This window comes from Zavarzinia aquatilis, assembly GCF_003173035.1.
GTDB lineage: Bacteria > Pseudomonadota > Alphaproteobacteria > Zavarziniales > Zavarziniaceae > Zavarzinia > Zavarzinia aquatilis.
On the sequence record NZ_QGLE01000004.1, the window covers coordinates 169,914 to 283,307 of the forward strand.

The following is a 113,394-nucleotide window of genomic DNA, read 5'->3' on the forward strand; positions in this document are numbered from 1 at the left end:
CCGAAGGCGCCGAGCGCCGGCAGGCCCAATCCGCCATGACCAAGGAGCAGGCCGAGGCCGAGATTGACCAGATTGGCGGCAATCAGCAGCGCCACGCCGACATAGGGCCGGCCCGTCGCCTCGAGAAGGCCGATACTGGCGACATAAACGAGCACCGGCGGCAACGACCAGCCGAACAGGGCGGCGATTTCGCCGGCCGAGGCCGCGAGCGCCGCTTCCTGCCCGAGGGCGAGGAAGATCGTTGGCGCGGCCTGCGACAAAGCGGCCCCGGCAAAGCCGATGGCCAGGGCATAGGCGAGGGCACGGCGCCAGATGCGGCCGACCTCGTCAAGCGCGTCGCGCCCGAAGGCGGCCGCCATTTCCACCGCGCTGCCCATCAGGAGCCCTAGTCCCAGCATCTGGCTGGTCTGCACCAGCATGAGGCCGAGGGCGAAGGCGGCCAGCGGCCCGGCGCCGAAATGGCCGACGATCATGTTGTCGGCCACCAGCATCAGGGTGAGGCCGATGCGCGCCATGATGATGGGCAGGGCAAGGCGGGTCAGCGCGCCGGCCTCGGCCCGGTCGGGGCGAAGGCGCGGGGCCTCGGGGGCGTGGGTGGGGGCGGCGATCCGTGGCGGTGCGTTCATGGCGCCCGGTTAACATGGCGGCGCCCCGGCCGACAGGGGCCGGGGCGCCAAAATTATCGCAAGCGCGCTTTGACGAGATTCAAAGCGTCGCCGGCCGCTCAGCTGGCGGGATTTTTCTTGCGCAGACCGGCCAGCAGAGCGTCGACGCCGCCCGCGCTCATCACACTGGCGAAATCCTCGCGCTGGGCGCTGCGCATCGACAGATTCTCGATCACCACATCGACGATCTTGTAACTGCCGCTGGTCTCCGAGAGGCGCCAGTCGACGGCGACCGGCTTCTGGCCGCTCGGGCTCTGGATCTGGCTGCGCACGACGATCTCGCCGTCCTGCTGCTGACTGCCCAGGGTCACCAGCTTCTCGCCCGCATATTGGGACAGACGGCGCGAATAGGTGCGCACCACATCTTCGGCATAGAGGCGGTTGAATTCGGCGATCTGCTCGGGCGTCGCGCTGCGGCGATAGCGTCCCAGCACGAACTGGCCGATGGTCTCGACATCGAAAGCCGACAGGAACAGCGCGCGGAAGCGGCTTTCCCGTTCGGCGTCGGTCACGCTCTTGTCGGCCAGGGTCGAAATCGCCTGGCCGCCAAGGGTGTCGATGAAAGCCGTGGCCGCATCGCCGGCCCGGGCACCGCGCCCGGTGGAAGCGAGGCCGGCGAGGGCGATACCGAAAGCCCCGAGCCGGACAATGAATTGTCGCCGGGTCGTCATGTCTTGCCTTTCCATACGCTCATGAACTCAACGGCACAAAAGCAGTCGGGTTCCCCATGGTCGTGGGTGAAGCAGCCTGTGGCCGGCCCTCAGCGGGGCGCGGCCTGGCTCATGTCCGCCGTGCCCGAATCGCGATTCTCGATCGCGGCCTGGCGCTGCTGGCGGTAGAGATTGCGGATCGCGGCGTAGAAGTCGATGGACGAAGCCTCGACCTCCTCGATGGCGCCGCCATTGTGAGCGCGGCTGTCGATGATGTCGGCGGCCTTGAGGCCGTAGCCGATTTCTTCCGCGTCGGCCGCCATCAGCGCCCAATTGATGGGGTTGAGGGCAAGGTCGACGCCCACGCCCACGAGATCGCGCGGCGGCCGCGGGCCGAGCAGCGGCAGCACCAGATAGGGGCCTTCGCCCACCCCCCAGCTCGCCAGGGTCTGACCGAAGTCTTCGGTATGGCGCGGATAGCCGATGTGGCTGGCGAAATCATAGACCCCGCCCACGCCGACGATCGTATTGGCGATGAAGCGGGCCGTGGTGACCTTCGCCCGCCCAAAATCGCCCTGCAGCAGGTCGTTGGCCAGAATGACCGGGCTTTCCAGATTGTTCAGGAAATTGCGCAGGCCGGTCTGCACCGGGTCGGGAACGACGCTCTTGTAGATCTCGGCGAAATGCTTCAGCAGCATATAGTCGAGAAAGCGGTTCACTTCGAAGAAATAGCGGTTCAACGGCTCGATCGGGTCGTTGCGCTTGTCGTATTCGGCACGCGCCTCGACATCGCTCGCCGGCGGCTTGGTCGCGCAGCCGCCCATCGCCCCCGCGATGAGCAGAAGCGTCATGCCTGCCGCCACGAGACGGCCGAAACGGCTTCGTCCGCCCCGGACGATGGCCAGTGCCTTGCCGCTGTCGCCAGTCTGTTCCACGAAATCCCCTCCACCTTGCCGGTCCGGGCCCGTCACCGCGCGCCGGCAATATTCCTGCAATTCCGTAACATATGGTTCCCTGTCGGTTAATGGGAATTTGCCCCTGCACGCCGCTGGTGGGGCAATTGCATCCGATTTCGTCGCATTGTGGCAACATCCGGCGGGCGGGGGCAGGGCTGCGGGAAGTGCATTGCCACGACACATAAAGATATGTTTATGTATGCCATGATCTGCCGAGGCCCGAATCCGTGACCGACCTTCTGTCCGCTCTCAAGGGCGCGGCCGAGGCCACGCGCCTGCGCATCCTCGTGCTGCTGGCCCGGGCCGAGCTGACGGTGACGGAATTGACGCAGGTGCTGGGGCAGAGCCAGCCGCGCCTGTCCCGCCACCTGAAGCTGATGGCCGAAGCCGGCCTGATCGACCGTTTCCGCGAGGGCGCCTGGGTGTTCCACCGGCCCGCCGCTGAAGGGATCGGCGCGCGCCTCGCGGCCGAGGTGGTCGCCCTCGCGCGGGCCGACGATCCGGTGACGCAGCGCGATTTCGCCCGGCTCGATTCGGTACTGAAGGCGCGGACCCAGGCCGCCGCCGACTATTTCGCCGCCAACGCCGAAAGCTGGGACCGTATCCGTGCCCTGCATGTCGCTGAATCGGAGGTCGAGGCGGCGCTCGACCGGATCGTGGGGCCGGGGCGGATCGACTTCCTGCTCGACGTCGGCACGGGCACCGGCCGGATGCTGGAATTGTTCGGCGGGCGCGCCCTGCGTGGCCTTGGCATCGACCTGTCGCACGAGATGCTGGCGATCGCGCGGGCCCGGCTCGAGGCGGCGGGGCTGTCGCAATGCCAGGTCCGCCACGGCGACCTGCACGGCATGGCGCTGGGCGACGGTGTCGCCGATCTTGTCGTGTTCCATCAGGTGCTGCATTTCGCCGCCGATCCGCAGGCCGCGATCACCGAGGCGGCGCGTGTGCTTAGCCCCGGCGGGCGTATCCTGCTGGTCGATTTCCTGCCCCATGGGCTGGAGGAGCTGCGCGACCGCCACGCCCATCGCCGCCTCGGCTTTTCCCCGCGCGAGGTCGCGGCCTGGGGCCGTCAGGCGAAGCTTGAATTCCAACTTGTCGAAACCCTGACCGGCGATCCCTTGAGCGTCGGCATCTGGCTGGGCCGCCACGCGGCCGCCGCCTCTTCTGAACGGGCCTGAATCATGACCCTCGACCCCATCGGTCCCCTCAATGTCTCCTTCGAGTTCTTCCCGCCCAAGACCCCGGAGATGGAAGAGGCGCTGTGGCGCACCGTGCGCCGGCTGGAGCCGCTGAACCCGGCCTTCGTCTCGGTCACCTATGGCGCCGGTGGCTCGACCCGCGAGCGCACCCATGCGACGGTGAAGCGCCTCGTCGAGGAAACCCGCCTGAAGCCGGCCGCCCATCTGACCTGCGTCGCCGCGACGCGTGAGGAAGTCGACGCCGTCGCCCGCGATTATTGGGACGCCGGGGTTCGCCACATCGTGGCCTTGCGCGGCGATTCGCAGGTGCCCGGCGCGCCCTATCAGCCGCATCCGGGCGGCTATGATTACGCCGTCGATCTGGTGGCGGGGCTGAAGAAGATCGCCGACTTTGAAATCTCGGTCGCCGCCTATCCGGAAGTGCATCCCGACGCGACGAGCGCCGAGGCCGATCTCGACAATCTGAAGCGCAAGATCGACGCCGGCGCCACCCGCGCCATCACCCAGTTCTTCTTCGACAACGACGTCTATTTCCGTTTTCTGGACCGGGTGCTCGCCGCCGGCATCACCGTGCCCGTGCTGCCCGGCATCATTCCCGTCTCCAACTTCAGGCAGATCGTGAAATTCGCCGCCGCCACCGGGGCCACCATTCCCGCCAGCATGGCGCGCCATTTCGAAGGTCTGGACGACGATCCGGAAACCCGCAAGCTGGTCGCGGTCACCGTCGCCGCCGAACAGGTGCGCGGCCTTGCCGCCGCCGGGGTGAAGGATTTCCATTTCTACACGCTGAACCGGGCCGATCTCTGCTTCGCCCTGTGCCACCTGCTCGGCCTTCGCGCCGCCTGAGGACCAGATCCATGAGCACGTTCCTCGACGCCCTGAACGATCGCATCCTGCTGTGCGACGGCGGCACCGGCAGCCTTGTCCAGGCCATGAGCCTCGACATCGTCCGCGATTTCGACGGGCGGGAGAATTGCACCGAAGTGCTGAACCGCACCCGGCCCGACGTGGTGCGCGAAATCCACCGCGCCTATCTCGCGGCGGGCTCGGACATGGTGCAGACCAATTCCTTCGGCGGCTCGCCCATCACCCTCGCCGAATTCGACCTGCAGGATGAAGCCTTCGAATTGAACAAACGCGCGGGCGAACTGGCGCGGGAAGCCATCGGCGAATTCGCCCATGACGGCCGCCAGCGTTTCGTCCTCGGCTCCATCGGGCCGGGCACGCGGCTGCCCTCCCTCGGTCATATCCCTTACGATCCGCTCGAAGCCGCGCTTGCGGTGCAGGCGGAAGGGCTGATCGCGGGCGGCGTCGATGCCATCCTGATCGAGACCTGCCAGGACACGCTGCAGATCAAGGCGGCGGTCAATGGCGTGAAGATCGCGCGCGCCAAGCTGGGCCGCGAGGTGCCGATCATGGTGCAGGTGACGGTGGAAACCACCGGCACGCTGCTGGTCGGCCCCGATATCGCCGCCGCGGCGACGGTGATCCATGCCCTCGACGTGCCAGTGATCGGCCTCAACTGCGCCACCGGGCCGCAGGAAATGGCGGAACACGTCAAGTTCCTGTCGGAAAACTGGCCGGGGCGGATTTCGGTGCAGCCCAACGCCGGCCTGCCCGAGCTGCGCGACGGCAAGACCTTCTACCCCCTGTCGCCCGACGAGATGCAGCGCTGGGTGCGCCGCTTCGTGCTGGAAGACGGCGTGAACATCGTCGGCGGCTGCTGCGGCACCAACCCGAACCATATCGGCGCCCTCGACGCCATGCTGCGCGAGATCGAGGGCGGCAAGCGCCGTCCGGCGCCCGCCCGCCGCAGCTTCCACTGGGTGCATTCGGTCGCCTCGCTCTATTCGCAGGTGCCGTTCCGGCAGGAGAATGCCTATCTCTCCATCGGCGAGCGTTGCAACGCCAATGGCTCCAAGGCGTTCCGCGAGGCGCAGGCGGCCCATGACTGGGACAAATGCGTCGCCATGGGCCGCGAGCAGGTGAAAGAGGGCAGCCACACCCTCGATCTCTGCACCGCCTATGTCGGGCGGGACGAGGTTTCCGACATGACCGAGGTGGTCACACGGATGCGCGGCAGCGTGAACGCGCCCCTCGTCATCGACTCGACCGAATATCCGGTGCTCGAAGCCGCGCTGAAGCTCTATGGCGGCAAGCCGATCATCAACTCGATCAATTTCGAGGACGGCGAAGTGCCGGCGGCGATGCGCCTGAAACTGGCGAAGAAATTCGGCGCCGCCGTGGTCGCCCTGACCATCGAGGAAGCGGGCATGGCCAAGGGCGCGGCGGACAAGCTGCGTGTCGCCCGGCGTCTCTATGATTTCGCGGTGAACCAGCACGGCCTGCCGCCGGCCGATCTGATGTTCGACCCGCTGACCTTCACCATCTGCACCGGCAACGAGGACGACCGCAAGCTCGGCCTCGAAACCCTCGACGCCATCGAGATGATCGCGAAGGAAATGCCCGAGGTGCAGATCATCCTCGGTCTGTCCAACATCTCCTTCGGCCTCAATGCCGCCGCGCGCCATGTGCTGAATTCGGTCTATCTCGATCACGCGATCAAGCGCGGGCTCACCGGCGCCATCGTGCATCTCTCCAAGATCATGCCGCTGCACAAGATCCCGGCCGAGGAAGTGAAGGTCGCCGAAGACCTGATCTTCGACCGCCGCGCCGAGGGTTACGATCCGCTGCAGGCCTTCATCGCCCTCTTCGCCGACCGCAAGGGCGAGAAGGCGGTGAAGAAGGCGCGCGCCGAGACGGCGGAAGAACGCCTGACCCAGCGCATCGTCGACGGCGACCGCCTCGGTCTCGAGGACGATCTCGAGGAGGCGATGAAGGCCCATCCGCCCCTCGACATCATCAACCGCTTCCTGCTCGACGGCATGAAGGTCGTGGGCGAGCTTTTCGGCTCGGGCAAGATGCAGCTGCCCTTCGTGCTCCAGTCGGCCGAGACGATGAAGACCGCCGTTGCCTGGCTCGAGCCCCATATGGAAAAGGCCGAGGGGCAGGAGAAGGGCACCATCGTCCTCGCCACGGTCAAGGGCGACGTGCATGACATCGGCAAGAACCTGGTCGATATCATCCTGACCAACAACGGCTATCGCGTGGTCAACCTCGGCATCAAGCAGCCGGTCGGCGCCATCATCGAGGCGGCGCAGAAGGAGAGGGCCGACGCCGTCGGCATGTCCGGCCTGCTCGTCAAGTCGACCGTGATCATGCGCGAGAACCTCGAGGAGATGACCCGCCTCGGCCTCGACGTGCCGGTCTTCCTCGGCGGCGCCGCGCTGACCCGGAAATATGTCGAGGAAGACTGCGTCCGCGCTTACGGCGCCGGCCGCGTCGCCTATGCCCGCGATGCCTTCGACGGCCTCGACCTGATGGCGCGCGTGGTCAACGACAATTTCGACGATCATCTGAAGGCGTTGCAGGAAAAGCGCGCCGGCCGGCCGTCGAACCAGAAGAAGCTCGGCGCGCCCACGGAAGCCTCCATCGCGCGGCCCATCGACTTCGAGGAAACGCGGGTCCGGCGCGAAGAACTGGCCAAGGGTGTGACCGTGCCCGTGCCGCCGTTCTGGGGTCCGCAGGTGATCGAGGACGTGCCGCTGAAGGCGCTGGTGCCGTTCCTGAACGAGACCATGCTCTATCAGTTCCAGTGGGGCTTCGAGAAGGCCGGCCGCTCGCTCGACGAATACCGCGCCTATGCCGCGCAGGAGATTCGCCCGATCATGAACCGGCTGGTCGAACAGTGTCAGCGCGAGGGCATCCTGAAGCCGAAGGCCGTCTATGGTTACTGGAAGGCGGCGGCCGAAGGTAACGACGTCATCCTGTTCGACGAGAGCGGCTTGAAGGAGCTCACCCGCTTCGCCTTCCCGCGCCAGGCGCGTGGCGGCGGCCTGTGCATCGCCGACTTCCTGCGCGATGTCTCCAGCGGCGAGCGGGACGTGATCGGTCTCCAGGTCGTCACCATGGGCCAGCAGGCATCGGAAATCGCCCGGCAATGGTTCGCCGAGAACCGCTATCAGGAGTATCTCTACCTGCACGGCCTGTCGGTCGAGATGGCCGAGGCGCTGGCGGAATATGTCCACAGGAAGATCCGGGGCGAACTCGGCTTTTCCCACGAGGACGACCGCGACATCGACAAGATGCTGAAGCAGGGCTATCGCGGCAGCCGCTATTCCTTCGGCTATCCCGCCTGCCCGAACCTCGCCGACCAGCACAAGCTGCTCGCCCTCCTTGGTGCCGACCGCATCGGCATCGAGATGGCGGACGAGGATCAGCTGCATCCCGAACAATCGACCAGCGCCATCGTCCTGCATCACCCGCAGGCGAAATATTTCTCGGTCTGAGGGGCGGGGGGCTTCGGCCCCCCTTTCTCTTGCCCTTGCCGTGGCGGCGGTTTCGTGTTCTTGTTTTGTTCATGAATGCGGAGGGGCCAATGATCGGCTATGTCACCCTGGGCGCCGCGGATTTCGGCGCCAGTCTCACCTTTTATGATGCGGTTCTCGCCGTTCTCGGCCACGAGCGCAGCTTCGCCGATGCGGACAGCGGCTGGGCCGCGTGGGGCGCGGCCACGGGCGCCAAGCTCTTCATCTGCAAGCCCTTCGACGGCAACCCGCCCACGGTGGGTAACGGCAGCATGGTCGCGCTGATGTGCGCGGATGACGAGATGGTCCGCCGCGCCCATGCCGCCGCCCTCGCCACCGGCGGCCGGGACGAAGGCGCGCCCGGCACCCGCGAGGCCTATGGCCCCGATTTCTTCGTCGCCTATGTCCGCGACCCCTTCGGCAACAAGCTGTCCCTCTTCCACGACCATTCGGCGGGGTAGGGGGTCTTCCCGTCACGAGATTCCGGCCTGCGCCGGAATGACGAAGATGTGGTGGGCTTCCCTCTAAACCTCGTCATTCCGGCGCAGGCCGGAAGCTTGCCCCGGAAGGGGTTTCCGAGCTCCGCCCGACAAAATGATGCGCTGCGGAAAAAGCCGGTTGCCCTTTTCCGCAGGCTTTGCTGTAATTGCATACAGAGTTTGGCGGCTAGGGTTCCGGCCGGGAGATTGTCCCGGCGCAGGTCCGAGAGTTGCCGTCCGGCGGGGGAGAAATCCCGACGGATGCACGGCGGGACAAAAGCCCGGGAGGCCTCGGTGACCAGGAATTGGCGTCACTCGGGTCGTGCCAATTCCCCAATCAGGTCGAACGTGGTCTGACCAGTAACGGGAGTTGGCAACTATGGCGCTCAAGGCATTCGTCCCCCCAGTCCCTTCTTCCTCGCAGGTCCGGCGCCGCCGCCCCTTCTGTATCTGAGGGGGGAGGCGACATGCGCGCGATCAACCGTCAGCCGCGCTCCGGCGCCCGCCTGCTCCTGGCGGCCCTGCCCTTCGTGCTGGTGATCATCCTCTATCTGATCGGCTCGGCGCTGCGGCTTGCCGACAATCCGCAGGACAAGCTGCTGCCGGCGCTGTCGACCTTCGCCGATACCATCGACCGCATGGCCCTGACCCCGGATGGCCGCACCGGCGACATCCTGTGGTGGACGGATACGGCGGCCAGTCTTGCCCGCATTTTCATCGCCCTGGCGGCCTCGACCCTGATCAGCCTGATCGTCGGCGTCGCCATCGGTCTGTTGCCCCATGTGAAGGCCTTGCTCGGCTCCTTCGTCGGGGTCGTGTCCATGGTGCCGCCGCTCGCCATCCTGCCCATCCTGTTCATCGTCCTTGGCCTTGGCGAGCCGTCGAAGATCACGCTGATCGTCATTGGCCTCGCCCCGGTGATGATCCGTGACCTCGCCCTGCGCACCGGGGAATTGCCGCGCCAGCAGCTGATCAAGGCGCAGACCCTGGGGGCTTCGACCTTCGGCATCGTCCAGCGCGTGGTGCTGCCGCAGATCCTACCCCGGCTGATCGACAGTCTTCGCCTCTCGCTCGGGCCGGCCTGGCTGTTCCTGATCGCGGCGGAGGCCATTGCCTCGGAATCGGGCCTTGGCTATCGCATCTTCCTCGTCCGGCGCTATCTCGCCATGGATGTGATCCTGCCCTATGTCGCCTGGATCACCCTGCTCGCCTTCCTGATGGATTTCGCGCTCCAGAAACTGCAGAACCGCCTGTTCCCGTGGTTCGCCGCCGCGAGGGCTTCGTGATGACGACGATCTCTGTCCGCAACGTCTGGAAGGAATACGACGAGCGCGTGGTGCTCGAGCGGATCAACCTCGAAATCGAGTCCCGCGCCTTCGTCGCGCTGGTCGGCCCGTCCGGCTGCGGCAAGACCACTTTCCTGCGCATGTTGCTGTCCGAGGAAAGCCCGACCAGGGGCGAGATCCTGCTCGACGGCAAGCCCATCGCCGGCGAGCCGACGGCGGAGCGCGGCGTGGTGTTCCAGCGCTATTCGGTCTTCCCGCATCTGACCGTGCTCGGCAATGTGCTGCTCGCCCTCGAATTCGAGAAAGGCGGCGTCCTTGCCCGCCTGTTCGGCACGGCAAGGCGGAAGGCGGTCGAGGAAGCGCGCGCCATGCTCGATTGCGTCGGCCTTGCCGGCAACGAGAAGAAATATCCGGCCCAGCTGTCGGGCGGGATGCAGCAGCGCCTCGCCCTCGCGCAGACGCTGATCCGCAAGCCCAAGGTCCTGCTGCTCGACGAGCCTTTCGGCGCCCTCGACCCCGGCATTCGCGGCGATATCCACGCCCTGATGCGCCGCCTGTGGAACGAGGAAGAACTCACCGTGGTCATGGTCACCCACGACCTGTCGGAAGCCTTCGGCCTTGCCACCCGCGTCATCGCCTTCGAGCGGCCGCGCCTCGATCCCGTCGACGGCGACCGCTACGGCGCCGTGATCAAGGACGACATCGAAGTCTGGCCGCGCCGTATCGCCGGGCAGCCCAGCCCGCACCGCGACGAAGCCAAAACCATCACCGCCCCCGGCCGGGACGACCCGGCCCAGGATCAGGGGCAAGTCCGGGACGACCTGGCGCTACCGGCTTGAGGGAAACCGAGCCATGACGACGACTGAAAAAACCGCCCGGATCGAGGCCCTGCGTCAGCGGTACCTGGAATTGAAGGCCGCGGGTGACAATCTCGCGCCCAAGGCCATGCCGCCGCTGACCTCGGCGCAGGAAGCCGCCATCGACGAGGCTCTGGTACGCTACCGGGAAGCGATCCCCGGCGGCTGGTACTGGACCGCCCGCGTCGCGCGCGGCGAACGCATCCGCCTCGTCAACACCGAAGGCACGGACGGCGTCGCCTTCTTCATGTGGAATGCGCAAGATACCAGCGAGCGCTATAATTCCGCCGACACGATGAAGCTGCAGTGGACGGCGGCCCTGCCGCGCGGCCGCGTGCTGTTCTCCGACATGGGCCGCGTCCTCGCCTCGGTGGTCGAGGACAGTTGCGGTGCCCATGACACGGTGGTCGGCGGCTCCACCCCCGCCTCCAACGCGGGCAAATACGGCGACGCCGCGTTGCGCAACACGGGCGAGAACATGCGCCTCGCCGCCTCGAAATTCGGCCTCGGCAAGCGCGACCTCGCGCCCGTGATCAGCTTCTTCTCGCCGGTGCAGGTCGATGGCGACGGAAAATTCGTCTGGGTCGACGGCGCGGTGAAACCGGGCGATTTCGTCGAATTGCGCGCCGAGATGGACCTGCTGATCGCGGTGTCCAACTGCCCGCATCCTTTCAGCCCGGGGGCGGATTTCGCGCCAAGGCCGGTCGAGGCGGTGATCTGGCGGGGGCCTGCGCCTGCCGCGGACGACATCTGCCGCACCGCGACCGCCGAAGCCGTGCGCGGCTTCGAGAACACCGATCCCCTGTTCGCGTCCCGCTGAGCCGGGAGGGCCAAGCCATGACCATCATCTGCACCGCGACCGAGAGCCTCGATCCCGCGAAGGCGATCCACGATTTCACCATTCCCGCCACCCGCCCATGGTCCCATGTCGTCAAGCGCGGCCAGATCCTGCGCATCGTCGATCTGGAAGGCTGCCAGGCGGTCGACACGCTGTTCTACAACGCCGCCGATTTCTCGGAGCGTTACAGCGCGCAGGACACGCTGCTGACGCAAAAATCGGCTTATGTCGGCAAGGGCACGCGGCTGATCTCGAACGAGGGCCGCGTCATGCTCAGTGTCGTCGCCGACACCAGCGGCCGCCACGACACCTCGGCCGGGGCCTGTTCCTGCGAGGCGAATACCGTTCGCTTTGGCCACCATACCCGTTACATGCATGCCTGCCGCGAGAATTTCGTGGTCGAGGTGACCAAATGGGGCATGACCAAGCGCGACGTGGTGCCCAACATCAACTTCTTCATGAATGTGCCGATCGAGAGCGACGGCCGCCTCGCCATCGTCGACGGCATTTCGGCGCCGGGCGATCATGTCGACATGGTGGCGGAGATGGACGTGCTCTGCGTCATCTCGAATTGCCCGCAGGTGAACAATCCCTGCAATGGCTTCGATCCGACGCCGGTGCGCGTGCTGATCTGGGACGGGGAGGCGGTGTGACCTTCCCATGTTCAAGAAAATCCTGATCGCCAACCGGGGCGAGATCGCCGCGCGTGTCATCACGACAGCCAGGAAGATGGGCATCGCTACTGTCGCGGTGCATTCCGAGGCCGACCGTTTCACCCTGCCCGTGCTGGCGGCGGACGAGGCGATCTGCCTCGGCCCGGCGCCCGCCAAGGAAAGCTATCTCCGCGCCGAGGCCATCGTGCAGGCCTGTATCGACACGGGCGCCGAGGCGGTCCACCCGGGTTACGGCTTCCTGTCGGAAAACGCCGGCTTCGCCGAGGCGCTGGCGGCGAAGGGCATCCGCTTCATCGGGCCCCGGCCGGAACACCTGCGCGACTTCGGCCTGAAGCACACCGCGCGGGCGCTGGCGGAGGCGGCAGGCGTGCCCCTGCTGCCGGGCACCGGCATTCTGCTCTCGGCCGAGGAGGCGCTGGCGGCCGCCCATGAGATCGGCTACCCGGTCATGCTGAAGAGCACGGCGGGCGGCGGCGGCATCGGCATGTCGCTGTGCCACGACGCGGCCGAGCTGAAGGACCGCTTCGAGGCGGTGCAGCGTATGGCCTCGTCGTCCTTCGGCGATGCGCGGGTCTATATCGAGCGTTTCGTTGCGACCGCCCGCCATGTCGAGGTGCAGATTTTCGGTGACGGCAAGGGTAACGTCGTTGCGCTGGGCGAGCGCGACTGTTCGCTCCAGCGCCGGAACCAGAAGGTGGTGGAAGAGACGCCGGCCCCCGGCCTCTCGCCCGAATTGCGCGCCCGGCTCCATGCCGCGGCGGTCGCGCTGGGCAAGGCGGTCGCTTACGAATCCGCCGGCACGGTCGAATTCATCTATGACGTCGCGCGCGGCGATTTCTCCTTCCTCGAGGTGAACACGCGGCTTCAGGTCGAACACCCGGTGACGGAAACGGTCTTCGGCGTCGACCTCGTCGAATGGATGATCCGCCAGGCGGCGGGCGAGTTGGTGCTGCCGCCGCAAGATGCGCTGGTGCCCAGGGGCGCCGCCATCGAGGTCCGGCTCTATGCCGAGAATCCGCAGGCCAATTTCCGCCCGCAGACCGGCCGCCTGACCGAAGTCGCCTTCCCCGAAGGTATCCGTGTCGATACCTGGGTGGCGACGGGCACGGAAGTCACGCCCTATTACGATCCGATGCTGGCCAAGGTGATCGTCGCTGGCGCGGACCGGTCGGCGGCCATCGCCGCCCTCACTGACGCCTTGGCGAAGACCCGCGTCTGGGGGATCGAGACCAATCTCGCCTACCTGCGCGCTATCGCGGCGGGCGAGGTTTTCGCCAGCGGCGCGGTCTCGACCGCCGCCCTTGGCCGTTTCGTCTTCACCGCGCCGACGATCGAGGTCGTGGTGGCCGGGGCGCAGACCAGCGTGCAGGACTGGCCGGGCCGTCTTGGCCTGTGGGATGTCGGCGTGCCGCCGTCCGGCCCGTTCGACGACCGCTCCTTCCGCCTCGCCAACCGCATCCTCGGCAATGACGAGGGCGCGGCGGGGCTGGAATGCACCCTGAGCGGTCCCACGCTGAAATTCCATGGCGACGCGCTGATCGCCCTTGCCGGGGCGGAGATGCCGGCGACCCTCGACGGTGTACCCGTGGCCATGCTGACCGCGACACCGGTGAAGGCGGGCCAGACCCTCGCGCTCGGTCAGATCAGGGGCGCGGGTCAGCGCACCTATCTCGCCGTCCGGGGCGGCATCGACGGGCCGAAGTTCCTCGGCGCGCGGGCCTGTTTCTCGCTCGGCCAGTTCGGCGGCCATGCCACCGGCGTGCTCAAGGCGGGCGACACGCTGCATATCGCGGCCGAGACCGCGGGCGAGCCCGTGCCGGCGGACGAGACGCCGGAAATTACCCGCGACTGGGTGATCGGCGTCCACTATGGCCCCCATGGCGCGCCCGACTTCTTCCAGGACGCGGATATCGACGATCTCTTCGCCGCGACCTATGAGGTTCATTTCAATTCGGCGCGCACGGGCGTCCGCCTGATCGGGCCGAAGCCGCGCTGGGCGCGGGCGGACGGCGGCGAGGCGGGGTTGCACCCCTCCAACATCCACGACAATGCCTATGCCATCGGCGCCATCGACTTCACCGGCGACATGCCGATCATCCTCGGGCCGGATGGACCCAGCCTCGGCGGTTTCGTCTGCCCGGCGGTGATCGCGCGCGACGAATTGTGGAAGGCCGGCCAGCTGAAGCCGGGCGACAAGGTGCGCTTCGTGCCCCACGGCGTCGCGGCCCCTGCCGTGGTCAGTACGAAGACGCTGGGCAGCCCGCTCCTCGGCACGCTGGACGGCGGGCCGGTGCCGGTCGTCTATCGCCGGGCGGGCGACGACTACTTGCTGGTCGAATACGGCCCGATGGTGCTCGACATCGCGCTGCGCCTCCGCATCCACCTGCTGGCGCAGGCGGTGCGCGAGGCACGGCTGCCGGCGATCATCGACCTCACCCCCGGCATCCGCTCGCTGCAGATCCATTACGACAGCCGGGTGCTGAAGACGGATTATCTGCTGGCGGCCCTGCGCGAGATCGAGCTGGGCCTGCCCCCGGCTGAAGCGGTGAAGGTGCCGAGCCGCATCGTCCATCTGCCGCTGTCGTGGAACGATCCGTCGATCCAGCTCGCCGCGCGGAAATATCAGGAACTGGTGCGACCGAACGCGCCCTGGTGCCCGTCGAACATCGAGTTCATCCGCCGCATCAACGGTCTGCCGTCCGAGGACGAGGTGCGGAAGACCATTTTCGACGCCAGCTATCTCGTGCTCGGCCTCGGCGACGTCTATCTGGGCGCGCCGGTGGCGACCCCGGTCGATCCGCGCCACCGGCTGGTGACGACGAAATATAATCCGGCCCGCACCTGGACGCCGGAAAATGCCGTCGGCATCGGCGGTGCCTATATGTGCATCTATGGCATGGAGGGGCCGGGCGGTTACCAGCTCTTCGGCCGCACGGTGCAGATGTGGAACGCCTGGCGGACGACGCCGGTGTTCACGCCGGGGCACCCGTGGCTGCTGCGCTTCTTCGACCAGATCCGCTTCTTCCCGGTATCGGAGCAGGAACTGGCCGAGGCGCGCGAGGCCTTCCCCCACGGCCGCTATCCGGTGCGGATCGAGGAGACCACGTTCGACTACGCCCGCCACGCCGCCTTCCTCGACGCCGAGAAGCCGGCGATCGAGGCGGCCAAATCCCGCCAGCAGGCGGCCTTCGAGGCCGAGCGGCAGGACTGGAAGGCCAAGGGGCTCGACAGTTTCGTGGTCGAGGACGGCCCCGCGGCCGGCGACGACGACGTGCCCGAGGGCCAGACCCCGGTCGAAGCGCAGGTGACCGGCAATGTCTGGAAGATTGTCGCCGGGGAAGGCACAAATGTCGCCGCTGGTGACATCGTGGTGATCGTCGAATCAATGAAGATGGAAATGGAAATCAGGAGCCCGGTCGCGGGCAAGGTGACGGCCTTGCGCTGCCAGCCGGGCCGGACCGTGCAGGCGGGCCAGATAATCGCCCTGATCGAAGCGGCCTGAGGGGGGGACAAGACCATGACGCTGCCCAAGATGATGACCATCGGCACGCTCGCCGCCGGCTATGAGGCCGGCACGCTCACCCCCCTCGACGTGATCGAGGCGGTGATCGGGCGTATCCAATCCTGGCCGGACCCCGCGGTCTGGATCAGCCGTTTTTCCGACGACGAATTGCGCGCGGCGGCCAAGGCGCTGATGGCGGCCGGCGGTCCCTCGCCGGACAAGCCGCTGTGGGGCATTCCCTTCGCGGTGAAGGACAATATCGACTGTGCCGGGCTCGAGACGACGGCCGCCTGTCCCGCCTTCGCCTATCGGCCGGCGCAGGATGCGACGGTCGTGGCCCGCTTGCGCGCGGCGGGGGCCATTCCGGTCGGCAAGACCAACCTCGACCAGTTCGCCACCGGGCTCAACGGCACGCGCTCCCCCTATGGCGCGCCCCGGTCGGTGTTCGATGCCGACTATATCTCGGGCGGTTCGTCCTCCGGCTCGGCGGTCGCGGTCGGGGCGGGCATCGTCGCCTTCTCGCTCGGCACCGATACCGCGGGCTCGGGCCGGGTGCCGGCCTCTTTCAACAACCTCGTCGGGGTGAAGCCCAGCAAGGGCATGTTCTCGACCACGGGCCTCGTCCCCGCCTGCCGCAGCCTCGACTGCATCTCGGTCTTCGCCGCGACCGCGGGGGAGGCTGATTTCGTCCGCCGGGTCGCCGCCGGCCTCGACCCCGCCGATCCTTTCTCGCGCGATCTGCCGGACGTGGTGCTGCCGACGGAAGGGCTTCGCGTCGGCGTCCCCGTCGGGGCGGAGCGGGAATTCTTCGGCGATGCCGCCAACGAGGCGATCTATGTCGCCGCCATTGAGGCGATGAAGGCGCTGGGCTGTTCCATCGTCGAGATCGACTTCGCGCCCTTCCGCGAGGCGGCCAATCTCCTCTACAGCGGCCCCTGGGTGGCGGAGCGGCTGGCGGCGGTCGAAGCCTTCCACGCCGCTCATGCCGACGCCATGGACCCCAACGTCCGCAAGATCGTCGAGGGCGCCCTCGGCGTGACGGCGGTCGATGCCTTCCGCGGGCTCTATGCCCTCGAAGGCTTCCGCCAGAAGACGGCGGCCACCTGGGCCATGGTCGACATCCTGCTGCTGCCGACGACGCCGCTGTTCCCCAAGGTCTCGGACATGCTGGCCGATCCGATCGGGCTCAACTCCAAGCTCGGCCGCTATACCAATTTCGTCAATCTGATGGATTGCGCCGGGATCGCCGTGCCGGCCGGCTTCCGGCCCGATGGCCTGCCCTTCGGCGTCACCCTGATCGGCCCCGCCTTCTCGGATGCCGCCCTCGCGGTCTGGGGCGACCGGCTGCACAAGGCGGCGGCGACCGGCTACGGCCTCGACACGACGGCGGACCTGTCGGCGATGCCGGCGCCCGAGGGGCCGCAGGTCGAGCGGATCGAGGTCGTGGTCGTCGGCGCCCATCTCTCGGGGATGCCGCTCAATCCGCAGCTGACGGGCGGCGGCGGCGTCCTCGTCAAACGCTGCCGCACCGCGTCCGATTACCGGCTCTATGCCCTGCCGGGCACGGTGCCGCCCAAGCCGGGCCTCCTGCACAGCCCGGGCTTCGACGGGCCGGGGCTGGAGGTCGAGGTCTGGGCCCTGCCGCCCGCGGCGTTTGGCCGTTTCGTCGCCGCCATTCCGGCGCCGCTCGGCATCGGCAAGGTGACGCTGGACGATGGCAGCGATGTCTCCGGCTTCCTGTGTGAGCCCCACGCCCTCGAAGGCGCGGCGGAAATCACCGCGCTGGGCGGCTGGCGCGCCTATTGCGCCGCGAAATAGGGCCTCGGGGATCGTTTCCATAATCGAAACGATCCCTTGCCGCCCCGGGGGATTTTTCCCGTCGCCGTCGGTGCCAATATCGGTACCAACAGCGAATGAGGAGACACCCCCATGACCCGCAATGATATCCGCCCCGTGCGCCACCTGATCCGGGGCGAGCGCACCTCCGATGGCGCCGGCGTCCGACTGACCCGCCTGCTCGGCCACGAGACGGTGGAGGCGGCGGACCCCTTCCTGATGCTCGACCATTTCGATACCGAACGGGCGGACGATTACATCGGCGGCTTCCCCAGCCATCCCCATCGCGGTTTCGAGACCGTGACCTATATGCTCGACGGGCGGATGCGCCATGGCGACAACAAGGGCCATTCGGGCGTCATCGCCAGCGGCGACGTGCAGTGGATGACGGCGGGCAGCGGCATCGTCCATTCCGAAATGCCGGAACAGGAAGAGGGCCTGATGCGGGGCTTCCAGCTCTGGGTCAATCTGCCGGCACGGGACAAGATGACCCCCGCCCGCTATCAGGAAATTCCGGCGGCGACGATCCCGGTGGAAACCCGGGGCAATGGCACCCGCGTCAAGGTGATCGCTGGCGCGACCGGTGAAGGCACGCAGGGGCCGATCGACTCCGGCGCGACCGAGGCGCGTTTCCTCGACATCCGCCTCGCTCCCGGCGCCCGGATCGAGGAAGCGGTGCCCGCCGCCCTCAACGCGCTTCTCGTCGTCTATGACGGCGCCATCGTCGTCGGCGAGGTCGAGAAGGTCGCCGCGGTCAATGTCGCCATCCTGGGCGAGGGCGGCCGCGTCGCCTTCGAGAACGCAGGTCGCGTGGAAGCGGGCGTGCTGCTGATCGCCGGCAAGCCGCTGAACGAGCCTATCGCGTGGGGCGGCCCCTTCGTCATGAACACGCGGGACGAAGTGATGCAGGCCGCCCGCGACTATCAGGCCGGCCGCTTCTGAGGGGGGGCCACCTCTCCCCGTCCCTCTCCCCCCTGAAGGGCGGAGCGGGGGATTGAGCCCTCTCCTCCCGGGAGGAGAGGGTTGGGTGAGGAGGGAAACGTCGCCGGTAGACATTGAGGTATTGGACCCTTTCCTCCCCATTCCGAACGAGCTAAGCAGCCTGAAACGGAGGAGAGACCATGCCCGCCCTTGATCGCCGCGACCTCGATTTCCTGCTGCAGGATGTGCTCGATCTTGACGCGCTGTTCGCCCGCCCGCGCTTCGCGGAACACGACCGGGCGAGCGTCGCCGCCATGCTGGATACCGCCGAGCGGCTGGCCGACGATCATTTCGCGCCCCATGCGGCCAAGCTCGACGCCAACGAGCCGACCTTCGACGGCGAGACGGTCCACATCATCCCCGAGGTGAAGGCCGCGCTCGACGCCTATTGCGCCGCCGGCTTCATGTCGGCCCATGCGGATTACGAGCATGGCGGGATGCAGCTGCCCCACACGGTCTCGATGGCGTCGTCGGCGATCATTTCCGCCGCCAATATCTCGACCGCCGGCTATCCCTTCCTGACCCGGGCCGCCGCCAATGTCATCGCCAAATTCGGCACCGAGGAGCAGAAGGCGACCTGGCTCGGCGCCATGCTCGAAGGGCGCTATTTCGGCACCATGGCGCTGACCGAGCCGGGCGCGGGATCGGGCCTCGCCGATCTGAAGACCCAGGCCGTGCAGGTAGGCGATGGAACCTATCGCATCACCGGAAACAAGATCTTCATCTCGGCCGGCGAGCATGGGCTGTCCGAGAATATCGTCCATCTCGTGCTGGCCCGGATCAAGGGGGCGCCGGCCGGGGTGAAGGGTATTTCCCTCTTCATCGTGCCGAAGATCCTCGGCGACGGCACGCGGAACGACGTCCGCCTCGGCGGGCTCATCCACAAGATGGGCTATCGCGGCACGACCTCGACCATGCTGAATTTCGGCGAGGCGGGTGGCGCCACCGGCTATCTGCTGGGCGAGGCGCACAAGGGCCTGTCCTACATGTTCCACATGATGAACGAGGCGCGGGTCGGTGTCGGCCTTGGCGCGGCCGTCATCGGCTATGCCGGCTATCGTGTCGCCCTTGATTACGCGAAGACCCGTCTGCAGGGGCGCCCGCCCGCGGCCAAGGACCCCAGCCTGCCGCCCGTGCCCATCATCGAGCACGCCGACGTGAAGCGGATGCTGCTGGCCTCCAAGTCCTATGTCGAAGGCGCGCTGGCGCTGTGCCTGCTGGGCGCCCGCCTCGTCGACGACAGCGAGACGGCGGAGACGCCGGAAGCGCGAAGCCGGGCCTTCCAGCTGCTCGACCTGCTGACCCCCATGATCAAGTCCTGGCCGTCGCAATGGGGGCTGGTCGCCAATGATCTGGCGATCCAGGTCCATGGCGGCTATGGTTACACGCGGGAATATCCGGTCGAGCGGCTGTGGCGCGACAATCGCCTGAACCCCATCCACGAGGGGACTTTCGGCATCCAGTCCCTCGACCTGCTCGGGCGGAAAATCTTCGCCGATCAGGGCAAGGCTCTGGCCCTCCTCGCGGAGGAGATGTTGAAGACCATCGAGGCGGCGCCGCCCGCCTTCGCGGAGGAGGCAGGGGCCCTCGCCAATGCCATCGCCCTCGTCTCCGAGACGGTCGCCGTGCTCGGCCGGGCCGCCGCCGGCAACCGGCTGGACGAGGCGCTGGCCAATTCGGCGGTGTTCCTCGAATTGCTCGGTCATGTCGTCGTCGCCTGGCTGTGGCTGCGTCAGGCCAGCGTCGCCGAGGACAAGGCTGCGGGCGCGACCGGCGATCTCGCCGCCTTCTATGACGGCAAGCGCCGGGCCTGCCGCTATTTCTTCCGCTGGGAGCTGCCGAAGATCAGGCCGCAGGCCGAATTGCTGCAGAGCCTGGACCAGACCTGCGCCGACATGCCCGTCGCCGCCTTCGGGTGATCCGGTAGGGACTGGGCATCGTAGAAGGAATACGGCGCGGGAGAGATGCCCCCCTTTCGCGCCGGCCGCAGGTACGGCGGCTCAGTGACACTCCCACCTGCCCCGGGGAGTGAGTGGACCCGCCTCGTCGGCCTGCCCCTTCGGCCGGCGAGGCGGCTTTCCACCGGCCCGAAATCCCGGCGGCTGACCAATGCGCATCCCTGTGAAACATGGCGCCGCCCCCGGACGAAACACCGGACAGGAGGACCCCCGCCATGTCTCTGCCCCTGATCCGCGCCCGCCTGTTCCTGCTCGCATTATTCATCCTCGCGCCCCTGTCGGCGCGGGCCGAGGTCGCCTGGCGCGACTGGTCCCCGGCCGCTTTCGACGCGGCGCGGGCTGAAAGCAAGCTGGTCCTCCTCGATCTCGAAGCGGTCTGGTGCCACTGGTGCCATGTGATGGACGAGACGACCTATGCCGATCCCGCGGTGCAGGATTTGCTGGCACAGCGTTTCGTCGCGGTGAAGGTCGATCAGGACAGCCATCCCGATCTGTCCCGCCGCTACGAGAACTGGGGTTGGCCGGCGCTGATCGTCTTCGACGCCGAGGGGCGGGAACTCTGGCGCTGGCGCGGCTATCTCGAACCGGTGGCTTTCGTCGGCACGCTGGCCGGTCTCGCCGACAGCCCGCAGCCGCTGGCCGAGAGCGGCTTTCGCGCCCTGCCGCCGGGTGCCGCCGAGGGCGGCCTGCCGCGCGCGCTTCTCGCCTCGATGGAACGGCGCTTCGCCTTCGCCTATGACGCCGGGGTCGGCGGCTGGGGCGGGCCGCACAAGTTCCTGCAGGCCGATGCCCTCGATCACGCGCTGTCCGCCGCCGTGGACGGCGACGTCATCGCCGGCCGCATGGCGCGGGAGACCCTGACGGCTGCCCTTGCCCTGGTCGATCCGGTCGAAGGCGGCATTTTCCAGTATGCGGTCGGCGCCTGGAATGCGCCGCATTACGAGAAGATCGCCGGATCGCAGGCGGCGGCGCTGCGCCTCTTCGCGGCGGGCGCGGCCTGGACCGGGGACAAGGCTTACGCCGATGCCGCGCGCGCGGTCGCGCGCTATGCCTCGACCGTGCTGTCCGATCCGGCCGGCGGGTTTTTCACCAGCCAGGATGCGGACCCGGATGTCGCCGCCGGCATGACCGGCAAGGATTATTATGGCCTCGACGCCAAGGGCCGCGCGGCCATGGCGCCGCCCCGCATCGACCGCAATGTCTATGCCAGCGAAACCGGGCTGATCGCCGCCGGCCTTGCCGAAGCCGGGGCCGACCTTGACGACGAGTCGCTGATCGGCCGGGCCAAGGCGGCCGGGCACTGGCTGATCGCGGCGCGGCGGCAGGGCGACGGCAGCTTCGCCCATGGGGAGCGGGACGCGGGCGGGCCTTTCCTGCCCGACACGCTGAACGCCGGCCTCGCCTTCGAGGCGCTCTACGCCGCGACCGGCGAGCGCGTGTGGCTGGCGGCGGCGACCGATGCAGCTGCTGCGCTGCTGCGCCATTTCGCGGATCCCGCTGGCGGTCTTGCCAATGCCGAGGTGACGCTGGTCGCCGCCGGGCCGGTCGGCCGGCCCTTCTTCCATCTCGACGACAATGTAACGGCGGCGCGGCTCTTGCTGCGGCTGCATCACCAGACGGGGGACGCTGCCCTCGGCGCGGCAGCGCGGCGCATCTTCGCCTTCCTCCAGCATCAGGAGGCGGCGTCACCCGGCAGTTTCTGGCCCGGCCTGCTGGTGCTCGACGGCGAGGCGGCGGCTGAGCCGCTGCATGTCGTCGTCACCGGGCGGCGGGGCGAGAGCGCGGCACTGTTCGCCGCGGCGCGGGCGTTGCCCCGGCCCTGGAAACGGGTGGAACTTTATGACGCGGCGGAAGGGCCGCTGCCCAATATCGCGGTGACGCTGCCCGATCTCGGCCGGCCGGCCGCCTTCATCTGCACCGCCACCACCTGTTCCCTGCCGGTGTTCGAGCCGGCAGAGATCGCGCAGACGGTCGAGCGCCTGTCTCAGCCGACGAATTGAGCGCGGGCGTAGCCCTGGAAGAACAGCAGGCTGGTCAGATTGCCGTGATCGACCCGGGCGCGGGCGGCGGCGGCGACCTTGGGCTTGGCGTGGAAGGCGACGCCAAGGCCCGCCGCCTCGATCATCGGCAGGTCGTTGGCGCCATCGCCCACCGCCAGCGTCGCTTCCGGCGCGACGCCATGGCGGGCGGCGAGGCCGCGTAAGGAGTCCAGCTTGGTATTGGCGCCGCAGATCGGCTCGGTCACCGTGCCGGCGAGGGCGCCGTCGGCGATTTCGAGCACATTGGCCTTGTGCTCGTGAAAGCCGAGATGGGCGGCGACCCGGCTGGTGAAGAAGGTGAAACCGCCGGAGACGAGGGCACAATAGGCGCCGTTGGCGGCCATGGTCGCGATCAGCTGGCGGCCGCCTTCGGTGAAGCGCACCCGTTCCTCGAAACAGGTCTGCAGCACGCTTTCGGGCAGGCCCTTCAGCTTGGCGACGCGGGCGCGCAGGGCGGATTCGAAATCCAGCTCGCCGCGCATGGCGCGTTCGGTCACGGCGGAGATTTCCGCCTTCAGCCCGGCGAAATCGGCCAGTTCGTCGATACATTCGACCGTGATCATGGTCGAATCCATGTCCGCGATCAGCAGGCGCTTGGCCCGGCCCGCCGCGTCCTGCGCCAGACGGTCGGCCGGCAGCCCGGCGAGGGCGATATCGGCGATCTTCTCGGCGGCGAGGGCGGACAGCCCGTCGAAGGGCAGGTCCAGGGCTTCCCCGGCCGAAAGCCAGACCGGCTCCCCGGCTTCGGCGCCGGCTTGCGTCAGGGCGAGGGCGAGGTCTGCGCCCAGGGAATCGGGCAGGGGCGCTTCGACAGGGTTGCCGATCACGGTCAGGACGTGGTTCATCGGGGCGAAATCTTCTCGGGAACGCATGAATTGGCCGTCACCGTACTGATCGCCGGGCCGACCGCAAGCGGCAAATCCGGGCTCGCCCTTGCTCTTGCCGCAAGGCTGGGCGGGGTGATCGTCAATGCGGATTCGATGCAGGTCTATGACGGGCTGCACATCCTGACCGCGCGGCCGGCCCCGGCCGACGAGGCGAAGGTGCCGCACCGTCTCTATGGCGTGCTGCCGCCGACCGAAGCCTGTTCGGCGGCGCGCTGGCAGGCGCTGGCGACGGCCGAGATCGCGGCGATCCATGGCGAAGGGCGCCCGGCCATCGTCGTTGGCGGCACCGGGCTCTATTTCCATGCGCTGGTGAACGGTCTCTCCGATATTCCGGCCATCGACCCGGGCATTCGCGCCGGCCTCGTCGCCCGGCTGGCGCGGGAAGGCGCGCCGGCCCTGCACGCGGAACTCGCCGGTGTCGACGCTGATCTGGCGGCCCGGCTGAAGCCCGGGGATTCCCAGCGCATCCTGCGCGGGCTCGAGGTTCACCAGGGCACCGGGCGGCCGCTGTCGTCCTGGCAGGCGCGGGCGCCCGAAGCCGCCGCCGATCTCGGCGACCTGCACAGGCTGGTGGTGGCACCACCCCGGCCCCTGCTGCTCGGGCGCATCCGCCAGCGCCTCGAGGCCATGGCGCAGTCAGGCGCCATCGCGGAAGCGCGGGCCTTCGCCGCCCGCGACCTCGATCCGTTGCTGCCGGCAGCCAAGGCGATCGGCCTGCGGCCCTTCGCCGCCCATGCCGCGGGACAGCTTTCCCTCGACGAGGCGATCGGCCAGGCCGACATCGAGACCCGGCAATATGCCAAGCGGCAGATGACCTGGGCGCGCGGGCGCATGGCCGATTGGCACTGGCCCGATGTCGCGCAAGAAACGGAAAGTTTGGCAGAGGATATCGCACAAAAAATTCGCCAACAGGGGTTGACGACGCAATCTTGAACGATTAGGTTGCCGGCTCCGCGCCCCACGGGCGCGGTTTTGCTGTTTATTGGCCTCTCGCTCGCATTTGCCAAGCGGGCGCCGGCCGGATCGAGGAAGGCATAGTGTTATGGCGCAGAATATGATGACCGGCGCGGAGATGGTTCTCAAGGCCCTGGTCGATCAGGGCGTAGACACGATCTTCGGTTATCCGGGCGGCGCGGTACTCCCCATTTACGATGCCCTGTACCAGCAGGAAGACATCAAGCATGTCCTCGTCCGCCAGGAAGGTGGCGCGGCCCATGCGGCGGAAGGCTATGCCCGCTCGACCGGCAAGGTCGGCGTCCTGCTCGTCACCTCTGGCCCGGGCGCGACCAACGCGGTCACCGGCCTGACCGACGCGCTGATGGATTCCATTCCGCTGGTCTGCATCACCGGCCAGGTCCCGACCCATCTGATCGGCAACGACGCCTTCCAGGAGGCGGACACCGTCGGCATCACCCGGCCGTGCACCAAGCACAACTGGCTGGTCAAGGACATCAAGGATCTCGCCCGCGTGCTGCACGAGGCCTTCTATGTCGCGCGCAGCGGCCGGCCCGGCCCGGTCGTCGTCGACCTGCCGAAGGACATCCAGCTGACGACCGGCCTCTATACCCCGCCGGCCAATGTCCAGCACAAGTCCTATCGCCCGCAGGTCAAGGGCGACCTGAACAAGATCCGCGAGGCGGTCGAGCTGATCGCGGCGGCCGAGAGGCCGGTGTTCTACACCGGCGGCGGCGTCATCAATTCGGGGCCGCAGGCGTCGCAGCTGCTGCGCGAGCTGGTGCGCATCACCGGCTTTCCCATCACCTCGACCCTGATGGGTCTTGGCGCCTATCCGGCGTCGGACAAGCAGTGGCTGGGGATGCTGGGGATGCACGGCACCTACGAGGCCAATCATGCGATGCATGATTGCGACCTGATGATCTGTGTCGGCGCCCGTTTCGACGACCGCATCACCGGCCGGGTCAGTGCCTTCTCGCCCAACTCGAAGAAGATCCACATCGACATCGACCCGTCGTCGATCAACAAGAACGTGCGGGTCGACCTGCCGATCATCGGCGACTGCGGCCATGTCCTCGAAGACATGATCAAGGTCTGGAAGTCCAAGCAGTACCGCCCGAACCGCGCGGCGCTGGAAGCCTGGTGGAAGCAGATCGACGAATGGCGCGCGCGCGACTGCCTGCGCTATCGCCCGTCGAGCGAGATCATCAAGCCGCAATACGCGATCCAGCGCCTGCACGCCCTGACCAAGGGGCCGAACACCTACATCACGACCGAGGTCGGTCAGCACCAGATGTGGGCGGCGCAGTTCATCGGCTTCGAGGAACCGAACCGCTGGCTGACCTCCGGCGGTCTCGGCACCATGGGCTATGGCCTGCCGGCGGCGATCGGCGTGCAGATGGCCCATCCGGACGCGCTCGTCATCGACGTCGCGGGCGAAGCCTCGATCATGATGAACATCCAGGAAGTCGCGACGGCGATCCAGTATCGCCTGCCGGTGAAGATCTTCATCCTGAACAACCAGTACATGGGCATGGTCCGCCAGTGGCAGGAGCTGCTGCACGGCAACCGCTATTCCGAAAGCTACATGCACGCGCTGCCGGATTTCGTGAAGCTGGCGGAAGCCTTCGGCGCGGTCGGCCTGCGCTGCGAGAAGCCCGATGCCCTCGACGACACGATCAACGAAATGATCGCGATCAGGCGGCCGGTCATCGTCGACTGCCGGGTCGACCAGAAGGAAAACTGCTTCCCCATGGTGCCGTCGGGCGCCGCGCACAACGAGATGATCCTCGGGCCCGAGGACGAGGCGCATCGCGACATCTCGGTGGAAGGGATGGCGCTGGTATAAGGCCCGGCGCCGCCTCCCGTCTCGTCGCCCCGGCGCAGGCCGGGGCCTCGTGACGAGGGCGCCCCGGCGTCGAAAGATCCCGGCCTTCGCCGGGATGACGCCGAGCGCAAGGAAACAGGGCGGCCCAAAGATTTCCCAACCGACGAAATTCGAGCTATAAGCCCCGCCAGCCGGGGAAGAAGAGGGCGAAGTGGAACCGATCCGCAGCCATACCATTGCCGTTCTGGTCGATAACGAAGCGGGTGTCCTCGCCCGCGTCATCGGCCTGTTTTCCGGCCGTGGCTATAATATCGACAGCCTGACCGTCGCCAAGGTCGAGGATTCGCGCAATCTCTCGCGCATTACCGTCGTCACCTCGGGCACCGAGATGGTGATCGAGCAGATCAAGGCCCAGCTCGACCGCCTCGTGCCCGTGCACAAGGTCCAGGACCTGACCATCGACGGCCCCTCGCTCGAGCGCGAACTCGCGCTGATCAAGGTGGTTTCGACCGGCGAGAAGCGGGTCGAGGCCCTGCGCCTCGCCGATGCCTTCCGGGCGCGGGTGCTCGACAGCAGCACCCAGTCCTTCGTCTTCGAGATCACGGGCAATACCTCGAAGATCGACGCTTTCATCGACCTCATGCGGGGGCTCGGCCTGGCCGAGCTGTCCCGCACCGGCGTCGTCGCGATCCAGCGCGGCACCGGCGCACTCTGAACAGACAAACACAAACCACAAGGACGAGACCCATGCGCGTCTATTACGATCGCGATGCCGATGTGAACCTGATCAAGGGCAAGAAGGTCCTGATCGTCGGCTATGGCAGCCAGGGCCATGCCCATGCCCTGAACCTTCGCGACTCGGGCGTGAAGGATATCGCCGTGGCGCTCCGCGCCGGCTCGGCCACCGCGAAGAAGGCGGAAGGCGAAGGCCTGAAGGTCTATACCCCGGCGGAAGGCGCGGCCTGGGCCGACGTCGTCATGATCCTGACCCCGGACGAGCTGCAGGCGAAGCTCTACAAGGATGACCTCGAAGCCAATCTGAAGCAGGGCGCCGCCCTCGTTTTCGCCCATGGCCTCAACATCCACTTCAAGCTGATCGAGGCCCGTCCGGACCTCGACGTCTTCATGATCGCGCCGAAGGGCCCCGGCCACACCGTGCGTTCGGAATTCGTCAAGGGCGGCGGCGTGCCCTGCCTCGTCGCGGTGCATCAGAACGCCTCGGGCAATGCCCTCGAAATCGCGCTGTCCTATGCCTCGGCGGTCGGCGGCGGCCGTTCGGGCATCATCGAGACCAGCTTCAAGGAAGAGTGCGAGACCGACCTGTTCGGCGAGCAGGCCGTGCTCTGCGGCGGCCTGACCGCCCTGATCAAGGCCGGCTTCGAGACCCTGGTCGAGGCGGGCTATGCCCCCGAGATGGCCTATTTCGAGTGCCTGCATGAAGTGAAGCTGATCGTCGACCTGATCTACGAGGGCGGCATCGCCAACATGCGCTACTCGATCTCGAACACGGCGGAATACGGCGATTACATCACCGGCCCCCGGATCGTGACCGACGAGACCAAGAAGGAAATGAAGCGCGTCCTCGACGACATCCAGTCGGGCCGCTTCACCCGCGACTGGATGCTGGAGAACCAGGCCGGCACGCCGTCCTTCAAGGCGACCCGCGCCATCCAGGCCCAGCACCCGATCGAGGAAGTTGGCGGCAAGCTGCGCGCCATGATGCCCTGGATCGCCAAGAACAAGCTGGTCGACAAGGCCCGCAACTGATCGGACGCATCGGGGCCGCGCCGGACGCGCGGCCCCGCACGCGGCGTAAAATTCCGACTCCCGACTTGCAAGATCGCGCGTTTGGGGTCATCTATTGCGTCATGCACCTGCGCCGGTCGCAGGTACAGGATTCACATGAACGTGGAAGGACTGTGGTGCGCAGGGTCGACGTGACCCAGTCTGCATGGATGGTCCCCGCGCTGTCAGACGGAGACCTTACATAGCCCGCCCACCCTATCCCCAGGCCATTCCCGACAAGGGCGGCCCGCGCATCAATGACCAGATCACCGTGCCCCGCGTCCGCCTCATCGACGAGACCGGCGAGAACCGCGGTGTCGTGACTTTCGCCGAAGCCCTGCATCTCGCCGAAATGGCCGGTGTCGACCTGGTCGAGATTTCGCCCAACGCCGATCCGCCGGTGTGCAAGCTGCTCGACTACGGCAAGTACAAATACGAGGCCCAGAAGAAGGCCGCCGAAGCGCGCAAGAACCAGAAGGTCATCGAGATCAAGGAGATCAAGATGCGCCCCGGTATCGACCAGCACGACTATGACGTGAAGATGCGGGCGATCCGGAAGTTCTTCGAAGAAGGCGACAAGGTGAAGGTGACGCTGCGCTTCCGTGGCCGCGAGCTCGCCCACCAGGACCTCGGCATGAAGGTGCTGCTCCGCGTCCGCGACGAAACGGAAGAGATCGCCAAGGTCGAACAGATGCCCAAGATGGAAGGGCGTCAGATGACCATGGTCATCGCGCCGAAGTAACCGGCCGCCAACCGCCACATCGAAAGGCCACGAGCCACGGGCTCGTGGCCTTTCGTTTGTTACTCGGACCGTTGCACCCGCTCGATCTCCCGGCATTTCGATGGCATCGGTGGGCGGGTCGTGGGTCACGGGGGCGACCGTGACCATGTCCCGGCTGGCGACGATGGCGCAGGGGCGGTCCTTTATCCCATCTTCCGCGCCGCGCTCGTATTCCCGGTGCCATAAATAGGCGTGGGAAATCACAAGGCCCGGACGAGGCGCCGGCAGGCTCACGGTTTCCAGTCTTCGATGAACTCGTCGAGCGAGGCGAACTCCGACGACACTCCGCTGTCCGCGATGGTCATGATTGTCGCCTTGTCGAGGTCTTCGATCTTGCGGGCCACCCGGCCTTTCAGCGCGGTCTCGAACAGGGCGGCCGAGATCAGGACCGTATGGGCGCGGCCGTTGCGGGTGATCGACACCGGCTCGCGCTGGGCCATATCCTGATAGCGGCCGACATTCTGCTGGAACTCGGTGGAGCTGATTTTCACGGCCCGTCACCCCTCATCTATATTGTCGAGAATAGATAAAGGCAGCGTCATGGCAACGGCCTCAGCTGTAAGCGGTGATCGCAACCTGGCCATTGCCACAAGGTAGTTGCAATGTCAGACTACTCGTCATGCCAGCACTTGAAATAATTTCGTCGGTTGCGTCCACAGTGATGTCGACGGTGGTCGCCACCGTCGCACTCGTGTTTAGCTATCGACAAAATGTTGGGTGGCGACCAGTGGTGCTTGCGACAGACAGCAGTTTGAGTAGCACGAGCGGCTCACATTTGTTCAAGTTTTCTGTCACTATCGAGTTCTGGAATAGACGAAAATATCCCGTTGCCCTGAGGTCTTCGCGAACAAAAGTGACGGGATTAGATATTTTCGATGAAAATTCCGGGGTCAAAGATGATAAATTTGTTGAGAATAACATTGTTTATCAAGAATTTGGAGCTATCGTTGAGCCCAGCGCATCGCATCGATTTGTGATCGAAGTCTTGTTCGGCGAGCAATGTATGGATGCTATGCGTCCATTGTTTGACGTGACCCTTGAGGTATTCGATCCTCATAGAAATAGGCGGAGGGAATTGAAAATTTCTCATAAGATCTTTTATCCAGATTTAGGTTGGAAGAAGTCAGAAGGCGAGCGGCGCGCCGCAGCGGAAGCTTATGAGATAGGCAAGAGCCGTAATGCGTTTGAAGACGTTCTGGATATGATTCAACAGGCGGATAATGACCAAAAAAACCAAGTATAACCGGCTGTAGCCCGTTAGCTGTTAGCCTCGCGGGCCTCACGCCCTCGCCGCTATACTGAACTTCTCTACCAATTTGTCCGTCTTAACTTGATGCAGGCCGCTTACAGAGAGCCGACCCAGCGGGCCGCGAAGTCGAGCATGTAGAAGGTCAACATGCTGGCCGAGAGGCCGCCCGCGACGGTCTGGGTCAGGCTCCAGACCCGGTCGTTCCGCTCGTCGAGGAAATACCAGATCGGGAAACTGGCGATGAAATAGACGGCGTAGATGGCCGAACCATAGGCCAGCATCACGTCCATCTTCTGGTAGTAGAAACTCTGGGCGATCAGCGGGTTGGCCATCGCCTTCGTTTCCATGAAGGCCCAGAAATAGCCGATGCCGAAGACGAGCAGCGGGAACAGCAGGACCCCGCCCGGCAGGGCGCGCAAGCGGCGCAGCACGATGTTGGCCGTCGCGTGATAGGTCATGAAATAGACGTGGGTATAGGCATACATGATCAGCGGCACCTTCTGCTGGCCGCTGCCGACGAGGGCGGCGTCGAGATTGGTGGTCGCGTTCGGATAGACATAGACCATGCCGAGCACGTCGAAGAAATATTCCGAGCCGAAGTAATTGCCGAAGAAGCCGAAGACGATCAGATAGAGGTTGGCCTTGAACCAATAGGCCCGGTGCCACGGCTTGTCGGTGTAACGCCTGGCGATCAGGGCGGGGACGGCGAGTGCCGGCAGGGCGGTGCCGAAGGCATGGAGCAGCAGGGCGGTATCGCCGAAGGTGCGATCCCAGCCCGTCACCATCATCATCGCCATCGACGCCATCCAGAGCGGCGAATAGGCGAGGAAGAACTTCTCGACCCAGGCCTTGTCCGGATTGGCGGAAAACCAGCTGCCCGCCATGGCTCAGCGCCCCATGAGGGCGATGCGGGCGATCGCGAAAGTGTTGCGCAGCTTCTGAAATCCGGACAGTTGCGGATGCAGGCGGCGATGGCCGGGCAGCAGCTGGCCCTTGGCCTGGCGGTGGATCTTCTCCTTCACGACGGGCGAGAGCACACCGGCCCCCGCGAGCTGGAAGAAGCAATCCTTGGCATTGCCGAGGTCGAAGAAATCGCGCTGCCACTGCCATTGCCAGTTGCCGCCATATTCGAACCACGAGCCGCCGATGCCCTCGATCTCATAGAAGCTGCCGTCGGGCCGGCGATAGGGGGCGCGCTGCTTCCAGAAGCCGATGATGGTGCCCCGGCTCTCGTCGATGATGATGTCGTGATAGGGATATTCCCATTCCTCGAACCCCTTCATCTGGTAACCGATGGCGATATCCTCGATCTCCTTGCGGCCGGTGGCGACGAATTCCTCGTTCGGGCCGATGTTCCAGGAATAGATGGCATGGTCGGCATAGAAGGGGCCGAGATGCCTGGTCCAGTCGCCGGCCTTTTCGGCGTCGACATTGGCCTGCAGCCAGCGCTGCATCATCTCTTCCAGTTCGGCGCGCGGATAGGCGCGGTTCGGCGGGGTGATCGAGGCGACGCGCTTGTCGGACATGGGTTCTCCTCCCTTTTTCTTGTGTTCAGGCCGCCAGCCGGCCGGCGAATTTGGCGTCGAGGTGACCTTCGGCGACCAGCCAGCGGATGGTGTCGCCGAAGGTCTCGGCGCCGCTGCGGAAATCCCGGCCCATGCGGCCGAGAATGCGCGCGGACGAGGCTTCGGCCCATTCGGTGACGTAACTCATGGCTTCACCCGAGACCTGCGTCTCGAAGGGCACGAGTTTGCGCAAGGTATCGACGAAGCCGCCCATGGCGCGCAGCACGGCGCCGGGCAGGCGCGGCGCGGCGATGCGCCGGCCGGTCAGCGTCTGGAGCAAGCCGTGGAACTCGGCCCAGGGGTAATAGCGGCCGCCGACGATGAAGCGCGCCGCCTCGAAATCGCCCTGCGGCGGGTTCTCGAGCAGGAAGCGATGGGCATCGGCGAGATCGCGGACGTCGATCGCCTGAAGCCCGGTCGAGGTTTGCGGCACCACCTTCACGAAGGACGTGACGCCATGGTTGGCTTCCGACAGCTTGGGATCGTCGGGGCCGAAGATGCCGGCGGGATAGGTCATCTGGACCGGCCGGCCCTCGGCCTGCATGCGCCGGACATGCTCGTCGCAATCGCGCTTCGAGCGGGCATAGGCATTGGCCGGCCGGCCGAGCGGCGTCGATTCGTCGATCCGCGTGACGCCCTTCTGGAACAGCACCGACAGGCTGGAGACATAGAGGATGCGCTCCACCCCCTGCCGGCAGGCGGTGCCCAGCACGGCGTCGATCCCGGCGAGATTGTTGCGGTAAATCTCCTCCGCCCGCTTGGGATCGACCGAGACCAGGGCGGCGGCGTGGAACACCGCGTCGCAGCCCCGCATCGCCTTGTCCATCAAGGCGGCGTCGCGCATGTCACCCGCGACGATGTCGTCCGGCACCGGGCCGAAGCGGCGGAAATAGCGGCGCAGCGCCTCCGGATCGCGGGCCAGCAGGCGCAGCTCGTGACCCGCCGCGAGCAGGGCGCGCGCCGTGTGCGCACCGACGAAGCCGGTGGCGCCGGTAACGAAAATCTTCATGGCCGGGCCCTGCTCAGTGCCGCTCGATGCGCAGCGCCGCGTTCGGGCAATAGAGGACGGCGGACTGGACCTTTTCCAGTTCTGCTTCGGTCACGGCTTCCTTGAGGATGCGGAGGGTGCCGTCGGCGCCGACGCGGAAATGCTCTGGCGCCTCGCCCATGCACATGGCATGGCCCTGGCACAATTGCCGGTCGACCGCGACGGTGATCGCCGGGCGCGCGACCGGGGCGGCCTCCGCCTTCCGGTGGGCCGGGCATTCGGGCGGCGGCTCCGCTGCCTCCACGGGCCGCGCGGGCGCGGCGGCCGCGGCCCGGCGGCGATAGCGCACGCGGCAGGGCGACTTCGGCTGCACGATCATGTCCGAGTAATTGTCGACGTAGCTCTCGGGCGTATCGACCAGCTCGAAATCATAGCGGCGCAGCAGCACGGCGAAGATCGCCTTGATCTGGAACAGCGCGAAGGCATTGCCCGAGCATTTGTGCTTGCCGCCGCCAAAGGGCTGATAGGCCATCAGGTTGCGGTCTTCCCGCCGCTCGGGCGAGAAGCGGTCGGGGTCGAAACGCCCCGGGTTGCTGAACAGGCGCGACAGGCGGTGAGTGACCGGCGGGCAGGCCCAGACCATGTCGCCGGCCTTGATCGTGTAACCCTTGAAGGAAATATCCTCCATCACCTTGCGCATCAGGATGATCAGGGGCGGGTGCAGCCGCAGCACTTCCTTGACCACGCCTTCCAGTACCGGCATCTCGCGCAGCGAGCCAAAGGTGACGGCGCCATCCGCGCCCAGCAGACGGTCCAGCTCGGCCTCCGTCCGGCCGAGGATGTCGGGGTTCCTGAGGAGTTCGAGCAGGACCCAGGCGGCGGTGCCGGAGCTCGTGTGGTGGCCGGCGAAGATCGCGCCCACGAGAAGCCCGGTGATCTCGTTCTCGTCCAGCGGGGTGCCGTCCTCGTAACGCATGTCGATCAGGGTCTGGAACATGTCGCTGGGCTTGTCGGTCGCCGCCGCGCGCTTGCGGACGATGCCGCCGACCAGTTCCTGCAGGCGTTTCCGTGCCCTGTCGCGGCGACGGAACTTCGGGATCGGCAGATAGGGGAAGTGATAGGCGAGGGGGTGCACGCCTTCTTCGAGGTCGTGATAGATCGCGGCGAATTCGGTGCTCAGTTCGTAGCGGAACTCGCGCCCCAGCAGGCAATGGCTGGCGGTGTTGATGGTCAGCTGCTTCATGAACTCGACCAGCTCGATCTCGCCGCTCTCGCCCCAGGACGCGATGATATCTTCCACTTCCTGCACGATCTTGTGGGAATGGTCGCGCATCGCCTCCATGCGCAGCGACGGCATCAGCATCCGCAATTGCTCGTTCTTCCGCGCGATGGGCGCATCGAACACGAGGCCCTCGCCGAAGATCGGGGTCATCAGCTTGTAGGCCGCCGACTGGTCGAGCTGTTCGTCCGAGCCGCGATAGAACACCTCGCTCGCCTCGTCGCCGGTCAGCAGCACGATGCGCTGGCCCATCAGGGTGAAGGCGGCGATCTCGCCGTGCTCGGACGCGACAGCGGAGACGAAATGATAGGGGTTACGCGCGAAATTCAGCATGTGGCCGAACCAGGGCAGGCCGCCCCGCGCCGTCGGTGGTGTGGCGCCGCCCTTGCGGCCGGCTGTCGCCTGCAGGCTCATTCTTCCCCTCCCCATGCGCGGATGGCGGGGCGGGCGGCTGTTGTTCTTGTCGGCCTGCCCTCGTGCCCCTTGCCATCGCGGCTCGCCTGTGAAACTATACAGATATACTGATAGTGTAAAGTCGTAAAACAAGGAGGTGAAAACCGCGCTGGGTTCCAGGGAGAGCCGCCGATAGACTGTGTGCCCCGATCCGCTCCGGACCAAGGTCATGACCACCCTTCCATCCAAACCGCCCTCGAGCGAAACGAGGCAGCGCGTCCTCGAAGCCGCCATCGCCTGCGTCAGGCAATGGGGTATCGACAAGACCAGCCTGCTCGACATCGCACGTCAGGCGGGGGTGACCCGGCCGACCGTCTACCGCTATTTCACCAGCCGGGAGGACGTGCTCAGTGCCGCCCTGCTGCAGTCCGCGGCGGCGATGGCGCAGCGTCTGGTCGCCCATCTCGACGGGGTGGCCGATCCGGCGGAGCGTTTCGTGCGGGCGATCCTGTTCCTGCTCGACGATGTGCCGAAGGAGCCGCAACTCTCGGTCATGACCCTGTCCAGCCTCGCGACCTATGTCAGCGAGGATGCGCTGATCAACGCCGAAGGTTTCGATCTGTCGCTGCTCCTGATGAAGCAGATCATGACCGGGGTCGACATGGCGGAGGACGCGTGGCGCGAAATGACGGAGGCGACGATCCGCATGTTGCTCTCGCTCCTGAACATGGCGGGGCCGGTCAAGCGCGACGCGGAAGCGATGCGGGGGTTCATCATCCGCCGCATGTTGCCGATGACGGGCCTGGCGCTGAAGTCATAGCCGCGATGCGGTCTGTGGAACGGGTGAAGTCGCGCGCGATATCGCGCGCGGCGGCACGCGGATTTTGTGCATTGCGGTAAGTAATGGCCAAGAAATTACCGGCGTTCCACGCGGCCATATCTTTCGATTCCGGATAATTTATTTTCATCGCTGCGGCAATTAGTCCGGTTAGACGATGCCGATTGCGCCGTCGCCCGCCAACGTGGCCCCAAGTCGAGCCGGCGCAGAAAGCCGGCCGGGGGAAACCAAGCCGGGGGATTGCCATGGACGGCAGCAGCGAACTCAACATCACCGTGCCGACGGAAGACGAAATGCGCGCCCGTGCGCGTGCCCTCGTGCCCTTGCTGCGGGAAAAATCCGACGAGGGCGAGCGCCTGCGCCGCGTTCCCGACGCGGTGATGGCGGCAATGAAGGACGCCGGCCTGTTCCGCATCCTGCAGCCGAAGCGTTGGGGCGGTTACGAGATGCATCCCAATGTCTATTACGACGTGCTGATGACCCTCGGCGAAGGCGACATGTCGGCCGCCTGGTGTTACGGCGTCATCGGCTGCCATCCGTGGCAGATGGCCCTGTTCGACGACCGGGCGCAGGCCGATGTCTGGGGCCGGGACACTTCGGTCCTCGTCTCCTCCACCTATATGATCCAGGGCGATGCCCGCCCGGTCGAGGGCGGTTACATCTTCAACGGCCGCTGGCGCTTCTCGTCGGGCTGCGAGCATTGCGACTGGATCTTCCTCGGTGGCGAGGTCGGGCGCGGCTCCGGCAACATGGACATGCGCACCTTCCTGTTGCCGCGTTCGGATTACGAGATCGTCGATACCTGGGACACGTTGGGCCTGCGCGGCACGGGCAGTCACGATATCGTGGTCAAGGATGCCTTCGTCCCCGAATACCGCACCCATCTGTTCATGGATGGCGTGATGTGCAACAGCCCGGGCAATGCGGTGAACACCCACGGCCTTTACCGGATGCCCTTCCCGCAGGTCTTCATCCGCGCGGTTTCCACCTCGTCGATCGGCGGCTTGCAGGCGATGCTCGACGCTTTCGTGAATTACGCGGCGAAGCGCACCACGGTCACCGGCGCGAAGACGGCGGAAGACGGCACGGCCCAGCTGCTCTGCGCCGAGACCGCCTCGGCCATCGACGAGATGAAGCTGGTCCTGCACCGCAACATCAATGTGATGTATGACGTCGCCTGTGCCGGCGGCTTCACCGAAATGTCGGATCGCTTCAAGTTCCGCTATCAGTCGGCGGAAGTGCCCGAGCGCTGCGCCAACCTCGCCCAGCGCCTGTTCAAGGCCGGCGGTGGCGCCGCGGTGTTCAACAAGCTGCCCTTCGCCCGCATCCTTTCCGATCTTCATACCGGCCGCGCCCATGCCGCCAATCAGGCGGACAGCATCGGCCGCAACTGGGGCGGCGTGATGCTCGGCCTCGAGAATACCGACTACTGGATCTGACGCGATCCCACCTCGTTACCTGTTGCGTATCGACATGCGGCCGGTGTCTCGACCGCGGGCTTTGAACACGCTCCGCCGGCCGTGACCGGCGGGGCGCGCGGGGCGTCGGCAAATCGGCGCCGAAGGGGCAGGGGGGCGCCATGGCAAGCAGGAAGTCGAAATCCGGCCGGACAGCCGGCGCGGCGAAATTCGCCGGGGTGTGGATGCCGGCCGCGGCCTGCGGCCTTGCCGGCTGTCTGGTCGGCGGCACGGGACTTGCCTTCGCCGAGGTCTATCAGCTCGAGAATGGCGCCACCATCGGCGTCAACATGACGACCAGCTATCAGATCGGCGTCCGGGCCGAGGATCCGAACCCTCGCTCCTTCTCGCCCGAGACGGACTATGCCCAGGTCGTCATCCTGCCGCAGCTGCCGATTCTGCCGGTGGTGCCGACCTCGACCCATACGCCGCAGACCTATAACTTCGACGATCCCAACCTGAATTTCGAAAAGGGCGACCTGATCACCAATGCGGTGACCGCCCTTCTCGAGGCCAGCTTCAAATACGAGGAATTCGGCGTCAACCTGAGCGGCAACGCCTTTTATGATTTCGTCTACCACTCGGCCAATTCCAACGACACGGAATTCCCCGACGGTATCAACAAGAGTTACGGCCAGCCGGATCACTTTCCGGGCCAGACCCGCGTCGCCAACGGCGGCCGCTTCCGCCTGCTCGACGCCTTCGCCTATGGCACGTTCCATCCCTTCGACACCGATCTGTCGATCCGGGTCGGCAATCAGGTGGTGGCCTGGGGCGAGAGCCTGTTCTTCGGCAATATCTCGCTCAGTCAGGGCGTCGTCGATGTAACGCGCTCGAACTCGCCGGGCTCGGAGGTGAAGGATATCCTGCTGCCGGTGCCGCAGATCTCGATGAACTGGGGCCTGACCGACCGGCTTTCGGTGGTCGGCTATTATCAGTTCGGCTTCGAGAACAACCAGATGGACGGTGTCGGCAGTTTCTTCAGCCGCTCCGACATCATCGGGCCGGGCGCCGAATTCGCCTATGGCTCGGTCAATCCGTTTCCCGACGTCATCACCGCGCTCGCCTCGGCCTGCACCCTCAGCCCGTCGACGCCGGGGTGCCAGAACATCGCCCTGCCCATGCCGATCTCGCAGCTGCTGTCGCAGGTGATCAGCGACAATCTGCTCGGCATCGCCAATGAGGACACGAAACGCTTCGATGTCGCCTATGCCGGCGAAGTGAAGCCGAACAGCGGCCAGTTCGGTGCCGGCCTGCTCTACGACATCACCGACAATCTGACGGCGGGTCTGTATTTCCTGAAGTATCACGACAAGAACCCGTCGCCGACCTTCGACATCTCGACCATCGACACCGATCCCTTCCGGCCGGGCTCGGTCGGCGGTGCCGTCGCGGGCCTGTGCGGCGGCCTCGGCATCGACTGTTCCGCTGTCGAGGGGCTGGTGAATTCGACGCTCGACAATATCGTGGCGACGGTTGCCCCGCTCTATCTGCCCTACACTTACCGTGTGGTCTATTACGAGGACGTCAAGCTCTACGGCGGCAGCGCGACGACCACGCTCGGCCCGGTCAACGTCGGCTTTGAATTCGCCTATCGCCAGGGCGCGCCCCTGCTGGTCAATGGCGTGATCTCGGGCATCAAGGCGCCGCAGCCGGTGCGCGGCGACTATTGGCAGGCGAACCTGAGCGGGCTCTATGTCGGCGGCTCCACCGCCTGGTGGGATTCGCTGAATCTCGTCGCCGAGGTCAGCCTCAATCACGTCGTTCGCCACGAAACGCTCTATTTTCACGATCAGAACGGCCAGCCGCTGCAGGACGGCAACGGCAACAACATCAACGCCTTCCGCGAGCTGACCGGCGACAGGACGTCCTGGGGCATTCAGGGGCTCGCCGAATTCGGTTACACCGATGTCTTCCCGGGTGGTTGGGACATGGCCATTCCCGTCGCCTTCGGCATCGCTTTCGGTACGCCGGCCGCGCCCGGTGCCCTCGGCGCGCTGTCGGGCACGGGCGATGTCCGCGTGTCGTCGGGCGTGAAGTTCCGGCACCTGAACAATCTTGAAATCGGCGTGATCTACACCGCCTTCTTCGGCTCCTACGACCGGATCGAGCGGCCGCTGGTCGACCGCGACTATGTCATCGCCACGGTCAAATACACATTCTGAACAACGACAAGAAGCAATCGAGGAGGAACGCCATGGATCGCAGGACTTTCGTCGCCGGGCTGGGCGCCGCCGGCTGGGCCGCCGCCACGCCCCGCTTCGGCTTCGCCAAGGCGGCGGCGGACGAGGTGGCGAAACTGGGCACGTCGCTGACGCCGGCGGGCGCGATCAAGGAGGGCAGCGCCGACGGCCTGCTGACGCCCTGGTCAGGCAAATGGCTGGGCGTGCCGCCGGGCATCACTTACGGCGGGACCGGCAAGGTGCAGGCCAACCCTTACGCGGCGGAAAAGCCGCTGTTCTCGATCACGGCGCAGAATTTTCAGCAGTATGCCGATCGCCTGACCGAGGGGCAGAAGGCGCTCTTGCAGAAGAACCCGTCGACCTTCCGCATGGATGTCTATCCCTGCCACCGGGATTTCCGCTTCAGTGACGCGCTGCACGCCAACCTGAAGCTGAACGCGCAGGAAGCTCAGGTCACCCCCGACGGCGAAGGCGTCACCGGGGCCTATGGCGCCCCCGCCTTTCCCTTCCCCAAGAGCGGGCTGGAGCTGATCTGGAACGTGATCAGTATCCCGCGCGGTTTCACCCAGCGCGGCACCATGGACGAGGCCGTGGTCTATCCCGACGGCAACGTCGCCTGGGGCGCGCAGCAATGGGACATCTACGCGACCGCCTATGATCCGACGGTCGCCCGCGCCAGTTTCGACGGCGGTTCCGCCTTCGTCTTCCGCAGCACCCTGAAGCCGGAACGGGAGCGCGGCTCGATCACCCTCGTCCGGGAATATTGGGATTTCGGCAACCGGCCCAGTCAGGCCTGGCAATATGTCCCGGGCACGCGGCGAGTGAAGCAGGTGCCGGAAATCGCCGGCGATTATCCGCTCGGGCCGGGCGGTTTCCACACGGTGGACGACACCGGCCTGTGGACCCAGTCGCCCAAGCGTTATGACTGGGAAATCGTGGGCAAGAAGGAAATCTTCATTCCCTACAACAACTTCCTGATCGAAGACCCGACGGTGAAATACAAAGACCTGCTGGCCAAGGCCCATCTCAACCCCGAGACGGTGCGCTGGGAGCTGCACCGCTGCTGGGTGCTGAAAGCCAGGCTGAAGCCGGGCCTGCGCCACGTCTATGCCGCCCGCACGATCTATATCGACGAGGACAGCTTCAACCCCGCGATCGCCGACATGTATGACGCGCGCGGCCAGCTCTACCGCATGGCGATGAACACGACCTCCTACGATTACGCCTCGCAGTTCTTCCAGCAGCGGATCTGCGTCTATCACGACCTTGTTTCCGGCGCCTATATGGCCGACCGCCTGTCGAACGAGGTGGTCGACCGGATGCGCTACAACGAGGGCGGCCGCAAGGAGAGCGACTACACCCCGCAGGAATTGAAGCGGAAGGGCGTCTGATCCCGGCCGGCGGCTCGTCCATCGGGACGATGCCGCCGCACGCCCGGACCGGGAGAATGCCGCGAAACGACAGGGGGAGAGGCGTGATGGCGACAGGCAAGGGCAGCGGCGATGAGATCGGCGCCGAGGTCTCGGCCGGCAATGCCGTCATGGCGGCGCCCCTGCCGGCGCCGGACCGCTTCGACGCGGATTGCGGCTTGCTGGTGATCGGTTATGGCGCGGCCGGGGCCTCGGCCGCGCTCGAGGCGGCGGAAAGCGGGCTCGACGTGCTGCTGGTCGACCGCTTCGCCGGGGGCGGGGCGAGCTGGCTTTCCGGCGGCATCGTCTATGCCGGCGGCGGCACCCGCCATCAGACCGCGGCCGGCCGGACCGACAGCGTCGACGCCATGGCGGCCTATCTCGCGAGGGAAGTGGGCGATGCCGTCTCGGCCGAGACGATCCGCCGCTATGCCGCGCAGAGCGCGTCCATGATCGACTGGCTGGAAGCCCATGGCGTCGGTTTCGACAGCGCGGAGGCGCCACACGAAACCTCCTATCCGTCCAAGGATCACTATCTCTATTTCTCGGGCAACGAGATGGTGCCGGCCAATCGCGATGCCATTCCGCCCGCGCCGCGTGGCCATAGGGCCAAGGGCAAATGGCTGTCCGGCCGGGCGATGATGGAGGCGCTGATGGCGCGCGTCGGCAGAACGCCCGGCATCGCGATCAGGACCGAAGCGAAGGTGCGCCGCCTGATCGTCGATGATGCGGGCGCGGTCGTCGGCGCGGAATTCATGGCCCTGCGTCCCGGCGGGATCGCCGCCCGGCTGCACCGCTTGCTGGAGCGGCCGGCGCGCATCATCGCCCTGCAGGTCGCGGGTATCTCGACCGTGCTGGTCTCGCTGGCGGCCCTGATCGAGCGGGCCTTCGCCCGGCCATGGCGGGTTCACGCCCGCCACGGCGTCGTGCTCGCGACCGGCGGTTTCATCAAGAACCGGGCGATGGTGGCGCGCCATGCCCCCGAATTCATGCGAGGGTTCCCCCTTGGCTCCTCGGGCTGCGACGGCAGCGGCATCCGCCTTGGCCTTGGCCTTGGCGGGCGGCTGGACAAGGCCAGCCGGATATCGGCCTGGCGCTTCATCAATCCGCCCCATGCCTTCGCCAAGGGCATCGTGGTCGGCGCAGACGGTAGGCGCCTGACCAACGAGGAACAATATGGCGCCCGCCTGGGCGATGCGATGTTCCGCAAGGCCGGCGGGCGCGGTTACGTCATCCTCGACGACGCGCAGCTGCGCGAGGCCAAGGCAGAGATCGCGCAAGGGTCCATGTGGGGTTTCCAGTCCGTGCCGGCCCGCTTCCTGATGCTGGGGGCGAAATCGGCGCCGACGATCGAGGCGCTGGCGGCGAAGCTGGGCATGGCGCCGGCAACCCTCGTCGGCGAGATCGCCGCCAACAATGCCGCCGCCCGCGATGGCCAGCCCGACCCTGTCGGCAAGTCGGACGAAATGCGCGGCGTCATCGCCACCGGGCCGTTCCACGCCCTCGACATTTCCGCGACCAACCGGGTGTTTCCGCTGCCGGTGCTCACCCTCGGCGGCCTCGCGGTCGAGGAGGCGACGGGGGCGGTGCTGCGGGCCGAGGGCGGCGTTGTGCCCGGGCTCTATGCCATCGGGCGCGCGGCCCGGGGCCTGCCGTCCAATTACTACGTCAGCGGCCTTTCGCTCGGCGACTGCGTGTGGACCGGCCGGCGCACCGCCGCCCATGTCGCGGAACAGGCGGCGGCCGAGGCCGCGCCGCCTCAACGCTCGACGAAAGCCTTCTCGATGACGTAATCCCCGGCGGCGCCGACATGGGCCGAGACCTCGAATCCCCGCGCGTCGAGCAGGGCGGAGAGGTCGGCCAGCATGGCCGGGCTGCCGCAGATCATCGCCCGGTCGGTCGCGGGATCGAGCGGCGGCAGGCCGATGTCGGTCCACAGCCGCCCGCTCTCGATCAGGTCGGTGACGCGGCCTTGGGTGGGGAAGTCCTCGCGGGTCACGGTCGGGCGGTAGATCAGCTTCTCCTGCGCGAGGGGGCCGAAGATGTCGTCCGCCGGCAGCTCGCGGGTGAAGAAGTCGCCATAGGCGAGTTCGCTGACGAAGCGGACGCCATGGACGAGGACGATGGTCTCGAACCGCTCGTACATCTCCGGGTCCTTGACCAGGCTGAGGAAGGGCGCGAGGCCGGTGCCCGTGCCGAAGAGATAGAGCCGCCGCCCCGGCTTCAGGTCGGACAGCAGCAGGGTGCCGGTTGGCTTCCGCCCGATCAGGATATCCTGCCCCGGCCGCAGATGCTGCAACCGGCCGGTCAGCGGGCCGTTCTGCACCTTGATCGAGAAGAACTCGAGGAAATCCTCGTGGTTGGCCGAGGCGATGCTGTAGGCGCGGACCAGCGGCTTGCCACCGACCTCGAGCCCCATCATCACGAATTGCCCGTTCTCGAAGCGCAAGGACGCCGGGCGGGTGGTGCGGAAACTGAACAGCGTGTCATTCCAATGACGGACGTCGAGGACACGTTCGGTGCCGAAGGCGGACATGGTGTTATCTCCCGGATCCCAAGGTGATGATGAACAATGGAATTCGTCGCCCCGGCGAAGGCCGGGGCCTTGTGACGAGAAAAGCGCCTATGCCGTCCCGAGATGCCGGCCGTCGTCGGCATGACGAGGGTGCATCTAGAGGCCGAAGCCGCCCGAGACGTTGATCTGCTGGCCGGTGATGTAGGATGCCCTGGCCGAGGCGAGGAAGACGGCGGCATTGCCGATATCCTCAGCCGTTCCGAGGCGCTTGATCGCGATCATGCGCAGGGTTTCCTTGATCCAGCGTTCGTCGAACACGCCGCGCGCCTTCAATTCGAGGAACATGCCGGCCTCGATCACGCCGACGAGCACAGAATTGGCGCGGATGCCATGCACGCCTTCTTCCCGCGCGATGCCCTTGATCAGGGCTTCGTTCGCCGCCTTGGGCGCGACCGACAGACCGTCCTTCTTCGGCCAGCGCAGATGCCCGGCGGAGCCGAGGTGAACGAAGGAGCCGCCGCCCATGGTCCGCATGTGCGGCACGGCGGCGGAGACGCAGTTGAAGAAGCCGATGGTCTCGGTCTCGATCGACTGGCGCCACAGGGCGGGGGACGTGTCGGCGATCGCCACCTGCTCCACCACCGGCCCGGCGGCGAAGACGACGGTATGGATGCGGCCGTGCGAGGCGACCGCCTCGGCGAAGGCGGCCTTCACGCTCGCCTCGTCGGTCAGGTCGACGGCATGGGCGCTGGCCTTGCGGCCCTTCGCGGTGAATTCATCGACCAGTTCGCGCGCGACATCGGCCTTGCGCCGGTAGGTCACCGCGATATCGCAGCCCGCGGCGGCGAAGCCGCGCGCGACCTCGCGCCCGATGCCGCCGCTGCCGCCGATGACGAGCGCGGCACCCGCCGGAAAATCCGACCCCCCCATGAATTTCCCCCTGGTTTCTCGTTGTTCTATCGCGTGGCCGCGTCGAGGGCGGCGAGGTCCTGCCGCACGGCCGGTGTCAGCGCCGTGCCGTCCGGCGTCACCATCTCGACCGCGACAGGGGGCAGGGCGAAGAGGCGCAGGAAATCGGTCTGGATACGGGCGATCACCGTCCCGTGATCCTCGGCCATGCCGCCCGCGACCCAATTGGCGAGGCGGGTCTGCTGCAACGCCATCAACATGCGCGCCTGATCCGGGCCGTGGCCCGCGACCAGCTGGCCGGCGCGGACGCCGAACTCCAGCGCCTGTTCGATCAGGCCGGCGCCCAATTCCCACAGTGCCTGTTCGTCGTCCGACGGCTGAGCGGCGGCGTGATACCACATGTAGCCTTCGCGCAGGATCAGGCGCAGGTAATCCGGGTGGTCCAGCAGGAAGGCGACATTCACCTTCATCATCCACAAAAGGCCGGTCAGCGGCGCCTCCGCCAGCGAGACCGCCTGCAGACGTGCCATGACGGCGTCGAGCATTTCCCGGTCGCGCGTCACCAGCACCGCGTGGTGCAGTTCCTGCTTGCCCGGATGGAACTGATAGAGCGTCGCCAGCGAGATGCCGGCTTCCCGCGCGATGTCCTGCATCCGCGTGCCGGCGAAGCCGTGTTCGGCGAAGACCTTTTCCGCGATGTCGAGGATGTGGTCCCGCGACAGCGCCTGCTTGGCCGCTTTCAGCGCGAGGGCGGCGCCGTTGCGGGGCGCGCGGGCATCGGTGGCTTGCGGTTTTGCACTCATCTCTGCGGCTGACCCTTTTTTGCGACCGGCGCTGTGGCGCGCCGTTCGGGGGATGCTGCAGGCTCCCGCCGAAAAATCAATCTTGCGAAGATAGTAATTGCAATTACTAAAACTGCAAGTCTAATTACAAAGGCGCCCGGAGAGGCGCCGTCAGGGAGAGCGCAGGGGCATGGAGGCATTCGATCACATCGTCGTCGGGGGCGGCTCGGCCGGCTGCGTCGCCGCCGCCTGGTTAGCGGGCAAGGCGCGGGTGCTGCTGCTCGAGGCGGGCGATCCGGCACTGGCGCATCCCGAAACCCTGACCGCCGACGGCTTCAAGGACGCTTTCTCCAACGATGCGCTGATGTGGCACCGCATGTCGGCGCCGCAGAAGGATTGCGGCGGCCGCCCGATCTATGTCGGCACCGGGCGGGGCATGGGCGGCTCCGGCTCGGTCAACGGCATGGTCTACACAAGGGGCGACCGCCGCGATTTCGACGCCTGGCCCGAGGGCTGGCGCTGGGACGACATCGTGCCGGCCTTTCAGGCGGTGGAAAGCCGTCTCGGTATCCGGCCGCGCCCGCCGACCCCCTTCGCCGAATCCTTCCTCGCCGCCGCGGTCGAGGCGGGTTTCGAGCGCAAGGACGGCATGAACGACGGCGATCTCGCCGGTGTCGTCGGCGCCAACGACATGAATTACGCGGGCGACCAGCGCCGCTCCTCCTACCGCGCCTTCGTCCATGACGATCCGCCCGCCGGCCTCACGGTCAGGACCGGCGCGCGGCTTCGCCGCGTCGTCTTCGAGGGCGGACGGGCGGTCGCCGTCGACTACGCGAAGGATGGCAGGGTGGAGCGCGCCCGGGTCACGGGGGAACTCGTCATGGCGGCCGGCGCGCTGGAGACACCGCGTCTTCTCATGCTGTCCGGCGTCGGCCCGGCGGCGGAGCTTGCCCGCCACGGCATCCCCGTGGTGAAGGACGCGCCGGGCATCGGGCGGAACCTGCAGGATCACCCCAATGTCTGCATGTTCTATACCGCGAAGGCGCCCGTCGACTTCCAGTATCCGCAGGTCTACGGCTTCGACGTCGCCGCCCGCAAGGCGGGGGAGCCGCGGGGCGCGCCGCCCGATACCTGTTTCGTCTGCTATGCCGCGCCGGCTTCGCTGAAGGAATCCATGCGGCGGATGGTGCCGGTGCTGGCCCTGCCGGGCCGGTTGCACGATGTCGCCCTACTGCGCCGCCTCTTGCGCGGCGCCATCGAACTCGCGTTCCGTCTGCCGCCCCTCCGCCGTTTCGTCGACAGTCTCTTCGGCATCGTCGTCATCCTGGGCAAGCCGACCTCGCGGGGCTGTCTTCGCCTCGCTTCCGCCGATCCGGACGCGCCCGCGGTGATCGACCTCGGTTACTACACCAGCGCCGCCGACCGCGCGACGATGGAAGCCGGCATCGCCCGGGCGCGTGACATCGCCGCGCGCGGGCCGCTGGCTAGGGCGGGGGCGAAGCCCCTGTCGGCCGGGGCGAAGCCCGTCGCCGGGGCCAGCCTTTGGAGATGGCTGGCGGGCGCGACCATGACCACCTTCCATTTCTGCGGCACCTGCCGCATGGGCGAGGATGCCGACAGTCCCGTCGATACCAGACTGCGGCTGAAGGGCCTCGCCAATGTCCGCGTCGCCGATGCCTCGGTGATGCCCGAGATCCCGGTATCCGCCCTCAACGCGCCCAGCATGATGATCGGCCAGCGCGCCGCGGACTTCATCCTGTCAGGAGACATGGCATGAGCGTAACCCCCTTCGTCCAACCCGCGAACGTGGGGCCGCGTTCCTCGCCGCAGGTCATTCACTGCATCGACCCGGCGACCGGCGCCAGCCTCGGCGAGGTGCCGGTGGCCGGCCCCGACGAGGTGCGCGCCGTCGTGGAGCGGGCGCGGGCGGCGCAGCAGGCCTGGGGCGCCAGCAGTTTCGCGCAGCGCCGCGCCGTGCTCGGCCATCTGACCGACATCATCATCGAGCGGGCGGACGAAATCTGCGCCGCCGTCGCGAAGGACAGCGGCAAGACCCACGAGAATGCCCTGCTGGGCGAGGTCATGCCGGTCCTCAACAAGATCCGCTGGATGATCAGGAACGGCGAGAAGCACCTGCGGCCGGAGCGTGTCTCCTCCGGTCTCCTGATGCACAAGAAGGCGCGGATCGAATACCGCCCGCTCGGCGTTATCGCCTGCATCGTGCCGTGGAACTATCCGTTCCAGAACATCTTCGGCTCCCTCGTCGCGCCCCTGATGGCGGGCAACGCCGTTGTCCTCAAGGCCTCGGAAGCGGTCGCCTGGTCGACCGGCCTGTTCCAGTCGATCATCGACGAGGCGCTGTGCCGCGAGGGCTTTTCGGCCGACACGGTGCGCATCCTGAACGGTTTCGGCGAGACCGGCGCCGCCCTCGTCCGCGCGCGGGTGCAGAAAATCCTCTTCATCGGCTCGGTCGGCAATGGCCGGCGCATCATCGAGGGCAGCGCGGAACATCTGACGCCCACGGTGATGGAATTGGGCGGCAAGGACCCGATGATCATCTGCGACGACGCCGATCTCGATCAGGCGGTGCATTCGGCGCTGGGCGGCTGCTTCATCAACCTCGGCCAGAACTGCATCGCCTCGGAACGGCTGCTGGTCATGGACGGCATCTACGACCGTTTCCTCGCCGAATTCGGCGCGCGCGCGGCGGCGCTGCGTCAGGGCGTGCCGACGGGGCCGGGCCGGCTCGATGTCGGTGCGATCAACACGGTGCAGCAGATGCGGGTGATCGACGAACTGGTGTCGGATGCCTTGGCCAATGGCGCCCGCGCCCTCGTCGGCGGGCGGATGCCCGATCCCGCCGGGGGCCATTTCTATCCGCCGACCGTCCTCGTCGATGTCACCCCAGGGATGCGCATCGCGCGGGAGGAAGTCTTCGGCCCGGTCGCCCTGATCATGCGCGTGAAGGACGACGCGGAAGCGATCCGCATCGCCAATGGCACCGATTTCGGCCTGCATTCCTCGGTCTTCAGCAAGGACCGGGCGCGGGCGGAGCGGATCGCGGCCGCGCTCGACGCCGGGGCGACCTGCATCAATGATTTCGGCCTGTGCTACCTCGCCCAGGACCTGCCGTTCGGCGGGGTGAAATATTCCGGCTTCGGCCGCATGAACGGGCGCGACGGCCTCCGTGCCTATACCAACGCCAAGGCGGTGCTGAGTGATCGCTTCGGTTTCAACGTGCCGCCCAAGCTCTACCCGGTCGCGCCTGGCGACTACGAGAAGGCGCGCGCCTCCATCGGCCTGATGTTCGGCCGGGGCGGCGGGCGGCGCCTCCGGTCGCTTTTCACCCTGATCCGCCTTTCCCTGTTCGCGAGGTCCTGAGCCATGGACACCACTTTCTTCATCGTCTGGGGTCTCATGCTCGCCTTCAACGGCGCGCTGATGCATGGCCTCGGCTGGGCCGCGGAGAAAAGCAGCCTCGCCAAATACCGCATCCGCACGCCGAAGACCTATCAGATCCCGCCCCTGCGGAAATGGCTGAACATCACGCTGAACGGGCTGTTCTCCCTCTGCATCTTCGGGGCCTTCTTCTGGTTCCTGGGCGATGCCTATATCTACCAGGGCCTGCCCGGTCCCGCCGGCTTCATCGGCGAGACGCTGGGCGTCCTCCTCCTCTATGATTTCATGTATTATTTCCTGCACCGCTTCATGCACCACAAGCTGGTGCTGCACTATGTGCACCGCACGCATCACATGGTGCGCTTCCCGACCGCGCCCGAGAGCATCTATCTCCACCCGGCCGAGAATTTCGCCGGCCTCGGCCTTTTGCTGCTCGCGGTCGTCATCCTCGGCCCTGTGTCGGCGACCTCGTTCCTGATCGTGTTCTTCGTCCACGCGGTGATCAACGTGCTCGTCCACTGCAATCTGGTGATCCCGCATCCGGCGTTCCGCCTGCTCAACTTCTGGACCTCGAAGCACGACATCCATCATAACCGCATGAATTACAATTACGCCTCGATCTTCCCCTTCTGGGACCAGGCCTTCGGCACCGACAAATAAGGGCGACAAGACCATGAAGAAGAAAATCCTCATCACAGGGGGGCAGGGCTTCGTCGGGCGGGCGCTGGTCGACCGTTTCGCCGACCTCGGGCACCAGGTCACCTGCGCCGACATGAACGACCGGCCGTTCCGCGCCGACGTGAACTTCATCCGTCTCGATATCCGCGACAAGGCGGGGGTGATGGCTGCCCTCGCCGGCGCGGATTCGGTGATCCACAACGCCTCCCTCGTCCATACCAAGCACAATCGGGTGGAGGATGTCTGGGCGGTGAATCTGGCGGGGACCGAGAACATCCTCGAGGCCTGCGCCGCGCATCATATTCCCCGCCTCGTCTATATCTCCTCGGCGAGCGCGGTCTACGAGGGCGCGGATATCGAGAATGGCGACGAGACGCTGCCCTATTCGACGATCTCCCAGGCACCCTATGCCGACAGCAAGATCGCGGCGGAAAAGAAGGTCCTGGCCTTTTCCGGCACCGGCGGCTGCGAAACCTGCGCCATCCGGCCCCATGTCATCTTCGGCGCGGGCGACAACCGCTTCATTCCGGCGATCCTCGACAAGGCGAAGCGCGGCAAGCTGAACCGGGCGGTGGGCAATCGCGACAAGCTGTCGGACTTCACCTATATCTCCAATCTGGTCGATGCTGTCGTCGCCGCCGAGGAGAAGCTGGGCGCCGGCTCCCCCCTGTCGGGTCAGGCCTATTTCATCACCAACGGCGAGCCGATCGCCTTCTTCGACTTCATCGAGAAACTGATCCTCGAGCTGAAATATCCGCCGATCCGGGGCAAGGTGCCCTATTGGCTGGCCTACGGCGTCGCCGCCATCGCCGAGGCGATCGACACGCTGAAGGGTGGCACGCTGAACGCCGAGAACGGCCTGACCCGGTTCTCGGTCCGTTACATGGTCACGCACCATTACTTCAACATCGCCAAGGCCCGGCGCGATCTCGGCTGGGAACCGAAGGTCTCGCTCACCGAAGGCATCCGCCTCACGGTGAAGGATCTGCTGAAGGCGCAGCCGGACCTGATGGCAGGGCGTTGATTCCGCTTGTTGCCATTCGCCCTGCGAACGCGCATCAAGGACGGGCGCGGTCGCGGGGAAGGGCAGGTCCATGAAGGTCGTCGGTCTCTATCACTATCCGGTCAAGAGCCTGAAGGGCACGGCGCTCAGCGAAAGCGCGGTCGATCCTCTCGGTCTCGCCGGGGACCGGCGCTGGATGGTGGTCGATGGCGATGGCGTGTTCCAGACCATCCGCCAGCATCCGGTGATGATGATGGTCGAGGTCGACAGCCGGCCGGACGGCATCCTGCTGCGCGCCGAGCGGCTGGGCGAGCTGTTCGTGCCGACGCCGGGGGCCGGGGCGCCGCGCCTGACGGTCACCGTCTGGGGTGACGAGGTCGGGGCTGCGGTCGCCATGCCGGCGGCGGGGGCGTTCCTGACCCGGCTGCTCGGAATGCCGGTCCAGCTCGTCTATCTCGACGATGTCGGGGCGCGGCCGGTCGATCCGACCTTCGGCGCGCCGGGCGACCATGCCAGTTTCGCCGACGGTTTCCCCGTACTGATCACGACCGTCGAATCCCTCGCCGCGCTCAATGCCGAAGTGCCGGCGCCGATGGACATGCGCCGCTTCCGCCCCAACCTCGTGATCGAGGGGGGCGCGCCCTGGGCCGAGGACCAGTGGCGCGTGATCCGCATCGCGGGTGTGACCTTCCGCGTGGTGAAACCCTGCAGCCGCTGCGTCATCACCACCCGCGATCCCGACACGGGCGAGCGCAGCGAGACGAACGAGCCGCTGCGCGCCCTCGGCCGGATTCACCGGGCGGCCAAGGGCGGCATCATTTTCGGCCAGAACGCGATCCCGGACGGCATTGGCGTCCTCCGCCTCGGCGATAGGGTCGAGGTGGTGGAAGCCGGGGCCTCCAACCTGCTCTGAGCCCGGGGGATCAGCGCGGCGCGGCGACCGGCAGGACCGAGCCGTCGCGCAGGGACAGCACGGTCTGCGGATAGGGGATGGTAATCCCTTCGGATGCCAGGGTCGCCTTCAGGGTCTTCTGCAGGTCCCAGGTGGTGGCCCAGAAATTCTCGCGCGTGGTCCAGGCGCGGACCAGCAGATCGACCGAGGACGCGCCCAGCGTGGCGACGACGACGACGGGTTCCGGCTCGCGCAGGATGCGCGGCTCGGCCGCGACGACCTCGCGGATGATGGCGATGGCGCGGTCGGCGTCGTCGTCATAGTCGATGCCGATGGTGATATCGAGCCGGCGGTTCGGTTCGCGGCTGAAATTGGTGATCGTGCCGCTCCATACCGTGCTGTTGGGGACCTGACGCCAGATGCCGTCGGCGCTGACGATCACCGTGGCGAAGAGGCCGATCTCCCGCACCGTGCCGCCGATGCCCGCCGCCTCGACCGCGTCACCGACCCGGAACGGGCGGAGGGCGAGCAGCATGATGCCGGCGGCGACATTCGACAGCGTGCCCTGCAGCGCGAGACCGACGGCGAGGCCGGCGGCGCCGAGCACGGCGAGCAGGCTGGCGGTCTGCACCCCGAAACGGTCGAGCACGGCGATCAGCGTCGCGATCAGGATGATGTAGCGGATCAGGGTGGCGACGACCGGGATCAGGGTGCGGTCGGCGCGGGCCGTCCGCTCCAGCGTGCGCTGAATGGCATTCGAGGCCCAGCGCGCCAGCGTCCAGCCGGCGATCACGATCAGCAGCGCGACGAGAAGATTGAGCCCCTGTCCGGCCAGCCAGGTGACGAGAACCGGCGATTCCGCCAGCAGTTTTTCGTAGTCCATCGAACGCACCTCCACGGCTGTCATCTCCATGTAGCAGCCGGGGAGGCGAGGTCAACCCCCGCGGCCGAAACCGCGGGGGCTGGAATGCCGGCGATTACGCGAAGAGATCCGCGTTCATCACCTTGGTCCAGGCGGCGACGAAATCCTTCACGAATTTCGCCTTGCTGTCGTCCTGGGCATAGACTTCGGCATAGGCCCGCAGGATCGAGTTCGAGCCGAAGACGAGGTCGACCCGCGTCGCCGTCCACTTCACCGCGCCGGTCGCCCGGTCGCGGATTTCGTAAATGCCCTTGCCGGCCGGCTTCCACGTATAGGCCATGTCGGTCAGATTCACGAAGAAGTCATTGGTCAGGGCGCCTTCGCGGGCCGTCAGCACGCCGTGCTTGCTGCCACCGTGGTTGGCGCCGAGCACCCGCATCCCGCCGACGAGGACCGTCATCTCGGGGGCGGTCAGGCCCATCAGCTGGCTGCGGTCGAGCAGCAGCTCCTCGGCGCTGACGACGTAGTCCTTCTTCAGCCAGTTGCGGAAGCCGTCGTGGATCGGCTCCAGCACTTCGAAGGAGGCGGCGTCGGTCTGCGCCTCGGTGGCATCGCCCCGGCCGGGGGTGAAGGGCACCGCGATGTCGAAGCCCGCGGCCTTCGCCGCCTGCTCGACACCGACCGCGCCGGCCAGCACGATGACATCGGCGATGCTGGCGCCGCTGGCCGCCGCGATCGGGCCGAGCACGGCGAGCACCCTGGCCAGACGGGCAGGCTCGTTGCCGGCCCAGTCCTTCTGGGGCGCGAGGCGGATGCGCGCGCCATTGGCGCCGCCCCGCTTGTCCGAGCCGCGGAAGGTCCGGGCGCTGTCCCAGGCGGTGGCGACCATCTCGGCGACGGAGAGGCCGCTGGCCGCGATCTTCGCCTTCACCGCGGCGACGTCGTAGGACGTGTTGCCCGCGGGCACCGGATCCTGCCAGATCAGATCCTCGGCCGGGACGTCCGGGCCGATGTAGCGCGCCTTCGGCCCCATGTCGCGGTGGGTCAGCTTGAACCAGGCGCGGGCGAAGACTTCCGAGAAATAGGCCGGGTCCTTCAGGAAGCGCAGCGAGATTTCCCGATAGACGGGATCGACCTTCATCGCCATGTCGGCATCGGTCATCATCGGATTATGGCGGATCGAGGGGTCCTCGACGTCGACCGGCTTGTCCTCTTCCTTGATGTCGACCGGCTCCCACTGCCAGGCGCCGGCCGGGCTCTTGCGCAGCTCCCATTCGTGGTTGAACAGCATCTCGAAGAAGCCATTGTCCCATTGCGTCGGATGGGTGGTCCAGGCGCCCTCGAGACCGCTGGTCACGGTGTAGCGACCATGGCCCGACTGGTTCGGATTGGCCCAGCCCAGGCCCTGCATCTCGACGTCGGCCGCCTCGGGCGCCGGCCCCAGCCGGGCGGCATCGCCATTGCCGTGAGTCTTGCCGACGGTGTGGCCGCCCGCGGTCAGAGCCACGGTTTCCTCGTCGTTCATCGCCATGCGGGCGAAGGTCTCGCGCACCTGGGCCGCGGTCTTCAGCGGGTCGGGCTTGCCGTTCACGCCTTCCGGGTTGACGTAGATGAGGCCCATCTGCACCGCGGCCAGCGGGTTTTCCATGCTCGCCGGATTGTCGAGGCTCTCATAGCGGCTGTCGCTCGGCGCCAGCCATTCCTTTTCCGAGCCCCAGTAGACGTCCTTTTCCGGGTGCCAGATGTCCTCGCGTCCGAAGCCGAAGCCGAAGGTCTTCAGCCCCATGGATTCATAGGCGAGGGTACCGGCATAGGCGATCAGGTCGGCCCAGCTGATCTTGTTGCCGTATTTCTTCTTGATCGGCCACAGCAGGCGGCGCGCCTTGTCCAGGCTCACGTTGTCGGGCCAGGAATTCAGTGGGGCGAATCGCTGGTTGCCGGTGCCCGCGCCGCCGCGGCCGTCGGCCGTGCGATAGGTGCCGGCGGCGTGCCAGGTCATGCGGATCATCAGCCCGCCGTAATGGCCCCAGTCCGCCGGCCACCAGGGCTGGCTGTCGGTCAGCAGGGCCTTCAGGTCCGCCTTCAGGGCGGCGACGTCGAGCGACTTCACCGCCTCGCGGTAGTCGAAACCTTCGCCCAGCGGGTTGGTCTTGGTGTCATGCTGATGCAGGATGTCGAGATTGAGGGCCTTGGGCCACCAATCCATGACCGACGTGCCGGTGGCGGTGATCCCGCCATGCATCACCGGACATTTTGCTTCGCTCATCTGTCGCTTCCCTCGATTGTGGCGGCCTCGATTCGGCGCGCCGCTGGCGGCGTCCCCGTCGGGGTCATGTTTGAGAACGGCGACCGGGTCCGTCTTTGACACCGGTCAGGGGTGAAGGTTACGCAGGGGCCGACAGTCGTGCCGGCCTTGTTTAGAACAATTCCAATGATGCGCGGATTTGGAGCGAAAGCAATCACTTCTTCTTCTCAGGGCGGTCGTTTAAGCGGATAGGCGATCCGGATAAACGATCACGGGCCATCCGGCCCTCAATCGACCGTCAGGTCGATCGCCAACTGATCCTCGACGAGGACGCGCTCTTCGGCCGTCAGGGCACCCTCGACCAGCACGAGGCAATGGTGCCGATGGGCATTCTCGACCAGCCGGCGCAGGCGCTCGGGCTCGCGCTGGGCGATGGCGGCGAGGGCCGGTGTCCAGAGCAGGCGCAGGCCGGTCGGCCGGATGTCGTCATAGGCGATGGCGCCATCCTCCAGCCCGTCGACGGCGAGGCCGACCCGGCGGCAGAAGGGGGCGATGCGCTGGGCGAGATCGGTCAGGCGCGGCCGGGCGGCATCGCGCCCGATGTCCGAAATCATCAGGATCAGGCAGCGGCGCAAGGCTTCCGGCAATGGCCGGGCGAGGGCGAGGAAGTGATCCAGCCCCTGCCGGTCATCGAGCAGGGACAGCGGCACCGGCACGACATGGACGGGCACCCGGGCGCCCGCGCCGTCGAGCGAGCGATACAGCCGGTCGACGACGAGGGCGAGGGGCAGCAGTCCGGTTTCGGGATGGGTGCGGGGAAACACGCCGGCCTGACGCAGCAGGGCAAGGCCGTTGCTGGTCGCACCATCGGTCCCGGCCAGCACGAGCCCAGACTCCTGGCCGCCCCGGCGCCGGATCGGCCTTGTTTCCAGCCGCGCCTCGCGCAGAAGGCGGGCGATGGTGGCGGCGAGGCGCTGCCGATACTGGTCGCGGCCGTCGGCGATTCGCGCCTCGAGGATGGCGGCGGGCGACGGCGTGGCCGCCACCGTCCCGGGCAGCGGATCGGCGGTGCCGAGGATGGCGATGCCCGCCGTCTCGGCATCGCCCAGCAGGTGGCGCAGGATGTCTTCGGCGATGGCCCGGGCACGGCCCGACGCTTCTTCGACGCTGGTCGTCCGGAAGGCGACGATGAAGCTGGTGTCGGCGACGCGGGCGAAGGTCTCGCCGGCGTCGAGGCGCTGTCCGATCATGGTCGCGGCCGTGGTCATCACCCGCTCCGCGACGGCCCGCCAGCGCAGGCCCAGGCGCTGTTTCACCGCATCGACCACGATCACCTCGATCTGGCCCGAAACGCCGCCCGGCGGTGGCCGATCGAGGGTGCGGCCGAGGGCGGCGAGCACCCGCCGCTCGAAATCGCTCAGGCCCGGCGGGGCGCCGGCTTCCGGCGGGTGCAGCACGACGATGCGCAGCCACTCGTCGCCTTCGCGTGCAAGGGGCAGGATCATGGCCTCGCAGCGCAGGGTCTTGCCGCCGGCGACCAGGTCGAGATTTGCGGCCCGCGGTACGGTCGCCGTTGCCTCGGCCTCGCTCCATGCGAGAAGTTCCGCGGCGGGCCGGCCGCTCATCGCCGCCGCCTCGAGTCCGGCCCGGCGGGCAAGATAGGGGTTGATCGAGGCAATGCGGCCCGCCTCGTCGATGACGACGATGCCATCGCGGACATGGCGCACGAGGGCGGACAGGGCCGCCACCTCCTGCCGGTGGCGGTCGCTGGGTTCCGCCTCGGGGGGCGGCATGGCTGGCGGCATTTCCATGACGGACCGCTCTCGTCCCGGTTTTCCTGACCAGCATGGCACCTGCGGCTTAACGGCCGGTTAGTCCCGCCCCGGCTTGACGGGGGCGCGCCTTGCAACCATCATGTTAAAAGAAAATAACTACTTTATGTATATGTTGATTAAATCCGGAGGCGCGATCATGCGGCTGGCGATCATCGGGGCGGGGTTCACGGGGACGCAGACCGCGCTCGAATTGTTGCGGCGGCTGCCCCCGGGCTCGCACATCCTGCTCCACGAGCGTTCGGGCGTGTTCGGGCCGGGTCTCGCCTATTCCACCGCCCATGCCGATCATCTTCTGAATGTGCGCGCGGCGAACATGAGCGCCTTCGAGGACGATCCGTCGCATTTCCTGCGCTGGCTCTGGGCTGGCGATCTGCCTGGCCCGGCGGTGCCGCCGTCGGGCCACGCCTTTATGCCGCGTGGGCTCTATGGCCGCTATCTGGCCGAGACATTGGCCGCGGCCGAGGCGCAGGTCGCCCCGGCGGTCACGGTCGAGCGCAGCGCCCGCCCGGTGATCGGCGTCGACGAGGCGCCGGACGGCGTGGACCTGAAATTCGCCGACGGCGACCGATGTCGCGTCGACCTCGTCGTGGTCGCCACCGGTAACAATCCGCCGCAATGGCCCTTTCCCGAGGGGTTGGCGGCGGTCGATCCCTTCCGCCTGATCGGCGATCCCTGGGACGACGGCGAATTGGGCCGCATCGGCCCCGACGACGACGTTGTCATCCTCGGCACCGGGCTGACGGCGGTCGATGTCGTCACCCTGCTCGGCCGGCGTGGCCATCGCGGCCGCATCACCGCCCTGTCGCGCCGGGGTCTGCTGCCTTCGGTTCACGAACAGACGCGGCCGTGGAAGCCCTTCCTCGTCCCCGGCGAGGATCCGCGCCCGCTCGCCTATCTGCGCCGGGTGCGGGACGAGGTGCGCAAGGCGGCATTGGAAGGCATCGGCTGGCGCAGCGTGATCGACGCCCTGCGCCCGGCGACGCAGGACCTGTGGCGCGCCCTGCCGCTGGCAGAGCGGCAGCGCTTCCTGCGCCATCTGCGGCCATGGTGGGAAGTGCATCGCCACCGCATGGCGCCCCAGGTGGCGGAGGGGATTTTCGCCCTGCGCGATGCCGGGCAATTCGCCGTGAAGGCCGGGCGCATCCGGGGCTGGGCGGCGGCGCCGGAAGGGCTCGCCATTTCCCTCGGCCCCAAGGGCGGCGGCGCGGCGGAGCGGCTGACGGCGGCTTTCGCCGTCAATTGCACCGGCGTATCGGTCGATTACCGGCGCATTTCCGCGCCTCTCGTCCGCCATTTGCTGGACCGGGGCCTCGCCCGGCCCGACAGCCTCGGCCTCGGGTTCGATGTCGACGAGAATTTCGGCCTGATCGCGGCCGATGGCACGGCCAGCCGGCGGCTGTTCGCCCTCGGCCCGCCGTGCAAAGGCGCCCTGTGGGAAATCACCGCCGTGCCCGACATCCGCAAGCAGAGCCGGGCCTTCGCCCTCAGGCTTTTTCCGGATCGAGATCGAGGGACGCCGAGTTGATGCAGAAGCGAAGCCCGGTCGGCCCCGGCCCGTCCGGAAAGACATGGCCGAGGTGGGCATCGCAGCGCGAGCACAGGACTTCGACCCGGGTCATGCCGTGGCTGTGGTCGACCTCGGTCGCGACCGCCTCGCGGCTCACCGGCGCCGAGAAACTGGGCCAGCCGCAGCCGGCGTCGAACTTCGTGTCCGACTCGAACAATTCCTGGCCGCAGCCGATGCAGCGATAGGTGCCCGGGCGCCATTCCTGATCGTAGGCGCCGGTGTGCGGCCGCTCGGTCGCCTTCTGGCGGGTGACGGCATATTGCAGCGGGGTGAGCTGCGCGCGCCATTCCGCCTCGGTCTTCTTTACCTTCTCGCTCATCGGGGGTCTCCTTCAGCCCCCGATGTCGGTATGGCCGGCGACGAGTTCAAGCACCGTCGGCACGTCGCGCGCCGTCGCCCGGGCGATCGCGGTGGCGAAATGGCCGAGGTCGGCGATCCGCTCCGCCGCGCAGCCGAAGCCGCGCGCGACGGCGACAAGGTCCGGCACCACCAGATCGACCGCGACGGGCGTGATGCCCCGCCCGGTCATGTAGTTGCGGATCTCGCCATAACCGCCATTGTTCCACAGGACGAGGATCACCGGCACCTTGGCCTCGACCGCCGCCGCCAGCTCCGCGATGGTGAAGAGCACGCCGCCGTCACCGGCGAGGACGACCACGGGCAGGTCCGGCCGGCCGAGCTTGGCGCCGATCCCCGCCGGCAGGCCGTAGCCGAGCGTGCCGTAGCCGGTCGAGGCGTTGAAGAAACGCCGCAAGTCCCGCGGGTGGAAGAACTGGTTGGCGGCATAGACCGGTTCGGCGGAATCGCCGACCACGATGGCGTCGGGCAGGGCCTTGTCGATCGCCGCCATCACCGGGATGTGACGCCTCGCGTAATCCGGCAACTGCGCCGCCATCGCCTTTCGGATCGCCTTGGCCCTGACGTCGCCGCCGATCTTGGGGATCGTGTGTTCAAGGTGAACCGCGATATCGCGCAAGGACAGTTCGGCATCGCCGAGGATCGGCAGGCTCGCCCGGGGGCCGCGCATCAATTGCTCGGGGTCGATGTCGATGCGGACCAGCTTGCCCGGAATATCCAGCTCGACCGGGCCGGGGTACATTTCCGTCTCGCCGAATTCGGTGCCGACGGCGAGGATGACATCCGCCTTGGCCAGTTCGGCGCGTAAAGGAGCCGCCGCCAGATTCTCTCCCGCCAGCAGGTCGTGATCGGGCGGCAGCAGGCCTTTCGCGTTGATCGTGGTGATCACCGGGGCCGACAGGTGCTCGGCGATCCAGCGCAAGGGCGCGGCCCCGCCGACAGCACCGCCGCCCGCGACGATCAGCGGTCGCGCGGCCCGGCCCAGGATCGCGGCGGCTTCCGCCAGCGGCTGGGGCGCGCCGGCCGGCCGGTTGGGCAGCAGATGCGGGTCGAGGTCGATGGCGGTGCCATCCATGGCGATGACGTCGACCGGGATTTCCAGATAGACCGGCCGCGGCCGCCCCCCGGCGAAGAGGGCGAAGGCCCGGGCGAGGGCTTCCGCCAGCTGGCGCGGATGGTGGATGGTCTGGGCGAAGGCGGATACCCCGGCGGCGAGGGCGCGCTGCGACGGCAATTCATGCAGCCGCCCCTCGCCGGTGCCGAGTTCCGTCGTCGCGTTGACCGAGGCGATGACCAGCAGGGGCACGGAATCGGCATAGGCCTGGCCCATGGCGGTCAGAATATTGGTCAGGCCCGGCCCGGTGATGGTGAAGCAGATGCCGGGCCGGCCGGTCGCCCGCGCATAACCGTCGGCCATGAAGCCCGCGCCCTGCTCGTGCCTTGGCGTCACATGGCGGATCGGCGAGGCGGCGAGGCCGCGATAAAGCTCGACATTATGGACGCCCGGAATGCCGAAGATCACTTCGGTGCCATAGGCTTCGAGCAGGCGGACCAGATTTTCGCCGACAGTCGGCATGATGCGGGGCACTCCTCGATATTCAGACAGATGATGGCATTCGTCGCCCCGGCGCAGGCCGGGGCCTTTCGACAGGGCGGGCGCCCTTGCCGGTGAAAGATGCCGGCCTTCGCCGGCATGACGAGAGGGGGCGCACCGCTTCCGTCATGTTGAAAGCGATCCTATTCGGGCAGGGCCACGGGCGCCAGATCGGCCCAGCGGTCCAGGGGGTCCGGGTTGCCGGGGGCGCTGCCGCCGCCGAGGTGGCGGACGACACCGGCGACGGCGTTCAGCGCCGTCGTCACCGCGCCTTCGGCCCAGCCGGCGGTCCAGGAAATATCGTCCCCGGCGAGGAACAGGCCGGCATGATCGGGGGCTTCGCGGCCTTCGGCGAAATGGCTGAACAGCAGGCGCTGATAGCGATAATGGCCGGGCAGGTTGGCCTTGAAGGCGCCCATGAAATTGGGGTCCTGTTCCCAGCTCACCGTGATCGGCCGGCCGACGATGTGACGGCGGATGTCCACCCCGGGGTAGATCTGGGCGAGGGAATGCAGCATCAGGCGCACCCGCTCGTCGACGGGCAGCGACAGCCATTTCAGGGCGTCGTCGTTCCAGGTGTAGGACAGGCAGATCACGCCCGGGCGCCCCTCGCCCTGGTCGATCAGATAGGTGCCGCGGGTCAGCCGGTCCGACAGGGTCATGCTCATCGTGTCGCGGCCGGTCGCGGGATCGACGTCCTTCCAGAACGGCCGGTCGACCATGACGAAGGTCTTCGACGCCTGCATGTAATGGGTGCGTTCCATCGCCATCCACATGGGGGCGGAAAACAGCCTCTCCTCGCAGTCGATGCGGGCCGACAGCAGCCAGACCTGGCAGGTGATGACGGCGGCGGCGAATTCCTCGGTATTGCCCCAGCGGTCGGTGATGGCGACGCCGCCGCCGATGCCGCGCGCGATCTTCGCCACTGCCGAACGGGGATTGCCGCCGTGAAGCGTGGCGAGCGAGGTGCCGGCGGGCCAATGGGCGATGTCGGCCGGTGCGTCGGCCCACAGGCGGCGCGGCAACTGCTCGATCCCGCCCGTAACGCTGCGATGATCCTCGTCCGCGTTGGTGTAGATGACGCGCAGGATCTCGAGCATCGAATTGGGAAAGTCGGTGTCCCAGCCGCCGGTGCCGAAGCCGACCTGGCCGAAGATTTCCCGGTGGCGCCAGCTCAAGGCCGAGAAGGCTTTCGAGCGGCAGATGAAGCCGTAGAAACTGTCCTCGTCGAGGCGGGCGACCTGCGGGTTCCACAGCGCCTTGATCCGCGCGATGTCGCGCGCCCGGATCGCCGCCTGCATGGCGGTGAAATCGGCGCCCTCGTCGAGGGCCGCGCGCCAGGCTTCCGCCACCTCGGCGAAGACGGGGGGCAGGTCGGCGAGGGTGCGGGCATAGTGCCGCTGGCCGCCCAGCTCGATCACGGTCGAGGGCGTCGCGGGCGACAGCGGATTGGGAAAGGGCGTGGTCTCCAGCCCCATCTTGTCGATGTAATGATAGAGCGCGCGGGACGAGGGCGGGAAACGCATGGCGCCCAGTTCGGCCAGGGTGCCGTCACCACCCGGAAAGGGTTCGGAGCGCAGGCGCCCGCCGATCCGGTCGGCTTCATAGACGACCGGATGAAGACCGAGCTTCATCAGCTCGTAGGCGGCGACGATGCCGGAAATGCCGCCGCCGACGATGGCGATGCGGGTGCCCTTCGCCGCGTCCGGCAGGCGGCCGAGGCCGGCGGGGTGCTTCAGGAAGTCGTCATAGGCGAAGGGAAAGTCCGGCCCGAACATGGTGACGGGCGCGGTCGCCCCCGCTTCCGCCGGGCGATGCGCCGCGGTCACGGCGCGGCCCGGTAAAGGCCGGGCCGGCGGTCGGCCAGATAGGGATTGGCCGCGCGCGCGGCTTCCGCGGCGGGAAAATCGACATCGCCGAGGATGATCTCCTCGCCCCGGCCGGCGCGAGCGAGGTCGACGCCGTCGGGCGCGGCGATGACCGACAGGCCGGCATAGGTCAGCTCGCCCTCGCTGCCGCAGCGATTGGCATAGACGATGAAGACCTGGTTCTCGAAGGCCCGGGTCGGCACCATCTTCTCGGGGATGAAGTCGAAGGGCAGCATCAGCGCGGTCGGCACCAGCACGAGTTCCACGCCTTGCAGGGCATAGCTCCGCACCGATTCCGGGAATTCGACGTCGTAGCAGATCAGGATGCCGGTCTTGATGCCGTCGATCTCGAACACGGGCGCGAGGCCGGCGCCGGGCGCGAAGGCGTTGCGGTCGAGGTCGCCGAACAGATGGCACTTGCGATGATTGACGAGGGCGGTGCCATCCCGGTCGAAGACCTGCGCCGAATTATAGACTTCGCCGGCCTCGCCCACCTCGGGGTAGCCATAGGCGATGGCGATGCCGTGCTTCTTCGCGATCCCGGCGATGGCGCGGGCGGAGGGGCCGTCCGCCGCCTCCGCCGCCGCCGTGGCACCGGCCCGGCCGATGTTGTAACCGCTGAGGACCATCTCGGGACAGACGAGGAGGCGGGCGCCCTGCGCCGCCACCGCCCGGGCCGCGTCGTCGATCCGGGCGAGGACGCCCGCCTTGTCGAGGGGATCGTGCGGGCCCTGATAGGTGGCGATGCGCATGGCGGTGTTCCTCAGCTCAGGGTCAGGACGAGGCGGCCTTCGACCTTGCCCTCGCGCAGGCGGTCGAGGGCGTCGTTGGCGGCCTCGAAGGGCAGGGTCTCGATCTGGCATTTGACGAGGCCGCGCAGGGCGAAGTCGACGGCTTCGGCAAGGTCGAGCCGGGTGCCGACGTTGGAGCCGCGGATCGAGCGCTCGAAATTCGCCGTCAGGCTGATCGAGACCGGGATGCGGTCGGCGTCGGTCGGCGGCAGGCCGACGAAGACGGCGGTGCCGCCCGGGCGCAGCATGTCGAGGCCGGACTCGAAGGCGCGGGGCGAGGTGGCGCAGACGACGACGGCATGAAGGCCGCCCTTCGTCGCGTCCCGCACGGCATCGACCGCGCCGGGGCCGGCCGCGACCGTCACCTCGGCGCCGAGGCTGGTGGCGAGGGCCAGTTTCTCCGCCGCGACGTCGACGGCGACCGGGCGGAAGCCCATCGCCTTGGCATATTGCACGGCGACATGGCCAAGCCCGCCAATGCCGACGATGCCGACGAATTGCCCGGGCCGCGCACCCGATCGCTTCAGGGCGCGATAGGTGGTGACCCCGGCGCAGAGAATGGGCGCGATGGCGGTAAGGTCGGCATCGTCCGGCAGGGCGATGACGAAATCGGCCCTGGCGACGACATGGCTGGCATAGCCGCCGTCGCGGGTATAACCCGTCGCCTCGCCCAGGGCGCAGATGGTCTCCATGCCGTTCAGGCAGGCCTCGCAGCGCCCGCAGGCCCCGCCCATCCAGGCGACGCCGACCGCCTGGCCGACCGAGAGATGGCTGACGCCCGTGCCCAGCTTCGCCACCCGTCCGGTCACTTCGTGGCCGGGGACGAGGGGGATCGAGGGCAGCGGGTTCCAGTCGCCATCGGCGGCATGGACGTCGGAATGGCAGACGCCGCAGGCCGCGACCTCGATCAGAATTTCGCCGGGGCCGGGCTGCGGCATTTCCCGGCACTCGAAGGACAGGGGGGCTTTCAGGCTGCGGATCAGGGCCGCGTTGGGTTTCGTCACGATCAGGCTCGCTTGTTCTTCAGGTTGATGACCTGCAGGCACAGGATCTCGAACATGATCTGGGCGCCGAGCTGGGCGGTATTGGTGGTGGCGTCGTATTGCGGCGCGATCTCGACCACGTCGCCGCCGACGACGTTGATGCCGGCGATACCGCGCAGGATCGCCATCACCTCGCGGCTGGTCATGCCGCCGATCTCGGGCGTGCCGGTGCCCGGCGCGAACACGGGATCGAGGCAGTCGACGTCGAGCGAGATATAGGTCGGGCCGCCGCCGGTGACCTTCTTCACCGTCTCGATGATGGCGTCGGTGCCGATCTTCGAGACCTCTTCGGCGTGGATCACGGTCATGCCGCTGTCGTAGGAGAAGTCCCACAGATATTCGGCGGCGCCGCGGATGCCGATCTGCACCGTGCGCTCGGGGTCGAGATGGCCGGCCAGAACCGCCTCGCGGAACGGGCCGCCATGCTGGAACTTGCTGCCTTCATAGGGACCGGAGGTGTCGCAATGGGCATCGAAATGCACCATGCCCACCGGCCCGTGCTTCGAGGCGATACCGGCCAGGATCGACTGGGAAATCGAATGATCGCCGCCGACCGACAGCGGGATGATCCCGGCGCCGCACAGTTTGGTGAAGAACTGCACGATGTCCTGATGGCAGGATTCGAGGCTGAAGCGGCTGCGGAAGGGCACGTCGCCGATATCGGCCACCTTGGCCTCGGCGAGGGGCACGACCTTCAGGACATGTTCGTAAGGCCCGACGCGCTCGACCGTGCGGACGGCGCGCGGCCCGAAGCGGGAGCCGGCGCGATTGGTGACGCCGAGGTCCATCGGCACGCCGACGAGAGCGATGTCGATGCCGCCGAAATCGGGCAGGTCGGCGGCATCGGGCTTGTATTCCGCGTCGAGGAAGGTGGAGACGCCGGCGAAGGGCATCATGCGCCGCCCGCCCGCCGAGAACTGGACTTCGGCGACGCGCTTGAACTCGTCGCTGAACATCACCTCGCCGCCGGCATTGCCGTATTTGGCGCGCAGGGCGTCGAGCTTCTTGGCATCGAACATGGCAGGTCTCTCCTCAGATAAACGCGGTTACTCGTCCCTGGGCGACCAGGCGCCCATGAGCCGGGGAAGGTCGCCGAAGCGCGCGATCAGGCCGAAGACGGCGGCCGCAACGGCGACGAAGAGAATGCTGACCGCCGCCATGGTCGGTGTGTAGCCATAGCGCAGGGCGTTGAAGATCTTGATCGGCAGGGTCTCGACGGTGAAGCCGACGACCATGTAGGCGACGATATATTCGTTCAGCGACAGCACGAAGGCAAAGGCGAGGCCGGAGACGATGTAAGGCCGGATCAGCGGGAAGACGATGGTGCGCAGCACGGTCTTCTCGTCCGCGCCCATGGTCGCGGCGGCCTCGACCAGGGCGCCGTCGATCGCATCGAACCCGAGGGTCAGGGTGACGAGGGGCAGGGTGACGAAGAAGATGCCGTGGCTGATCACCACGGTCCAGGGCTCGCCATAAAGGCCGAGTTCCGACCAAAAGGCGAGGAAGCCGAGGGCGGTGATCACCGGCGGCAGGATGAAGGGCGCAAGGCCCAGCACCTGCACGATCCGCGCGAAGGGCGCGTGCCAGCGCCACAGGAACCAGGCGATGGGCAGGGCGATCAGCACCGCGAGCACCGAGGCGGAAGCCGCGACACCGACACTGGCGAGGAGAGCCGAGAACCATTCGGGATTGGCGAAGATCTCGCCGAACCACGACAGCGAGAAACCCTCGGGCGGGAAGGTCAGCGACTTCTTCTCGTTGACCGCGACCCCGGCGACGACCGCCAACGGCGCGGCGAGGAAGAGCCCGAAACAGGCGAAGACGAGGCGGCTCGGCCAGGTGCCCATCATGCTTTCTCCCGCTGGCCGAAGAGGAGGGACAGGCCGACGAGGCCGAGGCTGACGAGGACGAGGAACACCGCCATGGCCGAGGCGAAGGGCATGTTCGACTGGTAGATCGCCTGATCGGTGATCAGCACCGACAGGGTCCATTGCTGCGGCCGGCCAAGGAGCTGCGGCAGCAGGTAGGAGCCGAGGGCGAAGACGAAGACCATGATGATCGTCGCCAGGATCGTGTTGCGCAGCGACGGCACAATCACGTTGAAGAAGGCCCGGAAGGGCGAGGCGCCCAGCGTGCGCGCCGCCTCGACCAGCGTCGGGTCGAGCCGCGAGAGCGCGGGATAGAGCACGAGGACCGTATAGGGAAAGGCCTGATAGACCATGCCCGCCAGCACGGCGCCGAAGGAGGGATAGAGCGAGACCGCCTGATCCATGAGGCCGAGGGCGACGAAAAGATTGGTGATGCCCGCCGTCTTCGAGAACAGGGTCGACCAGGCAAAGCCGATGATCACTTCCGACAAGGAGAGCACGGAGAGGAGGAAGACGAGCCAGATCACCTGCACCTGCCGGCGCTGCCGCACGAGCAGCCAGGTGAAGGGAAAGGCCAGCAGCACGGCGACCACGGCGACCAGCGACGACAGGCCGAGCGAGAAGCCGAGCACGCCGCCGAAGAAGGCGGTGAGGAAGCGTTCGTAATTGGCGAATTCGAAGGCCGGCTCGTAAAAGCCGCCCTGCACCCGGTGATAGAAGGAAATCGCGATCATGATGCCGAAGGGCACCACGAAGAAGGCCAGCAACATGCCCGCGGGAAAGGCGATGGGGGCGTAATCCGCCAGGCGGCGCGGGCTGGGCTTGCTCATTTCGCCAGCACCACGCAGGCTTCGGCCGGGAACTCCACCGATACCGTCGCCCCGGCGGCGACGGCGGGCCGGTGCTTGGGCGCGGTCACCGCGACGATCTCCTGGCCCGCGACCTCGGCCCGCACCTCGACCGAGGCGCCGAGATCGCGGATGAAGGTGACGGTACCGGGCAGGCGGTTGGCGCCCTCGCCAGACTCGTGGATCTTCACGTCTTCCGGGCGGATCGACAGCACGAGGTCGGCCGGGATGTTGGCGTCGGAAACATCAAGCGTGCCACCGCCGACGGCGATGCGCCCGGCCCCCGCCGCCGTGCCGGGCAGCAGGTTGGTCATGCCGATGAAATCGGCGACGAAGGCATTGGCCGGCCGGCGATAGACCTCGACCGGCGGCGCCGCCTGCAGGATGCGCCCCTCGGACATGACGACGACGAGGTCGGCCATGGTCATGGCCTCGCGCTGGTCGTGGGTGACGACGATGGTGGTGATGCCCAGCTGTTGCTGCAGCTGCTTCAATTCGATCTGCATCGCCTCGCGCAGCTTGGCGTCGAGGGCGGACAGCGGTTCGTCGAGCAGGAACAGGCGGGGTGACAGGGCCAGCGCCCGGGCGATGGCGATGCGCTGGCGCTGCCCGCCCGAGAGTTTGGACACCGGCCGGTCGGCGACGCCGGGCAGGCGGACGAGGCTCAGCAGCCGCTCCGCCGCCGCGCGCTGGTCCTCTTTCGACTTGCCGCGGATGCGCAAGGGATAGGCGATATTCTCGCCCACCGTCAGATGCGGAAACAGGGCGAGGGACTGGAAGACCATGCCGAAGTCGCGCTGGTGCGCCGGGGTTTCGGTGATGTCGGCATCGTCGATCAGGATGCGCCCGCCGCTCGGCGCGTCGAGCCCGGCGATCATGCGCAGCAGGGTGGTCTTGCCGCAGCCCGACGGGCCGAGCAGGCAGACGAACTGGCCGTGCGGGATGCGCAGGGCGGCGTCATGGACGGCGGTGAAGGCGCCGTAACGCTTGACGAGATGATCGAGAACGAGGCCGGACATGCGAAGTCCTTCAGGGTCGGGATCGCCGCGCCAGGCGCCACGGGAAGAAAAAGGGAGCGGAGGGGGCGAAGATACGCATCATCCCCCTCCGCCCCCGCCCGGCAGGGCCGGGCAGGGCTGGGTCGGCGGACATCAGCCGACGATCAGTTCGGTCCACTTCTGGCTCAGCCAGTCGGCCTTTTCCTGATAGAGGTCGTAACGCGGCACGATCGGCGCGATCTCCGACGAGACGGCGGCGAATTCCTCGGGGGTGAGGTCGGTCAGCTTGGCGTCGATGGTGGGCGAGGTGCCGACTTTCCGCGACAGCAGGGCCTGGATGGACGGCTGGCACATGTATTCGATGAAGACCTGGGCGAGATCGACCGCCTTCGAGGCCTTGGAGACCGCCCAGCTGCCGGAATCGTTGATGCCGCCTTCCTTGGGGAAGGTCGAGCGCACCGGGTGACCGTCGGCGGCGGCAAGGCCGGTGACGTCGTGGTAATATTGGCCCATCGGAATTTCGCCCGACTTCAGCGCCTGCTCGAACTGGGCCTCGTCGCGGTACCACAGTTTCACGTTGGGCTTCAGCTCGGCGATCTTTTCCATCGCCTTCAGGATGCCCTCCTCGGTATCCAGCATCTTGGTGCCGCCGAAGAAGGTGGTCGCCGTCACCTCGAGCAGGAAGCTGTTGGAGACGAGGGCCAGGAGGCCGAGCTGGTCCTTGTGCTTCGCATCCCACAGTTCGGCCCAGCTGGTCGGCGCCTCGGGGAAGACCTTGGTGTTGGAGACGAGGGTGATGTACCACGACACCGCGCCGACGCCGCACAGGCGGCCGTCCGGATAGCGGTTCTGCAGGTGGCTGTGGACATTCTTCGCGCCCGGGATCTTCGCTTCGTCGAGCGGGGCCCAGAGTTCGACCGACTGGCCCTTCAGCATCGAGGTCTGGGAGATCATCGAGACGTCGGCCGGGGCCTGTTTCGCCCGCGCGGCCTGTTCGAGCTGGACGAGCCAGGCTTCACCCGTCGGCTCGGCCACGGATTCGATGGCGATGCCGCTCGCCTTGGTGAATTCCGTGAAGATGTGCTTGTCGAAGGATTCCTTGAAGTAGCCGCCATAGACGCCGACCTTCAGGGTCTTGTCGGCGGCGCGCAGGATGCTCGGAAAGCCGATGGTGGAGGCGGCGAGGGCGGCGGCGCCCCCGGCCAGCACGGCGCGGCGGCTCGGCTTCGCGGGGCTGTTCTTGTGCATGGTTCGATCTCCCGGGACGGCGTCCTGCGATCAGAACAACAGCGACGCCCTTGTGGAAAAATGACGAAGAGTCGAAACTCACTTCGATCATCATCGAAGTTTCGGCAATGGCACTGGATACGACCGACCTCAGATTGTTGCGCGTCTTCGTGACGATCGTCGAGTCCGGCGGTTTCGCCGCGGCCCAGGCCAAGCTGAACCTGTCCCTGTCGACCATTTCCAGTCACATGACAGGGCTGGAGCTGCGGCTCGGTGTCACCCTGTGCCGGCGCGGGCGGGGCGGCTTTTCCCTCACCGCCGAAGGCCAGGCGGTCTATGCCGAGGTGAAGCGCCTGCTCGGCACCATGGATCACTTCGATGCGCGGATGCGATCGCTGCGCGACAAGCTGCACGGCACTTTGTCCATCGGCCTTGTCGACAATACGATCAGCGACCCCCGGGCGCCGCTCGAAAGGGTCTTCGCCCGTTTCGTCGCGGCGGCGCCCGAAGTCCGGCTGAACATCACCAGCGGCGCGCCCGACGATCTGCTGCGCGAAGTCGTCACCGGCACGCTGCATGTCGCCATCGCGTCCTTCCCGCGCATGGTCCTCGGCCTTGCCTACGAAGACCTCTATGCCGAGGCGCAGCGCTTCTATTGCGGCAAGGATCATCCGCTGTTCGGCATTCCCGACGCGGACATCGACGTCGACATGGTGCGCCGGCACCGTATCGTCGGGCGCGACTATTGGGGCGGGCGCGACCTGAAGATTTTCGCCATATCCGGCGCCCATGCCACCGTCTCGGACATGGAGGCGGAGGCGCGGCTGATCCTGTCGGGCGGCTTCCTCGGCTATCTGCCGGAACATTACGCCGCCGCCTTCGTCGCGGCCGGACGCCTGCGCTCGATAAGGCCCGACCTGTTCAGCCGCGAACAGCTGTTCCAGATCGCCCATGATCCCAATAGGGCGGAAAACGCGGCGCTTGATCTGATGCGGCGGATCGTGCTCGAAGAACTGGGACCGCGGGCGGCGCCAAAAAGGACGAGTTGAAATCGACATTCTGGATTTTGGCGGGCTCGACGCCCCGGGCTTCGCCTTCTTCGGCGTCACCATCGTCGCCGCGGCGGTGCTGCGTGCCTTTTCCGGCTTTGGCTTCGCCCTTGCCGCCATGCCGCTGCTCGTCCTCGTGATCGAGCCGGCGCGGGCGGTCGTGCTCTGCGCCCTGCTGTCGCTGACCGCGGGGGTGAAGAACCTGCGGCCCTCGCTGCGGCAGGCCGACCGGGGCCTGCTGAAGCCCTTGCTGATCGGCAGCCTGATCGGCACGCCGCTCGGTGTCCTGGTGCTGGACTGGCTGCCGGGCGATGTCATGCGCCTGCTGATCGGCCTTGGCGTGCTCGGCTCCGCCATCCTGTTGTGGCGGACGGGGGTGATGAGCGGGGCGGGACGGGGCCTTGCCCTGCCGGTCGGATTCTCGGCCGGTTTCATGGGCGGGGCGCTGGCGATCCCGGGGCCGCCCATCGTCGTCTATCTGCTGGGGACGGAGCCTGACGCGCGTAAAGCCCGCGGCACGCTGATGGCCTTTTTCAACGTCTCGGCCTTCATCTCGATCGCCGGCTATTGCGTGACCGGCAAGATCGACGAAATCTCGCCGGTACAGTTCGGCCTCGCCTTGCCCTGCCTGCTGTTCGGCGACTGGCTGGGGGTATGGCTGTTCGAGCGTTACGGCGCCGCGCACCACCGGCGGATTTCGCTGCTCGTCCTCGCCCTGATCGGGGTGACCGCGACTCTCAACGCCCTGCGCTGAGCCTGTCGATGATGCCGGCGGCCCGCCCGAAGGGGGAGCCTTCGCTTGCCGCGATCAGGCCGGCAGCGGCGGCGAGGCCGCGCTTGCCGAATTCTTCCCGCACGCTTTCCGTCAGCCAGGCGGCGCCCTGTTCGGCGCGCTGGGCCTTGCCGGCGCCGGTTTCGGTCAGGTGGCGGAAATGGTCGGCGAGGGCATTCATCAGCCCGTCGACGCCATTGCCCGTGCTCGACGACAGCAGGATGACCGGCACCTTCCAGCCCGTCACATCCTCCGCCAGCGACAGGGCGCCGACGAGGTCGGCCCGCGCTCGCGTCGCCGGGGCGCCGAGGTCGGCCTTGGTGACGACGGCGACATGGGGAATCTCGACGATGCCGGCCTTCATGAATTGCAGCGAATCGCCGGACGCCGGCTGGACGCAGAAGACGACCGTATCGGCGACCTGGGTCACGTCGGTTTCCGACTGGCCGACGCCGACGGTCTCGATCAGCACCCGGTCATAGGCCGCGCGCATCAGCACCATCGCCGGGAAGGTGAGGGCGGCGAGGCCGCCCAACCGGTCGCGCGCCGCCATGGAGCGGACGAAGATGCCCTGATCCTCGGCATCGACGATCAGCCGGGTGCGGTCGCCCAGCAGGGCGCCGCCGGTCCGCCGCGACGACGGGTCGACCGCGATCACGCCGACCGTCAGCCCCTCGCGCCGCCAGCGGTTGATGAGGGCGGAGGTCAGGGTGGATTTGCCCACCCCCGGCGGCCCGGTCAGGCCGATGACATGGGCGCGGGGGTCATTCCAGGCGGCGTCGAGCAGGGCGATGGTGGCGGCGCCATGCGGGTCGCGCTCGATCCTTGCGAGGGCTTTCGCCATGGCGCCCTTGCCGCCGTTCCGCAACTCGTCGAGGGTCATGCGCGCGTCGCCAGATGATGTTTCAGGAGGGGGATGCGGTCGTTGCCCCAGATCACCTTGCCGTCGACGAGGAAGGTCGGCACGCCGAAGGCGCCCTTGGCCACCGCCTCGTCCTGGATCGCCTGCGCGGCCGTCCTGGTGCCGGCGTCGTCGATCAGGGTGGCGAAGGCGATGGGGTCGAGGCCGGCGCCGCGCGCGACCGCGACGATATCCGCCTGGGTGATCTCGCCCGCCCGGTCGGTCACGAAGATTTCCCGCTGCAGGGCCGGCACGAAGCCCTGAAGGGCGCCCATCACGTCGGCGGCGACGCAGCCGAGGTTCAGCAGCGCGGCATCGTATTTCAAGCGGCCATGCGGCTCGCGGAAGGGAATGCCGTAGAGCGCGGCCCAGGCTTCCGCGTCCTGCCGGCGCCATTTGAAATCATACTGCATGGCCGGCGGCGCCCCGTCGAAGGGGGTGGAGCCGCCGCCCCGCGCCTGACGCACCAGGGCGATGGTGGTCACCGGCCGCCAGCGGAAGCGGACGCCGAATTCCGCCTCGAGTTTCGGCAACTGGCTGACCGCCAGATAGGAATAGCGGCTGGAGGCACCGAAGACGAAGTCGATCGTGGTCATGGTCGCGCTCTCCCGTCGGGACGCCGAGGTTCCCTCCTCACCCTGCCCTCTCCTCCCAGGAGGAGAGGGTTTCGTCTCCCTCTCCGCCCTTCAGGGGGGAGAGGGCCGGGGTGAGGTGGGGATCCCGCTCTCTCAGCCTTACTTGTGCAGCGCCGCCTGCGCCGCGGCAAGGCGGGCGATCGGCACGCGATAGGGCGAGCAGGAGACATAGTCGAGCCCGACCTTCTCACAGAAGGCGATGGAGGCGGGGTCGCCGCCATGCTCGCCGCAGATGCCGAGCTTCAGCTTCTCGCGGGTCTTGCGGCCGCGCTCCGCCGCGATGCGCACCAGTTCGCCCACGCCATCCTCGTCGATCGAGACGAAGGGGTCCTTCTGGAAGATGCCGGCGCGCAGGTAGTCGTCCAGGAAATGGGCGGCGTCGTCGCGCGAGATGCCGAAGGTGGTCTGGGTCAGGTCGTTGGTGCCGAAGGAGAAGAATTCCGCCGTCTCGGCGATCTCCCCGCCGCGCAGCGCCGCGCGCGGCAGCTCGATCATGGTGCCGATCAGATAGGGAATGTCCTTGCCCTTCTCGGCCGCGACCGCCTTGGCGACGATGGCGATCCTGTCCTTCAGGATGTCCAGTTCGGCCTTGGTCGCGACCAGCGGGATCATGATCTCCGGCGTGACCGTCGATCCGGCCTTCTCGCCCACCTCGATGGCCGCCTCGAAGATCGCGCGGGCCTGCATCTCGTAGATTTCGGGATAGGTGATGCCGAGACGGCAGCCGCGATGGCCCAGCATCGGGTTGGCCTCGGCGAGGTCGTGGGCCCGCGTCTTGATCACGCTGACCGGCACGCCGGCGGCGGCGGCGACCTCGGCCAGTTCGGCCTCGGTGTGGGGCAGGAATTCATGCAGCGGCGGATCGAGCAGGCGGATGGTGACCGGCAGGCCGGCCATGATCTCGAACAGCTTCACGAAGTCGCCGCGCTGCACCGGCAGCAGCTTGGCGAGGGCCGCCTCGCGCCCCGCCTTCTCGGCCGAGAGGATCATCTCGCGGACGGCAAGGATGCGGTCCGCCTCGAAGAACATATGCTCGGTCCGGCACAGGCCGATGCCTTCGGCGCCGAAGCGGCGCGCAGTCTCGGCGTCGAGCGGGGTCTCGGCGTTGGTGCGCACCTTGAGGCGGCGGACCGAGTCGGCCCAGCCCATCAGGGTCGAGAAATCGCCCGACAACTCGGGCTGCACCGTCGGCACTTCGCCCAGCATCACTTCGCCGGTCGCGCCGTCGATGGTGATGACGTCGCCGCGTTTCAGCACCTTGCCCATGACGGTCATGGTCTGGGCATTGGCGTCGATCTTCAGGGCGCCCGCGCCCGAGACGCAAGGCCGGCCCATGCCGCGCGCGACCACGGCGGCGTGGGAGGTCATGCCCCCGCGCGAGGTCAGGATGCCCTGCGCCGCGTGCATCCCGTGGATGTCTTCCGGCGAGGTTTCGGCGCGCACCAGGATGACCTTGCGGCCCGAAGCCGCCAGTTTCTCGGTATCGTCCGCCGTGAAGCTGATGATGCCCGAGGCGGCGCCGGGCGAGGCCGGCAGGCCGCGCGTCAGGATCTCGCGCGGGGCCTTGGGGTCGAGGGTCGGGTGCAGCAGCTGGTCCAGCATCTGCGGGTCGACGCGCAGGATCGCCGTCTCGCGGTCGATCAGGCCTTCCCCGGCCAGCTCCACCGCGATCTTCAGCGCGGCCTTGGCGGTGCGCTTGCCCGAGCGGGTCTGCAGCATCCACAGCTTGCCGCGCTGGACGGTGAATTCGATGTCCTGCATGTCGCGGTAATGCCGCTCCAGCGTGTGGAACACCTCGACCAGCTGGGTGAAGACTTCCGGCAGGCTTTCTTCCATCGAGGGCTTGGTATCGCCCGCGGCGACCCGGGCCGCCTTCGACAGATATTGCGGGGTGCGGATGCCGGCGACGACGTCTTCCCCTTGCGCGTTGATCAGATATTCGCCGTAGATCTCGGCGGTGCCGGTCGAGGGGTTGCGGGTGAAGGCGACGCCGGTGGCCGAGGTCTCGCCCATGTTGCCGAAGACCATGGCCTGGACGTTGACCGCCGTGCCCCAGCTTTCGGGAATGTCGTTCAGGCGGCGATAGGTCTCGGCCCGGGCATTGCGCCACGAGCCGAAGACGGCGCCGATGGCGCCCCACAGCTGCTCGTTCACGTCGACGGGGAAGGGTTGGCCCAGTTCCGCCGCGACCTTGGCCTTGTATTCGACGATCAGCGCCTTGAGGTCGGCGGTGGTCAGTTCGGTGTCGAGGGTGTAACCCTTCTCTTCCTTGTGGATTTCGAGGATTTCCTCGAAATGATGATGGCCGACGTCGAGCACGACATCGGAATACATCTGGATGAAGCGGCGATAGCTGTCATAGGCGAAACGCTCGTCGCCCGCCTGCCGGGCGAGGCCGGCCACCGTCTCGTCGTTGAGGCCGAGGTTGAGGACCGTGTCCATCATGCCCGGCATCGAGGCGCGCGCGCCCGAGCGGACCGAGACCAGCAGCGGATTGTCCTTGTCGCCGAAGATCGCGCCGACCTTGGCGCCGACATCGGCGACCGCCGCGCGGACATCGCCGGTCAGCGTGTCGGGGTAGGTTTTGCCGTGGTCGTAATAATAGGTGCAGACTTCCGTCGTGATGGTGAAGCCCGGCGGCACCGGCAGCCCCAGATGGGACATTTCGGCGAGGTTCGCGCCCTTGCCGCCCAGAAGGTTCTTCATGTCGGCGCGGCCGTCGGCCTTGCCGTCACCGAAGGTATACACCCACTTGGTCATGACCTTATCCCTCGATACGCGCGAAATCGGCGATCCCGTCCAGGGCACCGCGGATTTCCGCCAGCAGCTTCAGACGATTGACGCGAAGCGCCGCATCGTCGGCATTCACCGTCACCTTCTCGAAGAAGGCATCGACGGGGTTACGCAGCAGCGCGAGCGCCTGCATGCATTCGGCGAAACCCTCTTGCCGCAGCGCCGCCAGCGCCAGCGGCATCGCCTCGTCGAGACGGGCGCCCAGCGCCCTTTCTTCCTCGGCGGCGAAGAGGCTCCGGTCGGCCGGGCCCTGGTAACGCGCGCCGTCCTTCTTCTCCTCGATGCGGAGGATGTTGGAGGCGCGGCGATAGGCGGCGAGCAGATTGCGCCCGTCGTCGGTATCGAGCAGGGATTTCAGCGCCGAGACCTTGCGCACCAGCCGGGTCAGGTCATCCTCGGCGCCGGTGCCGAGCACGGCGTTGATCAGATCATGGGCGACGCCCTGATCCTTCAGCGAGACCTTCAGCCGGTCGTGGAAGAAGTCGAGCAGACTGTCGGCGACCGCGCCGAACAGCGGACGCAGCGGCAGGCGGAGGCCATTCTCGACGATCAGGCGGATGACGCCGAGCGCGGCGCGGCGCAGGGCGAAGGGATCCTTCGAGCCGGTCGGCTTCTCGTCGATGGCGAAGAAGCCGGTCAGCGTGTCGATCTTGTCGGCGAGGGCGACCGAAACCGCGACGAGGTCGGACGGGCATTTGTCGGACGGGCCCTGCGGCTTCCAGTGGTCGGCGATGGCCTCGGCCACCACCGTGTCCTCGCCGTCCTTCAGGGCGTAGTAACGCCCCATGATGCCCTGGACCTCGGGGAATTCGCCGACGACGTCGGAGACGAGATCGGCCTTGGCCAGCAGGGCGGCGCGGGCGGTCTTCTCGGGGTCGGCGCCGATCACACCGGCGATCCGGACGGCCAGCGCGACGATCCGCTTCACCTTCTCGCCCAAGGTGCCGAGCTTCGCATGGAACACGATGCTGTCCAGCTTGCCGACACGGGATTCGAGGGTCGATTTCAGGTCCTGATCCCAGAAGAACTTGGCGTCCGACAGGCGCGCGCGCAGCACGCGCTCGTTGCCCGCCGCGATGGCGGCACCGCCGTCCTTGGCCAGCAGATTGGCGACGGTCAGGAAGCGGGGCGCCATCTTGCCGGTCACGGGATCGCGCAGGGCGAAATACTTCTGGTTGGCCCGCATGGTCGAGGTCAGCACCTCGGCCGGGACTGCCATGAAAGCGTCGTCGATCCGGCCCATCAGCGGCACCGGCCATTCGACGAGGCCGGCGACTTCATCAAGGAGGGCAGGATCGGGAGTCACCTCGAGGCCCGCCTGCGCGGCGATCTTCTCGGCGTCGGCCCAGATGATCTTTTTCCGCTCCTCGGGGTCGATGATGACATAGGCGGCGCGCAGCTTGGCCTGATAATCGGCGAAACCGCTGACCTCGAAAGTCTCGCGGCCCATGAAGCGGTGGCCGGCGGTGACATTGCCGGCCTTGATGCCATGGCCGGTGTCGTCATTGCGGGCGAGGCTGAAAGGCACCACGTCGCCGCCGAACAGGGCGATCACCGTGTGGATCGGCCGTACCCAGCTCAGTTTCGACGATTGACCGTCGGCCTCGGCGCCCCAGCGCATGGATTTGGGCCAGGGGAAATTCCACAGGGCGCCGGTCAGCAGCTCGGCGATCACTTCGGTGGTCGGGCGGCCGCGCCGCTCGATCTCTGCGATATAGAAACTGCCCTTGGGGGTTTCCTGGACCTGCAACGCCTCGCGGGCGACGCCGGCCGAGGTACAGAAACCGGCGATGGCGGCTTCCGGCGCGCCGACGCGGGGGCCGCGCCGCTCTTCCCGCAGGTCGGCCTGCGCGGCGTCCAGATCCTCGATCACGACGGCGAGGCGGCGCGGGGTGGAATAGGCGCGGGCGGCGCCGAACTTGAGGCCGAGGGCGGTGAGGCCGTCGGTGAAGATGCGTTTCAGGTCGTCGGCGGCCTTCACCTGCATCCGGGCGGGGATTTCCTCGGAACGGATTTCGATCAGAAGCTCGGGCATCACTTCGCCTCCTGACCGGCAACGCCCTGGGTCGCGACCCAGGCTTCGCAGCAGCCCTTGGCGAGGGCGCGCACCCGGCCGATATAGGCGGCGCGTTCGGTCACGGAAATCACCCCGCGGGCATCGAGCAGGTTGAACAGATGGCTCGCCTTCATGCACTGGTCATAGGCGGGCAGAGGCAAGGCCTTCGAAAGGAGGGCGGCGCATTCGGCTTCCGCGTCGCGAAAATGCTGGAACAGCACCTCGGTGTTCGCGTGCTCGAAATTATACGCCGAGAATTCCTTCTCGGCCTGCAGGTAGACATCGCCATAGGTGACGCCCCGGCCGTTCCAGTCGAGGTCATAGACCCGCTCCACGCCCTGCACATACATGGCGAGACGCTCGAGACCATAGGTGATCTCGCCGGCCACGGGATCGACGTCGATGCCGCCGACCTGCTGGAAATAGGTGAACTGGGTCACCTCCATGCCGTCGCACCAGACCTCCCAGCCGAGGCCCCAGGCGCCCAGCGTCGGGCTTTCCCAATCGTCCTCGACGAAGCGGATGTCGTGATTGTCGACGTCGATGCCGAGCGCCTTCAGCGAACCGAGGTAGAGGTCGATGATATTGTCCGGGCTCGGCTTCAGGATGACCTGGAACTGGTAGTAGTGCTGCAGCCGGTTCGGGTTCTCGCCATAGCGGCCGTCCTTCGGCCGGCGCGACGGCTGGACATAGGCCGCGTTCCACGGCTTGCGGCCGAGGGTGCGCAGCGTCGTCGCCGGGTGGAAGGTGCCCGCGCCGACCTCCATGTCGTAGGGCTGCATCAGGATGCAGCCCTGCCGGGCCCAATAGGTCTGAAGGGTCAGGATGAGGTCCTGGAAGGGCGGGGCTTTCGCCGCCGTCTGCGCCGACATGAGATGGGCTACCTGAACAAGGCGTGAAGGTGGCCGCACGTTAATGACGCGCCCCCCCTCGGGTCAACCCTGCCCTTCGGCGGCGCTCCCGCCCGGTGAGCGCATGGCGGGGCTGTCAGGTCCGGTTGGTCGGGCAGTCGGGGACGGCGCAGGGCTGGCCGGCGGCGTTATAGGTGCCGCAGGCCGGGCAGCGCACCATGTCGTCCGCCTCGATCACCGGGGCTTTCTTCGGCGCTTGCGGCGGCACTTCGGCGGCTTTCTTGCCCTTCGGGAGAAGGGCGCGCTTGATCGAGACGTAAGCGAGGCCAAGGGCCAGCAGGATGGCGAAGGCCTTGACCAAGAGGCCGAGCATGACCGAACTCCCCTAGAGACCGAAACGGGACCACAGGCCCCGCGCCTCGACCGTCGACAGCGCCTCGCCCGCCAGACCACCCTGTCGGGTCAGCAGGCGGCCGAGGCCGAACATACGCTTCTTCGGCGCGATCGGCACCAGCCGAACCTTTTCGCCCAGTTCCGCCTTCAGGGTCGAGCGAATCTCGCCCAGCCCGTCGATCAGGCCGAGTTCGAGGGCGCGGCGCCCGGTCCAGACGTCGCCGGTGAAGAGATCGCCCGCAGGCTGCTTCAGGCGCAGGCCCCGGCGGCCGGTGACCATGTCCTTGAAGATCGTGTGGATATCGGCCTGCAGGCTCTTCAGATGGACGATGTCGTCCGGGTTTTCCGGCAGGAAAGGGTCCAGCCGGTGCTTGTTGGCGCCAGCGGTATAGATGCGCCGCTCGATCCCCAGCTTGTTTATGGCCTTGTCGAAGCCGAAACCGCCGGAAATCACCCCGATGGAGCCGACGATGGAGGTCGGATGGGCGATGATGCGGTCGGCCGCCAGCGCCAGCATGTAGCCGCCCGAGGCCGCGACATCCTCGCAGAAGGCATAGACCGGCACCTTCTTCTCTTCGGCGAGCAGGCGGATGCGCTCGTGGATCAGGGCCGACTGGGTGGCCGCGCCACCCGGCGAATTGATCACGAGGGCGACCGCCGACAGGGGCTTTACCCGGAAGGCGCGGTCGATCAGCCCGGCGGTGCCGGCGATGGTCAGGCCCTGGCGCAGGCCCCCCATGGCGCCGATCACCCCTTCGAGGCGCAGCACGGCGACAGTGGGCGGACGCTTGCCGCCCAGGAAGGACGGCAGCAGGCGGCGGAGGGCGGTCGAGATGGACATGGGGTGAACATGGGGTGCGGGCGGCGCCGGCTCAAGCCTTATCCGTCAGCGCCGCTCGCGTCAGATCAGGACGCCGCCGCCGCGCAGGATCGCCTCGGCCTCCGGGGTGAAGGCGCCGTCGGCGGCGTGCAGGACGAGGCCGGGGCGCAGCCGCGCCGGGGTGCGCCGGCCCAGCCGGCCGCTGACGATGACGCGCCGCGCCTCCGCCCCCGCCTTCGGCCACAGGGGCAGGATTTCGATGGCGCCGAGTCGGGGCGCGATCAGCGCCAGAATTTCGGGCAGGCGGTCGGCCCGGTGGATGACATGCAGGCTGCCCCTGGGGCGGAGGGCGCGGGTCGCCTCGTCCAGCCAGCGGGCGAGGTCGGCGCCGCCTTCCATATGGGCATCGCGCCGGCTGTTCGCCGGGGCGGTGCCGCGACCCTGTTCGAGATAGGGCGGATTGGTCATCACCGCGTCGAAAGCCTGGCGGGGCAGGCCATCCTCGACCGCGCGGCGCAGGAAGCTGCAGCGGCCCGCCATGTCGTTCAGCGCGGCGCTGCGCTGGGCGAGGGCGAGGGCATCCGCGTCGGCATCGAGCCCGGTCAGGGCGAGGTCCGGCCGCCGCCAGCCGAGGCACAGCAGGGCGGCCCCGCTGCCACAGCCGAGGTCCAGCACGCTGCCGCCCTCGGGCGTGGCGACCGAGGCGGCGAGCAGAACCGGGTCGATCGCCGCGCGATAGCCATCGGCGGGCTGCAACAGGCGCAGGCGCCCGCCCAGCAGCAGATCCTCGGTCACGGTCTCGGGGGGTGTGGCGCCGCTGGTCATGGCCACAGACCGGCGTCCTTCTCGCGCAGCTCGTGGCCAAGGCCCGCCTCGGTCAGCAGGCGGCGGGCCTGTGGCAGATCGTCATCCGCCACCATCAGCCGGCGCGGCACCATGCCGATCGAGCCGTCGATGACGGAAGAATGCGAATCGAGGACGAGAAGGCCGATTCCCTCCGCCTTCAGCACGCTGTCGACGAAAGAAATCAGCACGAGATCGTTGGTCCGGATCAATTCCTGCACCGGGCGGCCCTTCGATGGGTTAAACGGGGGGCGGGGGCGCCGCACCGCTGCGGTTGACCGCCCTCTTGGGGCGCTCCTATGCTGCGTCCGCATCTAACCGGCAGGAGCATGGGTTTGGGCGTGGTCGTATCATTGGAAGAGGGGCGGGACAAGAACGCCCCGGGGGATGCTCCGGACAAGGCACCGGCCAATGCGCTCGAAGTGTTGCTGCGTCTCGTCGCCGAGGATTTCGCCAAGGTCGATACCGAGATCCGCACCCGCATGGTCTCGGACGTGCCGCTGATCCCGGAACTCGCCGGCCATATCATCGCCTCGGGCGGCAAGCGCCTGCGCCCCGTGCTGCTGATCGCCGCCGCGCGGCTGTGCGGCTACGAGGGGGAGCGCCACATCCGCCTCGCCGCCTGCGTCGAATTCATCCATACCGCGACCCTGCTGCACGACGATGTGGTCGACGAATCGGCGCTGCGCCGGGGCAGGGCCACCGCCAATATCGTCTGGGGCAATCAGGCCAGCGTCCTTGTCGGCGATTTCCTGTTCAGCCGCTCGTTCCAGCTCATGACCCAGGACGGCTCGCTCGCCGTTCTGTCGATTCTCTCCGAAGCCTCGGCCATCATCGCCGAGGGCGAGGTGATGCAGCTGACCACCGCCAATAATCTGGCGACGACCGAGGACGACTATCTCCAGGTGATCGCGGCCAAGACCGCCGCGCTCTTCGCCGCCGCGACCCGCGTCGGCGCCGTGGTCGCCGGCCGCCCGGCCGATGACGAACTGGCCCTCGCCGACTATGGCCGCTATCTCGGCATCGCCTTCCAGCTGATCGACGACGCCCTCGACTATCAGGCGGAGGAGGCGACGCTGGGCAAGACCGTGGGCGACGATTTCCGCGAAGGCAAGATCACCCTGCCCGTCGTCCTTGCCTTTGCCGCCGCCGACGAGTCGGAGCAGGCGTTCTGGCGCCGCTGCATGGAACAGCGCGACCAGGCGGACGGCGATCTCGAGACCGCGCTCCGCCTGATGCGGAAATACGACACGCTGGACGCCACCGTCGACCGCGCCCGCCACTACGGCAACATGGCGCGCGCCGCCCTCGCCCGCTTCCCTGACGGGGAGTACCGCCGCGCCCTCGAAGGCGTGATCGACTTCTGCATCGAGCGGGCCTATTGAGATTTCTGAAACAGAGGCTTGAACAGGGCCGGGCACGGTGCTACAAGGCCGGCCTCCCGGTCGGAGTGTAGCTCAGCCTGGTAGAGCACTAGCTTCGGGAGCTAGGGGCCGGAGGTTCGAATCCTCTCACTCCGACCAATCTCTTCACAGAGATTACATGCAAGGCCGCCCTCGGGCGGCCTTTCGCATTTCTGGGCCACTCAGGCTCTTGAGGCCATTCTCGATAATGTCGCCGCCGGCGATCGAAGCGCCTGCCGCGCGACCTGTCCCCACCTGCGCCGAGCCGTGCCCCGACTTGACCGGTGTGGCGTCGGGTCCCCGATCCGCTCTTCCGTCTGATCTTCGGGCGTCTTGTCCGCTGCCGGCCCCGTGGCGCCGAGGGTCTTCAAGTCGGTCGCCGCGGGCGATGCCCAAAATGGGTCATTCGCACCATTCTTGAAGTAGTATTGTAGAACAGATCGGATTGCTCCTTGAAGGCGTGCGCCCATAATGGGCGGATTCCGATAAGATTCGAGATGGGAATCCTCGGAAGACGGCAGAGATCGACGATAAAATGCCGCCATGGCTGCGATTTATTCGAAGAATCATGGTTCGTCTGGGGGGCAGCGGCGGGGCTGCTTGGGGAGGCACGGGCAAATCTGCTGATTTTTACTATTCAAAAAATCATAAAGCTTGATACAGACTGTAGGTCATGGCGTGGGGGCGGCCAGGCAAAATGGTGCCAAGGCCGGGCATCGCGCGCCGAAACGATCTCAGGGGCTGATGATGGCGACTTTCTTATCCACCGTGCCGGTCGACATGACCAATTTCCATCTGCAGACCGCCGGTGCCACGCGCGTCCCGCTGATCGGGATCGGGTCGGCGGCTTACGAAAATTCGTTGACGATGACCGCGTTCAACTTGGTTGGCGTCACCTTGTCGTCCACCCCTATGTCGGTGACGGGCACGGTAGAGAGCATCTACGCCTATCCTTCCCCCGCCTCGCCGCAGCCAGTGGCGCCGGCAGGGACCGTGGTGTCGCTGACCGGTCTTTCGGTCGATAGCGCTGTCGCCGAAGCCTTTCTCACCGCCACGTCGCAGGCGACCTCGCTCGCCTTCCTGAGTTCGGTTCTTTCGGGTGACGACACGATCTCCGGCTCGAATTACAACGATACGCTGTTCGGCGGCGCAGGCGCGGACTCGATCTCCGGGGGCTTGCTGGGGACCGACACCGTCACCTATTTCAACTCGACCGCTGGTGTCTTCGTCAGCCTCGAGACCGGGCTCGGCGCCCGCGGCGATGCCGAGGGCGATAGCCTGTCAGGCATCGAGAATCTGGTCGGTTCGGATTATGCCGACAGGCTGGTCGGCGACGCCGGGGCCAATGTGCTCAACGGCGGCGCTGGCAACGACGTGCTCATCGGCGGCGGCGGTGGCGACACGCTGAACGGCGGCGATGGCGTCGACACCGCCAGCTATGCGACCGCGGGCAATTCCGTGTCGGTCGACCTTGCGGACAGCAGTCAGAATCAAATGTTGGCCCTGGGCGATGTGCTGACGGGCATCGAAAACATCACCGGCTCGCTCTACACGGATTTTCTGTACGGCGACGGCGGCAACAATCGTATCCAGGGCCTCGATGGCGACGACTTTCTATATGGTCGGCTCGGCAACGACACGTTGATGGGCGGCGCCGGCGACGACACGATCAGCGGCGATGACGGCGACGATTCCCTTCAGGGCGGCGACGGCGTGGATGATCTGGCGGGCGGCGAGGGCAATGATCGCCTGAACGGCGGGGCCGGCGCGGATACCATGACGGGCGGCGCTGGCAACGACAGCTACACGGTCGACGATTTCCGCGACCTCGTCATCGAGGCGGCGGATAGTGGCACCGATCGCGTGACGTCGTCCGCCTTCTTCTACACCCTGACCGACAATGTCGAGGTGCTGATCCTTGCCAGCGGCGCGGCCGTCGGTAGCGGCAATGCGCTCGACAACACGGTGAAGGGCAATGCCTCCGGCAATGAACTCTACGGTATGGCCGGGGTCGACACGCTGAAAGGGATGGAGGGCAACGACACGCTCGTTGGCGGCGCGGGTAACGACCGTCTCTATGGCGGTGCCGGCAACGACAGATTCGTGTTCAACGGTCCTTCAGACGGTGTCGATCGTATCGCGGACTGGGAAGACGGCGACTCGATCGTTCTGAACGTCGGGGCCTTCGGCCTGGACGGCATCACCGTCGTCAGTGGCACCGATGCTTCGAGCCTGACCACCGATGGCGTGTTCTACAACACCTCGACCGGCCGGGTTTACGCCTATGACGCCGATGCCGACACGCTGACCTACTTCGCCGTGATCGCGAACAAGCCGGCCGCTCTCGATGCCGGCGACATCAGCGCCATGCTGATCGGCTGAGGCTCGGGCGGGCGGGCGGGGCGATCCCCCGCCCGCCCGACAAGAACCCCGCGTATCGGCACCGCCGCCCTGTGTCGCGACATGATACGGAAATGCGGCTGGAGCGGTGGAATGCCGGTCCATGGGCCACGGGGGAGGGGGAAGCCCTCCCTCAGCCGCCAGCAATTCCTGTCGGCGGTTCCGGGCGGCCCATGTCCGAGCGACAGGGATTGCCCGATGGTCGCCCCTGGCTATCGTCACTCACCATGATCTGAACGGCGGGATCGCGAGGCCCTGTCCCCGACCGTGCGACCGAGACCGCCCATGGCATCGAAAGGATGCCGTGTCTTCGCGGCTCATGCGAGTAAACCAGGAATGTGACGCGATCAGAGGCGCGGAAGCCTACCGGCGACTGTTTACGTCTGGTTAACAAATAGCGGCTGGGCGCATTATTTTTGCATTCATCCGTTATGGTTGAATTTGTTAAGGAATGGGCTGCCATAACCCTTGTGTGCGGAGGTGCTTGGTAAAGAGCCCGAAAGGGGCCGCGCCGAGTGCCACCTGACGAAATCCACATAGGGGCAAATCATGGCGACGTTTACGTCTTCGGTGCAGGTCGATCTGACCCATTTCGAGAATGTGACGACTGGTGGAGCCTACATCCCGTTCCTCGGCTCGGGGGTCGCGTCGTTCTACAACTCCCTCACAAATGTGTCCTTCAATGCGGTTGGCCCGACAGTCTTCAGCCTGATCGGGAGTGCGACGGGTATCGCGACGGATATCCATGTTTATGACGGTGCTCCGATGTTCGTGGCGGGGATGCCCGCGGGCACGACGATCTCCCTGACGGGTATCGCCGCCGATATGACCGATGTGACCAGTTTCCTCACGTCGACGACGTCGATGGCCTCGCTCATGTTCCTGGCCGGTGTGCTGACCGGAGACGATATGATCACCGGCTCGTCCTTCGACGATGTCCTGATCGGCGGCCTTGGCGCCGATACGATCAACGGCGGCATCGGGGTGGACACGGTGTCCTACTTCAATTCGATGACCGGTGTGTTCGTCAGCCTGTCGACCGGGTTGGGCGCGCGCGGCGAGGCCCAGGGCGATGTGCTCACCGGCATCGAGAGCATCGAGGGTTCGAGTTTCGCCGACAAGCTGGTTGGCGATGCCGGCATCAATGTGCTGACCGGCGGCGACGGTGACGACCAGCTGATCGGTGGTGCCGGTGCCGACCAGCTGATCGGCGGCTTGGGCAACGACACGGCCAGCTATTCGACGGCAACATCTGGTGTCTTCGTCGATCTCTTCCTGGGGAGCGGCAGCTCGGGCGATGCGTTGGGGGACGCCTACATCAGCATCGAGAACGTCACGGGGTCGGCCTACATGGACTCGCTGTCGGGCGACGGCGGTGACAATCGCCTTCAGGGGCTCGATGGCGACGACACACTCATGGGCCAGGGAGGCAACGATACCATCCTCGGCGATGCCGGCGCCGACACGCTCATCGGCGGTGATGGCGACGATGTGCTGCAGGGCAGGGCCGACGATGATTTCCTCTACGGCAATGACGGCGCCGATCGCCTGATCGGCGGCACTGGCGCGGACACGATGTCGGGCGGTGTCGGCAACGACATCTATGAAGTCGACGACGTCGGCGACAGTGTCTCCGAAGCTTCCGGCGAGGGCACCGACCGTGTCATTTCTTTCCTCTCGGACTATACCTTGACCGACAATGTCGAAGTGCTGGTCCTGGGCGCGGGGGCCGGCAACGGCACGGGCAATTCGGCCGCCAACACGATCAAGGGCAATGGCGGCGACAATGTGCTGTCGGGCGGCGACGGCGTCGACACCCTCCAGGGCTTCGACGGGGCCGACACGCTGATCGGCGGCGCGGGCAACGATCGTCTCTATGGCGGCGCCGGCAACGACACCTTCGTCTTCAACGGGCCCGCGGGCGGTGTCGATCGCATCGCCGACTGGAATGATGGCGATGCGATCGTCATTGATACCCTCGCCTTCGGCATCGACGTCTCGGGCGGCCTCAGTGTCGCCAACGGCACCAGTCCGGCGGGGCTGGTGTCCGACTGCGTGTTCTACAACACTTCAACCGGCCGGGTTTACGCCTATGACGCCGACGTCGACACGCTGACCGCTTTCGCCGTGATCTCGGCCAAGCCGGCTGCCCTCGATATCACGGACGTCTTCGTCATGGTCTGAAGGATGGGCGGGCAGGGGGCGCCGCCCCCGCCCGCCGCACCGCCGGTCAGAGCAGGGCGAAGGCGGCGAAACCCGCCGCCACGACCAGAACGCCGCCGATCAGCATGGCCAGCTTGTGACGGGCGATGATCGCCCGCGCCTGCGGACCGAAGGCGTAGAACAGCCAGGCGACCAGCAGGAAGCGGGCCCCGCGCGTGATCGCGCAGGAAACGACGAAGGTCAGCAGATTCAGTTCGGCCACGCCGCTGGCGATGGTCACCAGCTTGAAGGGGATGGGCGTCAGGCCCTTCGCGACGATGATCCAGCCGCCCCATTCGGCGAAACGCTGCTGGAACGACAGCATGGCGTCCTGCAGGTGATAGAATTCCACGACCGATTTGCCGATCGTCTCGTAAAGCCCAAAGCCGATGGCATAGCCGGCAAGGCCGCCCAGCACCGACGCGGCGGTGCAGATCGCGGTTGCCAGCCAGAACCGCTCCCGCTTCGCGAGGACGACGGCGGCCAGCACCGGATCGGGCGGGATCGGAAAGAACGACGCTTCCGCGAAGGAGACGACCGCCAGCAGCCACAGACCATGCGGGCCGGAGGCCAGCGCCACCGCCTTGTCGAGCAGCGATTTCTTCTTCGCCGGCGGGGCGGCTTCGGTGGTGCTGGTCATGCGGCTTTCCTGTCGGGGCAGAGCGGCCCCTTATGCCCCGATCAAGGCGAAAGGGCCAGCCCGGGTTCCCGTGTCAGCGGCGCCAGGCCAGATACTGGTCGCACAGATCGACCAGCCGCTCCCTGCCGAAACTCGTGTCGTGGCCGGCGTGCACGATGCTGACCGGCAATTCGCGCAGCCGCTCCATGGTGCGGATATAGGTCGGGATGTCGGCGCCCTTGATGAGGTCGAGCAGGGGGCCGTCATAAAGCGCGTCGCCCGAGAACAGGGTGCCTGTCTTCGCTTCCCACAGGCCGATGGAACCCGGCGAATGGCCGGGCAGGTGCAGCACCTCGAAGGCGCGGTCGCCAAGGTCGATCACGTCGCCCTCGGTCACGATTTCGGTGACGACCGAATCCTGCACCTGATAGGCGGTGGCGTCATAATCGGCCGAGGGGATCGCGGTGATCAGGTCGCCGGAGAAGGGATAGCCCATCTCGGTGAAGGTCCGGGCGAAATCGGGGCCGAGCACGGATTCCAGCAATCCGCCCCGGTCTGCCGGATGGCGGAGGTTCTCGGCCTCCAGTTCGTGAACGATGGTGCTGTCGAATTCGTGGTGGCCGCCCACATGGTCGATGTGGGTATGGGTGGCGACGGCGCTCACCGTCTTGTCGAGAAGGTCGCGCGCGGCCTCGCGCAGCGACGCGACGCCCATGCCGGTATCGACGAAAAGATCGCGGTCGCGTCCGCGCACATGCCAGATATTGCAGCGCATGAGCGGGACGACATGGGGCTCCCACAGCAGGGTGATGTCGTCGGAGATGCGCTTGCGCTCGAACCAGCGGTCGGCGATGGGAAGAAGACTCATGACAGGGTTCCCGATCGGTTTTGCCGATCCTCGCCCGCCGACGCTCCGGGGGCAAGGGTCCGCGGCCCCGCTATCCGGACCGGTGCCCGCGCCGCCAACGGTCCAACACAGGCGCTCGCGCAGGAGCGACGGCTCGTCCAAGGGCAATCTCCGCACCCTGACAGTGTTCCAACTCACGCCCCCGTGAGGGGGCGACGATGTAATGATGATGCGGATCTAGCGTAATCGTCCCGTTCCAACTCACGCCCCCGTGAGGGGGCGACCCCGATACTCGCCGATCTGCTGGCCGTCCCGGCTGAGGTTCCAACTCACGCCCCCGTGAGGGGGCGACATCTGGACTTCGAGAGGGCCGGGCGCGCCGGCCACGTTCCAACTCACGCCCCCGTGAGGGGGCGACGGCCTTTGCCGATTGGGCGGGGCTGGCGCTCGAAACCGTTCCAACTCACGCCCCCGTGAGGGGGCGACCCGATATCCTCGCGCGTCGCCCGCGCCTCGACCGGTTCCAACTCACGCCCCCGTGAGGGGGCGACAGTGCCTTCGCCACCTTCTTCCGCAAGGGTGCCGTTCCAACTCACGCCCCCGTGAGGGGGCGACACATCCCACGTCCACTTGCCCCCGATCTGGGGGAGTTCCAACTCACGCCCCCGTGAGGGGGCGACGCAAGACCCGCATGACGCGCGCGATCCGTCAGGGTCTGTTCCAACTCACGCCCCCGTGAGGGGGCGACAGCCTCGACAACGATATCGCCAAGCACTGCTGGCTGTTCCAACTCACGCCCCCGTGAGGGGGCGACAGGTTTCCGGTTGCGGTGCCGAGACTCGTCAATGTCGCCCGTTCCAACTCACGCCCCCGTGAGGGGGCGACTCGCCGCGAAGGCGCGCAACGACGAGAACATGGCAGTTCCAACTCACGCCCCCGTGAGGGGGCGACAATGGCGGTCAGGGTGACCGCCAAGGCCGCGTGGTTGTTCCAACTCACGCCCCCGTGAGGGGGCGACCAGCCGAGGGCCTGGACGAGCTCAAGGGCTTCCTCAAGGTTCCAACTCACGCCCCCGTGAGGGGGCGACTAATGGCGGTCAGGGTGACCGCCAAGGCCGAATTGTTGTTCCAACTCACGCCCCCGTGAGGGGGCGACTACCAGGCGCCCCTGACCGGGCGCCTTTTTTCATGGGTGTTCCAACTCACGCCCCCGTGAGGGGGCGACGCGACGGACTGCATCCCCTCGAGCACACCAAGGATGTTCCAACTCACGCCCCCGTGAGGGGGCGACGCCATCGCCGCCGCCAGCGAAGGCGGTTCCCCCATTGTTCCAACTCACGCCCCCGTGAGGGGGCGACGTACCTCATATAGATGCCAGCCCGAGTCTGGACGAGGTTCCAACTCACGCCCCCGTGAGGGGGCGACGGGGACGGCCGTGAGCTGGGCCGTGTCCATCGCGGTTGTTCCAACTCACGCCCCCGTGAGGGGGCGACATGGTCGATGGTCATGTCTTCGCCGGCCGCCAGGTGGTTCCAACTCACGCCCCCGTGAGGGGGCGACCGATGCGCAGGACCTCGCCGCGCTCGGTCATGGTGAGTTCCAACTCACGCCCCCGTGAGGGGGCGACTGGCGCAGCCTCTGCAGTCTCTCCGGCGCCTGCCTTGTTCCAACTCACGCCCCCGTGAGGGGGCGACAAGCGATGCGGTCCGGGGCTGTCGACAGTTACGAGTTCCAACTCACGCCCCCGTGAGGGGGCGACCCTGATCGCGGCCCAATTGTCCGCCGTCATGCCGCCGTTCCAACTCACGCCCCCGTGAGGGGGCGACACGATCAGCTTCGAGCCCGGGCGCGTACCCGCCCCGTTCCAACTCACGCCCCCGTGAGGGGGCGACTGCAGTGTTATTCAAGTAAGCGGCTCCGCCGCAGGGTTCCAACTCACGCCCCCGTGAGGGGGCGACACCTGCTTGTCGGGGCAGGCCATTGCTGGTTCCCCCGTTCCAACTCACGCCCCCGTGAGGGGGCGACCTACTATGGCGTGGCTGGGCAGGTCGACTGGCTCAAGTTCCAACTCACGCCCCCGTGAGGGGGCGACATCCCACGACCATTTGCCCGAGACCTTCGGCACGTTCCAACTCACGCCCCCGTGAGGGGGCGACTCCGCCGACCGCAGACGGTGCCCCGGGCAATCCAGTTCCAACTCACGCCCCCGTGAGGGGGCGACGATAGCGCGGCGGCGATCCTCTTCGGCTTTGAGGTTCCAACTCACGCCCCCGTGAGGGGGCGACACGCAGGACGTCGAGCCGGATTTCGCCGAACTCGTGTTCCAACTCACGCCCCCGTGAGGGGGCGACCCCGACATCATAACCGCTTGGAGGCATGGAAAAAATGGCTGCCGCTGCGCGAATGTCTGGCCGTGGTGTACTCGCGGGGCTGGTTTTCGGGGCGTTCGGGGCTGAGGCTGGCGGAATCGGGCGTGCGCGGATATCCCGGGGATTTCGCGACCGCTTGGGGTTCGCGCGCCGTCAGAGGATGAGGGTTCCGTCGGGATCGAGCGGGCGCCTTGCGCCGTGATGCTCGATGTGGCGGGCGCCGCTGCCCAGGAGATAGAAGCGCAGGGAGTCCCTTTCCGGATCCATGAGGCCGAGCAGGCGGCCGCGCAGCATCGCCCATTGCGCCGGGTCGACCTCGCATTCGAAGACCGAGAACTGCACCCTCACACCGTGATCCTGACAGGCTTTGGCGACATGGCGCAAGCGGCGGCGGCCGGCGGCGTCTGCGGTGGCGACGTCATAGGTGACGAGAACGAGCATCTCGTCGCTTCAGCGCGCGGCGAAGGGCGGGTAGGCGTCGAGGTCACCGCGCAGGCAGGCGGCGAGCAGGCGGGCCTGTTCGTGCCACAGGAGGCCGAGCAGCAGTTTCTCGCCCGTGAAGGGGTGGACCATCTCCTCGCGCTTCCGCTCCTGATAGGCGACGAGGACGGTCTTGCGCCCGGCCTCGTCCAGCAACGTCGCGCCGCCGGGCTCGACGCGGAAATCCGCCGCGCTCACCTGTCGCCGGTTGATCAGCGACAGCACGAGGCGGTCGGCGAACCAGGCCCGGAACTCCTCGACAAGATCGAGGGCGAGGCCCGGCCGCCCGGGCCGGTCGCGGTGCAGGAAACCGACGGCGGGGTCGAGTCCCACCCCTTCGAGGGCGGAGCGGGCATCATGGGTCAGCAACGTATAGACGAAGGACAGCAGCGCGTTGACCGGATCGGTCGGCGGCCGGCGCACGCGCCCGGAAAAACTGAAATCCGCCCCCCGGATCATCGCCCCGAACACGGCGAAATAGGCCGCGGCGGCCTCCCCCTCCAGCCCGCGCAGGGCATCGAGGGGCAGGTCTTTCCCGAGACTGCGCAGGCTGCGGCCCATGCGGTCGATCGCGCCCTCGATCCCGTTTACCGTCTCTGGCGGGCTCGTCGTCTGATGATCGCGCAGGAAGCGGCGCAGGACATGGCGCTGGTTCGCCACCTTGCCAATGATGATGGAGCGGGCGATGGCGGTGGCGCGCGCGTCCTCGCTCGCCCGGTATTGCGCCTTGCGCAGCAGGACATTGCCGCTGACCGGCCCTTCGGCCCGGGCGAGAAAGCGGCCGTTCTCGCTCAGCCAGGTGACGGTTACCCCGGCTTCGGCGCAATGGCCGAGCAGGGGCGGCGTCACCGTCACCCCGCCGAAGCACAGAATGCCGTCGACGCCATGGATGGGGATGAGCACCGGGGCGACGCCTTCCCGGCCCACGCGGATCGCCTCGCCCTGGCGCGACAGAAGGGTGCCCTGCGAGGTGATATAGAGCGTGTTGCCCAGGCGGCGCATGTCATGCTTCCTCGCGCAGGCGCTCGACCCAGCGCGCGGCGGAGGGCGCGGCCGAGAGCGTGGGACGGCAGATTTCGGCGAGCGAGCAGTTGCGGCACTTCGGCCCCGGCTCCGCCGCCGGTGTCCGGCCCGAGGCCAGCAGGGCGCGAAGTTCCGCCGCCGCCTGTTCGGTCCGGGCGCGCAGGGCGGGGGTGAAGGCCGTTGCCTCGCGCCGGCGCGGCTCGCCGTAGAACAGGGCGCCTTCGGGCACCGGCAGCCCCGTCATTTCCTCGATGCAGAGCGCCTGGGCGCAGAGCTGCACCCGGTCGGCGTCATGGGGCTTGGCCCGGCCCCGCTTGTATTCGACCGGAAAGGGCGTGTCGGAACCGGCCTCGAATTCGACCACGTCGGCATAGCCGACAAGGCCGAGGCGGCCACAGCGCAGGGGCAGGCTGCGAAAGGCACGGATGCCGGCACGCAGGCTCGTCTCGCCCCCGGTCACCCGCTCGTGCAGCAGATTGCCTTCGGCGGTCAGGCGATTGTCGGCCCAGGCCTGTTCGAGATGGATGAGCGCGCATTGCCGCGGGCAGAACACGAAATGCTGAAGCGCCGACAGGGGGATGAAGTCTTCGTCCTCCATCGCCCCCGGCCCCGCGGCTCAGACCGCGAAACGCTCGAGCGTGACCCCGGGCGGGATCGCCGCCTCGTCGATGCTCACCGTATAGTCGGCGAAGCCGCGCGGCACATCGTCCCGGCCGATGGCTTTCTCGACCTTCACCGTCTCGAACAGCTTGTGGGCCGGGGCGTTGCCGATCGCGCTGTCGTGCCGGAAGACATAGAGTCCCCTCGTGGCCATTTCCCCGCGCGAGGCGGAACGGTCGTGATCGAACATGGTCGCGAAGCCCTGCCACAACAGGGCGAGGTCTTCCTCGGAAAAGCCGGTCTTGCCCGCGAGATGGGGCGAGACGAAACCATGCACGCGGTAAAGGCCATAGGGTACGATCCATTTCTCGCCCATGGTCCTGTTGTCGCCGCGCTGCGCTTCCGCCTCCCGCGTCGTCGTCACCGCCATGCGGGTGATGGCGATGTTCAACGGATTGACCGGGTCGATCGACTGGCCGAAGGCGATCTGTACCGGGCCGCGCACCTGACCGGCGTTGAATTCCGTGGACATGACCGCGCCGAAGGTGCGGATGTCGAAGAAGGTTCGGCACATCCACTGGGTAACGGCCGTTGCCTCCTCCTCCTTCTTCGGGCGCTTGTTCTTCTCGTGCTCGACGTTCAGCGCGTCATAGGCGCGCTTGTGCTGGTCGTTCAGCACCGCGCGCTCGCGGACATAGATGTCGTAACCGGGCTCGCCCCCCTTCACCAGATCGACGAAGTTGCGCAGCTTGCGCTTCAGGCAGACGTCGGTCACGAGGCCGCGCCGGGTTTCCGGATCGACACGGGGCATGTTGCCCATGTCCGGGTCGCCGTTCGGGTTGCCGTTGGTCACATCGAACAGCAGGACGAAATCGACACGGTTCTGCAGGATCGTCATGGGTTTCAGTCCTCGCTGTCCGATTGCTGGTCCTCGGCCTCCGCCTCGCCTTTGGCGAAGCGGCTCTGCCGCTCGTGGTAATAGCCGATGTAGAACAGGCCCTGCTGATGCGGGTCCATCCGGCGGGGAAAACCGGCGGCGCCGTCGATCTTGGCCATCAGCTCGGCGATTTTCCGCGCGAGGTTGTGGGCCAGCCCGCCCTGGTCGCGCTTGGCCTTGCGCTCGTGTGCCTTCTCGAGCCCCAGCAGATAGGGAAAGACGGTGCCGGGCGTCGTCGAGGCCGCGCCGGCGAAACGGTCGCGGATCGTGGGCTGGTCCTTGCCCTGCCGGCCTCGCGAGATTTCCTGCATGTTCTCGAGCACGGCGAAGAGCCGGCCGAGGACATAGCCAATATCGTCAATCGACTCGTCGACGCTCATCGGTATCTCCGGCGTTCCATCCGCGCGGCGGCGGCGTTCGCTGTTGAGGACGGCCTTGATCAGGCCGACGCGGTTGGGCGTGAAGACGCCGTCGCTGCGCAGCCGGTCGAGCACCAGCGGCAGCAGGGATTGCGGATAGCCATGACCCGCCAGCACGGACCGGCCGAGATCGCCCACCAGCTTGTTCAGCCTGGCCCTGGTGCTGTCGTCCTGCCGCGGTTTGCCCTCGGCATCGCGGGGCAGGAGTTCGCGCACCAGATGCCAGAAGCTCGGCACATGGTCCGCCGTCGCCGGATCGGTGAAGAGAATGTCGCGGCAATGCTGCTGCAACCGCCCGACATAGTCGCCCAGCGTGTCGTGCAGGAAAAAGCGGATCTGCAGCCGCGCCGCATTGGGCGCCAGCGCCAGCAGATAGATGCGCACGCCCTGCGCCGGGCCGAGGTTCAGGTCGTCCACCCAGGTGCCCCGGGCGATGCGGGTCATGCCGGCGACGCCGCTGGCCGCGCCCCGCTCGGGCGAGACCGTGGCCGGCTCGTCGTCGTCATCGTTGTCGGGGGCCGTGAAGCCCGACAGGGCGCGGGCCAGTTCGACATCCGCCGCCGTTGCCTTGTCGGCGAAAACCAGCACCATCATGTCGCCGAGCGGAACCTTGTAACGGCTGTGCGGCCCGGTCAGGTGATTGAGCGCGGTCGTATAGGCGAAGGCGGCGCGGGCGCCGACCGGGGCGTTCAGGTTCTGGCTCTTGCCATAGGAGGTGAAGGCATCCTGGTTGAAGGAGACCAGTGCCGCCCCCGAACTCTGCGCCCCCGGCACGCCCTTGATCGCGGGATGGGTCAGGGCGATCGGCTGATCCTCCTCGCCCGTCACCAGGCACTGGCCGCGCGGGCCGTCCTGCTCGGCGGCCCGCTCTTCCCAGGCGCGGCGGATCGCCCCGATGTCGTGGACATAGCGGCCGGTGACCTCGTCCCGGAACACCAGCCAGCCGGTCGCCAGTTCCTCTGCCTTGTCCTTGAGGGCGGCGGCGGCATCCTCCGGGCGCCAGTGGGCGAAGAAGGCGAGCAGGCGCCGCGCCGCCGGCTCGTCCAGCCTGGCCAGAAGGCCCTCGTGCAGGGCCCTCGCCGCCTCGAAGGTCTTGCGGGCGCGTTCCGCGTTACCCTTGCCGTCGAAACCCAGCAGGTAACCGGCATTGTCGCACAGGAAACCGGCCGAAATGCCGACCGTGCGTTTCGGCGGCTGCGGCACGGTCAGCCGCGTGGGCACCAGCTTGGTCGCCTTGCCCCGTTTCTCGGGCGTCAGCAGGGTCAGGATGTCCATCAGGCGCCCGTCGGCGCCGACGGTCAGCGCGCCGACGACGGGCACCTCCGCGAAGCCGAAGCCGGGCAAGGGCTCATCGCCCTCGGCCAGCCGGTCATAGAGGCCGACGAGGCTGGACAGGATCATCGCCGACTCCCGAAGGGCAGCGGCGGCACGGCCAGCACGCCGTCGACCAGCTTGGCCGGGAAGAAATGCGGCTTCGGCCCCTCGGCCGCATCGAAGTCGATATCGTGCAGCATCCAGCCCAGCGGACGCTCGCCCCTCAGGCTCTGGTGCACCTCGAAGGTCTCGCCCTCGGCCACCGGCTCGAAATAGGCGGGAAACTCGCGGCAGCCGAAGCAGGGCATCTGCATGAACTGGCCCCTGGCGATGCGGCGCCGGGCCATTTCGGCGTGCTTGCCCGGATTGTCGTCGCGCCCGGCCCTCGGCGTCATGACGAAATGGGCGTCGATCACATAGGCAACGTCGCGCAGCAGCAGGGAGGCGCGTTGCTGCCGCTCCTCGTCGACGAAGAGGGACAGGTCCACATCCTCGCCCCGGGCGCCCTGGCGCGCCGTGGCATAGGGCAGTTTCTTGCCCACCTCGTTCCGGCGCAGCGTATCGAAGCGGATCGGCTTTAGTACGTGGATGCGGTCGATCACCCAGTCGATCGCCGGCTTCCAGTGGATCGCCTGCAGGATGCCCCGCGCCGCCGAAGGCGTCATCACTTCATAAGACACCCGCTCCGCCTTCATTTCCGGTCGCCCGAAAAGCGCGAAGTCGCCGAACACCTTTACACGCACCCCCGTCGCCATGCGTGTCCTCCGAATTTGATTCGCGAATTGATAGTATCAGCCCGCGAACGGGAATACAGCGTCGGACCAGGGCGTGTTCCCCTACAGCACATTGCCCTCCGACGACCTGACCCCCGCCAGATCGGGCCGGAAGCCGACCGAAATGTCGTAGGCGGGGCCGTCCGCCAACACGACGAAACGGCCCTCCGGGTCGTTGCGGGGATCGAGCACCATGGCGCCGCCGGCCTCGATCAGTTTCTGCCGGCTGAAGACGGAGACGGTGAAGGCCTGCAGCCGGCGCAACAGGTCGAGGGGCAGGCGGCGCGGCAGCACGGGGCTGGCCAGCGCGGCGGCGAGGCGGGCGATCAGTCCCCTGGCTTCGTCGTCGAAGGGCACGATCACCGGCTCGCCGCCGTCGTCGATCAGGCTGAACCGGGAGGCCACGGTGCGGAAGGGCAGGCAGTCGAGGCCCGGGGCCTTCGCCATGTCGGCCCAGCAACGGTCCCGATCCTGATCCTCGTTCAGGGTGAACAGGCGCTCGAAATAATTGTCGATGGCGGCGGGGCTCAGGGGATCGGCATGGTGGCGCAGCACTTCGGCGCCGAGGCCCGCCCGGCGGCGCAGGTCGGCCAGGGGTTTCGGGATCGCGTCCGCCCGGGTGGGATGGAAGATCGCCACATCGCCCAGGGTTTCGCCCTCGCCATGGCGATTGCAACGCCCCGCGGCCTGGGCGATCGAGTCGATGCCGGCCAGGGCGCGCCAAACGTGGGGAAAGCTCACGTCCACCCCGGCTTCGATGACCGTCGTGCTGACCAGACGACAGGGCAGCCCTTCGGTGAGGCGGCCCTTCACCTCGGCCAGCACCGCGCGGCGATGCGCCGGGCACATGGCGGCGCTCAGATGGAAATTCGCGCCGTCGGCGGTCAGGCCATTGAACAGATCCCGGGCATGGGCGCGGCTGTCGACGATGGTCAGGACTTGATGCGCCGCCATCATTTCGGCCACCAGGGTCTCGTCGTCGATGGCCCCCCTGTCGCGCACCGTCACCCGGCGAAAGGCCGCCGCCATGTCGCCGGTCATCGCGGCGGGGATCAGGGGCGCCGCCTGCGGCAGCCGGACCTTCAGCCCCGCGGTCCGGTCGAGACCGGGCAGGGTCGCGCTGCACAGAAGCAGGCTGGCGCCGTAATCCTGCACCAGCGCCTTCAGCGCGGCGAGACAGGGGGCGAGGCGGTCGATGGGCAGGGCCTGCGCCTCGTCGAGCACGATCACGCTGCGGGCGAGATTGTGCAGCTTGCGGCAGCGGCTCGGCCGGTCGGCATGAAGGCTGTCGAAGAGCTGCACCGTCGTCGTCACCACGACGGGCGCATCCCAATTCTCGGTCGCGAGGCGCAGGCGGCTGGGGCCGATACCCTCCTCTTCCCGGGAGGGCGGAACCTCCGCCGCCGAATGGTGCTCCAGCACCACATCGTCGCCCGCCTCCCGCAGCGCCTTGCGGAAGACGTCCGCCGTCTGCTCGATGATCGAGGTATAGGGGATGGCATAGATCACCCGGTCGAGACCATGGGCGGCCGCATGGTCGAGGGCGAAGGCCAGCGACGCCAGGGTCTTGCCGCCCCCGGTCGGTACGTCGAGGGTGAACACGCCGGGCTTCGATGGCGCCCCTTCCCGGCAGGCGGCAAGGATGCGGGTGCGCCAGCCGGCGATGAGGGGGGAGGCCGCGCCCCTGCCCATGCCCGCCATATGCCGCGCGAGCGCCTCCGAGAGGCAGGCCATTTGCCCCGCGGACGGATCGCGGCGCCGACGCCGGGCCTTGCCTTTGTCGTAGAAATGCTCGGTCGCCAGGAAGTCCGCGTCGACGAGACAGGAAAACAACATGCGGATCAGGAAGGCCCGCCGATAGAGATCGTCGCCGAGCCGGCGATCGTCCGCGAAGCCGCGAAAGGCGAGCCGTGCCGCTGTCTTCGTCAGCAGGGGCAGGTCGGCCTTCTCCCAGGCCTCGAACCCATCGGGCAGCCGTTTGTCGAGCCGGCGCAGGCGATCCAGCAGATCGCCGGCACCATCCCCACCATCCGGCAGGCCCGCGTGATGCCCCGCGATACCATAGGCCAGCAGGACGCCGACCTCAGCGCCGAAGACCCGGCGCGCCGCCCAGGCCCCGGGGGTGGCATGGTCGACACTGATCGCCGCCCCCTCGATGCGGCGCTGAAAAGCCGCCGCATATTTGCCGATGTCGTGAAGAAGACCGATGGCATGGCCAAGATCGTCGAGGCCGAAGGCCCTGGCGAAACGCGCGCCGAGCAGCGCCGTCCGGCGCAGGTGATCGGCCAGGGGCTCCCACAGGGCCTTATCCTGCCCTTCCCGACTGTGAGCATAGAACTTCACGGCGATGGCCCGTCTTCATCACGACCTGAAGTCGCATGATGCGCACAGTCGGATGCCGGCGCCAGCCAAAGCCTCGGCAGCCCGGAGAGACACGGATCGTTGCGGATCAGACGATGGCGGAGGGGATGAGATTCGAACTCACGATACGGTTTCCCGTATACACACTTTCCAGGCGTGCGCCTTCAACCACTCGGCCACCCCTCCGCAGGCCGGAGTCGGTTCGTGACCGTCCGGCGAGGGCGGCAATATAGCGAAGTCGCGGCGGGGCGCAACCCCATGTGCGGCAAAGGCCGGTAGGGGCTGGCCGCATTGTCGCCCCATTGTTGAGATTGTCTCCACCCCTTGCCATGATGCGCCGCAGCGAGCCGGGAGGGCGAGCCGATGGTCGGTCGGTTGTTGGGTTGGATTTTCGTCGCGCTGGCCCTGATGTGTCTGGGGGCCGACACGATGGCCATGCTGGAGCGGGGCGAATTCGGCCTGCTCGGCCTTGGCGCATTGTGGGCCGCGCTCGATGCCAATTCGATGATCGCCGTGGGCGACGCCGTCGCGGGCTACACCTTCCCTGAGCTCTGGAATCCCGGCATCACCACCCTGCTGCGGGTGCCCGGCCTGTTGCTGTTCGGCTTGATCGGGGTCTTGCTGCTGATCCTGTTCCGCAAGCGGGAGCGGCCGGCCCGTCTCTTCACATCGTAAGATCGGCGACGAGGGCGCCGAGGGCCGCGACGGCGTCATCGGGCAACAGTTTTGCCTGCAGGCCGCGCTGCCCGCCGTTGACGAAGACATAGGGCTCCAGCAGTGCGCTTTCCTCGATCGCCGTCGGCACTTTCCGCTTCTGGCCGAAAGGACTGATGCCGCCGACGACGAAACCGGTCAGCCGCTCCGCCGCCGGGGGCTTCATCATCGCCGCCGCCTTGCCCCCGAAGGCCGCCGCCAGCTTCTTCATCGAGACCTGGGCATCCGACGGCACGACGACGCAAACGGGCTTGCCGTCCACTTCCGCCATCAGGGTCTTGAGCACCCGCGACGGCGGCTCGCCGATCGCAGCCGCCGCCTGCAGGCCGATGCTGTCGGCATCCGGGTCGTATTCATAAGCAACGAGGTCGAAGGCGACCCCGGCCGCCTTCAGCGCGAGGGTCGCCCTGGTGGTCTTCGACATGGCTCCACTCTTCGCCTAGAGATGCATTCCCGTCATAGGACGGATCGCCCTCCGCTGTCATCACTCGGGGACGGGTTCAGCCGCCGCGCGTAGCCTTGCCTTCGTGGCGGCGGCCCTTTTGGCGGCGAAGCGCCGGCGGATGGTACGGCCGGCCCTGGCCGCGCCATCTTTCTTCAGGGCCGCCCAATTCGGCTCCCGCGACGTCCAGAGCGCGATGAGGTCATCCAGCCGGTGGGGGGCCGGCCCCCCGGCCTTCCAGTTCGCTTCCACCACCTCGATCTCGGCAAAGCTCGTCAGGTGGAGATCCAGCGCCCGGTGACAGAGCAGGCACAGCGGCAGCACCCGGTCGGGCGCCGTGCGCCGGTCGGGCAGATGCGCCATTTCGATCAGGGCGCCGACGGCGAGGCCGCAGCTGGCACATTGCTTCACGCTTGCTTCGGTCATCGCCGCATCCCTGGCGGCGCCGACCCCATGTCGCCACCGTCACGGAAACGGATAGCACCTTTGGCGCGAAAGCCAATAAGGATGAGGGATCAGCGCTTGCGGACGAATTCGGTGCGCAGCACGAGGCCCTTGATGCCGTCGAAACGGCAGTCGATTTCCTCGGGGTTATCGGTCAGGCGGATCGACTTGATCACCGTGCCCTGCTTCAGGGTGGTGCTGGTGCCCTTCACCTTCAGGTCCTTGATCAGCGTGACCTGATCGCCGTCGGCGAGGACATTGCCCGCCGCGTCGCGCACCGCGCCGGCCTCGGCCCTGGCCGCCGCCACCTCGGACGCCGGGCGCCATTCGCCCGTCGCTTCGTCATAGACGTAGTCTTCGTTATCGTCGGCCATCGGCCCTGCCTTTCACGCGTCTTTAGTCCGCGTCCATCTTCAGGGCGGCGATGAAGGCTTCCTGCGGAATCTCCACGTTGCCGACCTGGCGCATTCGCTTCTTGCCCGCCTTCTGCTTGTCGAGCAGCTTGCGCTTGCGCGAGACGTCGCCGCCGTAGCATTTGGCCAGCACGTCCTTCCGCATCGCCTTCACCGTCTCGCGGGCGATGATGCGTCCGCCGATCGCCGCCTGGATGGCGATCTGGAACAGCTGGCGGGGGATGAGGTCCTTGAGGCGCTCGCACAGCTGGCGGCCGCGCGCCTCGGCCCTCGTCTTGTGCACGATCATGGCGAGGGCGTCGACCGGCTCCTGATTGACGAGGATCGACATCTTCACGAGGTCTTCCTCCTGATAGCCGTCGAGGGCGTAATCGAAGGAGGCATAGCCGCGCGAGACCGACTTCAGCCGGTCGTAGAAATCGAACACCACTTCGTTCAGCGGCAGGCGGTAAACCGCCATGGCCCGGTTGCCGGCATAGGTCAGCTCGATCTGGATGCCGCGCCGGTCCTGGCAGAGCTTGAGGATGTCGCCGAGATAGGTGTCGGGCACGAAGATCGTCGCCTTGATCCACGGCTCCTCGATGCGGGCGATCTTCACCGGGTCCGGCATGTCGGCCGGATTATGCATCTCCTCCATCGTGCCATCGGTCATATAGACGTGATAGACGACCGAGGGCGCGGTGGTGATCAGGTCGAGGTCGAACTCGCGCTCCAGCCGCTCCTGAATGATCTCGAGGTGCAGGAGGCCGAGGAAGCCACAGCGGAAGCCAAGGCCAAGCGCGGCCGAGCTTTCCATCTCGAACTGGAAGCTGGCGTCGTTGAGGCGCAGCTTCGCGAGACTGTCGCGCAGCGTGTCGAATTCGGCGGCATCGGACGGGAACAACCCGCAGAACACCACGGGGACCGAGGGCTTGAAGCCGGCCAGCGGCGTGTCCGTCGGCTTCCGCTCGTCGGTGATCGTGTCGCCGACCGAGGTATCGGCCACTTCCTTGATCGCCGCCGTGATGAAGCCCATCTCGCCCGGGCCCAGCTTGTCGACGATCACCTTCTTCGGCGTGAAGATGCCGACGCGCTCGACCAGATGGACCTTGTTGGCGGCCATCATCTTGATCTTCTGGCCCTTGCGGATCTCGCCGTCGACGACGCGGACGAGAATGACGACGCCGAGATAGGCGTCGTACCAGCTGTCGACCAGCAGCGCCTTCAGGGGCGCGTTCACGTCGCCCTTGGGCGCCGGCAGGCGGTGGACGATGGCCTCCAGCGTATCCTCGATGCCGATGCCCGACTTGGCCGAGACCAGCAGGGCGTCGGAAGCGTCGATGCCGATCACATCCTCGATCTGGGCGCGGATGCGTTCGGGCTCCGCCGCCGGCAGGTCGATCTTGTTCAGGATCGGCACGATCTCGAGATCGGCGTCCATCGCCTGATAGACATTGGCGAGGGTCTGCGCCTCGACCCCTTGCGAGGCGTCGACGACCAACAGCGCGCCTTCGCAGGCCGCGAGCGAGCGCGAGACTTCATAGGCGAAGTCGACGTGCCCGGGCGTGTCCATCAGGTTCAGCTGATAGGTCTCGCCGTTCTTCGCCTTGTATTCGAGGCGGACGGTCTGCGCCTTGATGGTGATGCCGCGCTCGCGCTCGATATCCATCGAGTCGAGCACCTGCTCGGTCATCTCGCGCGCGGAAAGGCCGCCGCAGGTCTGGATCAACCGGTCGGCAAGGGTGGACTTGCCGTGGTCGATATGGGCCACGATCGAGAAATTGCGGATATGCGACAGGTCGGTCATGGCCCTGGGGCTCAGCTCCTGAGGGTGGCGCCGGTCGCCTTGGCGACCCCGGCCACGATCTTGGCGGAGACGGCTTCGATGTCCTGTTCGGACAGGGTCTTGTCCTTCGGCTCCAGCCGGACGGCCAGAGCGACGGAGACCTTGCCCTCGGGGACACCGGTGCCGCGATAGAGATCGAAGATCGAGACATCGGCGATCAGCGCCTTGTCGGCGCCCTTGACCGCGCGGATCAGGGCTTCCGCCGCCACGCCATCGTCGGCGAGGAAGGCGAAGTCGCGGCTGACCGCCTGGAAGTCGGACAGCACGAGAGGCCCCTTTTCTTTCGAAGCACGGGCCTTGGCCGCCGGAATGGCGTCAAGGTCGACCTCGAAGAACACCGCCGGGCCTTCGAGGTCCAGCAGCTTCGCGATCTTCGGATGCAGCGCGCCGAAACTGGCGATCACCGTCTTCGGACCCAGCTTGACGACGCCGGACTGGCCAGGATGGGCCCAGGCCGGCGCTTCCGCCGCGACGCTGAGGTTGGCGACCGGCGCGCCCAGTTCGGCCAGCAGGGCGAAGACATCGGCCTTCACGTCGAAGACGTCGACCGGACGGCGCCCGCCCTGCCACTGGCGGGGCGCGGCATGGCCGGTGCGCAGCCCGGCGGCGATGGCCTTCTGGTCCTTCGGCGCGATGCCGTGATAGGTGCCCGCGACCTCGAACAGGGCGACATCCTCGTTGCCGCGGGCGGCGTTGCGCACGGCGGCGGCGGCGAGGCTGGGCACCAGATGCGGGCGCATCACCGCGAGTTCGACCGAGATCGGATTGGCGACCTTCAGCGCCGGATCGGTCCAGCCGAAGGCGGCGGCGTGAGCCTCGGGGATGAAGCTGTAATTCACCGTCTCGACCATGCCGCGCGTCGCCAGCAGGCGGCGGGCCAGGCGGTTGCGCTTCTGCGCGGGCGACAGCGCCGGCACCGGCACGACCGAGGTAACGGGCAGCGGCAGCACCGGCAGCCTGTCGAGGCCGTTGATGCGGGCGATTTCCTCGACCAGATCGGCCTCGCCCTCGATGTCGCGGCGCCAGGACGGCACCGAGACCACCCAGGGCTTTTCCGCCATGGCGACACCGAAGCCCAGCGCCTCGAGGATGCGCGCCATCTCGAATTCGGGCACCAGCATCCCGGTCAGCTGTTCCACCCGGTGGGGGCGGAACGTCTGGTTCGGGAAATCGGCCGGGAAGGCGCCAGCCACCACCACCTCGGACGGCGTGCCGCCGCAGAGGTCGAGGATCAGCCGGGTCGCGAGTTCAAGGCCGTCGAGCGCCGATTTCGGGTCGACGCCGCGCTCGAAGCGGTGGCGGGCATCGGACTGGACGCCGGTGCGCCGGCCGGTCGCCGCGATCGTGTAAGGATCGAAATGCGCGGATTCGACGAAGACATCCACGGTCTCGTCCGAGACCGACGACGGCACGCCGCCGACGATGCCGCCAAGGCCGAGGGCCGCCGCGTCGTCGGCGATCACGACCGTCGCGCCGTCGACCTTGTGGGTCTTGCCGTCGAGGCCGTCCACCGTCTCGCCGTCGCGGCCGAAGCGGACATGAATGCCGCCGGTCAGCTTGCCGGCGTCAAAGACGTGAAGCGGCCGGGCGCGGTCGAAGGTGATCAGATTGGTGATGTCGACGAGGGCCGAGATCGGGCGAAGGCCAATGGCCTCCAGCCGGTTCTTCAGCCAGGCCGGGCTCGGCCCGTTCTTCACGCCGCGGATCAGGCGGCCGGTGAAGATCGGGCAGGCCTTGTCCTTCACCTCGTCGGTCAGGCGGACCGTGACCGGGCAGGGGAACTGGCCGGGAACGGCCGCGATGGCCGGGGTCTTCAGGGTGCCGAGGCCGGCGGCGGCGAGGTCGCGGGCGATGCCGGCGACGCCGAGGCAATCCTGCCGGTTCGGCGTCACCGCGATGTCGATCACCGCGTCGTCGAGGCCGAGGATTTGCGCGAAGGGCACGCCGATCGGGGCGTCTTCCGGCAATTCGATGATGCCGTCATGATCCTCGCCGAGGCCCATTTCGCGCATCGAGCACATCATGCCCTGCGAATCGACACCGCGAATGGCGGTCGGCTTCAGCACCATGCCGTTGACGGGAATGGTGGTGCCCATGCGGGCGAAGACGACCTTGAGCCCGGCGCGGGCATTGGGCGCGCCGCAGACCACCTGATAGGGCGCGCCGTCGCCGGCATCGACCGTGCACAGGCGCAGCTTGTCGGCATTCGGGTGCTGAACCGCGGTCAGGACATGGGCGACGGTGAAGGGGCGCAGGGTCGCGCCGCGGTCGTCCACCTCTTCGACCTCAAGGCCGATGGCGGTCAGCTTCTCGGCGATCTCGGCGGCGGTGGCCGTCGTGTCCAAGTGCTCTTTCAGCCAGTTGACGGTGAATTTCATCGCGACAGCCCTCCGCCCAGGGTCGGCAGGTCGAGCGCGGCGAAACCATAGTGCCGCAGCCAGCGCAGATCGGATTCGAAGAAGGCGCGAAGATCGGGAATGCCGTATTTCAGCATGGCGATCCGGTCGAGGCCCATGCCGAAGGCAAAGCCCTGCCACTCGTCGGGATCGAGGCCGCAGTTGCGGATCACATTCGGGTGAACCATGCCGCAGCCCATGATTTCCAGCCAGTCGTCGCCCTGACCGATGCGGATCGCGTCCTTGGTGCGGGCGCAGCCGATATCGACCTCCGCCGAGGGTTCGGTGAAGGGGAAGAAACTGGGGCGGAAGCGGATCTTCACCTGCTCCACCTCGAAGAAGGCGGCGGCGAAATGCTCGATCGTCGCCTTAAGATGACCCATGTGGATGTTCTTCTCGATCACCAGGGCTTCGATCTGGTGGAACATCGGGGTGTGGGTCTGGTCGCTGTCGCAGCGATAGGTGCGGCCGGGGGCGATCACGCGGATGGGCGGGGTCTTGCCCTTCATCGTGCGGATCTGCACCGGGGACGTGTGGGTGCGCAACAGGACCTTCTCGCCGGTCGCGTTGGGCGGCAGGAAGAAGGTGTCGTGCATTTCACGCGCGGGATGGCCGGGCGGGAAATTCAGCGCGGTGAAATTATGCTCGTCGTCCTCGATATCCGGCCCTTCGGCGAGGGCAAAGCCCATGGCGCCGAAAATCTCGATACATTCCTCGGTCACCTGGGTGACCGGGTGGATGCGGCCGGCGGCTTGCGCGGCGATGGGCAGGGTGACGTCCACGCGCTCCGCGGCGAGGCGGGCGTTCATGGCTTCGTCTTCGAGGGTGGCCTTGCGGGCGGAAATCGCATCGGCGATGCGATCCTTCACCTGATTGACGGCGGCGCCGAAGGCCTTCCGTTCGTCCGGGGCCATGGCGCCCAGGGTTTTCATCAGGTCGGTGATGCGGCCCTTCTTGCCGAGGGCGGAAACCCGGACTTCATCGAGCGCGGCAAGGTCGGCGGCGCCGGTGACGGCGGCCAGAACCTCGGCCTCGAGACCGTTCAAATTACTCATGATCGACCCCAATCCGGCGCCCCTTCGATCTGTCGGGCGCGGTTCCAGCGCCCATCACGATCCATTGGGCGCGGTTGCCCCCGGGGTTATCAAACCCCGGGGACGAATGCCAGTGAATTGGCGGGGGTCAGGCCTCGGTGGGGAGAGCCGCCCGCGCCTGCTCGACCAGCGCCTTGAAGGCGCCGGGCTCGCGGATGGCGAGGTCGGAGAGGACCTTGCGGTCGACCTCGACGCCCGCCTTCGCGAGACCGTCGATAAATCGGCTGTAGGTCAGGCCATGCTCGCGGACCGCCGCGTTGATGCGCTGGATCCACAGGGCGCGGAAGTTGCGCTTGCGGGCGCGACGATCGCGATACTGATACTGAAGGCCCTTTTCGACCTTCTCGATGGCGATCCGGAAGGAGGAGTTACCGCGGCCGCGATAACCCTTGGCCATATCCAGAACTTTTTTGTGACGGGCATGGCCGGTCACGCCACGTTTCACGCGCGACATATCTCAGCCCTCCGTTACGAATTCGGCAGGAAATACTTCTTCACGTTGTCGCCATCCGCCTTGAAGAGGATGGTCGAGCCGCGAAGATTGCGAATCTGCTTGTTGGTGCGCTTGATCATGCCGTGACGCTTGCCGGCCTGAAGCGCCTTGACCTTGCCGGTCCCGGTCAGAGTGAAGCGTTTCTTCGCCCCGCTCTTCGTCTTCATCTTGGGCATTTCAACCTCCTTGATCCGAAGGATCATTAAGCATGGCCCAGGCAGCCCTTTTCGCCCGGCCTCGCGATGGAAGCGGGCTATATAGCGGAGAGTCCCATGGGGTGCAAGCGGATCGGACCGGGGTTCGCGCTCAGATCGGCCCGGTCACCGGCAGCTCGATGCCCTTTTCCTGATAGAAGCGGGCGGCGCCCGGGTGCAGGGGCACGGCGATGCCGGCCGTCGCCCCGGCGAGACTGATGGCGGCGGCGCGCGGATGGCCGGCCGCGAGGCTGGCCGCGTTCTCGGGCGCGAAGAGCGTGCGGGTGATGTCGTAGATCAGCGGCTCGGCCGCTTCGGCGGCGCAGATCCACTGCGCGCCGACATCGACCGTTTCGGTCGCCATCACTGTCGGATAGGCGCCGGACGGGATGAAGCCCGCCATGAAGAAGCGCCCTTCCGCCAGCAGCCGGTCGCGCGCCGGCCCATTGATGGGAATCAGCACGATCCGGCGTTCCGGCGCGATATCGGCGATGCCGGCCGCGGGCACCCCGCCGAGGAAGAAGAAGGCGTCGATCTCGCCGCTGACCAGCGCGTCGGCAGCCTGCGACGGGCCCAGTTCGACCTCGGTCAGTTTCTTCGGCGAAACCCCATGGGCCTTGAGGATCATCAGGGCGTCGCCCCGCGTGCCCGATCCCGCCCGGTCGAGCGAGACGCGCTTGCCCGCGAGGTCCTTGACCGTCGCGATGCCGGCATCGCGACGGGCGACGAGATGCATACTCTCGCGGTAGAGATTGGCGATCACCCGCAGATTGTCGAGCGGCGGCCGGTCGGGGAACAGCTTGCCGGCATGGGCGAGGGCGACCACGTCGGCCTGCGCCAGCGCGGTTTCGACCGCGCGGCTGGCCACCGCCTGGACATTGTCGACCGATCCCTGGCTGGTTTCCGCCGTGGCGACGAGGCCAGGCACGCCGCAGGGCGCGCCGACGTCGCAGGCCGGCAGGCCGGGCGGATGGCTGAGCAGCCGGGCCATGGTCTCGCCCACCGGGAAATAGGTGCCGGCGGCGCTGCCCGTGGCGATGCGCAGGTAACGCGCCTCCTGCGCCCGCGGCGCCCCGCCGCACAGCACGAGGCCGAGCGAGGCGAGCAGCAGGGCACGCCGGCTGGGGACGAGCGGCGATGGCAAGCCGGTTACGGTGTCGGAGCGGTCAGGATGGTCCATGGCTGGCCAGGACAGATGTCCTTAGATCATCCGCCCATGAGATTGCCGGTGCAAGCATCGGCTGCCGGACCGTGCTAGAGTGATTCCACCCTTTGTCGCCAGTGTTGCCCGTAGGCCACCATGTCTGTCGCCCGCCTCGCCCGAATCCTCTTCGTCGCCGTCATCGCCGCCGGCTCGGCCGCGCTTCTCGCCAGCGTCCTGCCGGGCGGGGATCGGGGCACTGTCGCTGCCGCGGTCATTCCGCCGACCGGCCTCGAAGTGCTGGCGACACGGGCGGTGGAGCCTTCGGTCGCCCTCGCCGTCGACAGCCGGGGCGGCGACGAGACCTATCCCGCCTGGCTGTGGCTGCCCGCCAGCGCCGATACGACGGTTGGCCGGATCGAGGAAATCTCGGTCGAGGGCGATGTTCTCGCCCTGTCGGGCTGGGCCGGCGACATGTCGCTGGGCCTGCGCATGTCCGATGTCCTGCTGGTCGCCTGCGACCGGGTGATCGCCACCGTGCCGGTAACCCAGCCGCGCGACGACATCGCCGCCCGCCACCCCAATCTGACCACCGCCGGCTGGTCGGCCCGGCTGGCGCTGGCCGACCTCGGCCCCTGCCGGCGGCCGGATGTCAGCGCCTATGGCGTCGCCCGTTTCGGCAATGTGCTGTTCCCCATCGACGGACTGGTGCCCGCGCCGGCCGGCGCCGGCGGCAGCCTGTCGCCCGGGGTCGGCCTGACCCGGCCGGCCGGGGCCATGCGCAGCCCCGAACGGTCGGACGCCCCGGTGCGGGTGGTCACGCTCGAAGACGGTGGCATCGTGCTGCGCCGCTGCGGCCGCGACCAATGCGCCGTCATCGGCCGACTGCCCGGCGGTCGCCAGCGTCTCGTCATCCTGGACAGCCAGTCTGGCTGGCAATTGGTCGCCAGCGGCGGCGGCAGCGCCGGCTGGGTGCAGACGAGCCGCCTCTACGGCAGCAACTGAACCCGTCAGCCCCAGGGGCCGGGGCGCGGGCGCAGCCGGTCGCGGAACGGCCGGATCAGGGCGATGCCGACCAGGAAGCCGCCGATATGGGCGACCCAGGCGATCTGTTCGGCGCTGGCCGCGCCCGACAGACCGTCGACCAGCTGGAACACGAACCACAGGCCGATGGCGACGAAGGCCGGCACCGGCACCGGAAAGAAGCCGACCAGCACCACCACGGGCTGGCGCGGGAACAGCATCAGATAGGCGCCGAGCACGCCCGATATGGCGCCCGAAGCGCCGATCAGCGGCGCCTTGGACAGGGGATCGGTCAGACCCTCGCCGAAGGCCGCGGCAGCGGCGCAGAACAGATAGAAGGCGAGATAGGGCAGATGGCCGAGGGCATCCTCGACATTGTTGCCGAAGATCCAGAGAAACAGGAGATTGCCGCCCAGGTGCCAGAAATCGCCGTGCAGAAAGGCATAGGTCACCAGCGAGGCGACCGCGGGCACGGCGCCGATGTCATATTGCGGTGGCAGGCCCTCGAACAGGAAATAGGGCACGAAACCATAGCGCAGGGCATCCAGTTCGACATGGCCGAGCGACTGCTGCAGCAGCCAGATGCCGGCACAGACGATCATCATCGTGTTGTTGACGATCGGTCGCCTGCGCGTCGGCAAACCATCGTGCAGAGGCAGGACCACCGGATACCTTTCGCGGAAACTGTCGGGTCGCGAGGATTGTCAGGCCATCGGCAGGCCGATTGCCGAATCTCGGGGCCAAGAGTGTCGAAAATCGGGCGGAATGCCAGCGCGCTATCGCTCGAAATGGGAAACCAGTTCGATATGGGAGGACCAGGCGAACTGATCGACCGGCAGCACGGCGCCCATCCTGAAGCCGGCTTCGGCCAGAATACGCGCGTCGCGGGCGAAACTGGCCGGGCTGCACGAGACGGCCACGATGCGGCGCACCGGACTGTCGGCGAGGGTGCGGACCTGCGCTTCGGCGCCTTCGCGCGGCGGGTCGATCACCACGACATCGCCCGCGTCGAATTCCACCGCCTCGACCGGCCGGCGATAGAGATCGCGGCGAGTCGCTTCGACATGTTTCAGGCCCCGGCCCTGACGCCAGCCCCGGCCAAGGGCGGCGACCGCCGCCGCGTCACCCTCGTAGGCGACGACGGGCATGAGCTTCGCCAGCGGCAGGCTGAAGGTGCCGCAGCCGGCGAATAGGTCGACCGCGCGCCGGTGCCCCTCGCCGAGGCGGGCCAGCACGGCCTCGACCAGCGCCGCCTCGCCGGAGGCGGAGGGTTGCAGGAAGCCGGCCGGCGGCGGCGCCACCAGCGTCCCACCAAAGGCGAGGGTCGGCGCGCCCCGCTCCAGCACGGTCTCGCCGCCCGCCGTGATGCGCGCGACGTCATGGGTGTTGGAAAATTCGGCCAGGGCCTCCCGCGCCGCGAGGTCGAGGCGGATCTTCGCCCCGTCGAGCGCGAGGTCGGTGCCGCCGGGCAGCAGGGTCACGGTCGCCGCCTCGAGGGGCAGGCGCTGGGCAAGCGCGCGTAGGGGCGCGATCAGCCGCGACAGGCCGGGCAGGATCGCCGGGCAGGTCTCGATATCGACGAGGCGATGGGCGCGCCGCTCGTGAAAGCCGAAGAAGATGCGCTTGCCGACGCGCAGCACGGCGAATTTCACCCGCCGCCGCTCGCCCGGGGGCAGGGATTTCGTCGGCAGCACCTCGACATCGTCGAAGCCGCGATGGGCGAGCGCGGTGCGGATACCCTCGCGCTTGAAGGCGGCGATGGCCTCCGGCGCCAGATGCTGCAACTGGCAGCCGCCGCAGCGGCCGAAGACGGCGCAGGCGGGCTTGACCCGCTCGGGCGACGGCTCCAGCACCGTATCGAGCACGGCCGACTTGCCCTCGGGCATCACCCGGACCAGCTCGCCCGGCAGGGCGAAGGGGACATGGAGCGGGCCTTTCGGCCCCTCGATCACGCCGTCCCCTTGCGCGCCGAGGCGGATCACCCGGGCTTCGATCATTTCAGGCATCGCGCTTCGCCCCGATCAGGAATTCCACATTGCCCTCCGGCCCCTTGATCGGGCTTTCGGTGATGCCGAGCACGCGCCAGCCGGGCCGCGCCGCCAGCCAGGCGGCGATCCGGTCGCAAACCTCCTGGTGCAGCTCGGGTTCGCGCACCACGCCGCCCTTGCCGACCCGGCCACGGCCGACCTCGAACTGCGGCTTGATCAGCGCGACGAGGTAGCCGCCCGGCTTCACCAGATCGAGCGCCGCCGGCAAAACGGTCTCGAGGCCGATGAAACTGGCGTCGCAGACGACGATATCGACAGGCTGGGGGATGATCGCGGCGTCCAGGCTGCGGGCGTTGGTCCGCTCCAGCACCGTGACCCGCGCGTCGGTCCGCAGCTTCCACGCCAGCTGGCCGTGGCCGACATCGACGGCATGGACATGGGCGGCGCCCCTTGTTAGCAGCACGTCGGTAAAGCCGCCCGTCGAGGCGCCGACGTCGATGGCGACGAAGCCCGTCGGGTCGATGGCGAAGGTGTCGAGGCCCTTTTCCAGCTTCAGCCCGCCGCGTGAGACCCAGGGGTGGGGCTGGCCCTTCACGTCGAGGGGGATATCCTCCGCCACCTTGTCGCCCGCCTTGTCGAGCCTTTTGGTGCCGGTGAAGACATGGCCCGCCATGATGACGGCCTGCGCCTTGGCCCGGCTTTCGACGAGGCCGCGGTCGACGAGCAATTGGTCCAGCCGCACTTTCGCCATCACGCCCTCTCGATCAGGTCGCGGTAGGCGGGAATGCGGTGCCGGCCGGCGAAGCGCCGGACCATCAGCACCGCGAAGGCGCCGACGGCGGCGACGAAGCCCCACCAGATGCCCTCGCCGCCAAGGCCGAAGGGAAAGGCCAGCGCCCAGGACAGGGTGAAGCCCAGGCCCCAGTAGCACAGCATGGCATAGAGCATGGGCACCCGCGCGTCCTGCAGCCCGCGCAGCAGATTGACGGCGACGACCTGTGCCGCGTCGACCACCTGGAACAGCGCGGCGAGGACGAGGAAACCGCTGGCATAGGTAAAGACAGCGGCATTGCCGCCGCTGGTCCGATCGGCGAGGAACAGGCCGGCCAGATCCTCGCGCCAGAACAGCATGACGAAGGCCATCGCGCCCATGAAGCCGCAGCCGAGGGCGAGGGCGGTCCAGCCGGTGCGGGTGATGGCGGCGGCGTCATGGCTGCCGGCGGCGATGCCGATGCGGATCGCCCCCGCCTGCCCGATGCCCAGCGCGAACATGAAGGTGACCGACGCGATCTGGATCGCGATCTGATGGGCGGCCAGCGCCAGCGGCCCGATCAGCCCCATCAACTGCGCCGCGCCCGAGAACAGCAGGACCTCGAAGGTGATGGTGAGGCCAATGGGCGTGCCGAGGCGGACGACGTCCATCAGCTTCTGCCGGTCGGCCCGCCAGAAACGGCCAAGAAGATGGAACCGCCGGAACCGCCGGTCGAGGGCGACGAAACCGGCGAGCGCGGCCAGCGCCAGCAGGCCCGAGGCAACCGAGCCGAGACCGGCGCCGACGACGCCCAGCGCCGGCAGGCCGAAATGGCCGAAGATCAGCACATAGATGAAGACGCCGTTCACCGGCACCTGCAACAGCGCGATGACGAGGGCGGCGCGCGGCCGGTCGTAGGTCGCCATGAAATTGCGCAGCACGACATACCAGGTGCCGGTCAGCAGGATGGGCGAGACGGCGCGGACGTAACGCTCGGTCTCCACCGCCAGCCCCTCCTCCTGCCCGATCAGGCGCAGGAGCACGCCGATGTTCCACAGAAGCGCGATCACCGGCAGGCAGACGAAGCCGGTGGCCCAGAGGGTCTGGCGGACGATGCGGCGCACTTCGCGCATGTGATGGCGCTTCGCCCCGACGGCATAGGCCATCAGCGGCACCGCCCCTTGGGCGAGACCGATCAGGAACATCATCGGCACGATGATCACGGAAAAGCCGAGGGCGGCGGCGGCCAGCGCCTCCGGCCCGACCCGGCCGAGCATGATGGTGTCGGTCGTCAGCATGGCGACGCCCGCCAGCTGGCCGAGGGCGAGCGGCAGGCCAAGGGCGATCAGCGCCCGGGCTTCGGCCATGACGCCGCGCCCGCTGCCCGTGGGCAGCGCCGTCTGTCCCATCCCCCCTCCGGCCACTGCCGACATTGTACCTCTCCACAATCGAGCCGGGCACTATGACCAAGGGGCTTCGACTTGGAAAGGGGGCCGTGGGCAGGACTGCCTTGCGCGCGGGCGACAAGCGGCGCTAAACCCTTGGCTCCCGATCCCGAGCGGAGCCGCCATGCCCTATGCCGTCAAGGAGCTGTTTCCGACCCTGCAGGGCGAAGGCGCGCAGGCCGGCCGTGCCGCCGTGTTCTGCCGCTTCGCCGGCTGCAACCTGTGGTCTGGCCGCGAGGCCGACCGGGCGGAGGCGACCTGCCGTTTCTGCGACACGGATTTCGTCGGCACCGACGGCGAAGGCGGCGGCAAGTTCCCCGACGCGGAAACCCTGGCGGCGGCGATCGAGGCGTGCTGGGGCGAGGAACGGGCCTATCGCTATGTCGTCTTCACCGGGGGCGAGCCGCTGCTCCAGCTCGACGAGGAGTTGATCGAAGCGATGCACGGGCGCGGTTTCGAGATCGCGATCGAGACCAATGGCACCACGCGGCCACCTTCCGGCATCGACTGGATCTGCGTCAGCCCCAAGGCCGGCGCCAACTGGTCCTTGCGCCGGGGCGACGAACTGAAGCTGGTCTTCCCGCAAGCAGGCCTGATGCCGGAGGCGGTGGAGGAGATCCTGAAGCCCGCCAGCGGCAATGCCTTCCGCCATTATTTCCTGCAGCCGATGGATGGGCCGGATCAGCAGCGCAACATCGCGGCCGCCGCCGACTATTGCCGGCGCCATCCGCGCTGGCGCCTCAGCCTGCAGACCCACAAGCTGATCGGTATTCCCTGACGTCCCGGAGTTCGCCCATGACGGAAAAAGCCCTGGTCCTGTTTTCGGGCGGGCAGGATTCGACGGTCTGCCTCGCCTGGGCGCTCGACCGGTTCGAGACGGTGGAGACCATCGGTTTCGACTACGGCCAGCGCCACAGCGTCGAGCTGGAATGCCGCCAGACCCTGCGCCGCCGCCTCGCCGAAGAATTTCCGCAATGGCGCGGCCGGCTGGGCGAGGATCACCTGCTCGACCTCGGCATCCTCGGCGCGATCAGCGAAACCGCCCTGACGCGCGCGGATGAAATCCGTCTGCAGGCGGATGGCCTGCCCAATACCTTCGTGCCCGGGCGCAACCTGCTGTTCTTCACCTTCGCCGCCACCATCGCCTGGCGCCGGGGCCTGCGCCATCTCGTCGGCGGCATGTGCGAGACCGATTATTCCGGCTATCCCGATTGCCGGGACGACACGCTGAAGGCCTTGCAGGTCGCCCTGAACCTCGGTATGGACCGGCGCTTCGTCGTCGAGACGCCATTGATGTGGATCGACAAGGCGCAGACCTGGGCCCTGACCGAACGGCTGGGCGGCACGGCGCTGGTCGAGCTGATCCGGACGGAAAGCCACAGCTGCTACAAGGGCGAGCGGCAGATCGAACACCCCTGGGGCCGGGGCTGCGGCCAGTGTCCCGCCTGCGAATTGCGCGCCGCCGGCTGGGCGAAGTGGCGCGCCGGGCGCTGATCAAGGACAGGCATTCTTCATGGATTTCACCATCACCCGGCAGATCGCCATCGACGCCGGGCACCGCATCGCCAGCCACGGCTCGAAATGCCGGCACCTGCATGGGCACCGCTATGTGATCGAGGCGAGTTGCCGGCCGGTTTCCGGCGAGCTGCGCGCGGCCGGCGAACAGGCGGGCATGGTGCTCGACTTCGGCTTCCTGAAGGACGAGATGATGGCGCTGATCGACGCGCCCTGCGACCACGGCCTGATCGCCGATATCGCCGACCGCGCCCTGCTCGACCTCTTCACCCCCGAGGGGCGAAAGGGCGACGACTGGCACGCGGCCCTTGCCGCAACGGTCGCGGCCGGGGGCTTCGCGACGACGACCGACGGCCGCCTTGGCCAGAAACTCTATGTCGTGCCCTTCCCGCCGACGGCGGAAGGCCTCGCCCGCCACTGGTTCCACCGCCTCGCCCCGGCGGTTGCCCGGCGCAGCGACGGCCTCGCGGCGCTGACCCGCGTCACCGTCCACGAAACCCCGAACTGCCGCGCCGACTACGCGCCCTTGTGATCGAGCAGGTAGCGGGTGGCCAGCGCGACATGGCGCGGGATCGGCCTCGTCTTGCGGTAGTCCGCGATGAGCCGGCGGCTGAGACCGAGGGCCGCCGCCATGCCGTCGAGCGTCATGTCCAGCGCCGCCATCGCCGCGCGAAAGTCGCGATTGTCGAACTCGGCGGACGGCAGGCGGTCGAGCCAAAGCGCCGACAGATCGAGATCGCTCGCCCACTCGATGGCGTTGCCGTATTCGGCGACGCGCAGGGAACGAAACAATTCATCATCGTCGCGCAGGGGCCGGAAGATCCGCCGGCTGGCGATCACCGGGGCCAGATCCACGACCCGGGTCTCGCCCGACCGCCAGCCGATGCGGACTTTCCGCCCGTCCAGCGCCTCAGCCCGTTCAATGCGTGGCAGCGGCTCGCCGACGGCGATCATGTCAGCGCGCGTTGAGGCGTTTCCACTCATGATCCAGTCGCTCCCTGTTGGCCCCCGCCCAGGCGAGAGCCATGTCGAGATTGCGCCGGTCGATCTGCCCGGCGATCACTTCAAAGTCCGCGAGCCGCACCAGCACTTCGTGATCCGGCGTAACGACATGGAAATGCGGCGGATGATGATCGTCCGCGAACATCTGGATTTTCAGCTTCCCGATCTGCGCGAGGGTCGGCAGCGTCGGCCCATTCCATTCTGAAATCTAGAATAGTGCACAATGTGCACTGTTTCCAGTCCATCCCCGCGCCGCCTTGCTTCCGCCGCTGCCCTTGAGGCAAAGTTCTTTCCCGGTCGGAACAGGGGACATTCCGTGAAGCGTCATCCCTTCATCATGGCGGTGTGCAGCGATTTCGCCGGGCAGTTGCGCGGCAAGGGCTTCCCGGCCGAGGATCTGGCCGACCGGCTGGCCAAGGGCGTGGGCTGGACCCCGACCAATGTCATGATCAACTGCTTCGGCGCCATTCCGGCGACGCCCTTCGGCCCGC

Annotated in this window: 99 protein-coding genes, 2 tRNA genes, 1 CRISPR repeat array and 1 riboswitch (2 of these 103 running past the window's edge); of the genes, 42 read left to right on the forward strand and 59 right to left on the reverse strand. The window is 67.3% G+C overall.

Features of this window, described 5'->3' with window-relative positions; all coding sequences use genetic code 11:
- The 3 genes from DKG74_RS09215 to DKG74_RS09225 form a co-directional block, all read right to left on the reverse strand.
- Positions 1-626, reverse strand: the 5' portion of a protein-coding gene (locus DKG74_RS09215) for an MATE family efflux transporter (RefSeq protein WP_109904964.1). Its footprint begins 760 nt before the window's first position; only the first 626 of its 1,386 coding nucleotides appear in the window; its start codon is at positions 624-626; its stop codon lies beyond the left edge, outside the window.
- 98 nt (positions 627-724) lie between these two features.
- A complete protein-coding gene (locus DKG74_RS09220) occupies positions 725-1,336 on the reverse strand; it encodes an MlaC/ttg2D family ABC transporter substrate-binding protein (RefSeq protein WP_165837610.1) in 612 nt (203 codons plus the stop codon).
- Positions 1,337-1,425: 89 nt separating this feature from the next.
- A complete protein-coding gene (locus DKG74_RS09225) occupies positions 1,426-2,250 on the reverse strand; it encodes an MlaA family lipoprotein (RefSeq protein ID WP_165837611.1) in 825 nt (274 codons plus the stop codon).
- A gap of 248 nt (positions 2,251-2,498) precedes the next feature.
- On the opposite strand from DKG74_RS09225, the gene DKG74_RS09230 reads away from it, so the two are divergent.
- From DKG74_RS09230 to DKG74_RS09290, 13 genes are all read left to right on the forward strand, one after another.
- Positions 2,499-3,449: an ArsR/SmtB family transcription factor gene (locus DKG74_RS09230; RefSeq protein WP_109904970.1), complete on the forward strand. Its 951-nt coding sequence runs from the start codon at positions 2,499-2,501 to the stop codon at positions 3,447-3,449.
- Between the two features lie 3 nt (positions 3,450-3,452).
- Positions 3,453-4,316, forward strand: a complete 864-nt coding sequence (metF, locus tag DKG74_RS09235) for a methylenetetrahydrofolate reductase (protein ID WP_109904972.1) — start codon at positions 3,453-3,455, stop codon at positions 4,314-4,316.
- Between the two features lie 11 nt (positions 4,317-4,327).
- Positions 4,328-7,819 carry a methionine synthase gene (metH, locus tag DKG74_RS09240; protein ID WP_109904974.1) on the forward strand — a complete coding sequence of 1,164 codons (3,492 nt, stop codon included), beginning with the start codon at positions 4,328-4,330 and terminating at the stop codon, positions 7,817-7,819.
- Between the two features lie 89 nt (positions 7,820-7,908).
- Positions 7,909-8,298 carry a VOC family protein gene (locus DKG74_RS09245; protein ID WP_109904976.1) on the forward strand — a complete coding sequence of 130 codons (390 nt, stop codon included), beginning with the start codon at positions 7,909-7,911 and terminating at the stop codon, positions 8,296-8,298.
- A 194-nt stretch (positions 8,299-8,492) separates the two neighbouring features.
- A riboswitch (guanidine-I (ykkC/yxkD leader) is annotated at positions 8,493-8,606 on the forward strand.
- A gap of 177 nt (positions 8,607-8,783) precedes the next feature.
- On the forward strand, positions 8,784-9,602 hold the full coding sequence (locus DKG74_RS09250; RefSeq protein ID WP_109904978.1) for an ABC transporter permease: 819 nt from the start codon (positions 8,784-8,786) through the stop codon (positions 9,600-9,602).
- Complete coding sequence (locus DKG74_RS09255) at positions 9,602-10,441, forward strand: ABC transporter ATP-binding protein (protein WP_109905202.1); 840 nt, start codon at positions 9,602-9,604, stop codon at positions 10,439-10,441. The genes DKG74_RS09250 and DKG74_RS09255 overlap by 1 nt, the downstream gene beginning before the upstream one ends.
- Positions 10,442-10,454: 13 nt before the next feature.
- A complete protein-coding gene (locus DKG74_RS09260) occupies positions 10,455-11,279 on the forward strand; it encodes an urea amidolyase associated protein UAAP1 (RefSeq protein WP_109904980.1) in 825 nt (274 codons plus the stop codon).
- A 17-nt stretch (positions 11,280-11,296) separates the two neighbouring features.
- The gene (locus DKG74_RS09265) at positions 11,297-11,950 is read left to right on the forward strand and encodes an urea amidolyase associated protein UAAP2 (RefSeq protein WP_109904982.1); all 654 of its coding nucleotides are present in this window, start codon (positions 11,297-11,299) and stop codon (positions 11,948-11,950) included.
- A 7-nt stretch (positions 11,951-11,957) separates the two neighbouring features.
- Positions 11,958-15,473 carry an urea carboxylase gene (uca, locus tag DKG74_RS09270; RefSeq protein WP_109904984.1) on the forward strand — a complete coding sequence of 1,172 codons (3,516 nt, stop codon included), beginning with the start codon at positions 11,958-11,960 and terminating at the stop codon, positions 15,471-15,473.
- Positions 15,474-15,488: 15 nt separating this feature from the next.
- Positions 15,489-17,291, forward strand: a complete 1,803-nt coding sequence (atzF, locus tag DKG74_RS09275) for an allophanate hydrolase (RefSeq protein ID WP_109904986.1) — start codon at positions 15,489-15,491, stop codon at positions 17,289-17,291.
- A 111-nt stretch (positions 17,292-17,402) separates the two neighbouring features.
- Complete coding sequence (locus tag DKG74_RS09280; protein ID WP_109904988.1) at positions 17,403-18,251, forward strand: pirin family protein; 849 nt, start codon at positions 17,403-17,405, stop codon at positions 18,249-18,251.
- A 179-nt stretch (positions 18,252-18,430) separates the two neighbouring features.
- Positions 18,431-20,209, forward strand: a complete 1,779-nt coding sequence (locus DKG74_RS09285; protein ID WP_109904990.1) for an acyl-CoA dehydrogenase — start codon at positions 18,431-18,433, stop codon at positions 20,207-20,209.
- A gap of 254 nt (positions 20,210-20,463) precedes the next feature.
- Positions 20,464-22,248 carry a DUF255 domain-containing protein gene (locus DKG74_RS09290; protein WP_165837612.1) on the forward strand — a complete coding sequence of 595 codons (1,785 nt, stop codon included), beginning with the start codon at positions 20,464-20,466 and terminating at the stop codon, positions 22,246-22,248.
- On the opposite strand, the gene serB is transcribed toward DKG74_RS09290, so the two are convergent.
- Positions 22,233-23,159, reverse strand: a complete 927-nt coding sequence (serB, locus tag DKG74_RS09295) for a phosphoserine phosphatase SerB (RefSeq protein ID WP_243404077.1) — start codon at positions 23,157-23,159, stop codon at positions 22,233-22,235. The genes DKG74_RS09290 and serB overlap by 16 nt on opposite strands.
- 3 nt (positions 23,160-23,162) lie before the next feature.
- On the opposite strand from serB, the gene miaA reads away from it, so the two are divergent.
- The 5 genes from miaA to infC all read left to right on the forward strand — a co-directional run bounded on the left by miaA (position 23,163) and on the right by infC (position 28,483).
- Complete coding sequence (gene miaA / locus DKG74_RS09300) at positions 23,163-24,107, forward strand: tRNA (adenosine(37)-N6)-dimethylallyltransferase MiaA (RefSeq protein WP_109904996.1); 945 nt, start codon at positions 23,163-23,165, stop codon at positions 24,105-24,107.
- Positions 24,108-24,216: 109 nt separating this feature from the next.
- Positions 24,217-25,977, forward strand: coding sequence for an acetolactate synthase 3 large subunit (locus DKG74_RS09305; RefSeq protein WP_109904998.1), 1,761 nt, complete (start codon positions 24,217-24,219; stop codon positions 25,975-25,977).
- Positions 25,978-26,167: 190 nt separating this feature from the next.
- Positions 26,168-26,671, forward strand: coding sequence for an acetolactate synthase small subunit (gene ilvN, locus DKG74_RS09310; RefSeq protein ID WP_243404078.1), 504 nt, complete (start codon positions 26,168-26,170; stop codon positions 26,669-26,671).
- Positions 26,672-26,703: 32 nt separating this feature from the next.
- Positions 26,704-27,723 (forward strand): ketol-acid reductoisomerase, encoded by a 1,020-nt coding sequence (gene ilvC, locus DKG74_RS09315; protein ID WP_109905000.1) that lies wholly within the window; start codon positions 26,704-26,706, stop codon positions 27,721-27,723.
- Positions 27,724-27,907: 184 nt separating this feature from the next.
- The gene (gene infC / locus DKG74_RS09320; RefSeq protein ID WP_109905002.1) at positions 27,908-28,483 is read left to right on the forward strand and encodes a translation initiation factor IF-3; all 576 of its coding nucleotides are present in this window, start codon (positions 27,908-27,910) and stop codon (positions 28,481-28,483) included.
- A 269-nt stretch (positions 28,484-28,752) separates the two neighbouring features.
- Here infC and DKG74_RS09325 read toward each other — a convergent pair whose 3' ends face one another.
- The gene (locus tag DKG74_RS09325) at positions 28,753-29,013 is read right to left on the reverse strand and encodes a type II toxin-antitoxin system Phd/YefM family antitoxin (RefSeq protein WP_109905004.1); all 261 of its coding nucleotides are present in this window, start codon (positions 29,011-29,013) and stop codon (positions 28,753-28,755) included.
- 128 nt (positions 29,014-29,141) lie between these two features.
- On the opposite strand from DKG74_RS09325, the gene DKG74_RS21485 reads away from it, so the two are divergent.
- Positions 29,142-29,765: a hypothetical protein gene (locus DKG74_RS21485; protein ID WP_133251551.1), complete on the forward strand. Its 624-nt coding sequence runs from the start codon at positions 29,142-29,144 to the stop codon at positions 29,763-29,765.
- A 101-nt stretch (positions 29,766-29,866) separates the two neighbouring features.
- Here the strand turns inward: DKG74_RS21485 and DKG74_RS09335 are convergent, their stop codons facing one another.
- Genes DKG74_RS09335 through DKG74_RS09350 form a run of 4 tightly spaced genes read right to left on the reverse strand, consistent with a single transcriptional unit; the run spans position 29,867 to position 34,017 of the window.
- A complete protein-coding gene (locus DKG74_RS09335) occupies positions 29,867-30,655 on the reverse strand; it encodes a hypothetical protein (RefSeq protein WP_109905008.1) in 789 nt (262 codons plus the stop codon).
- 3 nt (positions 30,656-30,658) lie between these two features.
- Entirely contained in the window at positions 30,659-31,297 is a 639-nt protein-coding gene (locus DKG74_RS09340; RefSeq protein WP_109905010.1) for a hypothetical protein, read from the reverse strand.
- A gap of 25 nt (positions 31,298-31,322) precedes the next feature.
- On the reverse strand, positions 31,323-32,345 hold the full coding sequence (locus DKG74_RS09345; protein WP_109905012.1) for an NAD-dependent epimerase/dehydratase family protein: 1,023 nt from the start codon (positions 32,343-32,345) through the stop codon (positions 31,323-31,325).
- A 13-nt stretch (positions 32,346-32,358) separates the two neighbouring features.
- Positions 32,359-34,017, reverse strand: coding sequence for a cytochrome P450 (locus tag DKG74_RS09350; RefSeq protein WP_109905014.1), 1,659 nt, complete (start codon positions 34,015-34,017; stop codon positions 32,359-32,361).
- A gap of 208 nt (positions 34,018-34,225) precedes the next feature.
- Between DKG74_RS09350 and DKG74_RS09355 the strand changes: the two genes are divergently transcribed.
- The 5 genes from DKG74_RS09355 to DKG74_RS09375 all read left to right on the forward strand — a co-directional run bounded on the left by DKG74_RS09355 (position 34,226) and on the right by DKG74_RS09375 (position 41,676).
- Positions 34,226-34,816 carry a TetR/AcrR family transcriptional regulator gene (locus tag DKG74_RS09355; RefSeq protein ID WP_109905016.1) on the forward strand — a complete coding sequence of 197 codons (591 nt, stop codon included), beginning with the start codon at positions 34,226-34,228 and terminating at the stop codon, positions 34,814-34,816.
- Between the two features lie 263 nt (positions 34,817-35,079).
- Entirely contained in the window at positions 35,080-36,273 is a 1,194-nt protein-coding gene (locus DKG74_RS09360) for a flavin-dependent monooxygenase (protein ID WP_109905018.1), read from the forward strand.
- A gap of 140 nt (positions 36,274-36,413) precedes the next feature.
- Positions 36,414-38,456 (forward strand): DUF1302 domain-containing protein, encoded by a 2,043-nt coding sequence (locus DKG74_RS09365; protein ID WP_109905020.1) that lies wholly within the window; start codon positions 36,414-36,416, stop codon positions 38,454-38,456.
- A 32-nt stretch (positions 38,457-38,488) separates the two neighbouring features.
- Complete coding sequence (locus DKG74_RS09370) at positions 38,489-39,865, forward strand: DUF1329 domain-containing protein (RefSeq protein ID WP_109905022.1); 1,377 nt, start codon at positions 38,489-38,491, stop codon at positions 39,863-39,865.
- A gap of 86 nt (positions 39,866-39,951) precedes the next feature.
- Positions 39,952-41,676, forward strand: a complete 1,725-nt coding sequence (locus DKG74_RS09375; RefSeq protein ID WP_109905024.1) for an FAD-binding protein — start codon at positions 39,952-39,954, stop codon at positions 41,674-41,676.
- Here the strand turns inward: DKG74_RS09375 and DKG74_RS09380 are convergent.
- The 3 genes from DKG74_RS09380 to DKG74_RS09390 all read right to left on the reverse strand — a co-directional run bounded on the left by DKG74_RS09380 (position 41,643) and on the right by DKG74_RS09390 (position 44,110).
- Positions 41,643-42,419, reverse strand: coding sequence for a ferredoxin--NADP reductase (locus DKG74_RS09380; protein ID WP_109905026.1), 777 nt, complete (start codon positions 42,417-42,419; stop codon positions 41,643-41,645). The two genes, DKG74_RS09375 and DKG74_RS09380, sit on opposite strands and share 34 nt — an antisense overlap.
- A 135-nt stretch (positions 42,420-42,554) precedes the next feature.
- The gene (locus DKG74_RS09385) at positions 42,555-43,328 is read right to left on the reverse strand and encodes an SDR family NAD(P)-dependent oxidoreductase (protein ID WP_109905028.1); all 774 of its coding nucleotides are present in this window, start codon (positions 43,326-43,328) and stop codon (positions 42,555-42,557) included.
- A 26-nt stretch (positions 43,329-43,354) separates the two neighbouring features.
- Positions 43,355-44,110, reverse strand: a complete 756-nt coding sequence (locus DKG74_RS09390) for a TetR/AcrR family transcriptional regulator (protein ID WP_109905030.1) — start codon at positions 44,108-44,110, stop codon at positions 43,355-43,357.
- Between the two features lie 169 nt (positions 44,111-44,279).
- Here DKG74_RS09390 and DKG74_RS09395 point away from each other — a divergent pair, with 169 nt between their 5' ends.
- The 5 genes from DKG74_RS09395 (at position 44,280) to DKG74_RS09415 (ending at position 50,082) form a co-directional block, all read left to right on the forward strand.
- Entirely contained in the window at positions 44,280-45,866 is a 1,587-nt protein-coding gene (locus DKG74_RS09395; protein ID WP_109905032.1) for a GMC family oxidoreductase, read from the forward strand.
- Entirely contained in the window at positions 45,863-47,470 is a 1,608-nt protein-coding gene (locus tag DKG74_RS09400; RefSeq protein WP_109905034.1) for an aldehyde dehydrogenase family protein, read from the forward strand. Before DKG74_RS09395 ends, DKG74_RS09400 begins: the two co-directional genes overlap by 4 nt.
- A 3-nt stretch (positions 47,471-47,473) precedes the next feature.
- A complete protein-coding gene (locus DKG74_RS09405) occupies positions 47,474-48,148 on the forward strand; it encodes a sterol desaturase family protein (protein ID WP_109905036.1) in 675 nt (224 codons plus the stop codon).
- A 13-nt stretch (positions 48,149-48,161) separates the two neighbouring features.
- Positions 48,162-49,190, forward strand: a complete 1,029-nt coding sequence (locus DKG74_RS09410; protein ID WP_109905038.1) for an NAD-dependent epimerase/dehydratase family protein — start codon at positions 48,162-48,164, stop codon at positions 49,188-49,190.
- 70 nt (positions 49,191-49,260) lie between these two features.
- Positions 49,261-50,082 (forward strand): MOSC domain-containing protein, encoded by an 822-nt coding sequence (locus DKG74_RS09415; protein ID WP_109905040.1) that lies wholly within the window; start codon positions 49,261-49,263, stop codon positions 50,080-50,082.
- A 10-nt stretch (positions 50,083-50,092) separates the two neighbouring features.
- Here DKG74_RS09415 and DKG74_RS09420 read toward each other — a convergent pair whose 3' ends face one another.
- From DKG74_RS09420 to DKG74_RS09430, 3 genes are all read right to left on the reverse strand, one after another.
- Entirely contained in the window at positions 50,093-50,944 is an 852-nt protein-coding gene (locus DKG74_RS09420) for a mechanosensitive ion channel family protein (protein ID WP_165837613.1), read from the reverse strand.
- Positions 50,945-51,038: 94 nt separating this feature from the next.
- On the reverse strand, positions 51,039-53,189 hold the full coding sequence (gene katG / locus DKG74_RS09425; protein ID WP_109905044.1) for a catalase/peroxidase HPI: 2,151 nt from the start codon (positions 53,187-53,189) through the stop codon (positions 51,039-51,041).
- A gap of 266 nt (positions 53,190-53,455) precedes the next feature.
- A complete protein-coding gene (locus DKG74_RS09430; protein WP_109905046.1) occupies positions 53,456-54,979 on the reverse strand; it encodes a PAS domain S-box protein in 1,524 nt (507 codons plus the stop codon).
- 160 nt (positions 54,980-55,139) lie between these two features.
- On the opposite strand from DKG74_RS09430, the gene DKG74_RS09435 reads away from it, so the two are divergent.
- Positions 55,140-56,528, forward strand: coding sequence for an FAD/NAD(P)-binding protein (locus DKG74_RS09435; RefSeq protein WP_109905048.1), 1,389 nt, complete (start codon positions 55,140-55,142; stop codon positions 56,526-56,528).
- Here the strand turns inward: DKG74_RS09435 and msrB are convergent.
- The 10 genes from msrB to DKG74_RS09485 all read right to left on the reverse strand — a co-directional run bounded on the left by msrB (position 56,488) and on the right by DKG74_RS09485 (position 67,185).
- Positions 56,488-56,889: a peptide-methionine (R)-S-oxide reductase MsrB gene (msrB, locus tag DKG74_RS09440; protein ID WP_109905050.1), complete on the reverse strand. Its 402-nt coding sequence runs from the start codon at positions 56,887-56,889 to the stop codon at positions 56,488-56,490. The two genes, DKG74_RS09435 and msrB, sit on opposite strands and share 41 nt — an antisense overlap.
- A gap of 12 nt (positions 56,890-56,901) precedes the next feature.
- Positions 56,902-58,503, reverse strand: coding sequence for a 5-guanidino-2-oxopentanoate decarboxylase (locus DKG74_RS09445; RefSeq protein ID WP_109905052.1), 1,602 nt, complete (start codon positions 58,501-58,503; stop codon positions 56,902-56,904).
- Positions 58,504-58,664: 161 nt separating this feature from the next.
- Complete coding sequence (locus tag DKG74_RS09450; protein ID WP_243404079.1) at positions 58,665-60,350, reverse strand: flavin monoamine oxidase family protein; 1,686 nt, start codon at positions 60,348-60,350, stop codon at positions 58,665-58,667.
- Positions 60,347-61,141, reverse strand: coding sequence for a carbon-nitrogen hydrolase family protein (locus tag DKG74_RS09455; RefSeq protein ID WP_109905054.1), 795 nt, complete (start codon positions 61,139-61,141; stop codon positions 60,347-60,349). Before DKG74_RS09455 ends, DKG74_RS09450 begins: the two co-directional genes overlap by 4 nt.
- A gap of 11 nt (positions 61,142-61,152) precedes the next feature.
- Positions 61,153-62,184 (reverse strand): zinc-dependent alcohol dehydrogenase, encoded by a 1,032-nt coding sequence (locus DKG74_RS09460; RefSeq protein ID WP_243404080.1) that lies wholly within the window; start codon positions 62,182-62,184, stop codon positions 61,153-61,155.
- Between the two features lie 2 nt (positions 62,185-62,186).
- On the reverse strand, positions 62,187-63,242 hold the full coding sequence (gene speB / locus DKG74_RS09465) for an agmatinase (protein WP_109905056.1): 1,056 nt from the start codon (positions 63,240-63,242) through the stop codon (positions 62,187-62,189).
- 27 nt (positions 63,243-63,269) lie between these two features.
- Complete coding sequence (locus DKG74_RS09470; protein ID WP_243404081.1) at positions 63,270-64,073, reverse strand: ABC transporter permease; 804 nt, start codon at positions 64,071-64,073, stop codon at positions 63,270-63,272.
- On the reverse strand, positions 64,070-64,921 hold the full coding sequence (locus DKG74_RS09475) for an ABC transporter permease (protein WP_109905060.1): 852 nt from the start codon (positions 64,919-64,921) through the stop codon (positions 64,070-64,072). Before DKG74_RS09475 ends, DKG74_RS09470 begins: the two co-directional genes overlap by 4 nt.
- Positions 64,918-65,958 (reverse strand): ABC transporter ATP-binding protein, encoded by a 1,041-nt coding sequence (locus DKG74_RS09480; RefSeq protein ID WP_109905062.1) that lies wholly within the window; start codon positions 65,956-65,958, stop codon positions 64,918-64,920. The genes DKG74_RS09475 and DKG74_RS09480 overlap by 4 nt, the downstream gene beginning before the upstream one ends.
- A 132-nt stretch (positions 65,959-66,090) precedes the next feature.
- A complete protein-coding gene (locus DKG74_RS09485; RefSeq protein ID WP_109905064.1) occupies positions 66,091-67,185 on the reverse strand; it encodes an ABC transporter substrate-binding protein in 1,095 nt (364 codons plus the stop codon).
- A gap of 107 nt (positions 67,186-67,292) precedes the next feature.
- Between DKG74_RS09485 and DKG74_RS09490 the strand changes: the two genes are divergently transcribed.
- Positions 67,293-68,213, forward strand: a complete 921-nt coding sequence (locus DKG74_RS09490; protein WP_109905210.1) for a LysR family transcriptional regulator — start codon at positions 67,293-67,295, stop codon at positions 68,211-68,213.
- A 61-nt stretch (positions 68,214-68,274) separates the two neighbouring features.
- Positions 68,275-68,967, forward strand: coding sequence for a sulfite exporter TauE/SafE family protein (locus DKG74_RS09495; protein WP_279340867.1), 693 nt, complete (start codon positions 68,275-68,277; stop codon positions 68,965-68,967).
- Here DKG74_RS09495 and meaB read toward each other — a convergent pair.
- From meaB to DKG74_RS09540, 9 genes are all read right to left on the reverse strand, one after another.
- Positions 68,951-69,868 carry a methylmalonyl Co-A mutase-associated GTPase MeaB gene (meaB, locus tag DKG74_RS09500; protein ID WP_109905068.1) on the reverse strand — a complete coding sequence of 306 codons (918 nt, stop codon included), beginning with the start codon at positions 69,866-69,868 and terminating at the stop codon, positions 68,951-68,953. The two genes, DKG74_RS09495 and meaB, sit on opposite strands and share 17 nt — an antisense overlap.
- Positions 69,865-70,482: a 2-hydroxychromene-2-carboxylate isomerase gene (locus tag DKG74_RS09505; RefSeq protein WP_109905070.1), complete on the reverse strand. Its 618-nt coding sequence runs from the start codon at positions 70,480-70,482 to the stop codon at positions 69,865-69,867. Before DKG74_RS09505 ends, meaB begins: the two co-directional genes overlap by 4 nt.
- Positions 70,483-70,620: 138 nt before the next feature.
- A complete protein-coding gene (gene ppdK, locus DKG74_RS09510; protein ID WP_109905072.1) occupies positions 70,621-73,281 on the reverse strand; it encodes a pyruvate, phosphate dikinase in 2,661 nt (886 codons plus the stop codon).
- Between the two features lie 4 nt (positions 73,282-73,285).
- Positions 73,286-75,349 (reverse strand): glycine--tRNA ligase subunit beta, encoded by a 2,064-nt coding sequence (glyS, locus tag DKG74_RS09515; protein ID WP_109905074.1) that lies wholly within the window; start codon positions 75,347-75,349, stop codon positions 73,286-73,288.
- The gene (locus DKG74_RS09520; RefSeq protein WP_109905076.1) at positions 75,349-76,242 is read right to left on the reverse strand and encodes a glycine--tRNA ligase subunit alpha; all 894 of its coding nucleotides are present in this window, start codon (positions 76,240-76,242) and stop codon (positions 75,349-75,351) included. Before DKG74_RS09520 ends, glyS begins: the two co-directional genes overlap by 1 nt.
- A 115-nt stretch (positions 76,243-76,357) precedes the next feature.
- Positions 76,358-76,594 carry a hypothetical protein gene (locus tag DKG74_RS09525; RefSeq protein ID WP_109905078.1) on the reverse strand — a complete coding sequence of 79 codons (237 nt, stop codon included), beginning with the start codon at positions 76,592-76,594 and terminating at the stop codon, positions 76,358-76,360.
- A 12-nt stretch (positions 76,595-76,606) separates the two neighbouring features.
- Positions 76,607-77,455, reverse strand: a complete 849-nt coding sequence (locus DKG74_RS09530; RefSeq protein WP_109905080.1) for a S49 family peptidase — start codon at positions 77,453-77,455, stop codon at positions 76,607-76,609.
- 60 nt (positions 77,456-77,515) lie between these two features.
- Positions 77,516-78,259, reverse strand: a complete 744-nt coding sequence (locus tag DKG74_RS09535; protein ID WP_109905082.1) for a tRNA1(Val) (adenine(37)-N6)-methyltransferase — start codon at positions 78,257-78,259, stop codon at positions 77,516-77,518.
- On the reverse strand, positions 78,256-78,498 hold the full coding sequence (locus DKG74_RS09540) for a putative signal transducing protein (RefSeq protein WP_109905084.1): 243 nt from the start codon (positions 78,496-78,498) through the stop codon (positions 78,256-78,258). The genes DKG74_RS09535 and DKG74_RS09540 overlap by 4 nt, the downstream gene beginning before the upstream one ends.
- A 114-nt stretch (positions 78,499-78,612) precedes the next feature.
- On the opposite strand from DKG74_RS09540, the gene DKG74_RS09545 reads away from it, so the two are divergent.
- The 4 genes from DKG74_RS09545 (at position 78,613) to DKG74_RS22410 (ending at position 84,264) form a co-directional block, all read left to right on the forward strand.
- Positions 78,613-79,662 carry a polyprenyl synthetase family protein gene (locus DKG74_RS09545; protein ID WP_243404082.1) on the forward strand — a complete coding sequence of 350 codons (1,050 nt, stop codon included), beginning with the start codon at positions 78,613-78,615 and terminating at the stop codon, positions 79,660-79,662.
- A 61-nt stretch (positions 79,663-79,723) separates the two neighbouring features.
- Positions 79,724-79,800, forward strand: a tRNA-Pro gene (locus DKG74_RS09550).
- A 627-nt stretch (positions 79,801-80,427) separates the two neighbouring features.
- On the forward strand, positions 80,428-82,062 hold the full coding sequence (locus DKG74_RS22405) for a calcium-binding protein (protein ID WP_165837615.1): 1,635 nt from the start codon (positions 80,428-80,430) through the stop codon (positions 82,060-82,062).
- Between the two features lie 567 nt (positions 82,063-82,629).
- Positions 82,630-84,264: a calcium-binding protein gene (locus DKG74_RS22410; protein WP_109905090.1), complete on the forward strand. Its 1,635-nt coding sequence runs from the start codon at positions 82,630-82,632 to the stop codon at positions 84,262-84,264.
- 46 nt (positions 84,265-84,310) lie between these two features.
- Here the strand turns inward: DKG74_RS22410 and DKG74_RS09565 are convergent, their stop codons facing one another.
- The 10 genes from DKG74_RS09565 to DKG74_RS09610 form a co-directional block, all read right to left on the reverse strand.
- Positions 84,311-84,922 (reverse strand): YqaA family protein, encoded by a 612-nt coding sequence (locus DKG74_RS09565; RefSeq protein ID WP_109905092.1) that lies wholly within the window; start codon positions 84,920-84,922, stop codon positions 84,311-84,313.
- A gap of 73 nt (positions 84,923-84,995) precedes the next feature.
- A complete protein-coding gene (locus DKG74_RS09570) occupies positions 84,996-85,769 on the reverse strand; it encodes an MBL fold metallo-hydrolase (protein WP_109905094.1) in 774 nt (257 codons plus the stop codon).
- A gap of 165 nt (positions 85,770-85,934) precedes the next feature.
- A CRISPR array of direct repeats spans positions 85,935-88,098; the repeat unit is 31 nt; unit sequence GTTCCAACTCACGCCCCCGTGAGGGGGCGAC.
- Between the two features lie 171 nt (positions 88,099-88,269).
- Entirely contained in the window at positions 88,270-88,557 is a 288-nt protein-coding gene (gene cas2, locus DKG74_RS09575) for a CRISPR-associated endonuclease Cas2 (protein WP_109905096.1), read from the reverse strand.
- A gap of 9 nt (positions 88,558-88,566) precedes the next feature.
- Positions 88,567-89,598 carry a type I-C CRISPR-associated endonuclease Cas1c gene (gene cas1c, locus DKG74_RS09580; protein WP_109905098.1) on the reverse strand — a complete coding sequence of 344 codons (1,032 nt, stop codon included), beginning with the start codon at positions 89,596-89,598 and terminating at the stop codon, positions 88,567-88,569.
- 1 nt (position 89,599) lies between these two features.
- Positions 89,600-90,217 carry a CRISPR-associated protein Cas4 gene (cas4, locus tag DKG74_RS09585; protein ID WP_109905100.1) on the reverse strand — a complete coding sequence of 206 codons (618 nt, stop codon included), beginning with the start codon at positions 90,215-90,217 and terminating at the stop codon, positions 89,600-89,602.
- Between the two features lie 18 nt (positions 90,218-90,235).
- Positions 90,236-91,117 carry a type I-C CRISPR-associated protein Cas7/Csd2 gene (gene cas7c / locus DKG74_RS09590; RefSeq protein ID WP_109905102.1) on the reverse strand — a complete coding sequence of 294 codons (882 nt, stop codon included), beginning with the start codon at positions 91,115-91,117 and terminating at the stop codon, positions 90,236-90,238.
- Positions 91,118-91,122: 5 nt separating this feature from the next.
- The gene (gene cas8c / locus DKG74_RS09595) at positions 91,123-92,976 is read right to left on the reverse strand and encodes a type I-C CRISPR-associated protein Cas8c/Csd1 (protein ID WP_109905104.1); all 1,854 of its coding nucleotides are present in this window, start codon (positions 92,974-92,976) and stop codon (positions 91,123-91,125) included.
- Positions 92,973-93,644: a type I-C CRISPR-associated protein Cas5c gene (cas5c, locus tag DKG74_RS09600; RefSeq protein WP_109905106.1), complete on the reverse strand. Its 672-nt coding sequence runs from the start codon at positions 93,642-93,644 to the stop codon at positions 92,973-92,975. Before cas5c ends, cas8c begins: the two co-directional genes overlap by 4 nt.
- Before the next feature lie 81 nt (positions 93,645-93,725).
- Positions 93,726-96,005 carry a CRISPR-associated helicase Cas3' gene (gene cas3 / locus DKG74_RS09605; RefSeq protein ID WP_109905108.1) on the reverse strand — a complete coding sequence of 760 codons (2,280 nt, stop codon included), beginning with the start codon at positions 96,003-96,005 and terminating at the stop codon, positions 93,726-93,728.
- Between the two features lie 114 nt (positions 96,006-96,119).
- Positions 96,120-96,209, reverse strand: a tRNA-Ser gene (locus DKG74_RS09610).
- A gap of 177 nt (positions 96,210-96,386) precedes the next feature.
- Between DKG74_RS09610 and DKG74_RS09615 the strand changes: the two genes are divergently transcribed.
- A complete protein-coding gene (locus DKG74_RS09615; RefSeq protein ID WP_109905110.1) occupies positions 96,387-96,698 on the forward strand; it encodes a hypothetical protein in 312 nt (103 codons plus the stop codon).
- Here DKG74_RS09615 and ybaK read toward each other — a convergent pair.
- The 9 genes from ybaK to DKG74_RS09660 all read right to left on the reverse strand — a co-directional run bounded on the left by ybaK (position 96,688) and on the right by DKG74_RS09660 (position 105,218).
- Entirely contained in the window at positions 96,688-97,161 is a 474-nt protein-coding gene (gene ybaK, locus DKG74_RS09620) for a Cys-tRNA(Pro) deacylase (RefSeq protein WP_109905112.1), read from the reverse strand. The genes DKG74_RS09615 and ybaK overlap by 11 nt on opposite strands.
- A 60-nt stretch (positions 97,162-97,221) precedes the next feature.
- Complete coding sequence (locus tag DKG74_RS09625; RefSeq protein WP_109905114.1) at positions 97,222-97,605, reverse strand: hypothetical protein; 384 nt, start codon at positions 97,603-97,605, stop codon at positions 97,222-97,224.
- Positions 97,606-97,694: 89 nt separating this feature from the next.
- Positions 97,695-97,997: a zinc ribbon domain-containing protein YjdM gene (locus tag DKG74_RS09630; RefSeq protein ID WP_109905116.1), complete on the reverse strand. Its 303-nt coding sequence runs from the start codon at positions 97,995-97,997 to the stop codon at positions 97,695-97,697.
- A 22-nt stretch (positions 97,998-98,019) separates the two neighbouring features.
- Entirely contained in the window at positions 98,020-99,822 is a 1,803-nt protein-coding gene (gene lepA / locus DKG74_RS09635; RefSeq protein ID WP_109905118.1) for a translation elongation factor 4, read from the reverse strand.
- 11 nt (positions 99,823-99,833) lie between these two features.
- On the reverse strand, positions 99,834-102,239 hold the full coding sequence (pheT, locus tag DKG74_RS09640) for a phenylalanine--tRNA ligase subunit beta (protein ID WP_109905120.1): 2,406 nt from the start codon (positions 102,237-102,239) through the stop codon (positions 99,834-99,836).
- The gene (gene pheS, locus DKG74_RS09645; protein WP_109905122.1) at positions 102,236-103,312 is read right to left on the reverse strand and encodes a phenylalanine--tRNA ligase subunit alpha; all 1,077 of its coding nucleotides are present in this window, start codon (positions 103,310-103,312) and stop codon (positions 102,236-102,238) included. The genes pheT and pheS overlap by 4 nt, the downstream gene beginning before the upstream one ends.
- Before the next feature lie 127 nt (positions 103,313-103,439).
- Complete coding sequence (gene rplT, locus DKG74_RS09650; protein WP_109905124.1) at positions 103,440-103,805, reverse strand: 50S ribosomal protein L20; 366 nt, start codon at positions 103,803-103,805, stop codon at positions 103,440-103,442.
- Positions 103,806-103,819: 14 nt separating this feature from the next.
- Complete coding sequence (gene rpmI / locus DKG74_RS09655; RefSeq protein WP_109905212.1) at positions 103,820-104,020, reverse strand: 50S ribosomal protein L35; 201 nt, start codon at positions 104,018-104,020, stop codon at positions 103,820-103,822.
- Between the two features lie 130 nt (positions 104,021-104,150).
- Positions 104,151-105,218 (reverse strand): TAXI family TRAP transporter solute-binding subunit, encoded by a 1,068-nt coding sequence (locus DKG74_RS09660; RefSeq protein WP_109905126.1) that lies wholly within the window; start codon positions 105,216-105,218, stop codon positions 104,151-104,153.
- Between the two features lie 120 nt (positions 105,219-105,338).
- Here DKG74_RS09660 and DKG74_RS09665 point away from each other — a divergent pair, with 120 nt between their 5' ends.
- Entirely contained in the window at positions 105,339-106,184 is an 846-nt protein-coding gene (locus DKG74_RS09665; RefSeq protein WP_109905128.1) for a hypothetical protein, read from the forward strand.
- Positions 106,185-106,189: 5 nt separating this feature from the next.
- Here DKG74_RS09665 and DKG74_RS09670 read toward each other — a convergent pair whose 3' ends face one another.
- The 4 genes from DKG74_RS09670 to DKG74_RS09685 form a co-directional block, all read right to left on the reverse strand.
- The gene (locus DKG74_RS09670) at positions 106,190-106,867 is read right to left on the reverse strand and encodes a rhomboid family intramembrane serine protease (protein ID WP_109905130.1); all 678 of its coding nucleotides are present in this window, start codon (positions 106,865-106,867) and stop codon (positions 106,190-106,192) included.
- Between the two features lie 111 nt (positions 106,868-106,978).
- Positions 106,979-108,208, reverse strand: a complete 1,230-nt coding sequence (locus DKG74_RS09675) for a class I SAM-dependent RNA methyltransferase (RefSeq protein ID WP_109905132.1) — start codon at positions 108,206-108,208, stop codon at positions 106,979-106,981.
- Complete coding sequence (locus DKG74_RS09680; protein WP_109905134.1) at positions 108,201-108,941, reverse strand: TlyA family RNA methyltransferase; 741 nt, start codon at positions 108,939-108,941, stop codon at positions 108,201-108,203. Before DKG74_RS09680 ends, DKG74_RS09675 begins: the two co-directional genes overlap by 8 nt.
- The gene (locus DKG74_RS09685) at positions 108,941-110,350 is read right to left on the reverse strand and encodes an MATE family efflux transporter (RefSeq protein ID WP_165837616.1); all 1,410 of its coding nucleotides are present in this window, start codon (positions 110,348-110,350) and stop codon (positions 108,941-108,943) included. The genes DKG74_RS09680 and DKG74_RS09685 overlap by 1 nt, the downstream gene beginning before the upstream one ends.
- A gap of 160 nt (positions 110,351-110,510) precedes the next feature.
- On the opposite strand from DKG74_RS09685, the gene queE reads away from it, so the two are divergent.
- From queE to DKG74_RS09700, 3 genes are read left to right on the forward strand one after another with little or no spacing between them, the layout of a single operon-like run.
- A complete protein-coding gene (gene queE / locus DKG74_RS09690) occupies positions 110,511-111,164 on the forward strand; it encodes a 7-carboxy-7-deazaguanine synthase (protein WP_109905138.1) in 654 nt (217 codons plus the stop codon).
- Positions 111,165-111,181: 17 nt separating this feature from the next.
- Complete coding sequence (gene queC / locus DKG74_RS09695) at positions 111,182-111,880, forward strand: 7-cyano-7-deazaguanine synthase QueC (protein WP_109905140.1); 699 nt, start codon at positions 111,182-111,184, stop codon at positions 111,878-111,880.
- Between the two features lie 19 nt (positions 111,881-111,899).
- Positions 111,900-112,433: a 6-pyruvoyl trahydropterin synthase family protein gene (locus tag DKG74_RS09700; RefSeq protein WP_109905142.1), complete on the forward strand. Its 534-nt coding sequence runs from the start codon at positions 111,900-111,902 to the stop codon at positions 112,431-112,433.
- On the opposite strand, the gene DKG74_RS09705 is transcribed toward DKG74_RS09700, so the two are convergent.
- Together DKG74_RS09705 and DKG74_RS09710 are read right to left on the reverse strand one after the other, a co-directional pair.
- On the reverse strand, positions 112,418-112,855 hold the full coding sequence (locus DKG74_RS09705) for a DUF2442 domain-containing protein (protein ID WP_165837617.1): 438 nt from the start codon (positions 112,853-112,855) through the stop codon (positions 112,418-112,420). The genes DKG74_RS09700 and DKG74_RS09705 overlap by 16 nt on opposite strands.
- 1 nt (position 112,856) lies before the next feature.
- Entirely contained in the window at positions 112,857-113,048 is a 192-nt protein-coding gene (locus DKG74_RS09710) for a DUF4160 domain-containing protein (protein WP_109905146.1), read from the reverse strand.
- 171 nt (positions 113,049-113,219) lie between these two features.
- On the opposite strand from DKG74_RS09710, the gene DKG74_RS09715 reads away from it, so the two are divergent.
- Positions 113,220-113,394, forward strand: partial view of a type I glutamate--ammonia ligase gene (locus DKG74_RS09715; RefSeq protein ID WP_165837618.1) — the beginning only. It continues 1,136 nt past the right edge of the window; only the first 175 of its 1,311 coding nucleotides appear in the window; it begins with the start codon at positions 113,220-113,222; its stop codon lies beyond the right edge, outside the window.

What these genes read in the sequence shown, in the direction of transcription:
- DKG74_RS09565 (WP_109905092.1), bottom strand. Translation starts at nt 84,922, where the DNA reads ATGACCAGCACCACCGAAGCCGCCCCGCCGGCGAAGAAGAAATCGCTG.
- DKG74_RS09470 (WP_243404081.1), bottom strand. Translation starts at nt 64,073, where the DNA reads ATGATGGGCACCTGGCCGAGCCGCCTCGTCTTCGCCTGTTTCGGGCTC.
- DKG74_RS09480 (WP_109905062.1), bottom strand. Translation starts at nt 65,958, where the DNA reads ATGTCCGGCCTCGTTCTCGATCATCTCGTCAAGCGTTACGGCGCCTTC.
- DKG74_RS09350 (WP_109905014.1), bottom strand. Translation starts at nt 34,017, where the DNA reads ATGAGCCTGCAGGCGACAGCCGGCCGCAAGGGCGGCGCCACACCACCG.
- speB (WP_109905056.1), bottom strand. Translation starts at nt 63,242, where the DNA reads ATGTTCGATGCCAAGAAGCTCGACGCCCTGCGCGCCAAATACGGCAAT.
- DKG74_RS09710 (WP_109905146.1), bottom strand. Translation starts at nt 113,048, where the DNA reads ATGTTCGCGGACGATCATCATCCGCCGCATTTCCATGTCGTTACGCCG.
- DKG74_RS09630 (WP_109905116.1), bottom strand. Translation starts at nt 97,997, where the DNA reads ATGGCCGACGATAACGAAGACTACGTCTATGACGAAGCGACGGGCGAA.
- ybaK (WP_109905112.1), bottom strand. Translation starts at nt 97,161, where the DNA reads ATGTCGAAGACCACCAGGGCGACCCTCGCGCTGAAGGCGGCCGGGGTC.
- cas8c (WP_109905104.1), bottom strand. Translation starts at nt 92,976, where the DNA reads ATGATCCTGTCCAGCCTCGTCGGCCTCTATGACCGGCTGGCCGAGGGC.
- serB (WP_243404077.1), bottom strand. Translation starts at nt 23,159, where the DNA reads ATGCGTTCCCGAGAAGATTTCGCCCCGATGAACCACGTCCTGACCGTG.
- DKG74_RS09355 (WP_109905016.1), top strand. Translation starts at nt 34,226, where the DNA reads ATGACCACCCTTCCATCCAAACCGCCCTCGAGCGAAACGAGGCAGCGC.
- DKG74_RS09430 (WP_109905046.1), bottom strand. Translation starts at nt 54,979, where the DNA reads ATGGAAATGCCGCCAGCCATGCCGCCCCCCGAGGCGGAACCCAGCGAC.
- DKG74_RS09705 (WP_165837617.1), bottom strand. Translation starts at nt 112,855, where the DNA reads ATGATCGCCGTCGGCGAGCCGCTGCCACGCATTGAACGGGCTGAGGCG.
- DKG74_RS09570 (WP_109905094.1), bottom strand. Translation starts at nt 85,769, where the DNA reads ATGAGTCTTCTTCCCATCGCCGACCGCTGGTTCGAGCGCAAGCGCATC.
- DKG74_RS09335 (WP_109905008.1), bottom strand. Translation starts at nt 30,655, where the DNA reads ATGGCGGGCAGCTGGTTTTCCGCCAATCCGGACAAGGCCTGGGTCGAG.
- DKG74_RS09660 (WP_109905126.1), bottom strand. Translation starts at nt 105,218, where the DNA reads ATGGACCATCCTGACCGCTCCGACACCGTAACCGGCTTGCCATCGCCG.
- DKG74_RS09675 (WP_109905132.1), bottom strand. Translation starts at nt 108,208, where the DNA reads ATGCCTGAAATGATCGAAGCCCGGGTGATCCGCCTCGGCGCGCAAGGG.
- DKG74_RS09405 (WP_109905036.1), top strand. Translation starts at nt 47,474, where the DNA reads ATGGACACCACTTTCTTCATCGTCTGGGGTCTCATGCTCGCCTTCAAC.
- DKG74_RS09375 (WP_109905024.1), top strand. Translation starts at nt 39,952, where the DNA reads ATGGCGACAGGCAAGGGCAGCGGCGATGAGATCGGCGCCGAGGTCTCG.
- DKG74_RS09475 (WP_109905060.1), bottom strand. Translation starts at nt 64,921, where the DNA reads ATGAGCAAGCCCAGCCCGCGCCGCCTGGCGGATTACGCCCCCATCGCC.
- DKG74_RS09370 (WP_109905022.1), top strand. Translation starts at nt 38,489, where the DNA reads ATGGATCGCAGGACTTTCGTCGCCGGGCTGGGCGCCGCCGGCTGGGCC.
- rpmI (WP_109905212.1), bottom strand. Translation starts at nt 104,020, where the DNA reads ATGCCCAAGATGAAGACGAAGAGCGGGGCGAAGAAACGCTTCACTCTG.
- DKG74_RS22405 (WP_165837615.1), top strand. Translation starts at nt 80,428, where the DNA reads ATGGCGACTTTCTTATCCACCGTGCCGGTCGACATGACCAATTTCCAT.
- DKG74_RS09415 (WP_109905040.1), top strand. Translation starts at nt 49,261, where the DNA reads ATGAAGGTCGTCGGTCTCTATCACTATCCGGTCAAGAGCCTGAAGGGC.
- DKG74_RS09535 (WP_109905082.1), bottom strand. Translation starts at nt 78,259, where the DNA reads ATGACCAGCGGCGCCACACCCCCCGAGACCGTGACCGAGGATCTGCTG.
- DKG74_RS09435 (WP_109905048.1), top strand. Translation starts at nt 55,140, where the DNA reads ATGCGGCTGGCGATCATCGGGGCGGGGTTCACGGGGACGCAGACCGCG.
- DKG74_RS09260 (WP_109904980.1), top strand. Translation starts at nt 10,455, where the DNA reads ATGACGACGACTGAAAAAACCGCCCGGATCGAGGCCCTGCGTCAGCGG.
- DKG74_RS09385 (WP_109905028.1), bottom strand. Translation starts at nt 43,328, where the DNA reads ATGGGGGGGTCGGATTTTCCGGCGGGTGCCGCGCTCGTCATCGGCGGC.
- ppdK (WP_109905072.1), bottom strand. Translation starts at nt 73,281, where the DNA reads ATGACCAAGTGGGTGTATACCTTCGGTGACGGCAAGGCCGACGGCCGC.
- DKG74_RS09390 (WP_109905030.1), bottom strand. Translation starts at nt 44,110, where the DNA reads ATGAGTGCAAAACCGCAAGCCACCGATGCCCGCGCGCCCCGCAACGGC.
- DKG74_RS09685 (WP_165837616.1), bottom strand. Translation starts at nt 110,350, where the DNA reads ATGGGACAGACGGCGCTGCCCACGGGCAGCGGGCGCGGCGTCATGGCC.
- DKG74_RS09395 (WP_109905032.1), top strand. Translation starts at nt 44,280, where the DNA reads ATGGAGGCATTCGATCACATCGTCGTCGGGGGCGGCTCGGCCGGCTGC.
- rplT (WP_109905124.1), bottom strand. Translation starts at nt 103,805, where the DNA reads ATGTCGCGCGTGAAACGTGGCGTGACCGGCCATGCCCGTCACAAAAAA.
- ilvC (WP_109905000.1), top strand. Translation starts at nt 26,704, where the DNA reads ATGCGCGTCTATTACGATCGCGATGCCGATGTGAACCTGATCAAGGGC.
- DKG74_RS09665 (WP_109905128.1), top strand. Translation starts at nt 105,339, where the DNA reads ATGTCTGTCGCCCGCCTCGCCCGAATCCTCTTCGTCGCCGTCATCGCC.
- DKG74_RS09520 (WP_109905076.1), bottom strand. Translation starts at nt 76,242, where the DNA reads ATGTCGGCGCAGACGGCGGCGAAAGCCCCGCCCTTCCAGGACCTCATC.
- katG (WP_109905044.1), bottom strand. Translation starts at nt 53,189, where the DNA reads ATGAGCGAAGCAAAATGTCCGGTGATGCATGGCGGGATCACCGCCACC.
- DKG74_RS09455 (WP_109905054.1), bottom strand. Translation starts at nt 61,141, where the DNA reads ATGCGCATCGCCACCTATCAGGGCCCGCACGATCCCCTCGACAAGGCG.
- DKG74_RS09525 (WP_109905078.1), bottom strand. Translation starts at nt 76,594, where the DNA reads ATGCTCGGCCTCTTGGTCAAGGCCTTCGCCATCCTGCTGGCCCTTGGC.
- DKG74_RS09255 (WP_109905202.1), top strand. Translation starts at nt 9,602, where the DNA reads ATGACGACGATCTCTGTCCGCAACGTCTGGAAGGAATACGACGAGCGC.
- meaB (WP_109905068.1), bottom strand. Translation starts at nt 69,868, where the DNA reads ATGACCCTCGACGAGTTGCGGAACGGCGGCAAGGGCGCCATGGCGAAA.
- DKG74_RS09340 (WP_109905010.1), bottom strand. Translation starts at nt 31,297, where the DNA reads ATGTCCGACAAGCGCGTCGCCTCGATCACCCCGCCGAACCGCGCCTAT.
- DKG74_RS09490 (WP_109905210.1), top strand. Translation starts at nt 67,293, where the DNA reads ATGGCACTGGATACGACCGACCTCAGATTGTTGCGCGTCTTCGTGACG.
- metH (WP_109904974.1), top strand. Translation starts at nt 4,328, where the DNA reads ATGAGCACGTTCCTCGACGCCCTGAACGATCGCATCCTGCTGTGCGAC.
- uca (WP_109904984.1), top strand. Translation starts at nt 11,958, where the DNA reads ATGTTCAAGAAAATCCTGATCGCCAACCGGGGCGAGATCGCCGCGCGT.
- DKG74_RS09365 (WP_109905020.1), top strand. Translation starts at nt 36,414, where the DNA reads ATGGCAAGCAGGAAGTCGAAATCCGGCCGGACAGCCGGCGCGGCGAAA.
- DKG74_RS09400 (WP_109905034.1), top strand. Translation starts at nt 45,863, where the DNA reads ATGAGCGTAACCCCCTTCGTCCAACCCGCGAACGTGGGGCCGCGTTCC.
- DKG74_RS09530 (WP_109905080.1), bottom strand. Translation starts at nt 77,455, where the DNA reads ATGTCCATCTCGACCGCCCTCCGCCGCCTGCTGCCGTCCTTCCTGGGC.
- msrB (WP_109905050.1), bottom strand. Translation starts at nt 56,889, where the DNA reads ATGAGCGAGAAGGTAAAGAAGACCGAGGCGGAATGGCGCGCGCAGCTC.
- DKG74_RS09680 (WP_109905134.1), bottom strand. Translation starts at nt 108,941, where the DNA reads ATGGCGAAAGTGCGGCTGGACCAATTGCTCGTCGACCGCGGCCTCGTC.
- DKG74_RS21485 (WP_133251551.1), top strand. Translation starts at nt 29,142, where the DNA reads ATGCCAGCACTTGAAATAATTTCGTCGGTTGCGTCCACAGTGATGTCG.
- glyS (WP_109905074.1), bottom strand. Translation starts at nt 75,349, where the DNA reads ATGCCCGAGCTTCTGATCGAAATCCGTTCCGAGGAAATCCCCGCCCGG.
- DKG74_RS09410 (WP_109905038.1), top strand. Translation starts at nt 48,162, where the DNA reads ATGAAGAAGAAAATCCTCATCACAGGGGGGCAGGGCTTCGTCGGGCGG.
- pheS (WP_109905122.1), bottom strand. Translation starts at nt 103,312, where the DNA reads ATGAGTAATTTGAACGGTCTCGAGGCCGAGGTTCTGGCCGCCGTCACC.
- DKG74_RS09290 (WP_165837612.1), top strand. Translation starts at nt 20,464, where the DNA reads ATGTCTCTGCCCCTGATCCGCGCCCGCCTGTTCCTGCTCGCATTATTC.
- DKG74_RS09220 (WP_165837610.1), bottom strand. Translation starts at nt 1,336, where the DNA reads ATGACGACCCGGCGACAATTCATTGTCCGGCTCGGGGCTTTCGGTATC.
- DKG74_RS09345 (WP_109905012.1), bottom strand. Translation starts at nt 32,345, where the DNA reads ATGAAGATTTTCGTTACCGGCGCCACCGGCTTCGTCGGTGCGCACACG.
- DKG74_RS09625 (WP_109905114.1), bottom strand. Translation starts at nt 97,605, where the DNA reads ATGACCGAAGCAAGCGTGAAGCAATGTGCCAGCTGCGGCCTCGCCGTC.
- pheT (WP_109905120.1), bottom strand. Translation starts at nt 102,239, where the DNA reads ATGAAATTCACCGTCAACTGGCTGAAAGAGCACTTGGACACGACGGCC.
- queC (WP_109905140.1), top strand. Translation starts at nt 111,182, where the DNA reads ATGACGGAAAAAGCCCTGGTCCTGTTTTCGGGCGGGCAGGATTCGACG.
- DKG74_RS09305 (WP_109904998.1), top strand. Translation starts at nt 24,217, where the DNA reads ATGGCGCAGAATATGATGACCGGCGCGGAGATGGTTCTCAAGGCCCTG.
- cas4 (WP_109905100.1), bottom strand. Translation starts at nt 90,217, where the DNA reads ATGGAGGACGAAGACTTCATCCCCCTGTCGGCGCTTCAGCATTTCGTG.
- DKG74_RS09615 (WP_109905110.1), top strand. Translation starts at nt 96,387, where the DNA reads ATGGTCGGTCGGTTGTTGGGTTGGATTTTCGTCGCGCTGGCCCTGATG.
- DKG74_RS09265 (WP_109904982.1), top strand. Translation starts at nt 11,297, where the DNA reads ATGACCATCATCTGCACCGCGACCGAGAGCCTCGATCCCGCGAAGGCG.
- DKG74_RS09485 (WP_109905064.1), bottom strand. Translation starts at nt 67,185, where the DNA reads ATGCACAAGAACAGCCCCGCGAAGCCGAGCCGCCGCGCCGTGCTGGCC.
- metF (WP_109904972.1), top strand. Translation starts at nt 3,453, where the DNA reads ATGACCCTCGACCCCATCGGTCCCCTCAATGTCTCCTTCGAGTTCTTC.
- cas5c (WP_109905106.1), bottom strand. Translation starts at nt 93,644, where the DNA reads ATGGCGACGGGGGTGCGTGTAAAGGTGTTCGGCGACTTCGCGCTTTTC.
- cas7c (WP_109905102.1), bottom strand. Translation starts at nt 91,117, where the DNA reads ATGACGATCCTGCAGAACCGTGTCGATTTCGTCCTGCTGTTCGATGTG.
- infC (WP_109905002.1), top strand. Translation starts at nt 27,908, where the DNA reads ATGGATGGTCCCCGCGCTGTCAGACGGAGACCTTACATAGCCCGCCCA.
- DKG74_RS22410 (WP_109905090.1), top strand. Translation starts at nt 82,630, where the DNA reads ATGGCGACGTTTACGTCTTCGGTGCAGGTCGATCTGACCCATTTCGAG.
- DKG74_RS09380 (WP_109905026.1), bottom strand. Translation starts at nt 42,419, where the DNA reads ATGTCCGCCTTCGGCACCGAACGTGTCCTCGACGTCCGTCATTGGAAT.
- DKG74_RS09285 (WP_109904990.1), top strand. Translation starts at nt 18,431, where the DNA reads ATGCCCGCCCTTGATCGCCGCGACCTCGATTTCCTGCTGCAGGATGTG.
- cas1c (WP_109905098.1), bottom strand. Translation starts at nt 89,598, where the DNA reads ATGCGCCGCCTGGGCAACACGCTCTATATCACCTCGCAGGGCACCCTT.
- atzF (WP_109904986.1), top strand. Translation starts at nt 15,489, where the DNA reads ATGACGCTGCCCAAGATGATGACCATCGGCACGCTCGCCGCCGGCTAT.
- DKG74_RS09250 (WP_109904978.1), top strand. Translation starts at nt 8,784, where the DNA reads ATGCGCGCGATCAACCGTCAGCCGCGCTCCGGCGCCCGCCTGCTCCTG.
- DKG74_RS09505 (WP_109905070.1), bottom strand. Translation starts at nt 70,482, where the DNA reads ATGACCACGATCGACTTCGTCTTCGGTGCCTCCAGCCGCTATTCCTAT.
- DKG74_RS09360 (WP_109905018.1), top strand. Translation starts at nt 35,080, where the DNA reads ATGGACGGCAGCAGCGAACTCAACATCACCGTGCCGACGGAAGACGAA.
- DKG74_RS09245 (WP_109904976.1), top strand. Translation starts at nt 7,909, where the DNA reads ATGATCGGCTATGTCACCCTGGGCGCCGCGGATTTCGGCGCCAGTCTC.
- cas2 (WP_109905096.1), bottom strand. Translation starts at nt 88,557, where the DNA reads ATGCTCGTTCTCGTCACCTATGACGTCGCCACCGCAGACGCCGCCGGC.
- DKG74_RS09445 (WP_109905052.1), bottom strand. Translation starts at nt 58,503, where the DNA reads ATGCCGACTGTCGGCGAAAATCTGGTCCGCCTGCTCGAAGCCTATGGC.
- lepA (WP_109905118.1), bottom strand. Translation starts at nt 99,822, where the DNA reads ATGACCGACCTGTCGCATATCCGCAATTTCTCGATCGTGGCCCATATC.
- DKG74_RS09420 (WP_165837613.1), bottom strand. Translation starts at nt 50,944, where the DNA reads ATGGACTACGAAAAACTGCTGGCGGAATCGCCGGTTCTCGTCACCTGG.
- queE (WP_109905138.1), top strand. Translation starts at nt 110,511, where the DNA reads ATGCCCTATGCCGTCAAGGAGCTGTTTCCGACCCTGCAGGGCGAAGGC.
- DKG74_RS09280 (WP_109904988.1), top strand. Translation starts at nt 17,403, where the DNA reads ATGACCCGCAATGATATCCGCCCCGTGCGCCACCTGATCCGGGGCGAG.
- DKG74_RS09700 (WP_109905142.1), top strand. Translation starts at nt 111,900, where the DNA reads ATGGATTTCACCATCACCCGGCAGATCGCCATCGACGCCGGGCACCGC.